This is a genomic window from Nonomuraea sp. NPDC003707 (assembly GCF_053587055.1).
The window spans coordinates 57,672-172,235 of sequence record NZ_JBSFNK010000029.1 but is presented as its reverse complement, the minus strand read 5'-3'; the positions used below and the strand labels follow the sequence as shown (position 1 = coordinate 172,235).

Here is a 114,564-nt window from a genome sequence, read left to right as displayed (position 1 = left end):
GTTTCAACGCGGGGGGCATCTCGCCCAGTGCGGCACTCAGGCTCTGCGAAACCTGATGGATGACGCCCAGTGAGATGTTCTGCTCGTTCCGTAGGCAGATGGCGCTCAGATGAGTGGCGCCCGACCGCACCGCCGAATCGGCGAAGGCGTGCAGCACCCGGCTCTTGTCGAACCCTGGAGGGCCGGTTATCATCGCAATTCTTCCCCAACCATGCTCACTCTCCGCGAGCATGGTATTGAGGAGGGTGATTTCTGATTCGCGTTCGGCGAACTGCATCGACTCTCCTTCACCTGTTTGGTCGTAGAGGAAGCTCGGTCAGGAAGCGGACCGGGAGCAGTCCAGGGATCTTCGATTGCCGACTTCGTCACGTTCGAGCCGAGGTTTTCGGCGTGGCGTGGAAGACGCCCGGCCCCTCTCGCCCGCGGGCGGTGAAGGTGTGGCCGGCCGCCCGGAGGCGGCACGGTGGCCGTGCTTCGGCGTGGCGGCGGGTGACGGCGGTCTGCCGAGCCACGACCGCAGATCCTCGCTTGAGCCGGCCCCGGACCGGGGCGGCTCGATGTTCGCGCAGCTCGAAGCCAGGGCGGAGCCTGTCAGGATCCGCCCGCCGGGTCCGGGTGACGGACGTCCGAGGCGCGACGTGGTGCCCGCGCTCGAGTCGCGGGATACGACCGGACCCCCGCCGGGGCGGGCACCGCCCGGCGTGCGGTCCGCCGCTTGCGGGAAGCGGACGGCGCGCACGACAAGGCCGCCACCGCCGGCGGCCGAGCCGGGGCGGTGGTCCGGTAGCTGGACGGCGTCCACCGGCGGGCGGTCGCCATGGGTGAGAACGGAAAGGATTCCCTGCCCCCTTTGAAGTCGATGACCCGCGGCCACGCTACGACCGGGTGGCAGAACGCCATCCGGCGGCGCGGCCGCCCGGCAGGGAAAACAGGGGCGGCGACGCGGGGACGGGTTTCCCGTGGTTCACCGCGATTTCACTGACAATCCGATAAAGATTGAGTGCGACAGCGCCTTTCGCGCTCTCGCCTGCGCCCGTGAATTCCTGTAACATGTGCGGCCACGTCTCCATCATGCGTATCAGCGGCTTGCGTAGCCGGTGTGCTGCGAAAACACACCGTCCGGCAGACCTTGCACCCCGACCGAATCGCAAACGGGCGCCAAACCGTCACGGTAATGTTGTACGCCGGTCCGAGTCAAGGAAAGACCGCCTTGACGGCACGGCACCGGACAGGCGTGGATCACTGTAGTCCGGAATGCCAATAGCCGTAAACCGAGGGCCGCAGGATTCTCCGCCGCAACGGTGCTCAACTGGGGCGATGAAGCCCATCTCTTTTCGGGCGGCCGTTTTCTGGAACGTACCAAATAGGACGGCGGTAATCCGCCGCAACCGCTCCTCTTGCGACGTTGTCGCATCTGGAATCTCCGGAAACCCTCGCAGGTGAACAGTCCTCCTGCCCCCGAGGTTGTGAACATTGCACAGAATTCCAAGATCATCTATGGCGTGAGTTGGCCGTCCCGGTCGCGGGCCGGGAGGGCCGGCGGGATCCGCCGCTGCTGGGGGCCTACGCGGCCCCAGGACCCCTAGATAGGGGTGGTATAGGGGGTCAGCTCGCCGGGGCCCGAGCGTAGCTTCGGAATCGGCCTGGCCGGCTTCCGGTTGCACGCGGATGCGTCCCGGCTGCCGGAGAATTCCTTTCCCCGGCTCGGGGCTGGAGGCACATATTGAACGGGTTGATTTCCACGGCGTATTCTCCGCGGCCGCGGCTCATCCACGAACTGCTGGACGAGGCGGCCGCCATGAATCCGGACGGGATCGCGGTGCGCGACGCCCGGGGCGGCTGGAGCTATCGGCGGGTCGTCGAGCTCAGCCGCGCTTTCGCTGCCTGGCTGGCGGCCACGGGCGTCGAACCCGGCGACCGGATCATCGTGCAGCTGCCCAACCTGCGCGAGACCGTCCCCATCCTCTACGGCGCGTCGCGGCACGGTGTCGTCTTCGTGCCCCTGAACCCCGGGATGAAGGCGTACCACCTGCGGTCCGTCATGGAGGACTCCGAGCCCAAGCTGGTCATCGGGGCCGGCGAGGCGCTGCGGGAGACCGCCGCCGTGCCCGTCCACGGGATCGACGAGCTCTGGCGGGAGGTGGAGGCGTTCGCCGGACGCCCCGTCCCGGGCGGGCCGGCCGAGGTCCGGCCGCAGGACGTCGCGGTCCTGATGTACACCTCCGGCAGCACGGCGGCGCCCAAGGCGGTGGTGGGCCCGCACGCGCAGGTGACGTTCGCGGCGTCGGCCATCAACGCCGTGCTCGGCTACCGTCCGGGGGACGTCGTCTTCTGCCGGTCGCCGATGTCCTTCGACTACGGCCTCTACCAGATCTTCCTGTCCGCACTCGGCCACGCGGAGCTGGTGCTGGCGGGTGAAGGGTCCGACCTGGCGCTGCTGAGCCAGCTGCAGGAGTGCGGCGCGACCGTCGTGCCGATGGTGCCCTCGCTGGGTGCCATGCTCACGACCCTGGGCAGGCGGGCCCCCGGCTCCGTGCCCACCGTGCGGATGTTCACCAGCACCGGCGCCGCGCTGCCGGCCTCGACCATCGAGGGCCTGCGCGAGTGCTTCCCCGGTGCCCGGGTGGTGCGGATGTACGGGGTCACCGAGTGCAAACGGGTCACCATCATGGAACCGGAGCTGGAGCGGGAACGCCCCGACTCGGTCGGCCGCCCCCTGCCCGGCACCCGCGTGCTGATCCTCGGCGACGACGGCACTCCGCTGCCCGCCGGTGAGACCGGGGAGATCGTGGTGGCCGGGCCCAACGTGATGGCGGGATACTGGCGCGCCCCCGAACTGACCGCCCGCGTCTACCGCCGCGACGCGGCCACCGGCGAGACCCGCCTGCACACCGGCGACTACGGTTTCCTCGACGAGGACGGCTACCTCTACTTCGAGGGCCGGCGCGACGACATGTTCAAGCGCAAGGGCACCCGGATGAGCACCATCGAGATCGAGGCCGCCGCGATGGACATCCCGGGCGTCCGGGCCGCCGCGGTGGTGCCTCCCGGCGAACGGCACGATCTCGCGATCATCGTCGAGGGCGACCTCGCCCCCCACGTCGTCCTGCGCGAGCTGGCGCACCGCCTGGAGGCCGCGAAGGTGCCCGCGATCTGCCGCGTCCTGCCCTTCTTCCCTCTCACCCTCAACGGCAAGAACGAGCGCAAGGACCTCGTACGGTTCCTCGAGGAGACGCCCTGAGGTGTCCTCGGGGGACTGGGGCGGGCTCGGGCCTGGGGAAGGCTTTGCCTCCTGCCGGGAGACGCCGCGGGCCGCTCCCGCTAGCGTGAGAAGTGCTTCATGCGCCGTACTGGCGCTTCCCGGGAGCCCCATGTCGACGCTCCGTCAGCCCGCATCAGCCGGGCGCTCATCACCTCACGGAGTGATCTCTGATGCTCGAACGCCTGCTCGTCGCCGCCACCCTGGTGGCGTCCGCGCTCATCGGTTCGGTCTCGCTCTCCGCCCCATCGACCGGTACGGCCGCCGCCGCCACGGTGGCGCAGGCCCCGGCCGCGATCCCGCCCGCCCCGGTCCCTCCGGATGACGACGACGGGTAGGAGGTCTGCCGCCGCACCGGCATCCGTCGCCCCGCGAGGCCGCTCCTCGCGGGGCGATCCCGTTCTCCGGCCCGAGGTTGTCCAGAGTTTGTGTACCACGTAAGCTTACGTGGTACACAAACTCCGACCCGGGAGGTCGCCGTGACCACGATCGCCATCGCACTCCCTCTCCTCTGGCTGGCCTGGCTGGCCCTGACCGAGTGGGTGCCGATGTTCCCGCTCAACGACCTGAAGCCCGGCAACCTGCGGCCACGGCTGCTCGCCGCGTCGATCAACTACCCGTTCCCGCTGCTCATCGCCGCCGGCATCGCCCTGCGCCGGCCATGGTCGCTGATCGCCGCGTCGGCGTTATGCGGGCTGATCCTGGCCGGGCACCTGGCCAATTGGTGGCTGCCGTACTTCGGGCTGAGCTCCGAAGCCCAGCGGCAGGTCTACGAGCGCGACTACGCCCGCACCCTCAAGATCCTGCCTGCGGACGGGCACGCGGTCGTCCCCGACGTCCAGCATATGATCGTCGGACTGCTCAGTATGGCCATGCTCGGCACCACGCTGGCTGTCACACTGGCCGCATGAGCACCAAGCCGCCATCACGTGGCCGGGGCGGGCGGCCGCCCCAGCTGACCACCGAGCAGATCGTCACCGCGGCCATCGCCCTCCTCGATGAGGAGGGACTGGACGCGGTGACCATGCGGGGCATCGGCGCCCGTCTCGGGGTGGCCGCGATGTCGCTGTACCGGCATGTGCCCAATCGCGACGCCATTCTGGCCGCGATCGTCAATCGCCTGTTCGCCACCGCGCTCGCCGGGTTCGAGCCCGGCCCGACGTGGACGGATGCGGTGACGCGGTTCGCCGTGGCGTACCGGCGCATGCTGCTCGACCACCCGCACGCCGTGCCGCTGCTGGCCACCTACCCGGTCGACGTCGAAAGCTCCCTGCCGCTGCTGGCGGGTGTGCTCGGCCGCTTCACCGCCGCCGGCATCGAGCAGGACGAGTCGCTGATCGTCATCCAGTCCGTCGGCGTCTACGTGCTCGGGCACGCCCTCGCCCAGGTGGGCACGCCGCCCGGCTCCGACGCCCCCGCTCCTCCGCCCGGGCCCGCCGCACTCGACTTCTACGAACGGTGGTTCACCACGGGGCTGGACGCCATCGTCACGGGCTTCGGGCAGCGGCTCCGTCCCCAGTAAGGACCTTGGGCGCGCTCAACGCCCTCTGATTCAGAAGGCGTTGACGAGGACGACGTAGGCCGCGGTGCCGATCCCGACGCTCAGGATCGTCCGGCGGCCGAACGCGAGATGGACGCCTGCCGTGACGGCGACCGCGAGCAGCGCGTACAGCGTCGCGCGCGGCTCGGCGGCGATGGTGCCGTGCAGGGCGGTCACGGCGAGGATGGCGAGGATGCCGACCGGCATCCACACCGAGAGTTGCCGCACGATCGCCGAGCCGCGCAGCGTGCGCAGCACCGCGAAGGGGACGGCGCGCAGCGCGAGGGTGATGGCGAAGACGATCGCGAGGACGGCGGCGAGGTAGGCGGTGCTAGGCATCGGCGGCCTCCGGGGCGGATCGGCGGGCGGTGAGCGCGTGCCGGACCAGCAGCAGCGCCACGAACAGCAGCAACGCGGTGAACATGGCGACCCCCGGGGTGAGGACGAGCGCGACGGCCACGCTCGCCCCCGCCAGCAGCACCGAGGGGATCTCCCGGCGGGAGCGGAACGCGTCCAGGGTGAGCACGGTGAACAGGGCGCACAGGGCGAACTCCAGGCCCTTGATCGGCGCGGGCAGAGCCGCGCCGACGGCCACGCCGACCAGGCCGCCGCCGACCCAGTAGGTCTGGCAGGCGAGCTGCATCGCCAGCAGCCGGGGCGCCGAGCGCTCCGCCGCGGGCAGCGAGGCGTTGACGGCGTAGGCCTCGTCGATCATCGCGTAGACGGCGTACGCCTTGGCCAGCCGGTTCCTGACCAGGTGGAGCGGGAAGGAGAAGGCGTAGAAGACGTGCCGGAAGTTGACCACCAGGACGGTGAGCGCGACGGCGGCGAGCGGCGTGACGCTCGCCATCATGCCCACCAGCAGCAGTTCGAGCGATCCGGCGAACGCGGCCAACGACAGGGCGGGGGCCAGCCACCAGGAAAGGCCGGCCTGGATGACCAGCAGGCCGAGGGCGATCCCCAGCGGGAAGATCCCCAGCCCCGCGGAGAAGGAGTCGCGTACCCCCGCGATGATCTGCTCCTTCCGGGTGGTCGGGGGTGGAGCGGTCATCTGGGGCGAAACTACATCTTGCACCCCTCCATGGTCTCGCAGAACGCGCGACATGTGGTTGCGAATATTGCGCCCGAATGCCCTGACGATGCAATCTTCTCTCATGGATGTGACCGACCGGGCAATCATTGCCGAGCTGGAACGGGACGGGCGGCTGACGAACGTGGAGCTGGCCCAGCGGGTCGGGCTCACCCCCGGCCCGTGCCTGCGGCGCGTCCAGCGACTGGAGGCCGAGGGCGTCATCCGCGGTTACCGGGCGGTCATCGATCCCACCGCCGTGGGCCGGTCGTTCGAGGTCCTGCTCGACCTCACCCTCGACGCCCAGGACGCGGAGACCGTCGAGCGCTTCGAGCAGACCCTGGCGCGGGCCCCGGAGGTCATCGAGCTGCGGCGGCTGTTCGGCAGCCCCGACTACTTCGTCCGCGTGGCCGTCGCCGACCTGGCCGCCTACGAGACCTTCCTCAGCACGTACGTCATGACCATCCCGCGGATCAGGAACGTCACCTCGCACTTCACGATGAAGAACGTCAAACCGGCCCCCTAGGCCCTATGACGCCTGGTCCAGCCGGGCGAACTGCTCGTCGGTCAGCGTGAGACCCGCCGCCGCGACGTTCTCCTCCAGATGTGCCACGGAGGTCGTGCCGGGGATGGGGAACATGGCCGGCGAGCGGCGCAGCAGCCAGGCCAGGGCGGTCTGGGCCGGGGTCGCCCCGATCTCGGTCGCCACGGTGGCCACGGGGCCGCCCGCCTTGGCGTGGTCGCCGACGGCGATCGGGAAGAACGGGACGAACGCGATCCCGTGCTCGCCGGCGTAGTCCACGACCTTCTCGTGGGTGCGGTCGGTGAGGTTGTAGAGGTTCTGGACGGCGGCGACGGGGGCGATCCCGCGCGCCTCCTCCAGCTGGTCCACCGTCACCTCCGACAGGCCGATGTGGCGGATCTTGCCCTCCTCCCGCAGTTGCGCCAGGGCGCCGACCTGGTCGGCGAGCGGGACCTGGGGGTCGACGCGGTGCAGGTAGTACAGGTCGATCACGTCGCGGCGCAGGCGGCGCAGGCTCAGCTCGGCCTGCTGGCGCAGGTACTCGGGGCGCCCCAGCGGGATCCACTCCTCGACGCTCGGCCGGGTCACGCCGCCCTTGGTGGCGATCACGACGTCGTCGGCGTAGGGGTGCAGGGCTTCGGCGATGAGCTCCTCGTTCGCGCCCAGCGCGTAGGCGTCGGAGGTGTCGATGTGCCGTACGCCGAGTTCGACCGCGCGGCGCAGGACGGCCAGGGGGCCCTGCCGGTCGGCGGGCGCCTCCCAGATCGTGCCGTCGGCCGACAGCCGCATGGCGCCGAAACCGATGCTGCCCACTTCCAAGTCGCCAATTTTCATGATTTCTCCCTAAGGTTGAGCGTTCAAGTGTGGACGCTACACCTCAAAGGTTGAGAGTTCAAGCTAGGATGGGCGGCATGGAAGCACGGTGGCTCGACGACGACGAACAGCAGACCTGGCGGGCATATCTGTGGACGACCCGGTTGCTCGGCGACGCCCTCGACCGGCAGCTGCAGCACGACGCCGGGATGCCGTACACGTACTACATGATCCTGGCGACGCTCTCGGAGGTCCCCGAGCGGCGCATGTCGATGACCGGCCTGGCCGCGCAGGTCTACTCCTCGCTCAGCCGCCTGTCCCACGCGGTGGCGCGGCTGGAGGAGCGCGGCTGGGTGCGGCGGTCACCGCACCCCGACAACCGGCGGGTGACCATGGCCGAGTTGACCGACGACGGCTTCGCCGCTCTCGCGCAGGCGGCGCCCGCGCACGTGGAGGAGGTGCGCAGGCGCCTGTTCGACCCGCTCACCGGCGAGCAGGTGGCCCAGCTGCACGGCATCCTGCGGGCGCTGTGGAAGGGGCTCGATCCCGAGCCGGGCGGGGCGTATCCCGGGGTCTTCGGCCCCGAGGCGTAAATCAGCGCGCTGCGGGGGCTTGGAGCAGGCGCTCCTCCTCGGCGGTCCGGTCGTCGTACGCGGTGCGGGCGTCGGAGATCTCCCGCTGGTGCTCCTCGGTCCAGACGACCAGCGACTTGATCACCTCGTGCAGCGAGATGCCGAGCGCGGTCAGCTCGTACTCCACCCGCGGCGGCACCACCGGATAGACGGTTCGGGTCACGAGCCCGTCGCGCTCCAGCTGGCGCAGCGTCACGGTGAGCATGCGCTGGCTGACCCCGTCGATGGCGCGGCGCAGCTCGGAGAAGCGCATCGTACGGCGGTCGAGCAGGGCGATGACCAGCAGCGACCACTTGTCCGCGACGCGGTCGAGGATCTTCCGCACGTCGCAGTCGGCCCGGGTGTCCCACTGGACGACCTGGTCGTCCATGGTTCCCGTGCAGTAACCGAGTGCCTTTGAAGTGCCGTCTTCCATTGCTTCCCCATGGTCACGCAAGATTCCTTTGTTACGAAAAAGAACCATAGGAGTCGTCCCTGTGTCCACAACCACGCACTCTTCTTCGCCGTCGTTGCGCATGACCCCCAAGGCCTGGGGGATGCTGTTCGTCCTGTGCGGCGCGATCTTCCTCGAGGGGATCAACGTCGCGATGCTCAACGTGGCCCTGCCCGCCATCCGGGCCGACCTCGGCCTGTCCACGGGTGAGCTGCAGTGGGTGATCAGCGCCTACGTCCTGGGCTACGGCGGGTTCATGCTGGTCGGCGGTCGGGCGGCCGACCTGTTCGGCCGCCGCCGGATGTTCCTGGCCTGGCTGGCGGTCTTCCTCGTCGTCTCCGCCCTGGGCGGGCTGGCCAGTGAGGGCTGGATGCTCATCGCCGCCCGTTTCGTGGCGGGCGTCGCCGCCGCGGTCATGACCCCCGCCGGGTTGTCCATCATCACCACGAGTTTCGAGGAGGGGCCGCGGCGCAACCAGGCGCTCCTGGTGTACTCGGGCACCGCCGCCGGCGGTTTCTCCCTCGGGCTGGTGCTCGGCGGCCTGCTCGCCGCCGTGGACTGGCGCTGGGTGCTGTTCGCGCCGGCGGTGCTTGCCCTGATCATCCTGGTCCTGGCGGTGCCGCTGATCCCGGCCAGTCCCATGGAACGTTCCCAGGAACGCAGGCTGGACGTGGCGGGCGCGGTGACCATCACCGCCGCCATCATGCTGCTGGTGCTCGGCGTCGAGCGCGCCGCCCACGTGGGCGCCGGGTGGACCGCCGGCGCGCTGGTCACCGGGCTGGCCCTGGTCGCGCTCTTCCTCGTGATCGAACGCCGCTCCGCCGCGCCGCTGGTGCGCCTGGGCATCTTCCGCTCCGCGCCGCTCGTCCGCGCCAACCTCGCGGGGCTGCTGTTCTCCGGGGCCTTCTTCGGCTTCCAGTTCATCGCGGTCCTGTATCTCCAGGAGGTGCGCGGCTGGACCTCGCTGCAGACCAGCCTGGCCATGCTCGCGGTCGGCGCGGACGCCGTCCTCGCGCCGACCCTGACCCCGCGGCTGGTCAACCGGTTCGGCAACGCGAGGGTCATCCTGGCCGGGCTGCTGTTCGCCCTGCTCTCGTACGTGTTGTTCCTGCCCATCGGCATGGACACCGTCTATCTCGCGATGTTCCCCACCATGATCATCCTGGGGGTGGCGTTCGCTCTCGCGTACGGTCCGCTCACCATCGTCGCCACCGACGGCGTGGACGAGAGCGAGCAGGGCCTGGCCGGCGGGCTGCTCTACACCTCCTTCCAGTTCGGCGCGGCGCTCGGGCTGGCGGCCAGCACCACGGTGATCGTGGCCGTGGCGGACGCGGGGGACCTGCTCGGCGCCTACCGCACCGCGCTCGCCGTGCCGATCGCCGCCGCGGCCCTGGCCGTCGTGGTCAGCGCTTTCGGCCTGCGGAAGGGAGCCGCGCGATGACGTCCTTCGCGGAGATCGAGGCCGAGTTCAACGCCACCGTCGGCGCCACCGTGTACGCCACCATGGTCACCGTGGACGCCCGCAACCGCCCGCGCACCCGGGTGCTCATCCCCATCTGGGAGAACGTGGACGGGCGGCCGCTGGGTTGGCTGGCCACCTACCGGACCCCGGTCAAGGCGGCCCACCTGGCCGGCAACCCGCACACCTCGTTCTCGTACTGGAAGCCCGGCAACAGCTCGGTCGCCGTCGACGCCGTGGCCGCGTGGGTGGACGACCCGGACGTGCGGCGGCGCGTGTGGGACCTCTACCGCGCCACCAGCCCCCGGGGCGCCGGGTACGACCTGGGCGCCTTCTGGCGCTCGCCGGCCGACCCCAAGCTGCACGTCCTGCGCCTCGACCCCTTCCGGGTCCAGGTCATCCGCGGCATGGACCTGCGCAGCCGCATCTGGACGGCCGGCTGAGCGGGCGGGTCAGGCGTGGCTGACGATCACCTTGCCGAAGCCGCCGCCTGACCCGCAGTAGGCGAAGGCGTCGGGTACCTGCTCGAACGGGAACACCCGGTCGATCACCGGGCGCAGCCGGTGCGCCTCGACGGCCCGGTTCAGCTCGAGGAAATGGGCCCGGCTGCCGGTGGCGATCCGGCGCAGCACCGAACCGGCCATGAACAGGGTGGCGGGGTCGACCGGTGTGGCTCCTTCGGCGCCGGAGAGCCAGTAGCCGACGAAGGCGACCTCGCCGCCGGCCGAGACGGACCGCAGCGACTGCTCCAGCGGCCCCGTCGCGTCGACGACGCGATCGGCTCCCCGGCCGTCGGTCAGCGCGTGCACCTCCTTCCACCAGGCCGGGTTCTCCCGGTAGTTGATCACCTCGTCGGCTCCGAGCGCCTTCAGCCGCTCGGCCTTGGCGGGGCCGGACGTGGTCACGATCACTCTGGCCCCGGCCAGCTTGGCGAAGAGCAGCACGAACAGCGACACGGCGCCCGACCCGAGCGTCAGCACGGTCGTGCCGGCCTGCGGGGCGCCGCCGGAGGTCAGGGAGTTCCACGCGGTCACCGCCGCCAGCGGCAGCGCCGCGGCCTCCTCGTACGACAGGTGCTCGGGGATGTGCACGACGCCGTCCTCGCTCAGCAGCGCGTACTCGGTCAGCACGCCGTCGATCATGGTGCCGAGCTGGGCGGCGTCCTCGCGCCGGAACGGGCCGTCCAGCCAGCGCGGGAAGACGGTGGCCGCCACCCGGTCACCCGGCCTGACCCGGGTGACGTCCGCGCCGACCGCCACGACCTCTCCCACTCCCTCGCAGCCGGGCACCACGCCGGGAGTGACCGGCAGGGGATAGTCCCCGGACAGCACGCGCAGGTCGCGGAACCCGAGGGAGTTCGCGCGGATCCTGACCACGACCTGCCCGCGCCCCGGTTCGGGCTCGTCGCGGTCGTGCAGCGTCAGCCCGTCGAGGCCGCGTCCGGGCACGAGGCGGTAGCTCTTCATCTGATGTCCTTTCCGGTTCCGCATGAGTGGGCACGATCGTGCGGGGCGGCCATGGCAGCCGGCAATTCCCCGGGGGGAATCGCGGGCCCGCACGGCGACCGGATAGAACAGAGCGGTGAGCAGCACAACCATGGAGAACGGCGTCGGCACGGAGCTGAGACGCTGGCGCGGGCTTCGCCGGGTCAGCCAGCTCGAACTGGCCACGCTGGCCGGCACGACCCAGCGCCATCTGAGCTTCATCGAGAGCGGCCGTTCCCGGCCAGGGCGCGCGATCGTGATCCGGCTGGCCGAGTCGCTCGGGCTGTCGCTGCGGGAGCGCAACGACCTGCTCACCGCGGCCGGCTACGCGCCGGTGTTCGCCGAGTCGGGCCTGGAGGAGTCGGCGCTGCGGCCGGTCCGCGCCGCGCTCGAACAGATCCTGTACGGTCACCTGCCGTATCCGGCCCTCGTCATCGCGCCGTACGGCCGGGTGGTGGCGGCAAATGACGCCGTCGAGGTGTTCACCGAGGGCGCGGCGCCCGAGCTGCTCGAACCGCCGGTCAACATGCTGCGGCTCATGCTCCATCCGGACGGGATGGCCCCGAGGGTGCGCAACCTGGGCGAATGGGGCCGGCACATCATCGAGAACCTCCGTGCCCGAGCCCGCCGGAGCCCGGACCCGCGCCTGGAGGACTTCGCCGCCGAACTGGCCGGCTACGTCCCCCAGGCGCCGGTCGGGCCCGGGCATCTCGGTTTCTCCGTCCCCATGAGGCTGGCCTCGGCGGACGGGGAGCTACGCCTCATCACGACGCTGACCTCGTTCGCCACGGCGACCGACGTCACGCTCGCCGAGCTGCACCTGGAGGCGTTCCTGCCCGCCGACCAGGCCACCGCCGAACTGCTCCGGCGCCGGGCCGAGCGCTGAGCGGCGGGGTCAGCTCACCGAGAGGCGGTCGACGTTGGGGCCGCCGTTCGACGTGGTGGCGGTGGCTCTGATCTTGTTCACTCCCTGGGCGAGGTCGGCGGTCAGGGTGACGGTCTGCCAGGTGGTCCAGGCGCCGGTGCCGGTGAAGTCGCGGGTGACCGAGGTGCCGTTGACCGCGATGGTCATCGGCCGGTTGGCCGTGGTGCCGTTGGCGAAGCGGAGCTCCAGGGTGACCGGCCCCGCCGTCGCGGCGTTCACCGTCCACTCCACGTAGCTGCCCGTCACGTTGTCGTAGTTCACGAACCCCGTGCCGGTGTAGCCCGCGTGGTTGGACTCCACCACGCCCTGCGAGATCGTCGCGTCCTCCGCCTGGTAGACGGCGGGGCCGCTGCCGGTGGTCTCGGTGACGGCGTTCGACGGTGCTGAGGAGTTGCCCGCCGCGTCGTGGGCCTTGACCGTGAACGTGTACGGCGTGCCGGCCGCCAGGCCGGAGACCGTGGCGGTGGTGCCGGTGACCGTCGTGGCCAGGGCGGTGCCGTTGTAGACGTCGTAGCCGGTGACGCCGACGTTGTCGGTGGAGGCGTCCCAGGCCAGCGTGACGCTGGACGAGGTCTTGCCGGTGGTGCGCAGGTTGCCGGGCACGGACGGGTTCTGGGTGTCGGGCGGCCCGGTCGGGACGGTGAGGGTCGCGGTGTTCCACCCGGACACCCGCACGCTCGGCGAGCCGGTCAGGTCGGAGGCCCGGTACGTGGCGGTGAGGGTCTTGGATTCCCCCGGCCAGAGGCTGATCGCGTTGTCCGACCACTGGATCGGCAGCACGGGCTTGCCCGCCGCGTCCACCACATCGGCGTCCAGCATGAAGGCGGGGACGGCCCCGGTGCCGGTGTTCTTGATCGTCACGGTGACCCTGCCGTCGGAAGGCGCGGAGGCGGTGGCCGTGATCGGGGCCTGGGCCAGGTTGTTGAGGCCCTTCAGGTTGGCGTAGCTGGAGGTCGGTACGTAGTACCAGTCGTTGTTGTCCCAGTCGATCACGTCGTCCGAGGTGGACAGGGCGTAGACGTTGCGGTCGATCTCCTGGCCGTCGCGCAGCAGCGTCAGCCGTACCAGGTAGGTCGTGGAGAGACCGCTGACGGCCGGTACGGTCACCGCGGTGGCCTTGCCCCCGTCGGCGGGGACGCTGACCGTCGCGGTGTTGCTGTACTTGGCGGATCCGTCCATGTTGAACAGGTCCGTCTTGACGGTCAGGCCCGAGGCGGCCGAGACGCCGGAGTTGACCACGACGACGGACTTGTTGTCGTACGAGTACTGCACGTGCAAGGGCTTGTTGGCCTCGCGGGCGCCCCAGTAGGAGCCGCCCTGGTCCAGGTAGTAGTCGAAGAGCTGCCAGTGGAGCGAGGACCAGCCGCTGTTGAGCATCCAGTAGATGACGCCCGTGGACGGGTTGCTCGAGTCGGTGAAGTTGCGGCCGTAGGCCTCGAACTGCGCTCGGACCGCCTCGTACTGGGCGAGCTGCGCCTTCTTCATGTAGTCCGTCAGGCCGGACGGGACGCCGTACCTGCCTCTGAGGGCGTTGTGGTAGATGGTCAGGTCGTCGAAGGTGCTCGACGGCGAGCGGTGATACTGCGTCGCGCTCGGGCTCTGCCAGAGCGAGTCGATCTGCGCGGAGGTCATCATCCGCTTGAGCGAGTCGAGCGTCGGGACGTCGGGGCCGGCGCCGGTCTCGGAGTTGAAGCCGAACGCCCCGCCTTCGCGCTTGTTGTACCAGTAGCTCGGCGGCACCCAGTCGTACGGGCCGGGCATCTTCATGCCCGAGTTGCCCAGTTGCGGGCTCGACTTGTCGGAGGCCACGGACACGATCGGGAGCTGCCACTCGGCCGCGGTGAGGGCGTCGAGGTAGTTGGTCTCCTTCTGGGCCGGCGGCGGGTTGTCCGAGCCGATCAGGAACGAGATCACGCTGGGGTGGTTGCGCAGCCGGGTGGCCTCCGCCTGCATGGACGCCTTGGCGATCGGATAGTCGGAGCTGCTGAAGGAGCCTTCCCACTTGTCGCAGCACTCCCAGCCGGGCATGGTCAGGATGCCGTACTTGTCGGCCAGGTCGTAGAGCTCGTCGGTGTCCAGGTGGCCTTCGACGCGGATCGTGTTGAGGCCGAGGTCCTTGACGTAGCGGATCTTGTCTTCCAGGTAGCCCAGGTTCTTGCGGAGGAAGATGTCGGGAGACCAGCCGCCGCCCCTGATCAGGATCGGCCTGCCGTTGATCTTGTAGTAGCGGCGGCCGCCGGCGTTCTTGCCGGACTCCACCTTGCGCACGCCGAAGCGCTGGGTCAGCGTGTCGCTCTCCGCGCCGCCGGTTGTCGCCGTGAGGTTCAGGTCGTAGAGGGGCTGGGCGCCCATCGTGTGCGGCCACCACACCTGCGGGTTGGCCAGCGTCTGGTTGAACGTGATCCGCTTGGTCTGGTTCGCGGCCAGCGCGACGTCCTGCGAGAACTCGATCGAGCCGATCGTCCCCTTGACGGTGGCGTTCACGGCGCTGCCGGTGGCGTTGCGGACGTCGACCTTGATGGTGAGGTCGGCGCGGTCGAGCCCCGGCACCGCGAGGTTCGTGATCACATGCGCGTCGCGCAGCGAGACGTCGGCGCTGCGCCGGATCAGGACGTCGCGGAAGATGCCCATGTTGTCGTCGCGCGGCAGCTGCACCCAGTCGATCCAGCCGATCGTGAGGTGGTTGTCGGGGTTGTTCGGGTTGATGCGGAAGGCCACCGAGTTGACGCCCGGGTGCACCAGGGCGGTGACGTCCCGTTCGTTGCGGGTGTAGGCCCCGGCCACCTGGGCGGCGGTGGCGACCTGGGTGCCGTTCACCCACACGTCGGCGCTGGAGATCACGCCGCTGACGTCGAGGAAGGTCCGCAATCCGGACTCGCCGCCGAGGGTGAAGTCGGAGCGGTACCACCACGGCACGTCGAAGTCCGCGGTCGGGATCGACTGCATGTTCGTGGAGTAGAAGGGGTCCGGGTAGACGTTGTTCTGCAGCAGGCCGGCGAGGACGGTCGAGCGGGGGCCCACCGGATACCAGCCGGTGGCCGCGTAACCGGGCGTGGAGATCGCGGCCCCGGAGTCGGACACCTTCGCCGTGGACTGGATCTTGTATCCCGTCAGGGCGGTCGTCGCCGGTACGGCCTGCGCGGAGGCGGGCGGCGCCACGCCCGCGGCGTTCACCAGCAGTGCACAGGCCGATAACAGGATGAGGATGAGCCGAGAGCGCGCCATGGGGTCCCTCTCTAGGCTGGTCTATTCGTTAATAAACCTTCTTAACAAATAAACCGGATGTCGTAAATGGAGAATTCGCGGGAAGGCGAGGCTCGCCGCGGGCAAGAAGGGGTGTCCATCTCATTCGGGAGTCCTTGAGTGATCACTGCCCCTGACGCGTTCGAAGCGGTCTTCGACGCCCACTACGAGGAGATCCGCCGCTACCTCGGCCGACGGGTCGGCCTCGACGTGGCCGAGGACCTCGCGGCCGAGACCTTTCTGATCGCCTTCGATCAGCGCGAGGCGTTCGATCCGTCGTTCGGCGAGATCAGGCCGTGGTTGTACGGCATCGCGACCAACCTGATCGGGCGGCACCGGCGTACGGAGGTGCGCCGGTACCGCGCGCTGGCGAGAACCGGGCCGCCGCCCGACGACGGGCCCCACGACCGGGTGATCGACCGGCTCACCGCCGAGGTGACGGTCGGGCGGCTGGCCAAGGCGCTCACCAAGCTCTCGGCCGGCGAACGTGACGTCGTGCTGCTGGTGGCGTACGGCGGGCTGAACTACGCGGAGGTGGCCGCCGCGTTGAAGGTCGCCGAGGGAACCGTCGCCTCGCGGCTGAGCAGGGCCAGGACCAAGCTGCGCGCGGCGTTGGGGGTGGAGGTGTGATGAAGGAGCTCGAGTTCATCGACCGGGTGATGCCGGACGTACCGCCGCTTTCGCCGGCGCAGCACGCCGCGGCACGGGCCCGGCTCGCCGAAGCCACCGCCGCCCGTCCCGCCGCCCGTCCCGCCGCTCGGCCCACCGGTCGGACCGCGGGCCCTGCGGCGCGGCGGGTCCGTGGCCGGCGTTCGGTGGCGCGCGGATGGCGGGGGATCGCGCTCGCGGCGATGGCCGTGGTCCTCGTGATCGGCGCGGTCGTGCTCCTGGTGCCCTCGCCGGGCCGGGAACAGGTCGCCTCCACCCCCGGACAACTCCTGGACGCGGCAGCCGGCAAGCTCGCGGCGCAGCCTCAGGGCAGCGGCCGCTACTGGTGGCTGGAGATCGAGGAGGTCGTCCGTTCGAAGGGTACGGAGGGCTTCCTCGTCGAGGAACGCGGCAAGGACGTGCTGGTGCTCGGGCGGGACCACGACGGCTACACCTGGTACGAACCCGTCTCGGCCAAGCCCTACGGCGCCGAGGCCGCCGCGGCGTGGAGGCGGGCGGGCTCCCCGAAGCTCTGTCCCGCCCGGGAGTGCGACCCCAAGCTGCGCTTCTACCCGGTGCGCACGCTGAAGAGGGCTCTGAGTCTGGCGCCAGGGTGGCAGCCGACCTTGGAGCAGCTGCTCGCGCTTCCCCGAGAGGCGACCGCGCTCAGGACCGAGCTCCTGAGGCACGTCCCGCTCGGCTACGACCAGAGCCCGGACGACTGGGTGCGGGCAGCGGGGATCCGGCTTGTCAAGGACGTTCCGGCGACCCCGGGCACCCGGGCGGCGGCCTACCGCATGCTGGCCGCCCTGCCCGGGGCCCGCGTGGTCGACGACGTCCGCGACCCGGCGGGCCGCCGAGGTGTGACCCTGCAGCTGCGCGTCAACGACGCCGTCCGCGTCCAGCTCGTCATCGACCCGGGGAGCGGCGAGCTGTGGGCGGTCCAGCAGGTGGCGCCCCTGCCCGGCCTCCCGCGGGGCGTCGCGGGGGTGGCCTCGACCGTCGTGCGGGCGGGGTGGAGCGACGCCCGGCCGGTGCCGCCGCCCGGCTGCCGAGGCTGCCGAGGCCGGTACTGAGGCTGCGCGAACCGATCTTCGGCGTCGTACGTCAAGAGGGCATGACAGCACGCGTTCTCGCCCTGCTCGCCCTCGTGGCAGGGCTGATCATGTTCACCGGCGGCACGGCGTCCGCCTGCAAGTGCGTGGAACGGGGCCCGCAAGATCAGATGGAGAGCGCGGTCGCCGTGTTCGCCGGCACGGTGACTCGGGTCGGCGTGAGCCCGGATGAGAGCGGCGGAGGGCACGTCATCGCCGTCCTCCGCGCCGACCACGTCTACAAGGGGCAGGCGCGGGAGTGGTTCCAGGTCTCCACCCGTAGCGAAGGGCCGGCCTGCGGGTACGACTTCGCCGCGGGCAGCCGCCACCTGGTGTTCGCCGGCGGGCGTGACGAGGCGCTGACCACGTCCAGCTGCTCGGGCAACGCGTCGCTGCCGGCCGGCGACCGGCCGCTGCGGCGTGACGACGGCAATGGGGTCACCCGGGAGCTGATCGCCGCCCTGGGCACGTCCACCCGGGTCCGCCACACCGGCGCCGCCGAGCCCACCATCGCCGGGTCGACTGCGGCCGGGTCGACTGCGGCCGAGCCGACTTCAGCCGGGTCCGCCGCTGCCAAGTCCGCCGCCACCGAGTCCGCCGGTCCCGACGGGGGCACCGGCGTGCTGTTGGCCGCCCTGGTGGCGGTGGGCGTCGTGGCGCTGGCCGCGGTGGGCGGGTGGGCGTACCGCAGGCGCTTCTCCACCTGACCGGCGTCCGTCAGGTCAGGGTCGGTACGCCGCCGCACTCGGCCCGTTCGACCGTGACACCCGGCAGGCCCCTGGCCCATCGGCCGGTGATCTCGCCGAGCCGCGCGGCCGGCGGGGGAGTGCGGCCCAGCCCGATGGCGTAGCGGGCCGATCGAGGACCGGTCTCGAACGGGCGCGGCCAGGCGTGGACGTCCCGCAACCCGGCCTCTTCCAGGGCGGCGAGCAGGTCCAGCATCCGCCCTCTGACGCGGCCGAGCGTCACGTCAAGCTCCTCAGGGCGGTCCGAGCGCACGGTCAGGACCGCCCAGGCCGCGTGGCGCCGGTGGAGGGGCGGCGGTGCGGGCAGTTCGGCGGAGCGGCCGCTCTCGACGAGCTCCCATGCCTGGTAGAGCTCCTGGGTGAGCAGGTCCAGGCCGCCGGGGGTGACCTGGCGGGCGCAGTTGCGTACGGGGGCGCTGGGCGTCATCACCGCGATCGGGGCCGACTGGGGCGAGGCGGGGCCGAGGGCGATCGGGTCTCGCCAGTCCCAGGCGGCCCACGTACTGAAGAAGAGGCTCAGCAGGTCGTCGGCGGGCAGGTCGCCGCTCTCCTGTACGGTGTGCGCGGCCATGACCGTCCAGGCCAGGCCGGGCAGCCCGCCGAACGGGGCCGAGTCCAGGCCGCGTGCCCGCGCCCACGCCTTCACCCGCCGGGCGAGCAGGACGAAACGGTCGTGCTGCCCGCCGACGGCGGCGCGGATCGCGTCCGCGTCGCTGACCGCGCTCAAGGCGATCGCGGCCGCCTCGCCCAGCTCGGCGCGGCGGGCCGGCGCCTGCTCGGGGTGCAGCGATCCGGTGGGGACCACGGTCAGGTCCACCTCCAGCCCGTCCGTACGGAACCGCAGGCCCGGCACCCGCGCGCCGATCACCTGGCGCAGCCGGTCGAGGTCGGGCAGCGCGGTCCGCACCCGGGCCTCGACCTCGGCCATGTCCGGTTCGCCGGGCAGCGCGGCCACCAGGTCCAGGTCCGCGCCGGGGAGTTCGCAGCCCATGCGCCGGGATCCCGCGACGGACACGACGCCCGGCCGCAGCGCCTCCGCCAGCCGCCGGGCCACCCGATCGGCCGAGTCGTCGGGCTGCTCCTTTCGGCCGGCCGAGGCGTCGCGCTGCTCCTTTCCGCCGGTCACCCGATCGGTCGAGGTGTCGTGTTGCTCCTTTCCGCCGGTCGCGGGCTCGGCGATCCAGTGGATCTCGCCCGTGCCCAGGGTGACCCGCGCTCGGGGGCGCATGGCCTCGTCCGCGCGGCGCGACAGCAGCACCAGCTCTCCCACCTCCGCCGCCATCCCGGCCAGCCGGATCGGGTCGTCCGTACGGCCGAGCGTCAGGTGCGGGGTGAAGCCCTCGGGGCGTCCCTCGCAGCGGGGGAAGCGGCGTTCGAGCGCGCGGCGCAGGCGGGCCCAGGGCGCCGGGTCGCCGGCGGCGGGGTCGAGCCAGGCCGTCGAGTGGTCGCGGTGCCGGAACGTACGCACCCCTTCCAGCCTGGCGGTGAACGGCGCGACCTCGGCGGCGGCCGCGGCCACCAGGGACGCCGCCGCCTCGAACTCCGACTCCGGCACGAAACCGAAGAGCAGGTTGACGTGCGGCGGCCAGCGGTCGATCTGCGGATCGTGCGCGCGGCGGACGGCCTGGATCGGCGGCCACAGCTCCCGCGGCGGTATCCACGCCACCGCCGTCCGCGCCGTTGGCGGCACGTCGAGCACCCCGCCGGGCTCCGCACCCGCGAGGTCCAGGACCGCCTCCACCCCGTAGTGGTCGGAGACGTACAGCCCGTCGGGGGTGGGCGTGTCGCCGCGCAGGGCCGCCGAGACCACTCGAGGCCGGCCGCGCAGCAGGATCCGGTCCAGGCGCGAGGCCCGGCCGGACAGGGAGGCGAGCGCCGCCAGCGGATTGGCGTCCGGGTCGAAGGTGGGGGTCTGGTCGGGTCCGTGCGCCTCCGTCCAGGCGTCGCGCAGGCCGAGCGCGGACGCGGGGGTGTCCGTGCCGTCGTTGAAGTCGCCCAGCAGGATCACGTCGCCGTCCACACCGGCCAGCCCCTCGGCGATCCTGGCCAGCTCGGCCCGCCGCCTGGCCGCGCCGTCGCCGGAGTGGTCGCTGGTCAGGTGGGTGGCGGCGACGACGAGGACGCCGGTGGCGGTGTCCACGGCGATGGCGGCCACCGACTTGTGCGGGCCGAGCTCGTGCCGGGCCGCCTCCCGTACGGGCAGGCGGCTGAGCAGCAGCAGGCCGCTGTCGTCGATGTCCGGGCCGTACGGGTCGGTGCCGAGGGTGTAGCCGGCGCGTACCCAGGGGGCCGCCAGCAGCATCGACACCAGCTCGGGCTCGACCTCCTGCAAGGCGATGACGTCGGCGTCGCCCGCTTCGAGGGCCGCGAGGAGCAGGCGACGGCGCCGGGCCGTGTCGAGGAGATCGCTGTCGTAGCGGTCCCACAGCGTGTTCCACGTCAGCACGCGCGGAGCCGGGTGCCCGGCGCGCCCGCGTCCGATGGCCGGGCGCCATCCGTCCACCGGATCCCAGGCGTGCGGGGTCCTGGCCGTGAAGAACGGCGGCCGCAGGCGGCGCGGGTCGCGTGCCCGGCCGGCCTCGCAGGTGTCGACGCGGTCCAGGCCCGTGGCACGGTCCCAGACCAGCTCGCCGTCCGCCTCGACGAACAGCACCCGGTGCCAGGGGATGTCGCCTCCCGGGGTGAAGGCGGGCAGCGCGACGCGCTTGGGGGCGGCGTTGCGCTGGCCGACCCCCAGGACGAACCGGGACGGGTCGAATCGCGGGTCCCAGCGGATCCGGTGGTAGATCTCCTCACTGGTACGCATCACGCCTCCAAGGTCCCGTCCACGTCGTCGACGGTGCCGCGCGCCCCGACGTACCAGGTGCGGTGGGCCTGCCCGGGATACGGCGGGACGAACCGGTGCGCCTGCGCGGCCAGCACGTGCGCGGGCACCGGGTGGGGGCGGCGGGCGTTGCGCCGGTGCAGCTCGTCCTCCTCCACCAGCACGACCGCGTGCGTGGTCAGCGCGTCGCGGCGGCGCGCCACGGCGTGGACGAGGGAACGCTGGTGCTGGTTGAGCGAGGTGGCGTCCCACACCACGGTGCCCCCGGCGGCCAGGGCGGCGTCGAGCCGGTCGAGCCCCTCGCCGAGCACCTCCCGGTTGGCCCGCTGGTCCGCCCGCGAGCCCCGGGCCTGGCGCAGGTCGTCCAGCGACAGGTACGCGTCGATCCCCGAAAGACCCGCCGCGAACGTGCTCTTCCCGCTGCCAGACGGCCCGACCAGCTGCACCAGCCTGGGGAACGGCCTGGACCGCCACCGCCAGGTCGCCGCCACGGCCTCCTCGGCCGTCGAGATCCGTCCCCTGGCCCAGGAGTCGCGGGCCTCCGCCCAGCACCGGTCGGCCGCCTCCGCGCCGAGGCCGGCCAGGGCCTCGCGCAGGCCGGCGCGGAACGGCTCCAGCGGCTCCGGGCCGAGCAGCCCGGCGTCCTCGGCGTGCAGGGCCGACCATTCGACCTGCTCGCGGGCCTGGTCGCGCTCGTCGTCCGCGCGCCCGGCCGGCACGGACGCCGCGACGGCGTGCAGCACGCCCAGGTCGGCGGCCAACGCCATGCGCCCCAGCCCGGCCCGCCGCTCCTCGTCCGGGTACGGGCGGTGCAGCGCACCGTGCAGCCCGACCAGGTCCGCGACCCGCCGCGCCGACCGCATGCCCAGCGGCCCCGCCAGCCGCGCCGCCAACGTGGCCCGCGGCACGGCGTGCGCCACCACGGCCAGCACCCCGGCCAGCCGGGCATCTCCACACCGGCCGATAGCGTCCAGCCGCGCCACCACCTCGGCCACCGCCCCCGAAGCCACCGCCCCCGAAGCCATCGCCTCCGGGGCCGCTCCTTCGGTTCCGGGCAGGTCCAACGCGGCCAGCAGGGCGCTCACGTCGGGGTCCGCGCCCGAGCGCACCGACCACAGCGCCGCCGCCGGGCCCAGAGCGTTCGGCACGACGGTGGCGTGCATCCAGTGCGTGTCCGTCCGCACGTGCCGCGGCCGCACCCACTTGGCCACCCGCCCCGCGAACTCCGCCCGCCCGAACCCCTCGGCGGCCCGCACCACGTAGCCCTCCTGCCGGTCCGGGTCCAGCCGCAACCCCCGCAGCGCCCGCTCGTCGAAGACGCCGCGCCACAGCACCGGCGGCACCGGGACCCCCAGCCCGCGCAGGAAGCCGACCGTGCGGTCCCAGCCCAGGCACCGATCGCCGTCCCAGACCGAGAACCCGTAGAACCAGCTCTCCAGCCCCTGGTACGCGATGGAGTGCCGGGCGTACAGGTTCTCCCCGCACACGCGCCACCCCGCGGGGATCCGCCCGCCGATCCGCCCCTGCAGACCCTTCACCCACGCCCGGGACGGATGGTGGGCCGAGTCCAGCGACCTGGCGTGCATCCCGTCGGCGTACAGGGTGGTGTTCTCCCCGTCGAGCTTCTCGGTGACCACGACCTCCCGCCCGCGCAGCCCGGACAGGTCGCCCGCGCGCACGTCGTCCGGGGTCGCACCGGGCGACCAGGGCAGGTGAGGAGTACGCGGATAGTGCACGCGCATGATCCCTCCCCCCGCTCGGCCGCAGTCACTGTACAAGCGGCAAGAAACACGCCTCCATCGAATAAACCGTCGTTTCGGAACGTGTACGAAACTTTCACCAATGCATCTCGTTCGCTGACCAGGCTGAATGGTTCCCTCGGGTCTGGCGACTGACAAGGCTCGTTGACACCTCTGTAAAGCAGTGCCGATACTTTCGATCGAAAGCCGATAATTTCGGAACCGTCGCGAGGAGGAAGCACATGCTCATCCGCCGTGCCTGCGCCTTGGTCGTGGCGCTGGTCGTCGCCATCGTGATGCCGCCCGGCATCGCCAACGCGGCCCCCATAACCTCCAACCAGACCGGCACCAACAACGGCTACTTCTATTCGTTCTGGACCGACAGAGCCGGGTCGGTGTCCATGAACCTCGGATCCGGCGGCAATTACAGCACCTCATGGAGCAACACCGGCAATTTCGTCGCCGGTAAGGGCTGGAACCCCGGCGGACGCAGGACCGTGAACTACTCGGGCAGCTTCAACCCGTCCGGCAACGCCTATCTGGCCCTCTACGGCTGGACGAGAAATCCGCTCGTGGAGTATTACGTCGTCGACAACTGGGGCACCTACCGGCCCACGGGCACGTACAAGGGCACCGTGACCAGCGACGGCGGCACGTACGACGTCTACCAGACGACGCGGTACAACGCCCCCTCCATCGAAGGCACGAGAACCTTCAACCAATATTGGAGCGTCCGGCAGTCGAAGAAAACGGGCGGCACCATCACCGCCGGCAACCATTTCGACGCATGGGCCCGCTACGGCATGAGCCTGGGCAGCCACGATTACATGATCCTCGCGACAGAGGGATATCAGAGCAGCGGAAACTCCAACATCACGGTGGACGGCTCCTCCGGCGGAGGAGGCGGCAACCCCGGCGGCGGCTGCACCGCGTCGTTGTCCGCGGGGCAGCAGTGGAGCGACCGGTACAATCTCAACGTCGCCGTCAGCGGCTCCAGCAACTGGACCGTGACGATGAACGTGCCGTCCCCGGCGAAGATCATCGCTACCTGGAACATCACCGCCAGTTACCCCAGCGCCCAGGTGCTGACCGCCAGGCCCAACGGCAACGGCGACAACTGGGGCGTGACGATCCAGCACAACGGCAACCAGACCTGGCCGACGGTCTCCTGCAGCGCGAGCTGACCGTTGGCGACAGGCCGGAAAGATCTTTCCGGCCTGTCCCTCTCGACCATGAATGCCCGCTGGGTCACAATCGGCGCTGGTGCCACAAGCACGCTACAGAGCCACTACAGGCGAGGAGCGGGTCATGGTCGACGCGACCTTTGCAATCTTGGGCCCGGTACGGGTGAGCTGGGCCGATGGCAGGCAGGTGCATCTCAGCGGCAAGCCGCGCGCCGTCCTCGCCAGCCTGCTGCTCAACGTCAACACGCTGGTGTCCCGGGAGCGGCTGGTGGAGGCCCTGTGGGAAAACCCCCCTCCCTCCGCCATCCCCAACCTGCAGACCTACATCGGCCAGCTCCGCAGGAGCCTGTCGCTCGACACGCGGCTGCTCACCAGGGAAACGGGCTACACCTTCGAGGCACATGCCGAGGAGGTGGACCTCCTGCAGTTCGAACAGGCGATCCGGCTGGCGCGGAAGGAGTCCGAGGCGGGCGACGTCCGCGCCGCCGTCGCCCAGTTCGAGAGGGCTCTGGGGATGTGGCGGGGCAAACCCGCCGAAGGCACCAAGCTCTCCGGTCACATGCTCGCCCGCGTGACCGAGCTGGAAGAGCGGCTGGCCGTGGTCAGGCTGGACTGGGCCGAAGCGAAGCTCGCCCTCGGCCGGCCCACGGAGGTGATCGAGGACCTCCGCGCGTTCGTCGCCGAGCAGCCGCTGCGCGAGCGCGCATGGCGGCTGCTCATGCTCGCGCACTCGCGAGCGGGACAGCGGGACAAAGCGCTGGAGGCCTTCCGGCACGCCCGCTCGGTGCTCACCGACGAGCTGGGCCTGGAGCCCGGCGAGGAGCTCCAGCAGCTGCAGGCCGCCATCCTGGCCGGCACCACGCCGGTGAGCGAGCCCGCACCGTGGACGCCGGTCTGCCGGCTCCCCTCGGACGTCAAGCATTTCAGCGGCAGGGAAGCCGAGCTGTTCGAGCTGGACGGGCTCCTCCCGCTCCCGGACGAGGCCCCGCCGCGCACCGCCACGACCTGCGTGATCACCGGCACCGGCGGGGTCGGGAAGACCGCGCTCGCCGCCCACTGGGCCCACACGGCACGCGACCGCTTTCCCGACGGCCAGCTCTACGTGGACCTGCGGGGCTTCAGCCCCGGCGCGACGCCCATGCCACCGTCGGAGGCGGTGCGGATCCTGCTCGGGTTCCTCCACGTGCCCCACCACCGGATGCCCTCCGCCTTCGGCGAGCAGATCGGGCTCTACCGGAGTCTGCTGGCCGGTCGGCGGGTGCTCGTCCTCCTGGACAACGCCCGCGAGCCGGACCAGGTGCGCCCACTGCTGCCCCCGTCTCCGGAGGCCCTCACCCTGGTGACCGGCCGGACCGCGCTCACCGGCCTGATCGCGGCCGAGGGCGCCCACTTACTGCGCCTCGCGCCGCTCTCCGACGCGCAGGCCGGCCAGCTGCTCAGACGCCGCCTGGGCCAGGACCGCATGGCGGCCGAACGCGAGGCGGTGGACGGCATCATCAAGACGTGCGCGGGGCTGCCGCTGGCCCTCGGGATCGTCGCGGCGCGGGCCATCATCAACGCCGGCCTTCCCCTCACCGCGCTGGCGGACGAGCTCCAGGCGGAGCCCACCCGGTTGGACGCCCTGCAGACCGACGAGCTGAGCACCGACCTGCGGGAGGTCTTCGGCTCCTCCTACCGCGTGCTGGCCCCCGAGGCGGCCGAGACCTTCGCCCATCTGGGCCTCGTGACGGGCCCGGACACGAGCCTGCTCGCCGTCGCGAGCCTCATCGGCCGCCCGGTGGCGCACACGCGTACGCTGCTGCGCACCCTGGAAACCGCCCATCTGCTGGATCAGCACGTTCCCGGCCGGTATCGGATGCACGATCTCGTCCGCCTCTACGCCATCGACCGCGCCCGCCTCGACCTGAGCGCGGATGCCCGTGCCGGCGCCGTGCGCCGTCTCGTGGACTTCTACCTGCACACGTCGTACGCCGCCGACCGCCTGCTCTCCCCGCGCCGGCGAAGCGCCATCCGGATGGAGCCGCCCGCTCCCGGTTGCCTGACGGACGCCCTGGCGGACGTGGCGGCGGCACAGGCCTGGTTCAAGGCCGAGCACGCCTGCGCGCTCGCCGCCCAGCGGCTGGCCGCCGAGCACGGTCTTCATGGCGCCGTATGGCAGCTGGCCTGGACGCTCGACACCTTCCACCTGGGCCACAACCTGCTCCAGAACTGTGTCGCGGCCTGGCGCCTGGCGTCCGGCGCCGTCGAACACGTGGCCGATGCGACCGCCCATGCCATGGTCCACCAGCTGCTCGGCCGCGCCTGCACCCGGGCGGGGCTCCACGCGGAGTCGCTGTCCCATTTCGCCGAAGCCCTCGCCCTGTACGAGCAGTCGGGAGACATCGCCGGCCAGGCCCATGTCCGCCATACGCTCGGGCTGGCGTGGGGCCACCGGGAGGAGCCCGCGCAGGCGCTGGTCCATCTGGAGCACGCCCTGCGGCTGTACAGGGACATCGACGACGCCATGGGGGAGGCCAACGCGCTCAACTCCCTGGGGTGGGGCACCGCGATGCTCGGCGACTTCGCCAGGGCCCGGGAGCACTGCGAGCAGGCGCTGGCCCTGCTCCGCAGCCATGGCGACCGCAACGGCGAGGCGGCGACCCTCGACAGTCTCGGCTACATCGCCCACCACACCGGCCGTCACGCCCGGGCTCTCGACTACTACCGCGAGGCCCTGACGCTGCGGCGGGAGACCGGCAACGCCAGCCAGGAGGCCGACACGCTCTTCCACCTCGGCGACACCCACCACGCCCTCGGCCAGGACGGCGAAGCCGCCCGGGCCTGGGGCCAGGCCCTCGCCATCTACCAGGACCAGCACCGCACCGAGAAGGCGAAGCACGTGCGGGAGAGGCTCGACGCCTTGGGAGCGAGATCCTCCTAGAGGGCGGGCTGCGCGGGCTGGAGGGGCTGTTCGGTCCAGATGCACTTGCCGGTGTCGGTGTAGCGGGTGCCCCAGCGATGGGAGATCGCGGAGACCAGCTGGAGCCCGCGGCCGCCCTCGTCGGTGTCGGCGGCGCGGCGGATGCGGGGCGTGGTCAGGCTGCCGTCGGAGACCTCGCAGGTGAGCACGTCGCTGCGGAGCAGGCGCAGGTGGATGGGGCCCTTGGCGTGGCGGACGACGTTGCCGACCAGCTCGCTGGCCAGCAGCTCGGTGGTCATCGACAGGTCGTCCAGGTGCCAGGCGCTGAGCTGGGCGCGGACGTGTTCGCGGGCCTCGCCGGCGGCCTTGGGGTGTTCGGGCAGCGGCCAGGTGGCCATGTCGTCGTTCGGCAGCGCATGGGTGCGGACCACCAGCAGGGCCGCGTCGTCGGCGGTGCCCTGCCTGCCGGGCAGCAGGGTGGCGGTGAGGCTGTCGCACAGGGATTCCAGGCACTCGGCGCAGTGCAGCGGGGTGGCGTCCCGGTCCGGGTGCCGGCACGTCGCCGCGGGCGGGATCCTGGGGACCGTGTCGCCCAGCGCCTTGGCGAGATCGGCGATGCCCTGGTCGATGTCGAGGGTGGCGGACTCGACCAGGCCGTCGGTGTACAGCACCAGCAGGCTGCCTTCGGGCAGCTCCATCCGTACGGTGTCGAAGGGCGGGGTCGCGGCGCCGAGGGGCGAGTTCGGATCGGCGTCGGGGAAGTGGACGGCGCCGTCGGGGTGGACGACCGCGGGCGGCGGATGGCCGGCGCGGGTGAGCACGCAGGAGCGGGTGGTGGCGTCGTAGACCAGGTACAGGCAGGTGGCGTAGAAGTCGTCGCCGAGGCCGCTGACCACGTCGTTGAGGTGGGTGAGCAGCTCGTCAGGAGGCAGCTCCAGGTCGGCCAGGGTGCGGACAGCCGTACGCAGGCGGCCCATGGTGGCCGCCTCGGCCACGCCGTGTCCCATGACGTCGCCGATGACGAGGGCGACCCGGTCCGCCGACAGCGGGATGACGTCGTACCAGTCGCCGCCCACCTCCATGTCCTTGCCGGCGGGCAGGTAGCGGGCCGCGGCGGTGACCGCGGGCACGTCGGGCAGCCCGCGGGGGAGCAGCCCGCGCTGCAGTTCCTGGGCGCGCGTGTGCTCCCTGTCGTACAGGCGGGCCCGTTCCATGGCCTGGGCGACCAGCCCGCTGAGCGTGGTGAGCAGGTTGCGCTCCTCGCCCGTGAACTGGCGCGGCTCGGCGAAGGAGACGACGCAGCTGCCGACGGGGCGTCCCGAGGCGATCATCGGGAGGAAGGCCCACGCCTTCTTGCCGCCCGCCGCCGGCAGGTCGGCCGTCTCGGGGTAGCGCTCGATGTACTCCTCGACCGAGTTGATGAACATCGGCGTGCGCTCCCGCAGGGTTTGAGAGATCGGGAGCCCCGCGGTGGCGGGGATCCGGGTCACCCGGTCGACGAACTCCTGCGAGTACCCGGTGAACCCGACCGGCCGCAGGTGGTCGCCCTCCAGGAAGGTGAGCATGAGACCGGCGGCGCCGAACGCCGGCAGGATGTGCTCGGCGGAGGCGTCGAAGACGTCCCGCACGGTGACCGCCTCGGCCAGCGCCCTGGTCAGCTGCTTGATACGCGCGGACCGCTCCTGGGCCGCGCGCTCGGCGTGATCCGTCCGCTGCTCGGCGACCGCCTCGAGGTCGTCATGGGTCTTGGTGATGTCCCACAGCGTGCCGACCATGCGCGCCGGCTCGCCGTTCTCGTCGACCAGCAACCGGCCACGGGCCCGTACCCAGACGTCCGTCCCGTCCGGGCGGCACACCCGGTACTCGGTGTTGTACATCCTGCCCGCGCGGATCGCCTCGTCGATGTCGGTCAGCACCCACGGCAGATCCTCGGGGTGGACCAGGGCCATCCAGGTCTCGATGCGTCCGTCGAAGGCGCCCGGCTCGATGCCGAGCAGGGTCAGCATCGCGTCGTTCCAGATGGCGTCCCCGGTCCGGATGTCCCAGTCCCACGTGCCGATGGTCTCCAGATGCTGCGGCAGGTGAGAGCCGGCGGACCGGCTCCGCCCGCCCATGGGGCCCGAGCCGGGCAGTGGAGCGGAGGGCCTGCCCAGGCGCCCGCCCACCCATCGGCTCAGCAGGTCGAGGAAGGCCCGCTGGCCGGGCGACGGCTCGTGGGAGGAGGCTGTCACGATCGACAGCGCGCCGACCGGACCGCCGGGGCCGAGCAGCGGGACGGCCGTCATCGCCGTGCCGACCGGCCAGGACCGGGCCTCGGCCGTGGCGGAGCCCTGCTGGGGGATGCCGGCGGCGATGTTCGCCATGGAGACCCGGACGGACGCGGCGTTGCGGAAAGCGCGGGCCGGGGCGAGCGGGCCGTTGCCGTCGACGCGCTCCCACGCGTGGGTGAGCACGGGGGGTAGCCCGCTGGTCACGACGAGACGCAGCCCGCCGCCGTGGCCGGGGCTGCCGAGGTGCACCATCCCGCCGAGCCCGGCAAGATCGGCCACCGCCTGCTCGAGCGCGAACCGCAGGAGCTCGATCCCCCACAGATCGTCACCGACCTCCGCGAGCAGCCGTCTTCGCTCCTCGGAAATCCGGTCCGCCGACACGGTCCGCGGACCCTGCGCACGCTGTTCGCCCATCCCATCCCCTTCACCACGTCGCCGGGGTCATCAGCGTCGATCTGGGGGGAAATTGTTCATATTGGGGTATATCTACCGAGTATAACTACCCAGAGCGCACGACCCCTTGCTCCACTCGCGCGAGCGGTGGTGCGGGGCGCCCCGCGGCATGCGAGCATCCAGACGGGGTCGCGACCCCCGGATGATGAGCCGGTCTCTGGAGGGCTGAGTGCTACGAGTCGATTTCGGCGTGCTGGGGGAGATCTGCGCCTGGGCCGACGGCCAGGCGATCGAGCTGGGGCCGGCCAGGCAGCGAAGCGTGCTGGCGGCGCTGCTGGTGAAGGTCAGCCAGCCGGTGTCCCTCGACCAGCTGACCGACTGCGTGTGGGGGGAGGATCCGCCGCGTCGGCCGACCGCGACCCTGCAGAGCTACCTGTCCCGGCTGCGTACGTCCCTGCCGGCGGCCTGGGACGGCGGCATCCGCCGCAGCGGCGGCGGCTACCTGCTGCGGGCCGACGAGAGCGCGGTGGACCTGCACCGCTTCCGTGACCTGCGGAACCGGGCCCGCACGAGCGACGACGCCACCGCCGAACGCCTGTACGAGCAGGCGCTGGACCTGTGGCGCGGCGAGCCCTTCGCCGACCTGGACACCTCGTGGGCGAGGGCCCAGCGGCACATCCTCCAGGGTGAGCGGCTGGCCGCGCGCCTGGCCTACCACGACGTACGGCTGCGCCGCGGCGGCCACGCCGCGCTCCTCGGCCCCCTGGAGTCCCTGGCGGCCGAACACCCGCTGGACGAGCGGCCGGCCGCCCAGCTGATCCTCGCCCTGTACCGCAGCGGCCGCCAGGGCGAGGCCTTCCAGCAGTACGAGCGGATCCGCAAGCGGCTGGCCGCCGACCTCGGTGTGGACCCCGGCCCCGACCTGCGGCTCCTGCACCACCAGATGCTCACCGCCGCGGTGGCGCCCGCCCCCGCCGAATCCGCCCCGGCGCCTCCCGCGCCCACGCCTCCACCCGCCGGGATCATGGTGCCGCGCCAGTTGCCCGCGCCGCCGCCGGTGTTCGTCGGACGCCCGCGCGAGCTGGCCACCCTGGACGACGCGCTGACCGGCGACGGCAGGGACCGGGTGGCGATGATCTCCGCCATCGGCGGGTACGGCGGCATCGGCAAGACCTGGCTGGCCCTGTACTGGGCGCACCACCACGTGGACCGCTTCCCGGACGGGCAGATCTACCTGGACCTGCGCGGATTCGACGCCGGGAACGCGCCGATGCCGGTGGAGACGGCCCTGCGCCTGCTGATCGGCGCGCTCGGCGCGGATCCCGCCGCCGTCCCGCAGCGGCCGGAGGAGCAGACGGCGTTCTACCGCAGCCTGACGGCCCGCAAACGCCTGCTGATCGTGCTCGACAACGCCCGCGACACCGCCCAGGTCGTCCCCCTGCTGCCGGGCACGCCCTCCTGCACCGTGCTGGTCACCAGCCGCAACCAGCTCCCCGGGCTGATCGCCGGCCACGACGCCCGCCACGTGCCGCTGGACGTGCTCGACGCCGCCGAAGCCCGCCGGCTGCTGCTGCACCACCTGGGGCCCGAGCGGGTCGACGCCGAGCCGGAGGCGGTGGCCGCCCTGGTGGAGCGCTGTGCCGGGCTGCCGCTGGCGCTGAGCATCATCGCGGCCCGCGCCCTGATGAGCCCGTGGCTCCCGCTCGCGTCCCTGGCCGAGGAGCTGCGCGCGGAGTCCACCCGGCTCGACGCGCTGGACGCCGGCGAGCTGTCGGCGGACCTGCGGACCGTGTTCGCCGCCTCGTACCGCGCGCTGGAGCCGGAGGCGGCCCGGCTGTTCCGATTACTGGCCCTGCACCCGGGACCGGACATCCCGCCGCCCGCCGCGACCGGCCTCCTGGGCACGGACGCCCGGCGGCCCATGGCCGGGCTGGTCCGCGCGCACCTGGTCACCGAGCACGCTCCGGGCCGCTTCGCCCTCCACGACCTGCTGCGCGACTACGCGGCCGAACGGGCGTACGCCGAGGACACCGAGGCCGAGCGCGACGCGGCGCTGCGCCGCCTGCTCGACCACTACCTGCACACCGCGCACGCGGCGGCCCTGCTGTTCTACCCGAACCGGCGGGCGATCCAGCTGACCGAACCCCTCGCCCCCGGCGCCGTCCCGGTCGTCCTGCGCGACCACCAGCAGGCCGCCGACTGGCTCGCCGCCGAGATCCAGGCGCTGCTGTGGGCGGTCAGGCGGGCCGCCGACGCCGGGCTGGCCACGCATGCCTGGCAGCTGGCCTGGTCGCTGGCCGACTACCTCAACCGCCAGGGACGCCGGCAGGACATCCTCACCACGCAGCAGGCCGCCCTGGACGCCGCCCGGGACCAGGACGACCTCGTCGGGCAGTGCCGGGCGCACCAGACCATCGCGCGCACCCATCTGCGGCTCGGCCGCTACGACGACGCCCGCGTCCAGCTCGATCACGCGCTCGATCTGGCCACCCGGCTCGGCGACCTGGCGCTCCAGGCTCGCGCGAACCACAGCCTCACCATGGTGTTCAGCGCTCAGGAGCGCCACAGCGAGGCCCTCGCGCACGCCCAGCGGGCACTTGAGCTGTACCGGGACCTGGGCGACAAGAGCAGCACCGCCGACATTCTCAACTCCGTCGGCTGGGAGCACGCCGAACTCGGGCATCATCGCGAGGCCGTCGACCACTGCGAGCAGGCCGTGGCCCTGTTCGAGTCGCTCGGCGACCCGTACGGCCAGGCGGCCGCCCTGGACAGCCTGGGCTACGCCTACCACCGCGCCGGCGACCACGACCGGGCCGCCGGCCGCTACCGGCACGCTCTGCGGCTGTTCCGGGAGGTGGGGGACCGCGGGGAGGAGGCGGCGTGCCTGCTCAACCTCGGCGACACCCGCCGGTCCGCCGGTGACGAGGCGGCGGCCCGCCGGGAGTGGCGGGCCGCGCTGGACATCCTCGACGAGCTCGACCGGCCCGGCGACGATCCGGTACGGAGCAGGCTCGCCGCCCGCCTCGGCCTCACCGGGGACCGCTGAAGGCTCAATGAGGTCCCCGCCGACCGGATCACCCGCGCACGGTGGAGATCCTCAGCTTCGGATCGGCGGCGATCTCGGCCTCGGTGAACCGCTCGGTGACCCACTGGCCGCGCGAGAACAGGACCGTCTGGTCGGTGTGGTGCGGCGAGCTGGGATCGGCCGAGAGCGAATAGGTGAGGATGGTCCGCGTACGCGGCCCGGCGGGGGTGAGCTCGACGGCCATCATGAAGGTCGAACCGGTGTCCACCTCCGGGTAGCGTCCGTCGGCGCCGAGGATGCCGCGCATGCGTACCCGGTCGAAGCAGCCCTCCCCTTCGGTGCAGCCGGGGATCGGGATCGAGGAGTAGCGCTGCGCCTGGCCCGGGGTGAGCGTCAGGGGGATGCCGCCGGCCTGGAAGGCGGCCACGGCGTCGGCCAGGGCTCGCCGTACCACCGGGTCGTCGCTCTTGAGACCCCGGGGGGTGGCCAGCGGGCGCGCGGGATCGAACGGCACCCGCCACGGGCTGTAGACGGGCTCTCCCGGCTTGGTGGGCTGCCCCAGCCGCTCGAAGAACTCGCGCCACAGGATGGCCCCCTGGCCGTCCAGGGTGGCCCGCCCGTTCCACTTGAGCAGTGTCCGGCAGGCCTCGCGCACGTCCACCGGCTTGCCGCCGGACGTGGTCAGGGTGCTGTCACGGCACAGCTTCGGCAGGTCCGGGCGCATGAGCTCGAAGGTGTAATTGCGCTTGCCCTGCACGCTCGCCTGCAGCGTCTCGAGGGTGAAGCCGGGAGCGCCGAGCCCGTCGGCGCCGGAGAGCCGCTGGGCGATCATGTCCAGGCTGACGCGCGGGCGCGGCTCCAGATCGGTACGCGCCTTGCCGAACGCGCGCGGGTAGCCGGTCAGCGGCGCCGACGGGTTCGTCATCCAGAAGGTGTTGTTGGAGTTGGCCACGTAGTCGGCGCGGGTCAGCCTCGGCCGGCCGCCGGGCCCGAAGACGCCGGGCACGACGGCGTCGCGGTCCCTGCCCCACAGGCACGCGGAGGTCGAGCCGTCCAGGACGTACTCCTCCAGGCCCGGGATGGGGGAGGGCTTGCCGCAGCGCTCCGCCTGGGCGTCGGTGACGTGGGGGACCATCGAGGTGTCGGCGAAGTAGGCGCTCCCGCCGACGTCGGTGGCGAGCGTGTGGACGAACGGCATGCCCTGGTAGGTGTTCTGGGTGGCGCGCAGTTGGGTGAGGTTCCGGGCCCTGGCCATCGCCAGCCACTCGTCGGCCGCGCGCAGGTTGTCGGCGTTGACGTCGGCCAGCGCGTAGGCGACCTTGCCGGTCTGCCCGGCGGCCAGCACCGGGCCGTAGCGCGAGGTGTAGAGCGTGTGGTCCACGACGGTGCCGTCCTGGAGGGTGACCTGCACCTCCTGGCGACCCATCGGCTCGGTCCGGCCGTCCACCCGGTAGCTGGTGCGGTCTACGAGGTCGAGCCGGTAGAGGTTGAACCGCTGGGCGTGGGAGACCGTGTGGGTCCAGGCCGTGGTCGCGTTGTGGCCGATCTCGACGACCGGCGTGCCGTACAGGCTGCCGCCGGAGACGTCGAGCACGCCGGGGATGGTCAGCTGCACCTGGTAGAAGCGGCGGATCCCGTTCCAGGGGAAGTGCGGGTCGGCCAGCACCATGCCGTGGCCGTCTCGGGTCGCCCGGCGGCCGAGCGCCCAGGCGTTGCTGCCCGCGGCCGGCCTGCGCTCCGGCCCCTCGGCCTCGGCTTCCCCGACGACGTACTCCTTCATCCCGGCGATGCCGGTCATCCGGCTGAGGTCGAGCAGGTTGTTCCACAGGTCGGTCGCGGTGATGGGGCCGACCCAGGCCTTGCCCCGGCAGGTGGGATCCGGCAGGTTCGCCACGCCGGTCTGCTCCAGGTAGCGGTTGTACCCGGCGACGTAGCCGTCCACGAGCCGGCGCAGCTCGACGGTCGGGCCCAGCGGCGATCGCCGGGCCAGCAGCCGCGGCACCACGCCAGAGTCGGCGACGCTCTTGTAGTAGACGTCGCTGACCAGGTTGGCGACCGGGCGGACCGGGTCGTCGGACTTCGCCTGGGGGCCGAAGTACCGGGACCGCTCGCCCCGTAACGTCACCACCCAGGAGGCCAGCACGCAGAGGTTGTCCTGCGCGAAGGCGTAGCCGTACCCGAATCCGAGCCCGCCGTAGTCCTTGGCGGATATGTGGGGAATGCCGTACTCGGTGCGCCGGATCTCGGCGGCGTAGCGGCCGTCGTCCGCCAGGGCGGGCGCGTCGGTGCGTACCACCACCATGACGGCTGCGACCAGGGCCAGCGCGATCAGCGCGGCCGATTTCAGCTTCATCGCAACTCCTATTCGAAACGCGCGTTGTCGGGCGCTGTCATGCGCCTGAGCAGCGGGAGGGCGGTGAGGATCACCAGGAGGGAGGCGGCCAGGCCGCCGCCGAGGGAGGCGAAGTAGACCGGCCCGGGCATCGCGAGCGAGGCGCCCTTCATCGCGAGCTGGCCGATGAGCGGCTCGGCCACGGCGAAGCCGGCGCCGGCGGCGAGCACGGCGGCCAGGACGAGCGGCAGCGCCGACTCCAGCAGCACCACCGTGGCCAGGGTCCGCGTGGGCGTGCCGGCCAGCCGCAGCAGCGTGAACGGCTGCCTGCGCTCCACCAGGCCGCCGCCGACCGCCACCACGAGGCTGCAGCCGCCCGCGACCAGGGTGAGCGCGACCATGGCCAGCGCGATGCTCTCCGCCCTGGTGTACAGGTCGGCCCTGACCTGGGCGACCTCGGCGAAGGTCATCGGCGCCTGCGCGGAGTAGCCGGCCACCAGGGTACGCAGCCGCTCCAGCGTCGCCGCGTCGCCCGTACGGATCATGACGGCCATCAGATCGAGCCCGGCGGCGGAGGCGGACTCGCTGGCCGGTCCGGCCAGCGGGAGGAGCTTGTCGATGGTGAGGGGGTTGTCGGCGCCGACGACGCGGTCGAACCGGCCCAGCACGGCCTGCGCGCCCGCGGGGCACCGGCCGAGCACGGGGAAGCGGGCCAGGTTCGAGCACTCGACGACGGAGGTCGCGGGCGGCGAGCCGTCGGGCGGCGGGCGCAGGCTCTCCAGGTCCGCCCTGGCGTAGATCGGCAGCACGTCCACGCCGGGCTGGGCGCGCACCTGGGCGAGCAGGTCCGCCGCCGCCCGCGGCGACAGGCTCGCGATGCCCGGCCGCCAGAGCGTGGCGCCCAGCACGTCGTTGAGCGTGCCGCCGGCCACGGCCCGCTGGCCCGCGACCACCGTGGGCACGAGGGCCGCGATCGTCGTCCCGATGAACACCGCCAGCACCAGCCCGCTCACCGACCTGAACGCGGTCTTCGGGTCGGCGGCCAGGCGCTGCGCGGCCAGCAGCGTCGCCGCGCCGCGGGTCAGCCGGGCGGCCAGGCGCGCGCCGAGCATCGTCAGCCACGGCCCGGCCAGCACGAGCCCGGCCATGGTGAGCGCGATCCCCGCGTTGGCCAGCAGAGTGTCGGGTTTGCCGTCCTTGAACGCCGGACCCGCGAGCAGCCCCAGCCCGGCGAGCAGCGGGATCACCCGCCACGCTCTCGGCGGCGGCGGGGCGGCCTTCCTGGCCACGCCGAGCGGTGAGATCCGCACCCGGCGCAGCGACCACAGGGAGGCGCCCGCCGCGACGACGGGCACGCAGGCGAGCACGGCCGCGTACTGCCAGAGGCTCGGGACGGCCAGCTCGGGGAAGAAACGCGAACCGGTGATCCGGATCCCGGCCACGACCGGCCGTACGAGCTGGAAGAGCACGACGCCGGCCAGCGCGCCGAGCAGCGCGCCCAGCGCGGCGTCCACCGCGGCGAGGATGTTGATCTGCCGGGAGGTGGCGCCGACCAGCCGGATCGCCGCGAAGCGCGTCTCGCGGCGGGCGGCGGCCAGCCGGGTGGCGGTGCCCACCAGCACCAGCAGCGGGACGATCAGCCCGACGGCGGCGATGCCGAACCCGAACCGGTAGACGTCCGCGCTCTGGTCGACCGCCGGCTCGGTGGCGACCGTGTCGACCCGCCGGGTGCCGATCACGGCGGCGACCTGCTGCGGCGTCCCGCCCACCACGATGACCAGCTCGTCGGGCCCGGACAGCGCGGCCCGGCCGATCAGGCCCGCCCGCGTCCCGGGGAAGCGGGCGGCGAGTTGTTCGCGCGGCGCCGAGTCCAGGAGCCGGGCCAACGCCGGCGAGGCGTAGTACTGGCCGGGGCCGGGCATGCGGGACAGGCCGGGGATGACCGGCGCCCGGCCGCCGAGCGCGGCGGCGTCGAGCCTGGTGATCGTCCGGCCCGCGTAGAAGTCCTCGCGGAGGTTCCACAGAGCGCCGTCGCCGGTGGCGTCCAGGGCCCAGCCGCTGGGCGCCGTGCCGCGCGCGCACTCCCAGCAGGGCCGGTCGCCGGTGGCCTGGAAGGCGTTGAACAGCGACAACGTCGCCAGCAGCACCGCGACGCCGACCGCCACCCCGGCCACGATCAGCGCCAGCCGGGCCGCCGTCTCCCTGCCGCTGCGCAGCGACAGCCGCAGCCCCAGCGAGATCATCGGAGGACCCCGCCGGCGTACGGGTCGGTCACCTTGCCGTCGCGCACCACGACCTCGCGGTCGGCGCAGGCGGCCACCCGGGCGTCGTGCGTCACCACGATCACGGTGGCGCCCTCCTCGCGGGCCAGGCCCACCAGCAGGTTCATCACGTGCTCGCCGGTGAGCGAGTCGAGCGCGCCGGTCGGCTCGTCGGCGAAGATCACGCGCGGCCCCGTCACCAGCGCCCGCGCGATGGCCACCCGCTGCGCCTGCCCGCCCGACAGCTCCCCGGTACGCCGGCCGCCCAGCCCGGCCAGTTCCAGCCGCTCCAGCCAGGACGCGGCCCGCGCGTACGCCTGCTTGCGTCTGGTACGGCCGAGCAGCAGCGGCAGCGCCACGTTGTCGGCCACCGTCAGCTCGGGCACGAGCTGGCCGAACTGGAAGACGAACCCGAAGGCGGTGCGCCGCAGCTCGCTGCGGCGGCCGTCGTCCAGCGTGTCGAGCCGCCGCCCGTCGAACCACACCTCGCCGGTGTCCGGGGTGAAGATCCCGGCCAGGCAGTGCAGCAGCGTCGACTTGCCGGAACCGCTGGGCCCCATGATGGCCAGGACCTCGCCCGCGGCCACCGACAGGCCGGCCTCCCGCAGCGCGGGCGTGCTGCCGAAGGAGCGGCTGATGCCCTCGGCCCGCAGCAGAGCGTTGACGATCATCGTTCGCGCACCGTTTCCGCCAGCGCCCCCAGCCTGGCCTGGGTGACGTCGATCCACCGCAGGTCGGCCTCCAGCCGGAACAGGGCGTGGTCGGCGAGGAGCGTGTCGATCAGCGCGCCGCCGCGTTTGATCTCGGACAGCTCCCGCATGCGCCGCAGATGCGTGGCGCGCTGGGCGTCGAGGTAGCCCGCCGCGTCGCGGCCCAGCATCAGCGCCAGCACGACCTTCGTGAACAGCACCGTCTGCAGGTACGGCTCGGCCTCGACCGGCTCGGCCAGCCACCTTTCGACCTCGCTCCGGCCGACCGGGGTGATGGCATAGCGCTTGCGGTCGGGGCCGTCGCCCGGCTCGCTCTGCCCGGCGGCGATCTTGCCGTCCCTGACCAGGCGGGCGAGCGTGGAGTACACCTGGCCGAACGGCAGGGACTTGCCCCCGCCGAAGTAGGTGTCGTAGTCGCGTTTCAGGTCGTAACCATGGCTCGGCTCCCGCTCCAGGAGGCCGAGCAGCGCAAGGGGAACGCTCATGCCCGGAGACTATACTCTGAGGGTATATCCGCGGCGTATAAACACCCGAGCTCGCCGGATCTTCGGTCCGTGAGCGGTCCTAGAGGCGGATGCTGATCTGCGCGCCGTGCTCGCGGAAGCCGAGCGCGCGGGCGACGCGCCGCGACGGCTCCGGACGTGCCCGCCACTGCGGCAGCAGCCCGATCGCCAGCGCGTCGGCGACCGCCGCGGAGGCCGCCAGGCGGGCCAGCCCCCGGCCGCGCCACCGCGGCGCGGTCAGCACGCTCACGTGCGCGGCCGCGTCCAGCCAGGGGCGGAAGCCGGCGGCGGCGAGGACGTCCCCGCCCTCGCGGACGGCGTAGGCGGCCGAGGCGATCTCCTCCAGGCCGGACTCGTCCGCCTCCTCCTGCGGCACCGATTCGAGCAGGGCCCGGATCGCCGGGTGATCGGCCGGCAGGCGTTCGACCTCGGCGACGGGCGGGGCGGCGACGAAGTCACCGGCGTCGAGGTAGGCCAGTGTCGCCGGGCCCAGGACGTCCAGGACCGGCAGGAGGTCCGGGAGCCGGGCGAGGCCGGCGTCGCCGAGGGCCGGCAGCGCGCTCCGCACCGGCTCGGCCAGGCCGGCGCCGGGCACGGTGGCCAGGATCGCCCCGCCCAGCGCGACGACGCCCGTCCAGCCCGGCGGGCACAACGACGACCCGGGCGAGACCACGACCTTCACGTCCCCGCTCGCGGGGAACGTGACGGGGGTGCCGGCCAGGGCCGCCCACAGGTCACGCGCCCGGTCCAGCGCACTTCTCGGCATCCTCCGATGATCGCTACCGCAGGCCTCCGGGGCCAACCCGGGTGCCGCCGAAGAGGGCCGCGTGACCGGCGACGAAGTTCTTGACGCTCGTCGCGGGCCGTCCGGTGATGGTCTCGACGTCGTGGGTCAGGCGGGCGTAGCGGCCCCGCGCGTGCAGCCGCGCCATGGTGGAGATGTGCTCGGCCACGTGGTCCGGCAGCTTCGCCTTGCGGAGGTCCCGCTCGATCCACTCCTTCAGCGGCATGTCCACGTACGTGATGCGCCGCCCCAGGGCCTCGGAGTACTCCGCCGCCACGGCGTTCATGTCCTCCGAGCGCGGGCCGGTGAGCTCGTACACCTTGCCGACGTGCGGCGACGGGGCGGCCAGGATGGTCGCGACGACCTCCGCCACGTCGCCCGCCGCGACCGGCGAGGTCCGCGCGCCCCCGAACGGCAGGCGGATCTCGTCCCGCTCGGCTATGGAGGCGGCGGCGAAGAGGGTGAAGAAGGGGTGTTCGAGGAAGACCGTGGGCCGGACGACGACCAGCGGCAGCCCGGACCAGGTGAGCGCCTGCTCGGCGAGCCAGTGCAGCCGCTGCTGGCGTGACTCCTCCGTGCTCGTGGTGGTCATCCCGGAGACGGTCATCTGCGAGAGGTTGACGAACGCTCCGATGCCGGCGGTCTGGCGGGCCACGGTCGCCATGGTGACGGCGCCCTCCAGGTACGACGGCGAGACGCTCATGCTGAAGAACACCCGGCCGACGCCGTGCATGGCGGGCACGACGTCGGCGGCGCGCGTCATGTCGGCGACGACGACCTCGGCCCCCGTGGCCCGCAGCGCCTCGGCGCGCTCGTCCTCGCGATGGACGAGCGCCCGGACCGGGAGCCCCTGACGCCGCAGCGTCTCCACGACGGTCCGGCCGACCGCTCCGACGCTGCCGGCGGCGCCCGTGACGAGAATCGGTCTGTCCTGGGGCATCGGTCACCTCCCGGACCCACCCCAGCAAACTCGGGACGATTCCTCCACCGGGACGCCCGGCGGATGGCGATGTCGTTAATCCGGGACCATCAAGATTTCGCCAGTGGCGCTGAGTTCAGGAGGGATCGACGTCGGCGATGGCGACGGAGAAGACGACCCGTTCCTCCTCGCCCTCGGTGAGCCCCCACAGCTCGCCGGTGGCGTACCACTGTGACAGGTCCTCCGGCCGGTACGCCCAGCTCGTGTGGGCGCTGATCGTCCGGGGCGTGGTGGCGACGTTCACGGTGGCGAAGCGTCTCCTGGGGTCGGGGCCGGGGTGCGCGCCGGCCGCCATGTTGATGTAGAGGAGGTCGCCGTCGGACTGGACGCCTTGCACGTCGCTGATGGCGTCGGCGGGGTCGGCCGGGACGGTGGACACCCAGGCCTGCACGGGCGCGTTGACGAGCCGGTAGTCGCCGTCCGGGGGCGGCTGGAACCGGTAGCGGACCAGTTTGGTGCCGGCCGGGGAGCCCGTGGAGCCGCTGGAGGCCTTGTAGGTTCCGGTGATCAGGCTGGCGCCGCCGGAGCTGTGGCGGTCCAGGGAGACGTAGTCCAGGCGGATGGGGGTGATGTAGTGGCGCACCTCGGGGATGACGTACTTGTAGTCGCCGCCGCTCCCGTCCCGCTTGCGGTAGATCTTGCGGGTGTCGAACACCCGGATGGTGTTGTACGTGGAGTCGGGGCCCGAGTAGCCGTTCCAGTTGGTGCTGGAGGTCATGAACAGGTAGGGGCCGTACCAGGCCAGGCCGCCGCCGTGCCCGTACACGCGCCGCAGCTTCCCCTGGCTGTCGACCCACACGGGCAGGACGTTGCGGTAGCGGCGGTCGTCGAGGTCGACCACCGACAGGTTCACGGAGTTGGTGCGGTAGTCGGGGTTGTCCGGGTCGGGGGAGTTCAGCCAGACCCAGCTGGTGATGAGCGCCCGGTGGTCGCCGCCGATCGGGGTGCCGTCGAGCTGGGCCTCGCCCGAGGTGGCCAGCCCCTGCGGCACCCAGGGGGAGTGCGGGAGGTCCTCCTTGTCGCCCTGGGCGGCGGTGGGCCAGCAGAACCAGGAACGGACCGGCACGCGCGGCAGATAGGCCGCCCGGGCGGCGCAGCCGGGGTCCTCGTTGCCGGGCAGCGCGACGCGGTCGGTCCCGCTGAGCGCCCCGCCGATGCCCACCTGCTCGTACTCCGCCGTGAGCGGCACGGTGTACGGGTCGGACCCGGCGCGCAGGTCGAGGCCCGTCAGGCTCAGGGGCTGGAGTGGTGCCGTGGCCGTAGTCAGGGCCGACGCGGCGCCGGGCGACAGCGCGGGCGCGGCCAGGACGCACGCGGCACCTATCCGTATGAGCCAGGTCAAAGGGGTGGTCATGGAGGTGCTCCTCGTTCGACGCCGAGCTCTGCCTGAACCTGAGTGTGATCACTTCCGGGGCCACAGACAAGATCGTGTTTTACGTGAACAGCTGGCCGCCGTTGACGTCGATGGTGGCGCCGGTGAGGGCCTTGGCGTGGTCGGAGGCGAGGTAGAGGACGGCGCGGGCGACGTCCTCCTCGGTGGCGATGCGGCGCAGCGCCATCGCCGAGACGTCGCGGGCGAGGATCTCCTCGAACGGCACGCCTTCCGCCGCGGCCCGCGTGCGCATCCAGTCGTCGAGCACGTCACTGGCGATCCAGCCGGGGGCGACGCAGTTGACCCGGACGCCGTGCGGGCCGAGCTCGTCGGCGAGGCAGTGGGACAGCAGGTGCGCGGCGGCCTTGCCCGCGGCGTAGTCGCTGCGCCCCGCGTAGCCCGTGCGGGAGGACATGGAGGTGATGTTGACGATCGAGCCGGAGCCCTGGGCCACCATGTGCGGCGCGATGAACCTGCAGGCCAGCAGGGTGCCGTAGCCGCCCGTCTCGACGGCCGCGCGCCAGGCCTCGAGGTCGTCGTCGGACATGTCGAGCACGTTCCTGCGGTGCGATCCGGGGAAGGCGGCGTTGACCAGCACGTCCACCCGGCCGAACCGGTCGATCACGGTGCCGGCGAGCCGCCGTACGTCCTTCGTCCTGGTCACGTCGGCGGGCACGGCCAGCGCGCCCGGCACCTCGGCGGCGATCCGCTCGACGGTGGCCGCGGTGCGGGCGGCCACGACGACCCTGGCGCCCTCCTCGCTCAGCAGGCGCGCCAGGGTCCGCCCCAGCCCGGGGCCCGCCCCGGTGACGACCGCGACCTTGTCATCGAGCAGCACGCCCTGACTCTACCAAGCGTTTGCTCGATAGCGAGGTGCTATGCCGGGGCGTTGCGGAGGGTGATGTTGATGCGGTTCCAGGCGTTGATCGCCGAGATCGCCATGACCAGGGCGGCCAGCGCCTCCTCGTCGTAGTGGGCCGCGGCCTCCTGCCACACCGCGTCGGGGACGCCGTCGGGGTTGTCGGCGACCCGCGTGGCCGCCTCCGCGAGCGCGAGGGCGGCGCGTTCCCCGTCGGAGAAGAACGGCGTGTCCCGCCAGGCCGCGACCGCGTTGACGCGCCGGTCCTGCACGCCCGCCTCCCGGGCCTCGCGGGCGTGCATGTCCACGCAGAAGCCGCAGCCGTTGATCTGGCTGACGCGCAACCGGAGCAGGTCGAGCGTGGCGCGGGGGACGGGGGCGGCGTTGATGTACGCCTCCAGCGCGTACATCGCCTTGAGGCCGTCGGCGGCGGGCTTGCGAATGCTCATGCGCATTGCTGGATCTCCTTATTTCTGGATGGTCTGGATATTTGATATCCAGAATTACGGCATGCGGCGGGGCCGCTCAGGGGACAGGGCTGTTCAGGGGCGGCGGCTCGCGAACCAGTCGCGGGTGGCCGCGGGCGTGCCGGGGGAGTGGCGCTCCACCGTCGCCTTGATGTCGGCCAGCGTCTGGCCGGCCAGCTCCTTGCGCCAGGCGAGCTCGGCCCGCCGCATGGCCTGCGAGACGAAGCACGCCTTGCGGTAGTCGACGTCCGGCCGCCCGCCCGGCCCCTTCCGCAGCACCTCCTCGCAGCGGAAGGCCTCGCCCGGCCCCTCGATCGCGGTGACCACGTCGAGCAGCGTGATGCGCTCGGGCGCGCGGGCCAGCCGGAACCCGCCCCGTGGGCCGGGGGTGGAGGTGACGATGCCCGCCCGTGCCAGCGCCTGGAGCTGCTTGTTCAGGTACGCCGTGGGCAGCTCGTAGAACGCCGCCAGCCGGGCGGCGGTCATGGCCTCGTTCTGCTCGACCCACGTCAGGTTCAGGCAGCTGTGCAGGGCCCACTCCACGCCCTCGCTCATCCGCATAATCCTGGATATTAAACGTCTAGATCTTGATGAGCAAGTCAGGAGCCGGGCACGAGCCTGATCGTCGCGGCGCGGGGAGGCCAGATCCAGCTCCTCCGCGTCCCGATCGCGGTGAGCTCATCGCTCGTCCAAGCGGTCATCGGTGCATCTCCTTCAGGGTGGTGATCGCCGTCATGGCGTTGGGCCAGCCGGCGTAGAACGCCAGGTGGGTGATCGCCTCGACGAGCTCGTCCTCGGTCAGGCCGTTGTCCAGCCCTCGGCGCAGGTGGGATTCGAGCTGGCCGGTGCGGTACAGCGCCACCAGCGCGGATATGGTGATCAGGCTGCGGTCGCGGGGCGACAGGCCGGGACGTTCCCAGACGTCGCCGAACAGCACCTCGTCGGTCAGCTCGACCAGTTTCGGCGCGAAGTCGCCGATCAGGCGCTGGGCGGGTGTGGGCTCAGCGGACATCATGTTCTCCTCACGAAGGTTCGCTCGTCGCGTCCACCTTGGCGTTCGTGCCGATTGGGTGGCAGACCGCGCTGTTCGGGGGAGTGACAGGGCCTCCCACGCGTCACCTGGAGGGGAGCTTGGTGGCGCGATCGGAGGCGAGCAGGTCCAGCAGGACGATCGCGTCGTACTCGGGGGTGCCGGGCTCGGCGTAGTAGGTCATCAGCCGGTGGCCGGGGGTGCCCTCCAGCAGCATGGACTGGTAGCCGAGGGTGAGGTCGCCGACCTCGGGGTGGTGGAAGGTCTTGCGGCCTTGTACGTGGCCGCGCACGTCGTAGCGTTCCCACAGGCGGGCGAACTCCGGGCTCTTGAGCAGGAGCTCCCCGGCGAGGTTGGTCAGGTCGGGCGCGTCCGGGTCGGTGCCGGCCAGGGCCCGCAGCCTGGCGACGCAGCCGCGGATCTGGTTGTCCCAGTCGTGGAACAGCTCGCGGGCCGAGGGATGGAGGAAGACGTAACGGGCGATGTTGCGCTGCCTGGGCGGCCAGCTGTCCATCCCGGCGAACAGCCGCAGCCCGGCGGGGGTGTGGGCGAGCAGGTCGCCGGTGCGGCTGCCCACGTACGCGGGGTAGGGCCGCAGGCTCTCCAGCAGCAGCTTGACCCCGGGCCGGACGGTCCGGCCGGGCGCGGCCGGCGGCTCGGGAGCGGTGCGGGCGGCGCGCGCGGCCAGGCTGCGCAGGTGCTCGTGCTCGATCTCGTCCAGCAGAAGGGCGCGGGCCAGGGCGTCGACGACGGCCGGGCTGGGCCGGGTCTCCCTGCCGCGCTCCAGCCTGACGTAATAGTCGACGCTGACCCCGGCCAGGGTGGCCAGCTCCTCGCGCCGCAGGCCGGGGGTGCGCCGCAGGCCCGGGCCGACCGTCAGGCCGACCTCGCCCGGGGTCACCTGGGTGCGGCGTGCGCGCAGGAAACGTCCCAGCTCGCTGCCGCCACTGCCGTCCCGTTGCTCACGTGCCATACCTTCCAGTCTGCCGGGCCCTGACCTGCGCGGCGGCTGCGTTGGGGGGCCCTGTCACACCCCCGAACAGCCCGCCCTGCCAGCGCGCGCCCGCCGCGCGCAGGATGGACGGTCGAGGAGGTGTCCTCCCCCGGTGGGGGCGGCCGCCTCCCCGTCGAACTGCGGTTTCGCGAGGAAAGAGATAGCAAATGGAGTACATCCGTCTGGGGTCGTCGGGCCTGAAGGTGAGCCGGATCGCGCTCGGCTGCATGAGCTTCGGGGTGTCCGGGGAGTGGACGCCGTGGGCGCTCGACGACGAGGGGGCCGAGCCGATCTTCCGGCAGGCGGTTGAGCTCGGCGTCACCTTCTGGGACACCGCCAACGTCTACGGGATGGGCGCGTCGGAGGAGATCGTCGGGCGCGCGCTGAAGAAGTACACCCGCCGCGACGACATCGTCCTGGCGACCAAGGTGTTCTTCCCGATCCACCAGGGCCCCGGCGGTGCCGGGCTGTCCCGTAAGGCGATCATGGAGCAGATCGACGCCTCCCTGAGCCGCCTCGGCACGGACTACGTCGACCTCTACCAGATCCACCGTTTCGACCCCGAGACGCCGGTGGAGGAGACGATGGAGGCCCTGCACGACGTCGTCAAGGCCGGCAAGGCCCGCTACATCGGCGCCTCGTCGATGTGGGCCTGGCAGTTCGCCACGATGCAGCACGTCGCGCAGGCGAACGGGTGGAGCCGGTTCGTCTCCATGCAGGACCAGTACAGCCTGGTCCAGCGGGAGGAGGAGCGGGAGATGTTCGGCCTGCTCGCGGACCAGGGCGTGGGCAGCATGCCGTGGAGCCCGCTCGCCGCGGGCCTGCTCGCCCGTCCCTGGGGGGAGAAGGGCACCAGCCGCGCCGCGACCAACCCGACGACCGACCGTCAGGGCCGGCCGCTGTTCCTGGAGGGCGACAAGGCCATCGTGGACGCCGTCCAGCGGATCGCGCAGGCGCGTGGCGTCTCGATGGCGCAGGTGGCCATGGCCTGGGTGCTGAACAATCCGGTCGTCAGCGCGCCCATCGTGGGCGCCACGAAGGCGCGCCATCTGGCCGACGCGGTCGCGGCGCTGGACGTCAAGCTCACCGACGACGAGGTCACGTCACTGGAGGAGCACTACACGCCCCGCCTGCCCACGTATTTCTGAGCGGCCCTCAGCCTCACCGCCGGGCGGCGGTGAGGCTGAGCTCGGCGACCGCGGCGGCGACCCGGTCCACCTCCTCCTCGGTGTTGTAGTAGTGCGGTGACAGGCGAAGGGCCCACTCCACGTCCTTGTCGCCGAAGTCGTACTGGGCGAACTCGCGGAAGCTGAGGGCGGAGTTGATCCCCCGCGCGTCCATGGCCTCCTTGAAGGGTTGCGGCTGCCAGCCTTCGATCTCGAACGTGACCAGGGCCGCCGGTCGCGTGCCGCCATCGAGGAGTCGGACGCCGGGGACGCCCGCCAGCCGGTCACGCAGCCGGGCCGCGAGCGCGGGTGTGCGCTCGGCGATGCGGTGCACGCCGACCTGGAGGGCGTACCTGGTGGCCACCGCGCTGCCGATCACGGCCGAGTAGGGGAACTCCCAGTCCTCGAAGCGCGCGGCGGTCTCGACCGGGCGGTAGCGCCCCGGCTCGACCCAGCGGGCGCCGTACATGTCGATGAACAGCGGCTCGTAGCCGGCGCGCAGGACCCGGTCGGAGACGTAGAGGAAGCCCGAGCCGCGTGGGCCGCGCAGGAATTTGCGGCACGTGGCGGTGAGCAGGTCGCAGCCGATCTCCTCGACGTCGATCTCGTACTGGCCGACCGTCTGGCAGGCGTCCACGAGATACAGCAGCTCCAGCTCACGGCAGTGGCGGCCGATCTCGGCGACCGGCTGGACCAGGCCGGAGTTGGTGGGCACGTGGGTCACGGCGACCAGCCGGGGCCGCCGCGAGCGCATGAGCGCGGCCATCGCCTCGACGTCGACGCCGCTGCCGTCGGCGTGGTCCGGGGCGTGCACGATCTCGACGCCGAACCTCTTGCGCAGGGACAGGAAGGCGATCTGGTTGGAGATGAAGTCGTTGCGCGTGGTGAGAATGACGTCGCCGCGCTCGAACGGGATGGCGGACAGCGCCCTGGTGTAGGCGTCGGTCGCGCTCCCCGCGAAGGCGATGTTCTCGGGGGAGCAGTTGAGGAGCCCGGCCGTCGCGGCGTAGAAGTCGCCGACCTCCGCCTGCCGGGCCGCGGCCGCCTCGTATCCGCCGATGGCCGCTTCGAGCCGCAGGTGGGCGAGCATCGCCTCGAGCACCGGCCTGGCCAGCAGGCCGCAGCCGGCGTTGTTGAAGTGCACCACCGATTCGCAGCCCGGGGTGTCGGCTCGAAGGGATCGAAGCGTTTCCGGTGAAAAGTGGAAAGCGTTACTCTTGTCTCTCATGTCCGAGAGTAACATTACTGAGGCTCTCGCCACGAGCCTGCGGGCGGAGATCGCCGGGCTGGCCGCGGGCGACCGGCTGCCCAGCGCCCGCGACCTGGTGCGCCGCCACGGAGTGAGCCCCGTGACGGTGACGCGTGCCTTCGCCCTGCTGGCCGCCGAGGGGGCGGTGGTGACCCGGCCGGGCAGCGGCACCTTCGTCGCGGCGCGCCGCGACCGGTCCGCCGACGGCGTGGGGGACACCTCCTGGCAGACGGTCGTGCTCGCTGACCGCAGCATGCCCGCGCTGACGGCGGGCGAGCTGCTCGGCCCGCCGCCCGGCGCCATCACGATGGCCGGCGGCTACCTGCACAGCTCCCTGCAGCCCGTCAAGGCGCTGGCCGCCGCCCTGGCGCGGGCGGCCCGCCGCCCGGACGCGTGGGATCGCGCGCCGGTGGCCGGCCTGGCGCCGTTGCGTACGATCTTCGCCAGACAGGCCGGCGGCGACGTCGGCTCCGACGACGTGCTGATCACCAGCGGCGGGCAGAGCGCCCTTTCCATGGTGTTCCGTGCCATCGCCGCGCCCGGCAGCCCGATCCTGGTCGAATCGCCCACCTATCCGGGCGCGCTGATGGCCGCCCGCGCGGCGGGGCTGCGCCCCGTACCCGTGCCTCTGGACGGCGACGGCATCCGGCCCGACCTGCTGGCCGACGCCTTCGCCACGACCGGGGCCCGGCTGCTGTATTGCCAGCCGACCTTCCACAACCCGACCGGCGCCGTTCTCTCGCCCGAGCGTCGCCGGCAGGTGGTCGACGTGGCCCGCGCGGCCGGCGCCTTCCTGGTCGAGGACGACTTCGCGCGCCACCTCGGGCACGGCGCGCCGGTGCCCCGCGCGCTCGTCGCCGACGACCGCGACGGCACCGTGGTCCACGTGAGCTCCCTGACCAAGCCCGCCTCGCCCAGCCTGCGCATCGGCGCGGTCATCGCCAGGGGCCCGGTGATGGAACGGCTGCGCGCGATGCGGCGGGTCGACGACTTCTTCATCGCGCGCCCCCTCCAGGAGGCGGCCGTCGAGCTGCTCAGCACCCCGGCCTGGGACCGGCACCTGCGCGCCCTGGCCCACGCGCTGCGCGAACGCTGCGCCGCGCTGGTCACCGCGCTCGCCCGCGAGGTCCCCGGCTGGGTGCCCGGGCAGATCCCCACCGGAGGGCTGCACCTGTGGGTGCGGATGAGCGCGGGCCACGACCACGCCGCCGTCGAGGCGGCGCGGGCGCGGGGTGTGGTCATCAGCGCGGGCGGCGACTACTTCGCCGCGGAGGCTCCGGGCGGCTACCTGCGGCTCGGCTTCGCGGCGGCCGCCGACGTCGCCGAGCTGGTCGAGGGTGCGCGGCGGCTCGGCGGGCCGCCGCGTTCCTTCACTGGGTGAGCGTCCATCCGTTGATGTAGCCCTTGTCGCCGGATGTGACGTCCTCGACGCGGAGTTTCCAGCTGCCGCTGGCTGGTGATGTGCTGGCGTTGACGTGATAGGTCTCGTTCAGGACGTCGGCGTCGTCCTTGGGTGCCGGTGCCCGTAGCGGGTAGACCTTGCCGTCCGGGGCGACCAGGTCGAGCTTGAGGTCACCGCGCCAGGTGTGGTTGATCTCGACGTAGACGGTCACGTTGGAGGGGGCGTTGCCGGAGAGCCAGCCGACCACGATCTGGGAGTCCGCGCTGCCGGGGTCGGGGATGGGCACGTCGTCCCACGCGCCGAAGCAGGGCAGCCTGATGGTCCAGCTGTCGATGTAGCCGGTGTCGAGCCATTCGACGTCCTGGGCGCGCAGTTTCCAGGTGCCCTTCACCGGGGAGGCGCTGGCGTTGATGTGATAGGTCTCGTGGATGATGTCGGCGCTGTCGTTGGGGGCGGGCGCCCGCAGCGGATAGACCTTGCCGTCCGGGGCGATCAGGTCGGCCTTGATCTCGCCGCGCCAGGTGTGGTGGATGTCGATGTAGACCTCGATGTTGGCGGGTGCGCTGCCGATGAGGTCGTTGACCACGATCTTCGATTCCACGTAGCCGTGGTCGGGGATGGCGTAGTCGGTCCCGTTGGTGTAGTTGGGCAGCGGCCAGGGGTCCGCGTCGGGGTCCGGGGTGGGGTTGGTGCTGCCGAGGACGGCGGTGTCGAGCTGGATGCGGGGGGTGGTGGCGCCGGTGTAGGTGATGACCTTGCCGGTGGTCTTCAGGGTGGTCACCAGCTGGGAGACGGCGGTGGTGGGCTGGGCCTGGCGCATCACGGCCAGGGCGCCGGTGACGTGGGGGGCGGCCATGGAGGTGCCGCTCATGGAGGCGTACTTGTTGCCGGGAATGGAGGAGACGATGTCCGTGCCCGGGGCGAACAGGTCCAGCAGAGTGCCGCGGTTGCTGAACGTGGACGGGGTGTCCGTGTCGGTGGTGCTGCCGACGGCGATGGCCGAGGAGACGCAGGCCGGCGCGCTGATCCCGTCGCCGTAGCCGTTGTTGCCGGAGGCGATGACGGTGGCCACGCCGGCGGCCAGGAGGGCGTCGATGGCGGGTTTGCGGGGGTCGCTGTCGCAGGCGGCGGTGTAGCGGCCGCTGCCGAGGCTGAGGTTGGCGGCCACGATGGGGGTGCCGCCCTCCTGAAGCTCCAGGACCTTCTCCAGGCCGGCGATCTGGGCGCTGGTGAAACTGAGCACGCAGGGGGCCGCTCCGGCGCCGCAGAAGTCCTCGGAGGTGAACTTGCTGAAGACCTGGATGGCGACGAGTTCGGCGGCGGGGGCGACGCCGGCGGGCGGGGCTCCGGTGACGTTCTGGCCGTTGCCGATGGCGATGCCGGCCACGTGGGTGCCGTGGTCGCAGTCGAGGGCGACGTCGGCGCAGGGGCCGGTGTCGGTGTCGGCCGCGCCGGGTCCTTCCTGCTCGGCGTTGCCGTCGGGGCACAGGCTGGTGGCCGAGTAGTCGGCGTCGACGGGGGAGAAGCAGGCTTCCTCGAGGACGCGGCTGCCCAGGAAGGGGTGGTTGACGGCGACGCCGGTGTCCAGGACGGCGACGACGCTGCCGGCGCCGGTCATGCCCGCGGCGCGGGTGCGGTCCCCGCCGATCAGGGGGATGCTCTGGGCCAGCACCGGGGGTACGGGCTTGTCCTCGGTGACGCTGACCACGTTGGCGAGCTTGGACAGCCGGTCCACGGCCGCCGCGTCCACGCGCAGGGTGACCATGGGGAAGCGGGAGGAGGTCTGCAGGACCTGGCCGTTGGCGGAGGCGTCCGGCAGGTCGGTCCGGGACTTGGTGACCACGTTCACCCGGAGTTTGCCGCCGGCGGCCAGCTTGGTGCGCAGCTCGGGCTCCACCGTCGGTGCGGCCGCGGTGACCTGCTGGGTGGTCTGCTGGGTGGTTTGCTTCTCCAGGTTGGCCGAGGCCGCGTGGGCCGGCACGCTCACGAGCGTCGTGGCCGCGAATGCCACGATGACGCAGGATAAGACCGGAAATTTCATGACATATCGCGCCTTACGTGAAGAGTTCCATGGTGACGACGCCGACATGAGGGGGTGGCCGGACGGCGATCGATCCCGCCGTCCGGCCTCTGGGGTCACAGCGAGTGGTTACGTCGCGTTCGCGCCGTTCTTGGGGTTGCCCTTGACGCGGACGGCGGCCCAGTAGACGAGGGCGATCCGCCGGCAGGCCCCGCGGACCAGGATGAAGTAACCGCCGCACACCTTGTCGCGCAGCGTGATGTAGAACCTGTTGTCCACGTCGGCCTTGCGGCTGCGGTCGAGGTAGTACTTGTACTTCTTGTACGTGTTGCCGATCAGCCCGTACCCGTAGTCGTGCGAGTCACAGGCCGGCCGGTAGTCGAAGCCGCTGGGGCGGTCCGGAGCCTGCGTGCAGTGGTCGTGGTTGATGCCCATGACCTTGAAGCCGCTGGCGGTCCGCTTCCAGCTCGGGCTGTGCCAGCCGTAGTGCGCCGCGTAGGCCATGCAGCCGATCTTGGTCCACCACATCCAGTCCTTGGCCGTGGGGCAGTACTTCGGATAGGCCTGCGTGCCGTCGATGCCGCCCGGGATGAAGTCGCCCGGCGGCGGCTCCGGGGTCACGGGGCTGGGGATCCCTCCCGAGCCCTCGATCGGCGTGTCGGCGGTCGGCCGGTCGGCGTCGACGGAGGTCGCCTGGGGGACCGCGCTGCCCGCCGGGAAGCTCAGCTGCCACGCGCCGTTGCTGCGCGAGTCGATCGACGTCAGGCGGCCGATCTCGTCGTAGGCGTAGGTCGCCTGGGTGGTGCCGTCGCTGGGGTCGGACACCGTGCGCAGCAGCCCGGACAGGTCGTACGCGTAGTGGGCCGCGGTCTGCGGCGCCTCGGTGCCGAGGGTGACCGTGACCTCCTTGAGCCGGCCCGTGAAGTCGCCGAGCGAGGAGGTGCCGGCCGTGGTGGACGTGGCGTAGGTGAACGCGAGGGTGGTCTCGGGGGCTTCGGCCCCGGCCGGTTCCTTGATGGTGCTGATGCGGCCCTGGGTGTCGTAGCCGACCGTCGACTTGCCGTACGCGGTGGTGCCGACGCTGGTCACCCGCCAGGTGTCGGTGCTCTGCAGGCCCGCCGGCTGCGCCCAGGTGTAGTTGAACTTGAGGTCGGCCGCGCTGACGGGGTTGCCGTTGGCGTCGGTGAAGGTGTCGTCACCGGCGTCCTGGGTGGTCGCATCCACCGTGATCGCCTCGGCCATCGTGGTACGCATCGCGCCGGCGGTCGCGTCCCACTTGGTCGTCTCGGTGAGCTTGGCGCCGGTGGCGTCCTCGTAGGTGTTGATGCCGCCGCCGCCCGGCAGCGAGACGCTGCTCTTCAGGTCGTAGCGGGTCGAACCCCCTTCTTCCAGGTCCGTGACGACGACGGCGCCGTTCTGGACCTCCAGCTTCCGGTTGATCGCCCCGCCGAGGAACTCCCCTTGCCAGCCGGGCCCGAAGACGGCCAGCTCGGGGCGGGTGGCGGGGGCCGACTGCGGCCGGGCCAGGTCACCGTTGGCCGCGGCCACGCCGTGCCGGCGGCCGATCGCGGCGAAGGACACGTCCGATTCGGCGATCTTGAAGGTGCCGGAGTCGGCGAAGTACTGACCGGGGCCGACCTCCTGAACCTCGGCCGGGGGCGGCTCGGCGACGGCAGCGGTGGAGGTGGAGGCGGAGGCCTCGGGAGAGAGGAAGGGGATCAGCACCGCCGAAAGGGCGACGGCGGTCGTTAATCGGCGCAATTGGGCCTCCCGAGTGCGCGGGTGAGTGATTTGATCACCTGGACAGTAGATGATCGGAAATCACTCCACAAGGGTCTGGACAGCCATTCGGATCGGTGCTCAAATCGCATTCGGAGTCGCACCCTTCGCGCCCTTCGGTAAGCGGTGACGCGTTCGACGGACCCGCATTTCCAGACACCGCCGGCGCTCGTATAATCCCAGGCCAGAGCGGTTTTCTGGGTGAATTTATGGCGCCCTTATCGGGTCTCTGATGAAGATGAACCGATGTCCCGCTGAATTCGTATGGCGGTAATGTAGTGATTTTATGGCGGTCCCGCCGACCATTATTCGCGGGGGATTGCCGCGCCATTGCCCCCGGGGGTCAAGGCCCGCTTCGGCGCCGGGGGCGGCGGGCGTTCGACAAGGGTGTGAATCGGCGATCGCGAACCAGGGCCGGTCCGGGCCGCGCGTGACGCGCAGCGGGATCAGGGGCATCACGATGACGACGGTCACCAGGACGCCTGACGCGATCTCGGTATGGTTGGCGGGCGGCACGCCAGCCACCGGACCTGCGAGTCTTTCCCACGTACGCCCCGACCGAGGTGCGGCATGCGCCACCCCGGTCAGTATGGCCTGTGCGCCGTGCCCGGCGTCGCCGCAGGTCCAGGCGCTATGAGGCGGCCTCGTGGTAGAAGGCGCGGGCGGCGAAGCCGATCCACTCGGGACGTTCCCAGGTGGCCCAGCGGGCGCGGGCGGCCTGGTCGATCGCCGCCGCGGTCTCCTCCTCGGTGGCGCCGGAGGCACGCAGGCGGGCGGCCTCGGCGCGGACGTAGGCGAGGTAGTCGCGGACGTCGTGGAGCAGGGAGGAGTCGGTCACCTCGCCGTGGCCGGGGACGACGACCTCGGGGGAGAGGGCGATGAGCCGGTCGAGGACGTCGATCCAGCGGGCGCCGTCGACGTCGACGTCATGGGGCGGAAGGTACGGGGTGATCGGGAAGATGCGGGTCTCGAACAGGTCGCCGCCGAAGAGGATGCGGTCGTCGACGAGGATGATCTGGTCGGAGGCGGTGTGCGCCGGGCCGGCGGTGCGCAGGACCGCGGTCCGGCCGCCGAGGTCGAGCTCCGCCTCGCCGTCGTAGACGAGGTCGGGGTCGACGAGGGTGACGTCCTGGAGCTCGGCCGCGACGGCGGGGCTCAGCCCCTTGAACATGTCGAGGTAGGCCGCGCCCTTGCGGCGCAGCTCGGCGCGCTGGGCGGCGTTGTAGACGATGGTCGCGGCCCCCTGGAAGGCCTGCGCGCCGAAGCCGTGCTCGGGGTGGAAGTGGGTGACGGTCAGGTACAGGCGCCGGTCGCCGGCCAGGAGGCGGGCCTGCTCCAGGACGTGGGCGCCGTTACGGGGTCCCATGCCGGTGTCGATCACCAGCGCGGCCCGCTCGCCCACGACGATGCCCACGTTGGGGACGAGCTCGACGCGGCCGTCCGGGATGACGTACACGCCGTCGGCCACCTCGACCGGCTCGCCCCGCACGATAGGCGGCGGGCTCTGCCGGACGTCCGGCACGACGCTCTGTCCGGCGGACGGCGAAGACGCGGTGGGGCACATGACCCACTCCAATCTGAACAGTGTTGAGATGGCTTTTCGCGCAGCGTAACACGGATCTGATCGGTGTTAAGATCGGCTCATGGCGAAGGGGCGTTACCACCACGGCGACCTGCGCGCGGCACTCCTGGACGCCGCCGAGGAGCTCGTGCGCGAGCGCGGCGCCGACGGCTGGTCGCTACGCGAGGCCTCCGCCCGGGTCGGCGTCAGCCCCAGCGCCGCCTACCACCACTTCGCCTCGCGCGACACGCTCGTCCGCGCCCTGTCCGAACGGATCCTCTCCCACCTCGGCGACCTCCTGGCGGACGCCTGCGAACAGGCCGGCGAGCTGAGCGGTGCAGGTGCCGGTCCGCGGGTGCCCGTCGGCGAGACCGCCGATCCTCTGCGGCGCCTGATCGCCCTCGGTCGCGGCTACCTGCACTGGGCGGTCGAGGATCCGGCCGTGGCCCGCCTCGTCTTCGGGGCCGGCGCGACCGGCCCGGACTCCCGGGTCTCGCCCCACCCGCACGACGTCCTGACGGCCGAGCTCGACCGCCTCGCCAACCTCGGCGCTCTCCCGGCGGCGTCGCGCCCGGGGGCCGAGTTCGTCGTCTGGGCGCCGATCCACGGCCTCGCGGTCCTGCTCATCGACGGACTGATCCGCGTCGACGACGCCCGGGCCTTCGACCTCCAGGCCGAACGCGTCATCCGCGCCACCCTCAACGGCCTGTGCCAGGAGCCCGCCCCCTCCGCGGGCTGGCCCGCCGTCCACACCACGCACACCGACCGCCGCCGGTCACACCTTGGCCAGGAAGGCGAACAGGTTGGCCCGGGTGCGGGCGACCTTCTCCGGCAGGCTGAGTGACTCGTCGATGGCCCCGTCGCCGGCGGCCTTCTTCTTGCCGCGTACGTACAGGGAGCAGTCGAGGTCGGTGCACAGATACTGCCCGACCGTGTTGCCCTGACGGCCGGCCTCGCCGGTCCGGCGCGCGGTCATCAGCGCGACGCCGCCGCTGGTGTGCATGGTCAGGCATAGCGAGCACATGCTGCGCGAGGTGAAGCCGCGCGACGTGCCGGACGTCACCCGGAGCGCGATCCCGACGAAGGAGCCGTCGCGTTCGGCCACCAGGTAGGCGCGTTCGGGCGCGCCCGGATCTCGCCACCCGAGGAAGTCGAGGTCTTCCCAGGGGCTCTGCGTGAAGTCCCTGGGCATGCTGAGGCGCTGGGTCTCGCCCTTGGAGCAGTTGATGAACGACGCGCGGATGTCCCGCTCGGTGACTGGTCTCATGGGCGGCGAGGCTAGCTCTTCTTAAGGCTATTATGCAAATACTTAAAGGGTGTAAGAAAGGTGGGGCGCATGGCGCGGGCGGGAGTGACCCCGGAGCGGCTGACCAGCGCGGCGGCGGATTTGGCCGACGAGATCGGCTTCCAGAATGTGACCGTCTCGGCGCTCGCGCGCGGGTTCGGGGTCAAGCCCGCGGCCCTGTACGCGCACGTCAAGGACGCGCAGGACCTGCGGTTCAGGGTGCGGGAGCTGGCTATGGGGGAGCTCGCCGACAGGGTCGCCGCCGCGCTGGCCGGCCGGGCGGGCAAGGAGGCGCTGGTGGCCTTCGCCAACGCCTACCGGGACTACGCGAAGGAGCACCCGGGCAGGTACGCCGCGACGCAGCTCGAACTCGACCCGGTGGCGGCGGCCACCAGCGCGGCGGGCCGGCACTCGGAGCTGGCGCGGGCGCTCCTGCGCGGCTACGACCTGTCGGACCCCGACCAGACGGACGCGATACGGCTGCTGGGCGGCACTTTCCATGGATACGTGTCCCTGGAGACGACGGGCCGATTCGCCACCAACCCGCGCAGCGCGGACGTGTCGTGGTCCAGGGCCCTGGACGCGCTGGACGTCCTGCTCAGAAACTGGCCGGGAGCCTGAAGCTCTGTAGTGGCCCTGTGGCGGATATATAGCTTCTGCGCCGAGTGTCGTGCGAAGAGCAGTCGCTGTAAGGAGGCGAGAAAAGTGGCCGAAAGCGCCTTCCTCATCGCCTTGGCGGTGCTGGCGAGCACCGTCATCCTGCGGCGGAACGTGGGGCGGTATCTGTCCCGCCGACGGCGTCCGCCTCGCACCGCGCCCGTGTTCGTGCCGCCTTGCTGCACTCCGGCCACCGCTCGCCGCCGCCTCCGGCCAGGTCGGTCGGCCAGGTGCGCGTACGAACGGGTGCGGCGCCACGCCTGACATTTAACAGTGCTTATATAAGTGCTGTTACGATTTGCTCATGGCCGATTCCCATGAGCTCGACCCCAGCCGGCAGAGCCTCTGGCGCCCGCTGCGGCTGCTCCAGGCGTCGATGGACGCCGACATCGCCCGGATCTACGCCGAGGAGCGGATCGAGGGGCTCAAGCCGAGCTACGTGATGGAGCTGCTCCGGCTGCACGCCCGCGGACCGATGACCATCACCGAGCTGGCCGAGTCGGTCAACCGGACGCATTCCGCGCTCAGCCAGAAGGTGGCCGCGATGCGCGAGGCCGGCTGGGTCGAGACCGTCGCGGGCGACGACGCGCGCAGCAAGAAGGTGACGCTCACCGACCGCGCCCGCGACGTCGTCGGCCGCCTGGCGGCGGAGTGGCGGGCCACCGAGGCCGCCCTCGCCGACCTCGAGGCCGAGCTCCCCTATCCGCTCTCCCGGGTCGTCACCGACATCGAGCAGGCCCTCGAACGCAGGAGCTTCCACGACCGGATCGCCGAGAAGCTGGCACAGGACCCCGAATGGGGCTGAGGAGCACGCTGCTCGACGTGACCCCGCTCCGGTCGTCGCCGCGGTTCCGGCGGTTATGGATCGGCCAGGCCCTGTCCGGTTTCGGCGGCCAGATGACGATCGTCGCGGTGATGTTCCAGGTCTGGGAGATGACCGGCAGCACCGCGTGGACCGGCGCCGTCGGCCTGGCGCAGGCGATCCCGCTCGTGGTGCTCGGGCTGTTCGCCGGCTCGCTCGTCGACCGGGTGGATCGCCGGAGGCTCTGCCTGATCACGACCATCGGGCATGCCGTGTGCTCGCTCCTTCTCACGCTCCAGGGCTTCTTCGGGCCCCTCCCGCCCGCCGGGATCCTGGGGCTGGTGGTCGCGCATTCCTGCTTCGGCGCTGTCGGAGGCCCGGCCTCGCGTACGTTCATCGCGCACCTCCTGCCCAAGCACCAGCTGGCCGCCGGGCTGGCGCTGAGGCGCATCTCCTTCCAGGGCGCCATGCTGATGGGCCCCGCGCTGGGCGGGCTGATCGTGGGCGCGCTGGGCGTCGGCGGCTGCTACCTGATCGACACGCTCACCTTCGTCGCCGCCTTCTACGGCGTGATCGGTCTGCCGCGGATGAGTCCCGAGGGCGCGCCCGCCCGCCCCGGACTGCGCGGCGTGCTGGACGGCCTGGCCTTCCTGTCCCGCACTCCCGTCGTTCGCGGAGCCCTGCTCACCGACCTCGCCACCACTGTGCTGTCCATGCCGATCAGCCTGTTCCCCTTGATCAACGCGGAGCGGTTCGGCGGCGACCCGCGCACGCTCGGGCTGTTCCTCACGGCTATAGCCGTCGGTGGCGTCGTGGCCTCCGTCTTCTCCGGGACCTTCACCCGGCTGCCCCGGCCCGGCCTGGTCATGCTCGCCGGATCCGCCACGTGGGGCGGGGCGCTCGCGCTGTTCGGCGTGTCGACCGACCCGTGGGCCGGGCTGGCCTTCCTCGTCCTGGCCGGCGCCGCCGACACCGTCTCCGTGGTGTCCCGGAGCACGATCGTCCAGCTGCACACCCCGAACGAGCTGCTCGGCCGGGTCAGCGCCGCCGAACAGATCGTCGGGCAGGCCGGCCCCGACCTCGGCAACATGCGCGGAGGCCTTGTCGCGGACGCCACCTCGGGGGCGGCGGCCCTGATCAGCGGCGGCCTGCTCTGCCTCGCCGCCGTCGCCGCGGTGGGCGCGTCCACCCCGGACCTGCGCCGCTCCTCCACCGCCCCCACCCCCACCTCGGCCGGCACCTAGCCAGGATGCTGCGGGAGCGGTCGAGCGGCCGGGTTATCCGGCGTCGTGAGCTGTAAGGGCGCAGGCACTCGAGGATCATGGTGCCGACGGCGGGCCGGGCGCCGTGGCCTGATCTCGCGCGGGTTTACCTGACTGGCTCACTGCGTCTGACATTTCCCGCTATGGTGCCGAAGATCCCCTACAGTCGTCACAGGAGTCCCATGTCGCGCGTCGAGCCTCTGCGGGAGGGCGATCCCACGGCTGTGGGGCCCTACCGGCTGTTCGGGCGGCTGGGTGCGGGCGGCCAAGGGGTGGTCTACCTGAGCCAGGGGCCCGACGGTCGCCCGGTCGCGATCAAAGTGCTGCGCGAAGGGCTCGCCGACGAGCGGTTCGCCAAGGAGATCGACGCGGCGCGCCGGGTGGAGCCGTTCTGCATCGCCCAGGTTCTCGACGCCTCACTGGGCCCGCGGCCGTACATCGTGACCGAGTACGTCGAAGGGCCCTCGCTCCAGCAGGCAGGTCGTCACGTCGGTGCCGACCTGCAGCGGCTCGCGGTGGCGACCGCGACCGCGCTGGCGGCCATCCACCAGGCGGGCATCGTCCACCGCGACTTCAAGCCCGCCAACGTGCTGCTCGGGCAGGGCGGGCCGCGGGTGATCGACTTCGGGATCGCCCGGTCCGTCGAAGCGGGGGCGACGGCCACCAGCAGCATCGTGGGGACGCCCGCGTACATGGCGCCCGAGCAGCTCGCCGGTGAGCGGATCGGGCCGGCCGTGGACGTGTTCGCGTGGGCGTCGGTGATGGTGTTCGCCGCCACCGGGACGCCTCCGTTCGGCGAGGACTCGCTGCCCGCGGTGATCAACCGCATCCTGCACAACGAGCCGCAGGTCGGCGACCTGCCGCAACCGCTGCGCACGATCCTCCTGGCGTGCCTGGCCAAGGATCCGGCCCACCGGCCGAGCATGCAGGACGTGTTGCTGTGGCTCCTGGGCGGACAGGCCCCCGGGCCTCCGGCCGGGGCCGGCGGCGGCAATGGTGTGTCCACGGTCCCGGGACGACGGCGGCGGCGCGGGAAGGGGACGGCGGTCATCGCGGTCGTCTCCGGCGTGGGGGCGCTGGCGGTCGCGGGCGCCGTCGCCTGGGCGGCCACGAACGTCCGGTTCCAGCCACAGCGGCCGAGTACGCAGGCACTGGCGTTGACCTCCGCCGGGACGCCGGCCCGGACCTCGACCCCGGCTCCCGCTTCGACTTCGACTTCGACTTCGACTTCGACTTCGACCAAAGCGCGCCAGCGTCCGAAAAGGAGCAAGAGCCCGTCGGAGCCGGTGACCCCGACCGTGAAGAAGACCGTGAAGCCGACGCAGCCCGCTCCCAAGCCGACGACCGCGTCGGCGAAACCCTCGTCGGGCGGTGGCTCCTTCCGGGTGGTGTGGATCCGGGCCATGGGCGCCAGGAAGGCCAACACCCAGGACTGCCAGATCGGCCAGACCAACACCTTCGGCCTGGTCGAGGGGACCAAGCTGGCCACCAGGTTCCACTACGAATGGATCCTGGACGGACGCGTGGTCGAGCGCTCCGAGTCCGTCATCGCCGAATCCCACACCATGCAGGTCGTCGGCCCGCTCGTGAAGTCGAACGGCCCTCACAAGATCACGCTCCGCGTCACCTCGCCCGCGACGGCGTCCAGGGCGCTCTCGTTCACCATCTGCCCGGTCGGGACCGAGTGATGAACCCGCTCCTGCCGGAGGATCCCCCGGCCGTGGGCCCGTACCGGCTGCTCGGGCGGCTGGGCGTGGGCGGCCAGGGCGTGGTCTACCTCGGGCAGGGGCCCGACGGGCGGCGGGTCGCGGTGAAGGTGCTGGTGGACGGCCTGGCCGACGACCACCGCTTCGCCAAGGAGATCGACGCGGCGCGCCGGGTGGAGCCGTTCTGCATCGCCCAGGTGCTCGACGCCTCGCTGGGCGGGCGGCCGTACATCGTGACCGAGTACGTCGAGGGGCCCTCGCTCCATCAGGCCGGTCGCCACTTCGGCGCCGATCTGCAGCGGCTCGCGGTGGCGACCGCGACCGCGCTGGCGGCGATCCACCGGGCCGGGGTGGTGCATCGCGACTTCAAGCCCGCGAACGTGCTGCTCGGCCGGGACGGGCCGCGGGTCATCGACTTCGGGATCGCCCGCGCGGCCGGCCATTCGCTGACCGTGACGAGCAGTATCGTCGGCACGCCCGCGTACATGGCGCCCGAGCAGCTCGCGGGCGCCCCGCTCGGTCCCGCGGTGGATGTGTTCGCGTGGGCGTCGGTGATGGTGTTCGCCGCCACCGGGACGCCTCCGTTCGGCAACGACTCGCTGCCCGCGGTGATCCGGCGCATCCTGCACGACCAGCCGTACCTGGGCGACCTGCCGGGTCCGCTGCGTCCGATCGTGCTGGCCTGCCTGGCCAAGGACCCCGCCGCCCGGCCCGCCATGCAGGACGTCCTGCTCCGGCTCATCGGCGCCCCGCCCACCGGCCCGACGGGCGAGGTCGCGAGCCGCCGGGACGGCACCGTGGCCCGCCGCCCGCGCGGAAAAGCGCTGCTGGCGGGCGCCGGGGCACTGGCGGTGGCCGGGGCCCTGGTGGCCGGGGCGATCATGTGGATGCCCGCACCGGCGACGACGGCCGCCCCCAGCGTGGCGACGACACCCGCGCCCTCACCCTCGGCCGCGGGCCGGGGAGCCACCGGCACACCCAGCGCGTCGGCCAAGAAACCTGCCAGAACTCCCGCCAAGACGCCCAGCGCGCCGGTCAGGAAGGCGCGTCCCACCAGGACGGTCGCCTCCACCCCCACCGTCTCCCGCGCCCGGCCGACCCCCAAGCCCACGAAGGCCACGAAGACCACGGCCGCGCCGGCGGGGACCGTACGCCTGGTGTCGCTGACGCTGGACGGCCTGCAGACCGAGAAGGGCTGCTGGTCGCCCAGCCTCTTCCCGGTCGCCTCGCTCAGGGGCCCGTCGGGCAGGCAGGTGGAGTACGGCTACCGCTGGGTGGTGGACGGCCAGGACGAGGGCTGGAAGACGGACTGGGTGACCGGCACGACCAAGAACCGGCGCAACCCCTTCGGAGCCTTCGAACCGGGCCGGCACACGATCGTCTTCCACCTGCTGACACCGTCGAAGGCCACCAGGAGTGTGGCGTTCACGGTGTGCGAGCGCTACTCCTAGAGTTCGGCCGCCACCGGGGGCGCGTCCTCGAAGTCCTTGTCCAGGGCGTCGGTCCACGAAGGCTTCGTCTCCTCGTACCCCTTGGCGTGCAGCCGGTAGAGCGTGGCGTACAGGCCGTCCAGGGCCATGAGCTCCGCGTGGCTGCCCAGCTCGCGGATCGTGCCGCCGTCCAGGACCACGATGAGGTCGGCGGTGCGCACGGTGGCGAACCTGTGGGAGACGAAGACCGTGATCGTGCCGTTCTCCGTCTGGTTCGCGGCGATCTGGAAGCGCCGGAAGATCTCGTACTCGCTCGCCGGGTCGAGGCTGGCGGCCGGCTCGTCGAGGACGCGGAGGATCGGCGCGTCCCGCATCATCGAACGGGTCAGCGCGACCTTCTGCCACTGCCCGCCCGACAGGTCGGTGCCGCCCGGGAAGGTGGGGCCGAGCTGGGTCCGCAGGCCATGGGGGAGCAGGCCGGGCAGTCCGGACCCGCCCGCGCGGTCGAGGGCGTCCCTGACGGCGGGCTCGTCGTCGATGCGGGGCAGGTCGCCGATGCCGGCCGACTCCTGCAGCAGGAACTCCAGGCGGCAGAAGTCCTGGAAGCAGGCCGTCACCCGGTCGCGCCAGGCCTGGACGTCGTAGCCGGCCAGGTCGCTCCCGCCGTACGTGATCCGGCCCGCGGTGGGGTCGTACAGCCGGCACAAAAGCTTGACCAGCGTCGTCTTCCCGGCGCCGTTCTCGCCGACGACGGCCACGGTGCGGCCGGCGGGAAGCCGCAGCGACACGTCCCGCAACACCGGCCGGGCGGCGTCCGGATAGCTGAAGGAGACGTTCTCCAGGACGAGGTCGGAGCCGGCGGAGGGCGCGGGGGCGCCCGCCTCCCGCGGCCGGATGCGGGCCCTGGCGTGGTCGTCCAGCCACAGGTAGTAGCCCATGGCGCGCAGCGTCTTCTGCATCCAGGTGAGCATCTGGATCAACCCGGAGACGCTGCCGGTCAGCTGGCCGCCCAGCGCGATGGTGAGGACGACGTCACCGGGGCTCGCCTGACCCCGCACCGCCGCCGTGACGACGAGGTAGAGCGCGCCGGCGAAGCCCGCGCCGAAGATCAGCCAGCCGACGGAGGTCCACACGGCCGTACGGGCCTCCGCCTGCCGCCGGGGCCTGTCGACCTGCTCCCACAGGGCGCGGTGGCGGCCGGCGATCTCCTCCTGCAGGCCGAAGACCCGCAGCTCCTTGGCCGCACTCGGGGAGCAGGCGGTCGTGAACAGCCCCTGCCGCAGCCGCGCCGGGGCCACGGTCGTCTCCTCCGCCCTGGCGGCGGCCTGCTCGCCGCGCCGTACGGCGAGCACTGTGGGCAGGGCCAGGAGCAGCAGGAGGAGGAACTCCGGGCGGACGCTCATCAGCAGCGCGACGGTGGAGCCGAAGGCGACGATCGCCCGCAGGTTCTCCACCAGGGCCCCGAAGGCCGAGCCGAGCGAGGTGCGGTGGCTGCGGAGCAGTTCGAGCTGGTCCTGATAGGGCGGGTACTCGTGGTGGTCCAGGTGCGGCAGCCCGCTGGTCATCGCCATGATGCGCTGGTCGAGCAGGAGCCCGACCCGCTGCTGCAGCCGGATGCGCAGGTCCGCGGCGACCGTGCCCGCGACCTGGCCGGCGACGAGCGCGCCCGCCAGGATGAGGGCGGCGGTCAGCATGCCGGGCAGGTCCGCCTCGACCGCGGAGTTCACCATGCGCTGCAGGCCGACCGCCGTCACGGCGGCGACGGCGCCGACCACGGGCGCGAGCCCGAGGACGAGGGCGGCCCTGGGGGCGTCGGCCTTGAAGGCGGCCCCGATCAGCAGGGCCATGGCCCGGACGGCGACGCGCGGGGAGGTTCGGTCAGACATGGCGGGCCTCCCTGAACGGCGCGCTCTGCAGGGTGAACAGGTGGGCGTACCGCCCGTCGAGCGCCATCAGCTCCTCGTGCGAGCCGTACTCGATGACCTCGCCGCCGTCGATCACGCAGATCCGGTCCGCCAGCCGTACCGTGGCGAACCGGTGGGACACCAGGATCGTGGTGAGCCCGCGGGTGATCTCCAGGAAGTGCTGGTAGATCTCGGCCTCGGCGCGCACGTCGAGGTTGGCGGTCGGCTCGTCGAGGATGAGCACGCGGGCGCCGTGCTCGACCGCGAACAGCGCGCGGGCCAGCGCGACGCGCTGCCACTGGCCGCCGGACAGGTCGGTGCCGCCCTCGAACCTGCGGCTGAGCGGGGTGTCCCACCCCGCCGGGAGCCTGGGCAGGAAGTCGTTGAGGCCGGAGAGCTTGGCGGCACGGTCGAACGCGCCGTTGGAGCGGTCGGCGTCGAGCCGTCCGAATCCGACGTTGTCCCGCAAGGACAGCTCGTAGCGGACGAAGTCCTGGAAGACGATCGCCAGCTGGCGGCGCCAGGCGAGCGGGTCGAGGGTACGCAGGTCCACGCCGTCGACCGTGATCCGGCCGGAGACGGGGTCGTAGAGCCGGGCCAGCAACTTGATCAGCGTGCTCTTGCCCGCGCCGTTCATCCCGACGATCGCCAGTGACGAACCTGCCGGGATGCTCAGGTCCAGGCCCTTCAGGACCGGACGGTCGGGGTAGCCGAACCGTACGTCCTCGAACCGGATCCCCTGCGCGGGCCACCGCTCGTCCGGCGCGACGGTGTCCGGCCGGCTGAGCTCGGCCTCCACCCCGAGCCGGCCGACCGCCAGGGCGTGCGGCACGGTGGCGCTCGCCTGGGCCAGAATCCACTGGATGTCCCCGATCCAGCCCAGCGCGCCCATGGCCGCGATGGCCTGCAGGGCGACGGTGATCGACTCCACGTCGAACCGCCCGCCCGCCACGGCGAAGGCCAGGTACGCGAACACGGCGGCATGGGACAGCGCCAGCACGACCGGGCCCACCGTCCTGCTGAGCAGCCGGCCCGACCCGGCCAGCGCGTCCATGCCGACGAGCCAGGCCCGGGTGAAGCGGTCGTGCAGCCAGTCCTGGAAGCCGAAGACCCTGACCTCCTTGGCCGCGGCGTCGCCGATCGCGAGATCCCGGGCGTAGGCGGCCTGCCGGAGCGCGGGCATCGACTCTTCCTCGGCGTCCACGGCCTTCCTGACCTCGCGCAGCCGCCATCGGGACAGCGTGATCCAGGCGGCGGCCAGCGGCAGCGGCAGCCACCATTCGACGGTGGCGAGCAGGATCGCCGCGGCGAGCCCGCCCAACCGGCTGGTCGCGAGCCTCGTGAGAGACGTCACGGCGTCGCCGGGCGGATAGCCCGTCGCCAGTCCCTGCGCGAGCTGGATGCGGTCGGCGATCGCGGGATCGCTGAGATGACCGATGCCGACCGGGCGGAGCGCTCCTTCGAGGGTCGTCTGGCCGAGCGTCGCGTTGAGCCGCCGCGCCAGCTCGGCGGAGATCATCCCCAGGACGGGCGTGAGGGCCAGCCGCGCCACGAAGATGGCGATGAAGACGGCCAGATCCAGCGCGAGGCCCGCGTCCCCTGCCGCACGGCTTGCCACGTCTCCGACGACGGCGGCGCCGGCCAGCATGAATCCGCTGCTCAGCAGGGCCTGCAGGAGCACGACGGCGGTCAGGGCAGCGGTCAGCGGGAGCGACACGCGCGGCAGGAGGCGGACCACCTCCAGCACGCCGCTCGCGCCGCGACCGTGGGTCACCTCAGTCCCAGTGCGGCCAGCCATCGCCGGTCACCTCCGCTCCTCGTCAGCAGCGCGGACAGCATCCCGGGTGCGCCCATCAGCAATGACCAGCCGGTCTCCGCGAGCGCGGCGGGCTCGTCGAGGCGGCCCATGAGGTGGTCCGTCAGGTGATCCGCGAGTTTCGCCGCCTCCGGCAGCCCGGCGCATCGGGCGAAGGAGTCGAACACGAGCATCAGTCCGGCGGCCCCGTGGCAGATGCCCAGGTCGTCCAGATAAAGGTCATCGTCGTACGCCGCCAGGAACGATCGCGCCGACTCGAGGGCGAAGGCGGCCAGGTCGTCGTCGCCGAGCACGCGTGCGGCTTCCCACAGTGTCCAGGCGTTGCCGGGACAGCCGTAGCACCACGCCTGCCGCCGCCCGTTTCCCTTGGGCGCGCGATGGCCGTCCAGCCGGGTGGTCCCGAACGGCCAGGTGATCACACCTCTGTCGTCGACGTAGGATTCGGCCACCAGCCGGCCCGCGAGCCGGCGCAGCAGGTCGTTCAGCTCCTCGCTCAGCCCGTCGGCGTCGGCGGCGGCGCGCAGGGCGGTCACGATGCCGGGCAGCCCGTGGGCCAGGCCCAGATTGATGCGGTCGACGTTCCAGCCGCGCAGCTTCTCGCCCTGGTACTGGCCCACCCGCAACCTGGACAGTGCCTCGTCCTCGCAGAGCAGCGCCAGCCGGGCGATCAGCGGTGCCCGGCCCGCGGCGTCGATGTCGGGATCGATGGCGAACGCCACGAGGACGCCCGCCGGGCCCACGATGAGGTCGTAGTCCTCCCATCCGACGTTCGCGGTCCGCCAGCGCGGGGCGGCCACGTACTCGATGAGCCTGGCCCGCTGTTTCGCCAGCGGCTCGTTCAGCCGCGGCCACGCCGTGGCGGCGATCCGCAGGCCGAACATCCTGGACGACGCGCCGCCGCCGAAAAGGCCCGGGTGGTAGTGAGGGCTGCGGAAGTCGCGCAGCCACGTGACCACGGCGCGGGAGGCGGCTGACTCGTCCGGCGGACGAGTCTGACCGGCGGCCAGCGCGGCGAGGATGGCCGGTCCGGAGTCCGGCCTGTTCTGCGCCGGCTCGGCCGGCACGGCGTATTCCCGAAGGAGTGTCTCGGCGACCGCCTGCACGGCGGCTCGTTCGAGCACGTGGGTCGATGTCACGACGATGCCCTTTCAGCGGATGCCGGCTCACATGTGGATCGCCAAGGACGCCGCCTGTTCGCGGCGCCCCTGGCGATCGCGGTTCAGCAGGTCCCGGTGCACATTCCGCTGCACGGGTCGGTGAACGCGGGGTCCGAAATGCTGTGGACCTCGAGCTCGTCGACCAGTTCCTCGACGTCGTCCTGGGGCTCGGGGATGTCCTGGGGCTCGGGGGTGGTGTTCTCGGACATGGCTGGCCACCTTTCTGTCTTGTCTTGACGGGGTGTTTCGGGCATCCGGCCGGTCACGTCGTTCCGGCCGAAATCTGGGCCGCGGCGACCGCCAGCTCTGTGGGCGGCACCGCGTGGGGCAATCGAACGGCGACCTCCGCGGCCACGCGCTCGGTACCGTGGTCCGACACGCTCAGGTCGTCGGCCGCGGGCAACATCTCCGTGACGGTGAGCTCGTCCCCGGCCGCGAGCTCCTTCAGGGCCTGCTCGAACACCCGGACCGCGCGCACGCTTTCCAGGTCGCAGGCCAGCGGGCGGTATCCGGACGGGCCGGCGACGAACACCCAGCGGGGCAGCCCGAGCCGGTCCCGAAGCCTGCTGAGCGCCCGGAGCCCGGCCAGGTCTCCGCCGCCGGCGAGGTCCAGCCGATCGGCGGCGATCCGCCACTGCGCGGCGGAGACCACCAGCGATCCCGCCACGGTGATCCGGGGGACGAAGGAGCGTCCGGGGAACGCGGTGAGAGAGCAGCGCAACCGGCGGTACCGGGGGGCATGCTGCTGGGAGTCGGCGCACAGGATCCGGGTCAGCACGCTCCACGGCGTCAGGGGGCTGCGCGTCGCATGGGTGCAGATCCGTACGGGTCTCCCGGCGTGGGAGATCACGACCCGATCCGCTTCACGATGCGCGGTGAGCTCTCCCAGCGGCAGGTACCGCGCCGCCCCGGTACGCCACGTCGTGCCGTAATGGCCGGGGTCGGGGTCGCCGGTCCAGAGGGAGGTGTACCTCGGCCTGCGGATCGCGTTGGCAGCTTGCGGTACCAGCGGCGGAATCAGCAGCTCCACTGACGGTACGCCACTGATTCGGTCGAGCTCGGCGAGAAACGCCCGGTAGGCGTCGGCGGCCGGCACCGTCCCGTGCAGCCGCCGCAGCGTCTCGACGAAGCGCGCGTCGAGGACCGCGGCCGGGCCGGCGTTGTCCAGCACCCACCCGCCGCCGGGGAGCGGGCGGACCACGCAGTCGACCGGCCAGGTGATCGGGGCGTCCGGTGCCCCGACGGCGTCGAGCATCGACGGGGTGATGTCGATGACGGGTGCCGCGTCCGGCGACGCGGCCATCAGGTCCAGCAGCCGCGCGTAGCCGGAGCCGGGGCGGTGTGCCGGTGGCCAGGCGTTCTGCGGGAGAGCCCGGTGGTTCAGCTCTCCCTCCTCGGTCCGGGCCGCCAGCTCCTCGGCGAACACGTCCATGACGGGGCGCGGTCGCGGGCCGATCCGTTCCCGGAGCCTGCTCTCCGGCCTGGGCTCGTCCTCGCCGATCAGCAGGCCGAGCCTGCGGTACTGCTCGAAGGCCCGCTGCAGGGCCGCCAGGTCGGCGGTGAAGGCGCCGTCGGCGCGCCGGTACACGTCGACGAACCCGGCACCGGCGTCGGAGGCGGTCGAGCCGGAGGTCTTCTCCCATCGGCCGCGCCGCTGTCTCAGCGGCGCCGAGACCTCGAGCACGCCGAGCCGGACGAGCTTGCCGACGAGACCCGGAGGCGAGCCGGGCTCCAGCGCGGACACCGGGCGGACGCCGGATCGCAGGGCCTCGACGATGCGGTCGAGCGCGGGGCTCCGCCGCAGCCGGTAGGCGAGCAGGTCGGGCGTGGCGGAGGCCTGATCGACCGTCCAGACCGCGAGGCGGTCGCCCTCCACCCGGTGCAGGGGCGTCATCGACAGCCGGTGATCCCGGCGCAGCCGGTCCGCGGCCGATCGTGCCAGCTCCAGCCTCCTGGCGTGCACGTTCTCCGTCCAGTCGACGGCGACCTGGCCGTTCACCGAGAGGCCGGGCGACTGTTCCGCCACGGGCACCAGTGACACCTGGCCCAGCCAGGTCCGGGGGGTGGTCTTGACCGCGCCGCGGGCGATCATCCGCCAGAGGTAGTCGCTGCGCCTGCGCAGCTTCTTGGAGGTCCACGGCTCGCCTTGGGCCAGCCGCCGCTCGATGTCCGCGAGCACGTCGGAGGGCAGGCAGGCCCGGCCGCCGGGCATGGAGCCGAGCAGGTGCCATGGTGCCGCCAGCAGGCGGTCGTGCTCCTTCTCGACCTGGGCCCCGGCCTGCTCCTCCAGCCGCAGGAGCTCGGCGGACAGCGAGGCCACGCGGTCCAGGTGGGCGGTCAGGCCCGGGGCCGTCACGATCTCGCGCAGGCGGCGGGCCTGGTCGCCGGTGAGGGCCTGGCCCTGGTGCAGGCGGCGCCGTACGGTGAGGACCGCCCGCCGTGCCGCGGCCGGCAGCTCCGGCCTCGGCACCACCTCGTCCCCGAGCCGTCCGGCGAGGTCGGACGCCTCCCGGAGGTAGTCGTCATGGACGTGGTTCAGCGCGCGTACGGACGCGAACAGGTCGGGGGAGGAGGCCGCCAGCCAGAGCCGGATGGGCAGCCCCGCGACGCGGAGCACGGCCGATTCGCTCATCGTGGTCACCGCGCGTCACCCTCTTCACGGGCCAGCAGCGCCTCGGCGATCAGGGCCTGCCGCACCGACGGCAGGTTCGCCCGGTTCCAGTGGAAGATGACCAGGTACGACGCCACCGCGCGCGGTCCCATGGCGGCCGATCCGCTCTCGAAGTAGTCGCGGAACCAGCGCTCGCCCTCCTGCCGGACGGCCTGCCGGTGGTCCTCGGCGAGGTCCGCCGCCTCGGGGGACAGCTTGGCGGCCAGCGCGTCGGGCGACGGCCAGACCTCCCGCAGCGCGGCGGCCAGTCGCGCGAACCGCGGATCCGCGACGGCGGTCGCGGCGAGGGGGCGGTGCCGTCGCACCCGCTCCCAGACCCCGAGATCCTCCCAGCCCACGATCTGCAGCGCGCCGAACAGCGACCGGAGCAGCAGCAGCGACATCGCCCACGAGGGCCCGGGGTTGTGACCGGCCAGGCGGAGCCGGTGGTAGTCGAGCCAGGCCAGCGAGTCGGCGGTGAAGACCCGATGGACGCTGCGCATCGACTCCGGCCCGCCGAACAGGTACGTCTCCGGCTCGTACACGCCGGGACGCCAGTCGCCGAGCACGCCGTCCCTCCGCCAGGCGGTCAGCCGGTCGCGCACCAGCGGGTCGAGCTCGGGCGACGCCGGCCGGAACCGGATGCGCAGGCCGGGGGGCTTGTGCATGAAGAAGAAGTCGCGGGCCAGCCCGTCGCGGACGGCCTGCCGGGCGGTCCCGGCCAGCTCCGCGTAGAGGTCGCCGGACCGCTCCCGAATCGGCGTGAGACCGAACTGGAGCCAGCGCTCCGCCGTGTCCTCCAGGACCGTCCCCGGCAGGACCTCGGATTCCGCCGCCCGCTTCATTCGCCTACCTCCTCGGTGCCGTCTCTACGATCGTCAGGGAGGGGCTTCAGAGTCGGTTCATAGTCGGCTCATACGAGCGCGCCGATCGTGCGCAGGGCTCTGACGTCGCGTTTCACCTCGGCGTCCGCCCTTGCGAGGCCGGCCACCCGTTCGACGAGCCCGCGGTCCCGGCAGCCGACCGCGAGACGCAGCGACACGAGCAGGGGCGTGATCCGGGCGCCTGCGCCGCGCACCCCGTCGAGGCGGGCGCCGGCGCGGGCCACGTGCCCGGCCGCCGCGTCCGGGCGGCCCTCGCGGAGCGCGGCGGCCGCGGCGGCCTGCTCGATCAGGACCTCGACGTCCCAGCTGCCGGCGCTCTGCGCACCGGGTGGACCCGCGTCGGGCGGGTCGTCCCCGCCGAACGTCGCGTGCCAGAGCCTGGCCGACTGCGCGCCCGCGCTGAACCCGATCGCGTCGAACCGCCGGATGGCGCGCTCCAGGGCCTGCCCGGCGCCGTCGTGGTCGCCGTGCCGTTCCGCGAGGGTCGCGCGGAACATGTCGAGCCCGGCCAGCCCGGGCTGGTGCCCGATCCCGGCCAGGATGGACCGGCCCTCGTCGAGCAGGTTCGTGGCGGCGGCCGAGTCGCACGTCATGTCCGCGAGCAGGGCCGCCGGGCAGCCGACGGCCGCGCGTACCGTGTGGGCGTCCTTGAGCTCGGCGTGCAGCTGCGCGCAGATCGCCGTGGCCGCCGGGGCGGGGGTGTCGCCGTAGGCGAGGCAGAGCGCCAGGTTCCCGTGGATCTCGGTGGCGCCGAAGCACCAGCGCGCCCGCCGCGCGTGACCGAACGCCTCGTGCAGCACGCCTTCGGCCGTCACGTAGTCGCCGTCCTCCATGTGCCCGATGCCTTCGAGCAGCAGCACCCTGGCGTACGCCGCCGGGTCGTCGGCCCGGTACGCCAGCTCGCGCGCCTGGCCGATCAGGGACCGGTGCCATCGCCCGGTCATCGTGGAGCGGGCCACCGCCTCGTTGAGGGTGAGCTGCACCGCGGCCGCCAGATTGTCGTCGGTGTCCCAGCGCTTCCTGGCCTCCGCGATCCGGGCCAGGGTCTCGTCCGCCCGTCCGGCGGCGGCCGTGGCGTACGTCTCGACGGCCGCGATCTCCAGTTCGAGGCCGGGCAGGCCGGAGTCGAGCCGGGAGACCTGGCTCGCGGTCTGCAGCGCCATCGACAGGTCGCCGCGCGAGACCGCGAACTGGGCGGCGGAGCACAGAGCACGCGCCGCGCGGGCGGCGGCGTGCCGCTCCTCCGGCCCGCCCGGGCGCAGTTCGAGCCAGGCGGCGTGGGCGCGCCCGGCGTGCAGGGCGCACAGCTCGATCTCCGACGGATGGCGGTCGACGCGGGCCTCGGCCAGGTCCGCGACCTGGGCGTGCACGTGGGCGCGGTCGGCGAGCGGCAGCCTGCCGTACGCGACCTCGGCGACGACCGGCGACTCGACCTCCAGCTCGCCGGCCGGGCTCGCCCGGGTGACCAGCAGCCCGTCGCCGAGCAGCTGGGCGAGCGTCTCGTCGAAGGTCTGGTCGAGCGGCGGGTCCAGGGCCGCGGCGACCTGCTCCAGATCCCCGGCGACGCAGCCGCCGCCGAGCGCGCCGGCGATGGCGAGCAGCCGCTGGGCGTCCACGCCCAGCTGGTCGAGGCGGGCGCCCACCGCCGCCTCCGCGCTCGGCGCGATGAGATCGGTCCGGCCCTCGGCGTCCACCTGCAGGTGGACGAGCTGTTCGAGGTAGAGCGGGTTGCCGGCGCTGCGCCGGGCGAGGTCGTCGCTCAGCGGGAGCGGCCCGAGCCGGGCGGCGACGGTCTCCGCCAGCTCCTGGGCGTCCGCCGGGCCGAGGGGCGGGACGCGCAGCGTGGTCACCGGCCCCCGGGTCAGCGGCGGCTCGTCCACCCGGCCGCTGAGCATCAGCACGGCCCGGACGTCCAGGTCCGGATCGTCCAGGCCCTCCGCGAACTCCCGCACCGCCGGGGACATCCACTGGCAGTCGTCGAGGACGAGGACGACCGGACGCCGCTCCGCCGCCTCCCGCAGCAGCTCCCGCAGCGTCCAGAAGATCTCCTCCTTGCCCTGGGGCCCCTGCCCCCTGGGCACGTCTCCCCCCAGGGCCTCGGCGAGCTGGTAGAGGGGCCAGTAGCCCAGCCGCCGGCCGTCGCGCCGGCAGCGCAGGGTCAGGAACCGCGCGTCCGGCGCCATCCGCCGCGCCGCCTCGGCCACCAGCCGGGACTTCCCGACGCCCGGCTCGCCGGACAGCACCACGGCGGGGACGCCCGGCCGGCGCAGACCGTCCCGCAGCGCGGCGACGAGCTCGTCCAGCTCGGAACGGCGGTCCACCATCGGCGTGCGCGCCTCGCCGGCGTGTCCTTCCGGGGTGTCGGCGATCTGCCAGGCCCGCAGCGGCCGGCTGAAGCCCTTGGCCGCGATCGGCTCGATGGACCGGGTGGGTACGGCTCCCCGTACGAGCAGCCAGGTCCGCACGTCCATGACGATGCCGTCGGCCGGCGCGGCGGCCTGGAGCCGGGCGGCGCGGTTCATGACCTCGCCGATCGCGAACGAGGAGTCCCGCTCGGAGAGGGCGACCTGTCCCGAGGCGATCCCGAAGCGGACCGAGAAGTCCACCCCTCGCGTACGGCGCAGGTCGGCGGCCTGGCGCGCGATCCTCTCCAGGGAGACCCGGGCACACTCCACCGCGCGGACCGCGTCGTCCTCGTGGGTGGCCTCCACCCCGAAGACCGCGACCACGGCGTCGCCGATGAACTTCTCCACCCGGCCGCCCTGCTCGGTCGCCGCCCGGCTCACGTCGGCGAAGTACGTGGCCAGCGTGCCCTGCCAGACCTCGGGGCTGAGGCCGCGCGCGAGCTCCGTCGAGCCGGCCACGTCGCCGAAGAGCACGGTCACGAACCGCAGGGTGGTGCGGGCGGCGGACGCGGGGGACAGGGCACTGCCGCACGACATGCAGAAGCGGGCGGCGGCGGGGTTCTCACCGCCGCATTGAGCGCAGGGTCGCATCACCGGTCACCAGCACCAGCCGCCGCTCGCGTACGCATGCGCTTCGACGTCCGCGGCCTCCTCCATGCGCTCCTTGATGGAGGCGAGCACCTGGAGTTCCTCGTCGCTGAGCGACTGCAGCACCGCGATCTGCTCCTCTGACGCGGTCGTCAGGTCGAAGCCGGCGGCTTCCAATTGGTCGATGGTCGCCATGACCTCTCCTTTCCTGCGGCGTTCGCGCGCAGTTGGACGGCGTCGACGAGCTGCGCCAGGCCGTATGCCGTGTTGAGTGCGCTCAGGCCGATCAGCGACTCCGCCTCGGGGGTGAGCGGGAGCCCGTCGATCGCGCGCCACAGCTCCTCGCGGTGCGTGCCGTCCACGACGGCATGGGTCACCAGCGTGCGGAACGCGTCCAGCGGCAGGCCCGTGCGCCGGGAGAGCAGGGGCGCCAGATCGGGTGGGGGCGGGTAGCCCTCCAGGACGGCGACGTGCCCGAGCAGCGCCACCGGGTGGGCGTGCCTGATCCAGTAGTACTGGCTGCCGACCACCGCGGCGACGCAGGGCGGCGGCGGGTCCGTGAACAGGGTCTGGGCGTCGCCTCCCGCGCGGGCGTAGTCGTTCACCACGTCCCGGTCGTGGCCGTACTCCTCGTGCACGTGCCGGGCCAGATAGACGGCGACGCCCCGCGCGATCTCGTCGTCGCGGGCCAGGCACGCCGTGGTGGCGTCGAGGATGAGCGGTACGGTCGCGCGCAGCATGCCGTGCAGGGCCCTGAGCCATTCCAGGTAGAGCTCGCGCGGTGCGGGGTGCCGCCACATCCGTTCCGTCCTGGCCAGCAGCGCGGGCATGACGAGGTCGATCTTGGCCATCAGGCGCATGCTGGTGGTCATGTCCCGCCTCCCCGGCCCATGAGGGCGGTCAGCAACCGGGCCCCGTCGTCCCCGGCGGTCTCGTGCAGGCGCCAGCACAGGCCGCAGACGTCGGGGTAGCGGGCGCGGGCGAGCGCGGCGAACGGCGGCAGCCGTACCAGGTCGTCCGGCCGGACCGAACCGACGGCGCGCAGCAGCGGGTCGTCGCGGAACGCGGCCAGCGCGGCGCGCACCTCGGCCGCGCCGGTCGCCCGCCGCCGCAGCCCCCGGGGGCCGTCGCCCGTGATGACGCTCTCGTTGCAGCAGCCCGTGATCACGCCGTCGTAGCGGACGGTCGGCGACGCGGTCAGCGGGCACGCACTCAGCTCGGCGACGCCGTGGCGGCGCCCGATGGCGAAGACGCCGCTGCCCCGGCCCGCCCGCAGCGGGGTGATCAGCGTGATCTCCGCGCGCCGGGACCAGTCGTCCCCCAGCGTGTCGCGGAGGACCCCCTCGGCGAACGGCACCGCGCCGGGCTCGTCCAGGAGCTGGAGGACGATGTGGCAGCCGGCCCGCGCCGCGTGCGCGACGGCGCGGCCGAACCGCCGCCGGTCGACGGCGGCCTGGTGGAAGCGGTCCGTGCTGAGGATCACGGTCGAGGACCGTTCCAGCACCCGCGTGATCCACCGCGGGCATCGGGGCCCCGACGCCCAGTGGCCGCTGGAGAAGAGAACGACGTCCTTGCCCGCGTCCGAGAACGCGTCCACGGCGAGGATCAGCCCGCGACGCTCGGCGAACGGCTCGCCGCCCGAGATCGCGACGGCCCCGATGCCGGGTTCGGCGCAGATCCCCGCCAGGATGTCCGCGAAGAGGCGGTGGTCGGTGATGCGCGGGCCGGCCGGGAGCGCGGCGACGGAACAGTGCGCGCACCCGACCGGGCACCGATCGGTGAGGTAGAGCAGCACGGTGCGGCCACGCGTACGTCGCAGCCGCTCGATGTCCGCTAGCCTCAACCGGCGCATCACCGCTCCCGACCCTCCCAGCCGAGCGTCACCAGCTCGCTGTAGCGCGTGATGCCGTGGCGGCGGGCGAAGCCGTACGGGCCGTGCCGTTCCACGAGACCGCGTACGGCGCTCTCCATCGCCGGACCGGCAGGCGAGTCCAGATATCCGGCGACCCGTTCGCCCAGCCCGCGGTCCTGATGCAGGGTGACGCAGACGTCGCAGTAGCCGGGAGCGGCGGCGCCCGATCCGAACCGCGCCTTCGCGTAGCGCGGTCCGAACATCCGCACGGCCCGCGCCAGCGGCCGGTCCAGGTGGCGCCGGCGCAGCACCGGCCAGGGATCCTCATCGGCGTGCCCGAGCACCAGGTGCGGCGGGCGGGCGGCCGCGGCGAGGTCGTCGTTGCAGCAGGTGAGGACCGTCCCGTCGTAGGTGACCAGCGGCCAGGCCGCCATCTCGCACGGCGCGGGCGCGGCGGCCAGGGTTTTCGGGCCGGCGCGCGGGCCGTCCAGGGTCTTCGCGCGCCCGACCGGCCGGAGCGGCACCACGAGCATGGGCACCTGGTCGGCGAACTCCTCCCGAACCTCGCGCACCAAATCCGCGACGTAGGGGTCAGCGCCGCCGTCCCCGGTGATCTGCACGCTCACCTGCGGCCCCCAGGAACGGATCTCGTGCAGCACCCGGAAGGCCGCGCGCCTGCTCACCTCCCGCTCGTGGAAGCGGTCGAGGCTGACCGCGAAGTGATCGACCGCCGAGATGGCCGCCCGCAGGGCGGGCGGCACCGCGTGCCCGCCGCGGGCGAAGTACAGCCCGGACAGCAGGTACGACCGCGTCCCCGACAGCCGCGCCGAGTCGGCGAGGTCGCGCACCAGCCGCGGCCGCAGGAGCGCCTCACCCCCGGACATGGCGATGAACTCCGGATGCTCCTGCCTGGTGAAGGACGCGACCAGCCGCCGGAAGGGCCGTTCCGCGTGCTCCGCGCCGTCCATGGCGGACTCCGTCGAGCAGTGCGCGCACGACAGCGGGCAGCGGCGGGTGAGGGCGAGGAAGACGCCCGCGGCGGGCACGGCGCGCAGCACCGCCATCTCGGCCAGATGCATCAGGTCGCTCCGTGGCCCGTGGTGGCGGTGACGAACTTGCTCAGCGCGTTGAGCAGCTCGTCCACCGCGGTGTCGGAGGCCTCCGTACGGCTGAGCGCGATCTCCAGCCGGCTCCAGGGGGTGAGGCCCTCCCTGGCGCTCCGGGTCAGCGAGCGGGCGGCGGCCATGAGCGTGAGCGTGATCGCCGTCTGGGCGGCCAACTCGGTGAACAGGTCGATGGCCGCCATCTCCCCGAACCGCTGCAGCGCCGGGTCGAGCACCTCCATCACGCCGATCGTGCGGTCCTCCAGCTCCAGCGGGGCCGCCATCAGGACCTTCGGCACGTACCCGGTGCTCTGCGCGAACTCCCGGTCGAAGCGCGGATCCTCCTGGACGTCGCTGAGCAGCACGGTCTCGCCGGTCTGGAACACCCACCCGGCGACGCCGCGCCCGGTCGGGATGGCCACCCCGAGCAGCCGGTCCTCGCCCTCCCCGGACGACGCCTCGAACACCAGCCGGTCGCGCTCCTCGTCGTACAGGAACACCGACGCGGCCGACGCCGAGAACGTCAGCCGGGCGAGCCGTACGGCCGACCTCAGCAACTCGTCGTGCTCGGTGGGGCGCAACAGCCTCCCCAGCGAGGAGGTCAGGGAATCAGGGATGCCCACGCCCATGGTGGCCTCCTCAGGTCCGGTTGTTCGCGACGGCCGCCAGCACGTGCTTGAGCTGGCCGGTGGCAAGGCCCGGGTGCCGCTGCAGTACGCGCGCGCACAGCCCGGTGATGTGCGGTGTGGCGAAGCTGTTGCCGGTCAGGCGCGAGGTCCCGCCGCCGGGCAGCGGCACCTCCACCCCGATCCCGCGCGCGAAGAACTCGGCCGGGGGCTCCGGGTTGCACTCGATGTGCTCGGCGAGCGCCAAGGTGTGCGAACCCACCGAGATCACGCTCGGGAAGTGCCACGGATAGCTGCGCACCGGCCGGTTGTGGGCGGAGGCCACGATGGTGACCCCGGCGAAGAACGCCCTGTCCACGAGATCGTGCAGGGCCTCCTTGTGCTCGGCGCGACGTGTCGACAGGCTCAGGTTGACCAGGGAGAAGCGCTGCTCGATGGCCCACTCCAGTGCCGCCAGCAGCACCTCGCCGCGGCCATGAAGCCCGCTGCCGAGCACGCGGACGCTGGTCAGCTCGCAGTCCGGGGCCATGGCCCGGATGACGCCCGCGCATGCCGTCCCGTGGCCCGCCTGGTCGCCGACCTCGTCGGGCACGACCTCCAGGCCGTCACCCGTCACCGCGAGCGGGGTGATGGGCCTGGTGAAGACCGGGTGGGGCGCGTCGACCCCGCTGTCGATCAGGCAGACCCGCACGCCGGAGCCGGTGGCCGACCCCCAGGCCCACTCACGGGTGATCGCGCAGGGCAGCGCCAGCCGGGCCGAGTCCATGACCGCGCCGCGCGAGGCGTGCGCCAGCCGAAAGGTCCGCGGCGGCGGCGCCTCCGCGACAGCCGGAAAATCAGCCATTGCCCACCCTCAGCGTCATTGTTCTGGCTCCGAGTAAATAGTGGGAGAGGGCGTTCATAGTTACTTCAGAGTCCGATCAAAGCGCCGTCGGAGACTGATTTCGAGGTCTTGAGAAACCCCAACGCCTGACAGACCATGAGAGCGAAATCCAAACCGGAGTGTGACTCATGTTGGAGTTCCGCTTGCTCGGCGCCGTCGAAGCCTACTCGGACGGGCAGCGCGTCGGACTGGGCCCACGCAAACAGCGGCTGACATTCGCGGTTCTGGCTCTGGAGGCCAACCATCCCGTCACGGTGGAGCGGCTGGTGGAGCTGAACTGGCCGGGGTCCCGTCCGCGTACGGCACAGCACGCGATCCGGGTGTCGGTCTCCCAGCTGCGCTCGATCCTGGCCCGCGCCGACCCCGCCCAGGCCGAGGCCACGCTGACGGCGCAGGGCGCGGGATACGTCCTGCGCACCGACCCGGAGCGGATCGACGCCCATCGCTTCCGCGGCCTGGTGCAGCGGGCCCGGGCGGAACCCGACGACGAGCGCCGGGTGGCGCTGCTCGACCAGGGCCTCAGCCTGTGGCGCGGTCCCGTGCTGGCCGGGGCGGCGCCTCCGGAGACCCAGGAGCGCCTGGGCAGCGGCCTGGAGGAGTCGCGGCTGGTGGCGCTGGAGGACAAGATCGACGCCGGGTTACGGCTCGGCCGCCACCGCCAGCTGCTGGACGAGCTGACCGAGCTGACCCGATGCCATCCGTTCCGCGAACGGCTGACCTGCCAGCTGATGATCGCCCTGTACCGCAGCGGGCAGACGCACACGGCCCTGGAGGAGGCCAGGAGAGCCCGCCGCCGTCTGGCCGACGAGCTCGGCATCGACCCCAGCCTCGAACTCCAGCGGCTCGAGGTGGCCATCCTGCGCAACGACCCGGTGCTGCTGCCGCAGCCCGATCGCGTCCTGGCGGCCGGACCCGCGCCGCCCGCGGTGCCGGCACAGCTACCGCGCTCCGTCTCCGACTTCACCGGCCGGGCCGGGCAGCTCAGGTGGCTGGACGAGCACGTTCAGGACCACACGAGCACGCCGGTCACGATCGCGATCACCGGCGCCGCCGGGGTCGGCAAGACCGCCCTGGCCCTGTACTGGGCGCACCGGATCCGCGACCGTTTCCCCGACGGCCAGCTCTACGTCGACCTGCGCGGCTTCGCCACCGGGCCGCCGATGCGGCCGGAGCAGGCGCTGGCCCGCCTGCTGCGCTCCCTCGGGGTCGCCCCCGAGCAGGTGCCCGCGGACGCGGACGAGGCGGCCGCGCTGTACCGGACCCTCCTGGCCAGCAAACGCGTCCTCGTCCTGCTCGACAACGCGGCGACACCGGAGCAGGTCCGCTCGCTGCTCCCCGGCGCCACCGACTGCCTGGCCCTGGTGACCAGCCGGGACCGGCTGAACGGGCTCGTCGCCCTCGACGGCGCCCGGCCGCTCCCGCTGGCCGTGCTGGACCCGGTCGAGGCGCGGACCCTGCTGGCCCGGATCCTCGGGGCCGACCGCGTACGTCAGGAGGCGGACGCCGCCGCCAGGCTGGCGCTGCTGTGCGACTACCTGCCGCTCGCGCTGCGGATCGCCGCCATCAACCTGTCCCGGCAGCCGACGCGCGCCATCATCGACGGCGTCACGGAGCTCGCGGGAAGCGATCGCCTGAACGCCCTGCAGGTCGACGGGGACGGCCGGGCCGCCGTGCGGGCCGCGTTCGACCTGTCGTACGCCGCCCTCGACGAGCCGGACCAGCGCCTCTTCCGGCTGCTGGGCCTGAGCCCGTGCCCCGACCTCACCCCGCAGGCCGCCGCGGCGCTGGCCGCCGCCCCGGTCGACCAGGTGCGGCGGGCCCTGGACCGCCTGGAGCGCACGCACCTGATCCTGCAGACCGTTCCCGGCCGGTACGGGTTCCACGACCTGATCAGGCTCTACGCCCGGGACAACGCGAACGGGGCCGAGCGGACGAGCGCGCTCGCGCGCCTGTTCGACTTCTATCTCCGGGTCGCCGACGAGGCCAAACGCCTGCTCTACCCGCAGGCCCTGCAGCTGGCGGGACCGCCGCGCCAGCAGTCCCCGCTGACGTTCGAGGGGCCCGCGAGCGCGCTGGCGTGGCTCGACGCGGAGCGCTCCGGCCTCATCGCGGCCATCACGTACGCGGCCGCGCACGGCCCCCGGGAGGTGGCCTGGCGGCTGGCCGACACGCTGCGCGGCTACCTGTCGCTGCGGCGCGACCCGAACGACTGGCAGGCCGTCGCCGAGGCCGCCCGCTCGGCCGCCGGCCTCGACGGGGACCTCACCGCCCAGGCCGCCACCGAGCTCAGCATGGCGCAGGTCTACCAGAGCCGGGGCATGCATCCGCAGTCGCTGAGCCACTACGCGCAGGCGCTGAAGCTCGCCCAGCGCTCCGGGTGGCGCGAGTGCGAGTGCGCGGTGCTCAACAACCTCGGCAACGTGCACTGGAAGCTGGGCTCCCTGCAGGAGGCCGCCGACCACTACAGCCAGGCCATCGCCATCGCCCGGCAGACGGGCCAGCGCACCATCCACGCCACCAGCCTGGCCAACCTCAGCATGGTCTACCGGAGCCAGGGGCAACTGGCGCGGGCGGCCGAGCTCCAGCACGAGGCCTTGGCGCGTTACCAGCAGGCCGCCTACCGCAACGGCGAGGCGATCGCGCTGGAGAACATGGGCGAGATCTACCACGATCTCGGCGAACTCGACCGCGCGCTGGACTACCTCGACCGCGCCCTGCCCATCTTCCGCCAGTCGGGCAACCGCTACGGCGAGGTCCTCGTCCTGAACACGCTGGCCGCGGTCCACCGTGACGCCGGCCGGTACGACAGCGCCCTCGAGCTCGCCGACCGCGCGGTGGAGCTGTCCGTCGCGATCGGCGACCGTCGGGCCGAGGCCGACACGCTCAACACCCGGGCCACCGTACGCACTTATCTCGGGCGCCCGGAGCAGGCCGCCGAGGAGCACGGCAGAGCGCTGGTCATCGCCCGGGAGGTCGGCAACTGGCAGCCCCGGCTGGAGTCCCTCATCGGGCTGGCCGGCGCCCATTGCGATCTGGGGAACCTGGAACAGGCGTCCGCCCACGGCCACGAGGCGCTCAACGACGCGCGCCGCCAGGGGTTCCGCCAGCTCGAGGAGCAGGCGCTCACCGCCTTGGCGGCCATCCAGATCCGCGTCGGCGACCGGGAAATCATCGCGGCATTGTCCGTCGATTCAGAATGAATAATTGGCCATATTTCGGTAGGCCGGCTTATTGCCTGACAGGGCTTTGGCATTTACCTTGGAAATATGAGGAAAGCAGCGATTACCACGCTCGGTGTACACGACGACACCAACAATTCTCACGACTTCGTCGAACTTCCTCGACGCTGAATTCCAACCGCGGGTAAATCTGCCGTTAAATTTTCCGCCCGTCGTACGCCTGCGACAAAATTCGCCGCGGCGTTATCTCTCGCGGCGGGCCGGCACGCGACTCGCGCGGGTTCCGCCGCCGCCCGGCGGTGCCGCTGATCAGCGTCTCGACGCTCACGGGCACGAGTCGCCCGCCGTCCCGCTTGATCCGTCAGTCCTCCCCGTGGCCCCGCGACCGCGTCCGGCGCGGGCCGGGGCGAGGGTGGGACGCGGCGGCCGGGCCGACGGCGGCACCGCCCGGAGCGTGGTCGGAAATCACCGGCGGAAACACGGCCGCGGCACGCCATCGTCCATTCTGCATACCGTGCCGTCGCCCAAGGCGCGGCCCGCGGCCCCGCGTCCCGGGCCGAAAGGGGCGGGCGGGAGCATAATCGGAGCCATGCGCGTGGGGATAGCCCATCATTTCGGTTGGGCCGTGGCGGTCACGGCATCGGCCGACCACCAGGTGGTGGACCGCCGGCGGATCGAGCTGATCGAGCCCGGCGTGCCGGCGGCGCCCATCCACCACGACGGCAGACGTCTCGACGATGCCGCGGCCTCCGAACTCGTGGCCCGCGTGCGGGCGTCGGCGGCCCGGGCGACGTCGGCCTCGCTGGACGAGCTCGCATCCGCGCTGCCCGAACCGATCGTCTCGCTCTCGCTCCGGGCCTGGCCGCTCGACTTCCCCGACGACATCGCCGTCCAGCGGCGCGTGCCGTACGAGGCTCGGGCGGACTCCGTCATGTACCGCCAGATCCTGGCCGAACTCGCCCACGAGCGCGGCTGGGCCGTCCACTTCTACGACGCCAAGGACGTGGCGGACCAGGCGGCCGGGATCCTGGCCGAGCGGGCCGGCGAGGTCCTGTACGGTCCGCGCGCGGCGCTGGGGCCGCCCTGGGCGAAGGACCACCGAACGGCGCTCGCGGCGACGATCGTCGCCGCCGCGACGCGTACGTGACCTGCCCCGTGGCCGGTTGGGACGGCGTGGGAGTGGAAAGCACACGACTGTACGTCGAGAAACGCACAGTTACGGAAAACAGGTGACGCTATGAGGCTCGCCGACGCCCACGTCCTCGTCACCGGCGCCTCCTCGGGCATCGGCGCGGCCACCGCGCGGGCGCTGGCGGGCACCGGCGCGCGGCTGACGCTGGCCGGGCGCGACCGCGAGCGGCTGGCGGCCGTCGCCGCGGCCACCGGCGGGCGCGTGCTGGTGTGCGACGTCACCACCCAGGCCGAGGAGCTGGCCGAGCGGAGCGGACACGTCGACGTCCTGGTGAACAACGCCGGCGTGGGGTGGGCGGGGCCGTTCGTACGGATGCCGGCCGGCAGCGTCGAGCAGCTGCTGGCGGTCAACCTCGCCGCGCCGATCGCGCTCACGCGGCTGCTGCTGCCGGGGATGGTGGCGGCGGGCCGCGGGCACCTCGTGTTCGTGGCCTCCATCGCCGGGGCGGTGGGCGTGGGGCAGGAGGCCGTGTACTCGGCGACCAAGGCGGGGCTGATGGCCTTCGCGGAGAGCCTGCGCCATGAGCTGCGTCACGTGCCAGGCGTCGGCGTGTCCGTCCTGCTGCCCGGGGTGGTGGACACCCCCTTCTTCGTACGGCGCGGCGCCCCGTACACGCGCGGCCGGCCGGCGCCGATCGCGCCGGAGCGGGTGGCGCGGGCGATCGTGGCGGCGATCAGGGACGGGCGGCCGGAGTCGTTCGTGCCGGGCTGGCTGCGGGTGCCGGCCAGGCTGCGCGGGGCGGCCCCCGGCGCGTTCCGGGTGCTCGCGCGGCGCTTCGGGCGCATGGAGGGGTCAGCCGCTCCTGATGGCGCGCAGTGACTCCTTCAGCGACCCGATCGTGGCCAGGACGGCGGTCGGCTCGTATCCGCAGTGCGCCATGCAGTTGTCGCACCGGGGGTCGCGGCCCCGGCCGTAGGCGGTCCAGTCGGTGTCCTCGATCAGCTCGCGGTAGGTCCGCGCGTACCCGTCGGCCATGAGGTAGCACGGCCGCTGCCAGCCGAACAGCGAGTACGACGGGATGGCCCAGGCGGTGCACGGCAGCTCGATCCGGCCCTCCAGGAAGTCCAGGAACAGCGGCGAGTGGTTGAACCGCCAGCGCCTCCGCCGACCGTCGGCGAAGGCCTCGCGGAACAGCGCGCGCGTCTCCCGCACGCCCATGAACCGGTCCTGTACGGGCGCCTTCTCGTACGCGTACGCGGGAGAGATCATCATCTGGTCGACGGCGAGCTCGTCGTTGAGGTAGTCGAGCACCTCGATGACGGTCCGCGGGCTGTCCGTGGAGAAGAACGTCGTGTTGGTGGTGACCCGGAAGCCGCGCCGCCGGCACTCGCGCACGGCGGCAACGGCCTCGTCGAAGACGCCTTCCTTGCACACCGCGGCGTCGTGGCGCTCGCGCACGCCGTCGATGTGCACGGTCCAGGCGAAGTATCGCGAGGGCTCGAACTCGTCGATCTTCTTGGGGATCAGCAGCGCGTTCGTGCACAGGAACACGTACTTCTTCATGCCGACGAGCCGGCGGACCAGCTCGCCGATCTGCGGGTGCATGAGCGGCTCCCCGCCGGCGATGGACACCATGGGGGCGCCGCACTCCTGGATGGCGGCGACGGCCTGCTCCACCGGCATGCGCTGCTTCAGCACGTCGGCGGGGTGCTGGATCTTGCCGCAGCCGGCGCATTTGAGGTTGCACGCGAACAGCGGCTCCAGCTCCACCAGCAGCGGGAACTTGGTCCGTCCCCGCAGCCGCTGGCCCAGGATGTAGCCGCCGACGCGCAGGCTCTGCCGGATCGGGATGGTCATGACAGCACTTCCTCGGGTAGCAGCGCCGCCCAGCGCACCAGGACGGGGCCGACGGCGGCGAGCGTGCGGCGGGCGGCCACGCCGCGGGTGAGCGTGGCCAGGCTCAGCAGCGGCGCCTCCGGCGTGTCGACGATGACCCGCACGGCGGCCAGCGGGCGCCCCGCGGCGGCGCGGGCCAGCGGGCCGGTCTCCATGTCCACGCCGTACGCGCCCTCCGCGGCCAGGCGGTGCCGCTCCGCGCCGCGGACCACGTGATCGGCGGTGACCAGCGGCCCGACCTGGGCGGGCAGGCCGGCCTCGGCCAGCTCGCCGGCGAGGAGGGGAGCGGACGGGCAGGGATGGACGCGTCCCCTGAACCGGACCTCGCTCGCCACCAGGACGTCGCCGGGCCGCAGGCTCCTGCCGGCCGCGCCGCCGAAACCGACCACGGCCACCGCCTCCCGCCAGGCCAGGCCCGCGGCCGCGCGGGCCGCCCGCCGCGGGCCGATCCCGGTGACGACGACCCTGGCGAGGTGGGCCGGCAGGCCGCGCCTTACCGCGCGGGCCTCGATCCCGAGCGCGGCGCAGATCAGCAGTCCGGTCATGAGAGCTCCAGGTCGCGGCGCAGGTAGCGCCCGAGGGCGCTGATCGGGAAGACGAGCCGGTAGAGGTGGTAGTTGATGTAGAAGTCACCGGGGAAGCCCGTGCCGGTGAAGTACGGCTCGTCCCAGGTGCCGTCCGGCCGCTGCCGCTCGACCAGCCAGCGCACGCCTCCTTCCACCGCCGGGGAGCGTTCGCCGGCGGCGAGCAGGGCCAGCAGGGCCCAGGCGGTCTGCGAGGCGGTCGAGGCCCCGCGGCCGACCCAGGCCGGGTCGCGGTAGGAGCGCAGGTCCTCGCCCCAGCCGCCGTCGTCGTTCTGGTGGCGTTCCAGCCAGGCGACGGCGCGGTGTACGGAGGGATGCCCCGGACGGACCCCCGCGGCGACGAGGGCGGGCACGGCGGCCCCGGTGCCGTAGACGTGGTTCGCGCCCCAGCGGCCGAACCACGATCCGTCCTCCTCCTGCGCCTTGAGCAGCCAGATCACGGCCCTGCGCAGGACGGGGGAGCGGGGCCGCTCCTTGGCCAGGGCTTCGACGACGTGCGCGGTGACGTCGGCGGACGGCGGGTCGATCACCGCGCCGAAGTCGCAGAAGGGCAGCTTGGTGCAGAGCGCGCGGTCGTTGTCGGCGTCGAACGCCGCGAAGCCGCCGTCGGCGCTCGCCATGCCGGCCATCCAGCGGACCCCGCGCTCGATCGCCGGCCGCGCGCCGGGGCGGTCCAGCCGGCGCAGCGCGAGCACGACCTCCGCGGTGTCGTCGATGTCGGGATAGCCGTCGTTGTCGAACTCGAACGCCCAGCCGCCGGGCGGCAGGCCCGGCCTGCGCACCGCCCAGTCTCCCGACCTCGTGACCTCCTCGCGCAGCAGCCAGTCGGCGGCCCCGGTGACGGCCGGATGGTCGGCGGGGGTGCCCGCGTCGAGCAGCGCGTTGATCGCCAGCGCCGTGTCCCACACGGGGGACTGGCACGCCTCCAACCGGCGCCCCTTCTCGTCGCGGACGGTGAACCGGTCGAGCCCTCCGATCGCCTTGCGCATCACCGGATGGTCCAGGTCGTAGCCGGAGAGGTGGAGTGCGATGATCGAGTACACCCACGGTGGCTGGATCCCGCCCCAGGAGCCGTCGGCCTCCTGGCGGGCGACCACCCAGTCGACGGCGCGCCTCAGCGCGGCCCGCCGCAGGGCCCGCGACGGGCGCCGCTCGTACCGGTGCAACGCCCGGTCCAGCGCGCCGAACGCCGCCTCCCAGCCCCCGCCCGCAGTACGGTGCGGCGCCCGGCCGGTCCGCAGCTCCGGCAGCTCGAAGGGGAGCCGGCGCACCGGCCGGTACGCGGTCACGACGGTCAGGGGCACGATCGTCTGCCTGGCCCAGCAGGCCCAGTCGTAGACGTTGAGCGGGAACCACGAGGGCAGGAAGATCATCTCGGGCGGCATGACCGGCAGGTCCCGCCACGACCACTCCCCGAACAGGGCCAGCCAGACCCGCGTGAACACCCGGCTCGCCTCGATCCCGCCCATGGCCCGGACCTGCTGCGACGCGGCCCGCATGTGCTCCGCGTCGGGCGGATCGCCCGCGAGCCGCAGCGCGGTGTACGCCTCGACCGTGGTGGACAGCTCCGCGGGCCCCTCGTGGAAGTTGGCCCAGGTGCCGTCGGCCCGCTGCTCCGAACGGATCCACCGGGCGGCCTCCGCCGTGTCCTCCTCGGTGCGGATGCCGAGGAACTGCCGCAGCAGCAGATCCTCCGCGTCCATGCTCACGTTCGTCTGCAGTTCGCCCTTCCACCAGCCGTCCGGGGACCGCAGGCCGATCAGGTGATCGCAGGCGGCCCGGAGGGCGTGCTCGGCGTCGGTGAGCAGGCTCGGGGTCGTCTCGAGGGTGGTCATGTCAGTGGTCCCTGGATGTGATGAATCGGGCGATGTGCAGGAATTCGGCGCGCACGTCCGCGGGCAGGTCCGCGGCGTCGAGGCACCGGGTCGCGGCGTCGAAGCGCCGCCCGGCCTCCAGCTCGGCCCAGGCCCGGCCGCCCGCCCGCTCGACCAGGTCGGCGGCGTCGCGCAGGTCGGCCTCCGTCAGCTCCCCGGGCCTGGCCAGCAGCTCGGCGAGGCGGCGTCCGTCCTCCGTACGGCTGGTGAGCGCGGCGACCACGGGCAGGCTCTTCTTGCGGGCCCGCAGGTCGGCCAGCACCGGTTTGCCCGTCACCTCGGGTCGCCCCCAGATGCCGAGCAGGTCGTCGGTCAGCTGGAAGGCCAGCCCGGCCTCGGTGCCGAACGCGTCCAGAGCGCCGGCCAGCGAGGCGGGACCTTCCGCCGCCGTGACGCCGATCGAGCAGGCGCAGGCGAGCAGCGAGGCGGTCTTGTGCCGCGACATCAGCAGGCACTCCTCCCGCGTCACGTCGTCGCGGTCCTGGAACTCCAGATCCAGGGCCTGACCCGCGATGAGCGAGAGCGTGGCGTGGTTGAGCGCGCGGGCGGCCGCCGCGTAGCCGGGGCCGCCCTGTTCCAGCAGCAGCTCCAGGGCCAGGGCGAACAGCGCGTTGCCGCAGAGGATCGCCTGGGAGCGGCCGAAGATCGTCCAGGCGGCCGGACGGTGCCGGCGCACCGGGTCGTCGTCCATGACGTCGTCGTGCAGGAGGGAGAACGCGTGCACCAGCTCCACCGCGGCGGCGGCGGGCAGGCACCGTTCGATGTCCGCTCCCGCGGCCCGGGCCGACAGCACCGCGAGCGTGGGCCGCAGCGCCTTGCCGCCGGCCGCGCGGGGCCGGCCGTCGCCGTCGGTCCAGCCGAAGTGGTAGCGGGCGACGCGGGCGATGCGCGGGTCGAGGCGGCCGACGGCCTCGCGCAGCACCGGCTCGACGAGCTCGCGGGCGGCCTCCGCCGGCGGCAGGGTCAGGGTCATGACACGCTCTCCTGATCTCGCACATGCTGTCTGACCAGGCGTGCGGCGTGCAGCCCGCTGCGTACGGCGCCCTCCATCGTGTCCGGCCAGCCGGTGTCGGTCCAGGCGCCGGCGAGATAGAGGCCGGGCCACCGGGTGGCGCTCCCCGGTCGGAGCGCCCCGCTGCCGGGGCCCTGGCGGAACGTCGCGCGCCGTTCCCTGGTGACGAAGAAGTCGGTCATCGTGGCCTCGCGCGCGGCCGGGAACACCGAGCGCAGCGCCGGGACGAAGGTCTCGCGCAGGTCCGCGGTCGGCCGGTCGATCCACGTGTCCGCGACCGACACCGACACCGTCAGGTACTGCCCCTCGCCGAGCCCGGCGACCCGGGTCTTGTCGAACACCCACTGCACGGGCGAGCCGGTGACCGCGACGAACGGCCCCCGCATGACCGGCCGGTCGTAGACCGCGTGGACGTTGATGATGGGGCTCGCGTCCAGGGCGCCCCATCCGTCCCGGGCGGGCGCCGCCTCCGCGGGGACCAGCTTCGCGGCCTGCTCGTGGCGCGTCGCCACGACGACCGCCGACGCCTTGACCCGGACGCCGTCCACGACGACGGCCGGGCCCGGCTCGATGGCCGTGACCTTCGCCGACAGCCGCACCGCGCCGCCGCGTCCCGCGATGGCGGCCCTGGCGGCGGTGTCGTGCAGCTCGCCGAGCGGCACCAGGGGGATGCCCAGGTCGGCGGCGTCCGGCCGGCCGAGCATGGCCGTCTTGAACACCTTCACCGCCGGGCCGAGCGCGGCGTCCTCGACTCCCATGTTCAGGGCCGCGACCGCGAGCAGGTCCCAGAGCGCCTGCCGTACCGGGTCCCGCTGGCCGTGCGCCGCCAGCCAGCTCCCGAACGTCACCGTGTCGAGAGCCGGGTCGGCCGGGTCGAGCCTGCTCAGCGCGAGCGAGCCGCGCAGGGCCTGGAGCCGGTCGCCCGGCCCGAGCAGGCGGTATCGCGCGAGCGCGGGCACGAAGTGGAGCGGGCCGGGCAACGCGGCGCGGCGCAGCCGCCCCGACCGGCCCGCCGCGCCGAGCACCCGCACGTCGAATCGGCTCTGCAGGCCGACCAGTGCGGTGCCGCCGAGCCGTTCCAGGAGTCCCCGGTACGCCGTGCAGCAGCGCAGGAAGACGTGCTGGCCGTTGTCCACCGTCAGCCCGCCGCGCCGGAAGGAGTACGTGGCGCCGCCCAGCCTCGGGCGGGCCTCGTACAGCGTCACGGGGCAGCCGGCCTCCGCGAGCGCGAGGGCGGCCGTGATGCCGGCCAGGCCGCCGCCGACCACCGCCACCGGCGCGATCGTCATCACAGGTGCAGCCCTCTCATGCCGACGGCAGTCGTCGCAGACCCGCGTCGGGCCGGCTCATGGTCATGAGGACACGCGCCCACGCCCCGAGCAGGCGTACGCGGCGTGGCCGGACGGCTCGGCCCAGGACGTCGTAGCGGGCGCCGCTCAGCGCGGCCAGGGTGGCGTGGCCTCCCGCGACGTAGCCCGCGACCGCCGTACGGGCGAAGCCGGACAACGAGGCGACGATCGGCTCCCCTTCGGCCAGCAGTGTCCCGGCCCGCGCGGCCTGCACGGCCACCGCCTCGCGCAACCGCGGTGACGTGGCCGCCGCCGCGAGGTCGCCGATCGGGCAGCCCGCCCGGCGCAGGTCCTCCTGCGGCAGGTAGACGCGGCCGCGCCGGTGGTCCTCGCCGACGTCCTGGCAGTGCTCGATGACCTGCAACGCCGAGCAGACCTTGTCGGACAGGGCCAGCCGGGGGCCGCTGACCTCGCCGAACACGTACAGGACGAGATGGCCGACCGGGTTGGCCGACAGCTCGCAGTAGCCCAGGAGCTCGTCGAACGTCTCGTAGCCGGTGACCGTCTGGTCGATCCGGTTGGCCTCGATGAGGCGGCGGAACGGCTCGGCGGGGATCGAGCACTCCTGGACGGTACGGGCCAGCGCGCGGAGCGGCCCGAGCCGTGGCGGGTGGCCGTCGTACAGCCGGGTGAGGTCGGCCTCGACCTCGTCCAGCAGCATAAGGCGGTCGCCGGGGCGTCCCTCGTCGCCGAGGTCGTCCACCGTGCGCGCGAAGCCGTACAGAGCCATGAGGTGGTCGCGGTGCCGGCGCGGAAGCAGCCGGGAGGCCACCGGGAAGTTCTCCCGGCGCGCCTTTTCCGCCGGCTCCCGCGAATGGCATCTCTCTGACCGCACGACAGGGAAATTATCCGGCCCCGGGGAACGCAAACATGACGGCATTCCGTTGCCCGGCGATTTGCGCGGAATTTACTCGCGGGCCGGGCCGGGAAAACGCCGTTTGAATTCCAAGGGAAAGGGGGAGTGGCCGTTATGGAAACGCGAGGCCGTGCTCGCGCAGCGGGCCCACGCGGAGGCCCATGTCCCTGCAGCGCTCCACGAGCGCGGGGAGGGCGTCGAGCGCCGGTCGCCAGGACCCAGGAACGGAGGCGTGGTCGGAGTCATGGAGCAGGACGGTCGCCCCGCCGCGCAGCCCGGCCGCCACGGTGGCCAGCACCGAGCCGGGCGTGGCCGCCGCCTCCCAGTCCCGGCCCCAGACGGTCCACAACACGGGGCGCAACCCGTGCAGGCGGGCGGAGACCAGCGCCTCCAGGCTGAGCGCGCCGTAGGGCGGGCGGTACCACGTCGCGCGCACGCCGCCGACCGCCCGCACCAGGTCGGCGGTCCGGCCGATCTCGGCCGTCAGCCGGCCCGGCGGGGCGAGCAAGGGGTTGCCGTGCCGCCAGCCGTGCACGGCCAGCTCGTGACCCTCGGCCACGATGCGGCGGCCCAGCCACTGGTGGCGTTCGAGCAGCTCGCCGAGGACGAAGAAGGTCGCGTGGCAGCCGAGCCGCCCCAGCTCGTCCAGGAAACGCGGGGTCGAGCCGGGATGGGGCCCGTCGTCGAAGGTGAGCGCCACATGGCCGGGGTCGCCGACGCCGGCGACGGAGGGCATCCGCCGGCGGACCGGCGGCAGCCAGGTGACGGCGGGACCCGCGTGCAGCAGCGCCAGGCAGGCGAGCCCGAGCGGCAGCGCGGCGCGGCCGATCGGGGGACATGAGATGTCCAGGCTGGTCCTCATTCTCAGCGCGCCGATGGGCAGCGCCCATGACCGGGTCGCCGCCGAGCTGGCCGCCCGGCTCGCGGCCGAGAATGCCGATTCAGAGATCATCGATGTCCTCCAGCTGCTCCCGCTCCGGCTGGGATCGGCGCTGCGCCGCGGATACCGCTGGATGATCCTGCGCGCCCCCTGGTTCTATGACGTCATCTACCAGGTCTTCTTCGTCGGCAAACGGGCCGCGGGCACCTCGCCGCTCACGGTGCTCGCCCTGCCCGCCCTGCGCCGCCTCGTCGCCGCCCGCTCGCCCGACGAGGTCGTCTCGACCTTCCACCTGGGGGCCCAGATCGCAGGGCTGCTGCGCGAGCGCGGCGGGCTGCCCTGCCCGAGCACGGTGCTGATCGTCGAGTTCACGGTGCACCGGCTGTGGCTGCACCCCGGCAACGACCGGTATCTGTGCCCGAATCCCGACATCGTCGGGGAGATCGCCGCCCGGAGCGGCCGCCCGGCGCTCTGCTGCGCCCCGGTCGTGCGCCCGGAGTTCGCGCGGGCGGTGGCCGATCCCGGGGGAGTGGCCGGCCGCGTCGGCGTGGACCCCGGCGACCGGCTCGTGCTGGTGTCAACCGGTTCGTGGGGCGTCGGGGAGGTCGTCGCGACCGCGCGCACCCTGGCGAGGTCGGGACGGTACACGCCGATCGTCCTGTGCGGGGACAATGCCGAGCTGCGGTGCCGCCTGCGGGCCGCCGGGCTGGGCCCGGCGCTGGGGTGGCGCGACGACGTGCCGGAGCTCATGGCGGCCGCGTACGCCCTGGTCGACAACGGCTCCGGCCTGACCTGCCACGAGGCCTTCGCCGCCGGGCTGCCGGTCGTCATCCACCGGCCCATCGGCGGCCACGGCGTCGCCGGCGCGCGGGCGATGGCCGGGGCCGGGGTGAGCCTCCACACGGGCACCGCGTCGGAGCTGCTGGCGGCGCTGGACCTGCTCGAGGACCCGCGATCGCGCAAGCGCCAGGTGGACCGGGCGTCCGCGCTGTTCTCCTCGATGCCGGTCCAGGCGGGCCTCATTTCCGCGCCGAGGGGGCGGCGCTCTGATCCTGGATGAGCGGCGAACGGGTCAGCACGATGACGCCGTAGACCAGGAGCCCGGCGCCCGCCGCCTCCATCACCAGCCACGGTCCGGCGCGGATCGGCTCCCCGTACATCAGCGCGCCGTACAGGATGCCCGCCAAGGGGTCGCTGATGGTCAACGCCGGCTGGGCGACGACGAGGGTGCCGCTGTGCAGGGCGTTCTGCAGGAGGAACAGGCTGCACAGGCCCGCGGCCAGCATCGCGTACAGGGGCCAGGAGACCGGCAGCGCGCGGGGGTCGTCCGCCAGGATCATCGTGCACTTCTTGATGAGCGTGGCCGTGAAGGCGAAGCCGATGCCCGCGGCCACGCCCAGCGTGGCGGCCCGGATGGGTCCCCTGGTCATGGCCCCCACCGTCACCAGCGCGGCGATCGTGGCCGAGGTCGCGGCGGCGGCGATGATCCATTCGGCCGTGTCCGGTGACCACCGCCCCGGGCCGGGGACCGCCGCGGCGAGGAACATCGCGAGGCCGGCCGACAGCGCGCCGATGGCCAGCCACGATTTCCCGTCCAGAACCGTGCCGAACGCCCAGGACATGATGATCATGGTGAACGGGAGCTCGATCACCAGGGCCGGCTGGACCAGGGCGATGCCTCCCTTCGACAGCGCCGCCGCCTGGAAGAGGAAGCCCCCGATCATCGCCACGATCCCCCACCGCCACAGCGGGTTGCCGATCAGCGCCCGGATCAGGCCGAACCGCAGCCCCAGCTCCTGCGGCAGCGGTCGCGCCGCTCGCCGCTGCAGGACCGACGTGGCGGCGTTGCACACCGCGGCGAGCACCGCCAGCAGCGCGGCAGCGATCAACTCCCACGCCTCGCGAGGGCACGTACCGCGACCATGGACTTCTCCCCCGTCGTCAGCGACATCCGGGAGGCCAGCGCCCGGGCGGGATCGGCGGCGATGCGGTCGAGCAGGCACCGGTAGATGCCGGCCATGGTCGCCGTGCAGGCGGCGCTGCGCGCGTCCAGCATGGGCAGCAGGCGCATCCCGGTGGCGAACCAGTCGCGCGCCCGGTCCGCCTCGAACCTGACGAGCGCGGCCAGGCGCTCCGGCGGGTCGCTGAACCGGCCGTACGCGTCGACGTCCAGGGTGCAGCCGAACCGTTCGAGGTCGTGGGCGGGCAGGTAGACCCGCTTGGCCATGCGGTCCTCCCGCAGGTCGCGCAGGATGTTGGTGATCTGCAGGGCCACGCCGAGCGCGTCCGCGAGCGGCGTGGCCGCCTCCATGTCGTCCGCGCCGAACACGCCCAGCGAGAGCCGCCCGATCGAGCCGGCGACGCAGCGGCAGTAGCCGACCAGGTCGTCGAACGTCTCGTACGTGCTCCCGCGCACGTCGGCGGCGCAGCCGTCGACGAGGTCCGAGAACGCCGCGAGCGGGATCGGATAGCGGCGGGCGGCCTCGAACAGCGCCACCAGCACGAGGTCGTGCCGCGCGGGAGCGGTCCCGTCGAGCATCCCGCGGATCGCGGACAGGCGGGCCAGCCGCCGCCCGGCGGGGCCGTCGCCGTCGGCGATGTCGTCGATCCTGCGGGCCAGCGCGTAGACGGCGCTCAGCGCGCGGCGCTTGGGGGCGGGCAGCAGACGCAGGCCGAACGAGAAGTTACGGGCCTGACTGCGCATGATCTGCTCGCAGTGCCGGTACGCGTCGTCGACGCACACCGCCCCGGCCCCGTCACGAGAAGAGGCACAATCATGCCGTCGCCACAGATTCGCGGCTCGGGCGAACATCATGGCCGCGACGGCCGTTCGCGTCGTTTCCCCCAGAACATGAGAGATGGCTGTCCGTTGTGTCGTGGCAATAAACTCGGGCGCCGGTCCGATGGAGCGCTGCCGGTAATTACCGGGCGAATTGTTTACGCCCCGCTGAACTATTCAGCAATGGGCCGGGAAATTCGCGGCGCGCGTTTGGCGGGGGCGTGCGGGGTAGGCCTGGACGGGGTGAGCACCATCGAGCAGGTCGCGGTGAGCGCGTACCGGATACCGACCGATCACCCGAAGGCGACGGCACCCTGGCCTGGCGGGCGACCACGCTGGTGGTCGTCACGGTGACGGCCGGCGACACGACCGGCACGGGCTGGACCTACGCCCCCGCCGCCACGGTGTTCTTTGTCACGGAGCTGCTGACCGAGACGATCATCGGGTCCGACGTGCTCGGCATCCCCGCCCACTGCGCGCCCAACCTGCACCTCCCGGCCGCGGCCGCCACCGTCAACCTGCGCCACATCGAGTGGTTCCACGACCACCAGCGCATCGAGTCCACCTTGTTCGACGGCGCCGCGGACTCCACCGGCGGCCAGGCCCGCCCGCACACCGGCACCCCCGGTCACGGCCTGGCCCTGCGCACCGGCACCGCCCAGACTTACCGCGTCGCCTGAGGGCGGGCGGGGCCGGTCAGAAGGCCACGCCGCAGCGCAGGATGACGTTGGCGTACGGGTGCGCCTCCCCGGTGCGCACCACCAGCCTGCTGGCGGCGGAGAGCTGCTTGAGCCGTTCGTGCGGCACGTACGCCAGCCCCGGCAGCCGCTCGCCGAGCAGCGCGGCGCAGGCGGGATTGGCCGCCCGGACCTCCTCGGCCGCCGTGGCGCCCTCGACGACGATCTCGGCGAGGATGCCGTCGAGCACGTCGGCGAACGACGGGATGCCCGCCACGAACGCCAGGTCCACCACCTCCGCCCCCGCCGGCAGCGGCATGCCGCTGTCGCAGATGAGCAGCTCGTCGGTGTGCCCGAGCCGCGCCAGGGCACCCGCCAGGGCCGCGTTGATGACGCCGCCGCGCTTCACAGGTCCTCCACCTCCGCCATCGTCGGGTACGAATCCTGCGCCCCCGCTCGGCGCACGGCCGCTGCGCCCACCCTGGCGGCGAACGCCGCGGCCCGCGCCAGCGGCTCGCCCGCGGCCAGCCGCCAGGCCAGCGCCCCGGTGAACGCGTCACCGGCCCCGGTGGTGTCCACGGCCGCCACGCGAGGACTGGGCACCGCGTGCACGGCGCCGTCCTCGGCCACCGTGTCGGCCACCACGGCCCCGTCGGCGCCCAGCGTGATGACGACCGATCGGGGGCCGCGCGCCAGCAGCTCCCTGGCCTGCCGGTCCGGCTCGCCGGGCGCGCCGAGTAGCAAGGCCGCCTCGTGCTCGTTGACGACCAGCGGATCGCACAGCGCCAGCAGCTCGTCCGGCACCGGGACGGCCGGCGACAGGTTGAGCACCGCGCGCCGGGCCAGCCGGGCCGCGGCGAGCACCGCCGGCAGCGGGATCTCCAGCTGCAGGGACACGACGGGGGCCGAGCGCAACAGCGGCGCAGCGTCCAGCACGTCACCCTCGGTGAGCCGGGCGTTGGCGCCGGGGGCGACGATGATGCTGTTGTCACCCTGCGGCCCGACGGCGATCATGGCGATGCCGCTGGCGGCCGCCGTGTCGTGCAGGTGGCCGAGGTCCACGCCGTCGCGTTCCAGCGACTCGCGCAGCAGCCGCCCGTGCCCGTCGGCGCCGACCCGGCCGAGCAGCGCCACGCGCGCGCCGAGCCGGGCGGCGGCCACGGCCTGGTTGGCGCCCTTGCCTCCGGGATGGACGGCCAGCTCCGAGCCGAGCACGGTCTCGCCGGGCGCGGGATGCCGGTCGACCTGGACGACCAGGTCGGCGTTGGCCGACCCCACGACCACGACGTCGTGTTCGCCCAAGGAGCTCATGCGCCGGTGAACTCGGACAGGTTGTCCTTGGTGGCGACCTTCACCGGCACGTTGGCGGTGGCCTCCAACTGCTCGCTCTTGACGGCCTTGACCGCGTTCTGGACGGACTGCTGGCCGAGCAGGGCCGGCTGCTGGGCGATGCTGGCCGCCAGCGTGCCGGCCTCGATGGCCTTCAGCCCGTCGGGGGTGCCGTCGAAGCCGACCACCTTGACGTCCTTGCCGGCCTTGGCGCCGAGCGCCTTGATCGCGCCGAGCGCCATCTCGTCGTTCTCCGCGAACACGCCGGTGACGCCGGAGTGCGACTGCAGCAGGTTCGTCATGACGTCCAGGCCCTTGGCGCGGTCGAAGTCGGCCGGCTGCTGGGCGACGACCTTGATGCCGGGGAACGCCTTGATGCCCTCGGCGAAGCCCTGGCCGCGGTCACGCGAGGCGGAGGTGCCGGGCACGCCCTGGAGGACGACGACCTCGCCCTTCTCGCCGATCTCCTTGGCGAGCCGCTCCGCGGCCAGCTTGCCGCCGGCCACGTTGTCGGAGGCGACGGTCTGGGCGACCTTGCCCCCGTTGACGCCACGGTCCACGGCGATCACCGGAACGTTGGAACGTTCCGCTATCTTGACCGCCGGCGCGGCGGCGTCGGAGTCGACCGGGTTGATGATGATCGCCTTCATGCTCTGGCTGGTGAAGTTCTGCACCTGGTTGACCTGCTGGGAGGCGTCGTTCTGCGCGTCGGTGACGGTCAGCGTGACGCCCAGCTTCTTGGCCTCGGCCTCGGCGCCGGCGCGCAGCTGCACGAAGTAGGGGTTGTTCAGGGTGGAGATCGACATGCCGATCTTGACGTCGCCGCCGGAGGCGGCTCCCGCCGAGCCGGCGGAGGACGTGCCGGACGAGCCGCAGGCGGTCAGGCCGAGGGTCAGGGCGGCGCCCGCCGCTACGAGGGCGTGGATGCGCATGGGTGGTACCTCACTTTTTCTTACTGGGTTTGCGGTGATGTCAGCGGCCGCTTCGGCGGCGCAGGGTGTCGAGCAGGACGGCCAGGGCGATCACGACGCCGATGACGACCTGCTGCCAGAAGGCCGACACCGACAGCAGGTTCAGCCCGTTGCGCAGGACGGCCAGGATGAGCGCGCCGACCAGCGTGCCGAGCGCCCTGCCCTTGCCGCCCGACAGGCTCGCCCCGCCGATGACCACGGCGGCGATCGCGTCCAGCTCGTAGCCGGAGGCGGCCTGCGGCTGCGCCGAGGCGAGCCGGCTGGCCAGGACGATGCCCGCCACCGCGGCGAACGCGCCGGACAGGGCATAGGTGACGAGCTTCTGCCGGCTGACGGCGATGCCGGACAGCCGGGCGGCCTCCTCGTTGCCGCCGATGGCGTACATCGCCCGGCCCGCGTACGTGCGGTTGAGCACGACGGCGGCGATCACGCCCATGAGCGCCATCACCAGCACGGGCACCGGCAGGTAGCCCCCGACGGTGTCGCCGAGGTGGGAGACCGCCTCCGGCATCTCGATGGGGCTGCCCTGGGAGACCACCAGGGCCAGGCCGCGCGCCACGCCCAGCATGGCGAGCGTGGCGATGAACGGCGGCAGCTTGCCGTACGCGATGAGCGCGGCGTTGACCAGCCCGCATCCGATGCCGACGGCGAGCGCGACGAGCGTGGCCAGCGGCCAGGGCAGCCCGCTGTCGGCGGCCGTCCAGGCCAGCACGATCGCCGACAGGGCGGCCACGGCCCCGACGGACAGGTCGATCCCGCTGGTGATGATGACGAACGTCGAGCCGAAGGCGAGGATCGCGGTGACCGCCGCCTGGACGCCCACGTTCAGCAGGTTCGTCACGGTCAGGAAGTCGCCGGACAGCAACGACAGGGCCGCGACGAGCACGACGAGCGCCGCGACCGAGCCGTTCTCGGCCAGCAGGGTCCTGGCCGTCGGCCGTACGGCCAGCACGTTAGTGGACACGAGCATCCTCCACCTCGGTGACGGCCAGCGCCATCACGGAGTCCTGGTTCGCGTCGGCGGCCTCCAGCTCGCCGACGAGCCTGCCTCTGGCCATGACGAGGATGCGGTCGCTCATCCCGAGGATCTCGGGCAGATCGCTGGAGATCATGAGGACCGCGTGGCCGGAGGCGGTGAGCGAATTGATCAACTGGTAGATCTCGACCTTGGCGCCGACGTCGATGCCGCGCGTCGGCTCGTCGAGAATGAGCACGTTGGCGTCGGCGAGCAGCCACTTGCCGATCACGATCTTCTGCTGGTTCCCGCCCGACAGGGTGCGCACCTCCTGGCCGAGGTGGCTCATCCGCACGCCGAGCTGGGCGGCCACCCGCGCGGCGGCCTGGCGCTGTCCGGCCCGGTCGACGAATCCGCCGTGGCTGGCGCCGCGCAGGGTGACCAGGCCCAGGTTCTCGGCGATGTCGGCGCCCAGGACGAGCCCCTGGCCCTTGCGGTCCTCGGGGACCAGGCCGAGCCCGGCCTCCATGGCGGCGCGCACGTCGCCGCCGGGCAGCCGCCGGCCGCGTACCAGCACCTCGCCCGAGTCGGGGGCGTCGGCGCCGAACACCGCCCGGGCCACCTCGGTGCGGCCCGCGCCGACCAGTCCGGCCAGGCCGACGACCTCGCCGGCCCGCACCTCGAAGGACACGCCGGAGAACGCGCCGGCCCGGCTCAGGTCGCGCACCTGCAGCAGCGGCTCGCCGGCCGCACTCGCCTCGCGCGGGTACTGCTGGTCGATGGGCCGGCCCACCATGAGGCGGATCAGCTCCTCCTCGGGCGTGCCGGCCGGCACCTGGGCCACCGAGCGGCCGTCGCGCAGGACGGTCACCCGGTCGCCGATCTGGGCGATCTCCTCCAGGTGGTGGGTGATGAACACGACCGCGACGCCCCGCTCGCGCAGCTGCCCGACCAGGTCGAACAGGCGTCGCACCTCGGTGGTGGTGAGCACGGCGGTGGGCTCGTCCATGATGAGGACGCGGGCGTTCAGCGCGAGCGCCTTGGCGATCTCGACCATCTGCATCTGCGCGATGCCCAGGTCGGCGACGCGGGTACGCGGGTCGACGCCGACGCCGACCAGGTCGAGCATGCCGCGGGCCTGCTCGTGCATGCGCCGCGTGTCGACGAACCCGAAGCGGCGGGGCGGCCGGCCCAGGGCGAGGTTCTCGCCCACGGTCAGCTGCGGGACCAGGTTGAACTCCTGGTAGATCGTGGCGATGCCGAGCCGCTGGGCGTCGGAGGCGTTGCGGATGTCGACCGGTTCGCCGTCGACGAGGATGCGGCCGCTGTCGGGCTGGTAGGCGCCGGACAGCATCTTGATGAGCGTGCTCTTGCCGGCGCCGTTCTCGCCGAGCAGGACGTGTACCTCGCCCGTGCGCAGGTCGAAGTCGACGCCGTCGAGCGCCACCACGCCGGGGAATCTCTTGCCGAGCCCCTCGACGCGCAGGATCTCCCGTGCCTGGCTCACGAGCCGCCCTCCTTCCTCGTGCCTGTCTCTCCGCAGGACTCGCGTGCCACGAGCCTGGCGGGCAGCACCACCGACTCGGCGGCCCGGCCGCTCAGCACGTCGAGGATCACCCGGACCGCGCGCCGGCCCAGCTCGGCGGTGGGCTGGCTGATCGCGGTGATGCGGGGATGGACGTGGTTGAACCACGGCACGTCGTCGAACGAGGCCAGCGCGACGTCGCGGGGGATCTCCAGGCCGCGCTCGCTGATCGCGTCGAGCGCGCCGAGTGCCATGAGGTTGTCGCCCAGGAAGATCGCCTGCGGCGGCTCGGGCAGGTCGAGCAGCTCGGAGGTGATCCGCTGGCCGCTGCCGGCGCGGAAGTCGCCGACGCGCACGTACTCCTGGGGGATCTCCAGGCCGTGCTCGGCCGTCGCCCGCAGGAAGGCCTCGGTCCGCTCGCGGCCGGTGGACAGGGTGCTCGGCCCGGACACGAACGCGATCCGCCGGTGCCCGAGGGCGCGCAGGTGGGCGACCAGCTCGGCGATGGCGGTGCTGCCGTCGGCCCGTACCGACGGCACCTCGATGCCGCTGAGCGTCCGGTCCAGGAAGACCAGCGGGCGCTCTCCGCGGCTGACCTCCTCCACCAGGGGCGTCACCTCGGCGGTGGGGCAGATCAGCAGCCCGTCGACCCGCCGTTCGAGCAGGGTGCGCACGTAGTGGTCCTGCTGGTCGGCCCGCTCGTCGGCGTTGCCGATGATCACGGTGTAGCCGGCCGCGCGGGCCTCGTCCTCCACGGCCCGCGCCAGCTCGGCGAAGAACGGGTTGAGGATGTCGCCGATGATCAGCCCGAGCGTCCTGGTGGCTTCGGTGCGCAGCGACCGGGCGACGGCGTTGGGCCGGTAGTTGAGCGCGGCCATCGCGTCGTGGACCCGGTTGCGCGTCTCCTCGGTGACGGAGGGGTTGTCGTTGAGCACCCGGGAGACCGTCGCGACGGAGACGCCCGCCTGCGCGGCGACATCTTTGATTCGAGCCACCTGACCTCCATGTAATCGGTTACATGAGCGTATGTAATCGGTTACATGATTGTGAATCGGTAGGCCGTGTGATTCAGGTCACATTCTTGATGGGTGCCCGTCGATCATCCGCGCTCGGCCTGCCTGTGAAAGCCGGGCTTCCCGCTCGGCCGTCACAGGCAGGCCCTGTGGATCAGCGGCTCAGAACTTGATCCACCAGCCGTCCAGGTAACCCGTGTCGCCTGCGGTGACGTCCTCGACGCGTAACGTCCACGTCCCGTTCGCCGGCGAGGCGCTGCCGTCCACCGGATAGGTCTCCCAGATCACGTCGCCGTTGTCCTGGGGGCTTGGTATGCGGAGCTTGTACACCTTGCCGTTAGGGCTGATCAGGTCGATCTTCAGATCGCCCACCCAGGTGTGGTGGATCTCCGCGTAGACCGTCGCCTTCGAGGGCGCGTTGCCCGGGAGCCAGCCCGTCACCGTGATGGGCGAGGTGACGACGCCCTTGTCCGGGATGTTGTGGTCGTCCCAGTTCTCGAAGAAGGGGAAGTCCATCGACCAGCCGTCGATGAAGCCGGCGTCGGGGGAGTAGGCGTCCGTGGCACGGAGCTTCCAGGTGCCGTTCGGCGTGGTCACGGAACTGGTGTCCACGTCGTACGTCTCGTCGATGGAGTCGCTGCCGTCCGGGGACGGCTCCCGCAGCGGGAACACCTTCCGGTCCGGGCTGACCAGTTCGAGCTTCAGATCACCCACCCAGGGGTGCTGGACGGAGACCCAGACGTGCAGCTGGACCGGCCCCTTGTCGAGGATGCCGCTCACGTCGATCGGAGAGTCCACGCTGCCCCGATCGGGAATGGCGTGGTCGTCCAGGTTCACGAAGTACGGCGGCCAGACCCCCTTCGGATCGTCCGGCGGAGTGGGGGTGGGTGTGGGAGTGGGGGTGGGTGTGGGGGTCGGGTTCTGGGGGAGGGCGGCGCTGTCCAGTCGGAGCCGCGGAGTGGTGGCGCCGGTGTAGGTGATGGCCTTGCCCGTGGTCTTCATGGCCGATTCCAGCTCCGCGATGCTCGACTGGGGGAAGGCCTGGCGGAGCACGGCCAGCGCGCCGCTCACGTGGGGAGCGGCCATCGAGGTGCCGCTCAGCGGCCCCCACTTGCCCCCGGGCACGGAGGAGATGATCGAGGTCCCGGGGGCGAAGAGGTCCAGGAGAGGGCCGCGGTTGCTGAAAGTGGACACGGTGTCGTCGTCGGTGGTGCTGCCCACCGTGATGGCGGAGGACACGCAGGCCGGCGCGCTCACCGCGTCGCCGTACCCGTTGTTCCCGGCCGCCACCACCGTCGCCACCCCGGCCGCCAGGAGGCCGTCGATGGCCGGCTTGCGCGGATCGGTGTCACACGTCGCGGTGTACCGGCCGCCGCCCAGACTCAGGTTGGCGGCCACCAGCGGCGTACCAGCCTCCTTCAGCTCCAGGACCTTCTCCAGGCCCGCCACCTGGGCGCTGGTGAAGCTGAGCACGCACGGCGCGGCGCCCGCGCCGCAGAAGTCCTCCGACGTGAACTTGCTGAACACCTGAATGGCGACCAGGTCGGCTCCGGGTGCGACACCGGCCGGTGGTGCTCCGGTCACGCCCTTGCCGTCGCCGGCGGCGATGCCGGCCACGTGCGTGCCGTGATCACAGTCGAGGGCGGGGTCCGCGCAGGGCCCCTGTTCGGCGTCGGCCGCCCCGGGCCCCTCCTGCTGGGCGGTGCCGTCGGGGCACAGGCTGGTGGCGCCGTAGTCGGCGTCGATGGGGGAGAAGCAGGCCTCGTCGAGCACCCGTCCGCCCAGGAAGGGGTGGCCGGTCGCGACGCCGGTGTCCAGGACGGCCACCGCGCTGCCCTCGCCGGTCAGGCCCGCGGCCCGGGTGCGATCGCCGCCGATCAACGGGACGCTCTCGGCCAGCACCGGCGGCACCGGCCGGTCTTCCGACACGCTCACGACGCCCGGCCGGGCGGCCAGCCGGTCCAGCGCCGCGGCATCGACACGCAAGGTCACCATGGGGAACCGGGACAACGACTGCAGCACCTGACCGGCGCTCGCGGCGTCGGGCAGATCGGCCCGCGTTCTGGTGACGACGTTCACTCTGATCTTGCCGGCGGCCGCGGCCCGCGCGCGTAACCCCGGCTCTATCGACGGCGGCGCCGCCGCCGTGGTCCGTTCGTCCACCGGCGCGGCACGAGCCGGTACGCTCGCGACCGCCGTGGCCGCCAAGGCCATGATGACGACGAGCAACAGAGGGAGCGGCGTCGCCGCGGCGGCGACCGTGGACGTTAATCGGCGCAACCAGGCCTCCTTCATGGTGATTTGATCACCTGGACAGTAAGTGCTCGAAAAGCGCCCGGCAAGGGCCTGGACAGATGTTCTGTACGATGCTCAAATCGCATACGGAGCTGCATCCTCGGTGCCTGCAGTGAGCACCGTCCGCATCGTTGCTTCGCACTGTATGGCCAGGTCAGATGCCCAGAAAAAGGACTCTGGCGAAAAATTTGCCAGGCGTTCCACCTGCTTTTCTCCGGGAATTTATGGTGGCTTTATTGCGCTTATATGGCGGTCGCCTCGATGATTGTCGCGACGAATTTCGGCTCATTCGCCGAGGCGTCTGCCCGTCCGGTTCCAAAGGCTTGTGAGGTGCTTCGGAGGGCGGCGGCGGGGCGGGAGGGGGCGGGGCACCTTTTGTGGGGTTTCCACAACGCAGCGGCTTCGCCATGAGCGATGCGGGCCATTGGTGTAGCGGGCGGCGATCGAGCAGGGTGTAGAAAGGTGCAGGCGGCGCTCCGGACTCGGGCGTCGCCTTTGTGCGTGAGTATGGGGAGGCTCAGCCGGTGTTCAGTCGTGTCGCCATCGTCAACCGTGGAGAGGCAGCGATGCGGCTCATCCACGCCGTCCGGGACCTCTGCGCGGAGACCGGGGCGCGGATCGAGACGGTGGCGCTCTACACCGACGCCGACCGCCACGCCACCTTCGTCCGTGAAGCGGATCTCGCCTATCCGCTGGGCCCCGCCTCCGCCCGCCCGTACCTCGACCACGCCGTCCTGGAGCGGGCACTGGTGGAGAGCGGCGCCGACGCCGCGTGGGTCGGCTGGGGGTTCGTCGCCGAGGACCCGGCGTTCGCCGAGTTGTGCGAGAAGATCGGCGTCACCTTCGTCGGGCCGAGCGCGGAGGCGATGCGCAAGCTGGGCGACAAGATCGGCGCCAAGCTCATCGCCGAGAAGGTCGGCGTCCCCGTCGCGCCGTGGAGCCGCGGCGAGGTCGCCACCCTGGAGGACGCGCTGCGCGCCGGCGACGAGATCGGCTACCCGCTGATGCTCAAGGCGACCGCGGGCGGCGGCGGGCGTGGCATCCGCATGGTCGCCTCGAAGGAGGACCTGACCGACGCCTACGAGCGCACGAGCCAGGAGGCGCTGCGCGCGTTCGGCTCCGGCGTGGTCTTCCTGGAGCGGCTGGTCACCGGCGCCCGCCACGTCGAGGTCCAGGTCATCGCCGACGGTCAGGGCACCGCGTGGGCGCTGGGCGTGCGGGACTGCTCGGTGCAGCGGCGCAACCAGAAGATCATCGAGGAGTCCGCCTCGCCCGTGCTGGGGATCGAGCAGACGGCCGAGCTGAAGGCGTCGGCCGAGCGGCTCGCCGTGGCGGTCGACTACTGCGGCGCCTGCACCGTCGAGTTCCTCTACCACCCCGGCGAGAAGCTGTTCGCCTTCCTCGAGGTCAACACCCGGCTGCAGGTCGAGCACCCGATCACCGAGATCACCACCGGCACCGACCTGGTCCGGCTGCAGCTGCACGTGGCCGGCGGCGGGAAACTCGAAGGCCCCCAGCCGGGCGAGGCCGGTCACGCCGTCGAGGCCCGGCTCAACGCCGAGGACCCCGACCGCGACTTCGCGCCCGCCCCTGGCCGCATCGCCCGCCTGGCCCTGCCCACCGGGCCCGGCATCCGCGTCGACACCGGCGTCAGCGAGGGCGACACCATCCCGGCCGACTTCGACTCGATGATCGCGAAGATCATCGCCTACGGCCGCGACCGCGAGCAGGCGCTGGGCCGGCTGCGCCGCGCGATGGCCGACACCACGGTGATCATCGAGGGCGGCGCCACCAACAAGAGCTTCGTGCTCGACCTGCTCGACCAGCCCGAGGTGATCGACGCGAGCGCCGACACGGGCTGGATCGACCGCGTACGCGCCAAGGGCCGCCTGATCAGCCACCGCCACTCCGCGATCGCCCTGGCCGCCGCCGCGATCGAGGCCTACCAGGACGAGGAGGAGGTCGGCCGCCGGCGGCTGCTGTCCACCGCGCACGGCGGCCGCCCGCAGGTGCAGCACGACTCGGGCCGCCCGCTGGACCTCAAGCTCCGTGGCGTCGGCTACCGGGTGAGCGTGGCCCGCGTCGGGCACCGGCGCTTCCGCGTCGGGATCTCCGGCGGCGGCGACGTGCACCCGGCGGACGTCGAGGTTGAGCGGTTCGACGAGCACAGCGGCCAGATCGTGGTCAACGGCCGCCGGTTCAGGGTGGTGTCGGCCACGCACGGGCCGATCCACCTGGTCGAGGTCGACGGCGTGACGCACCGGATCAGCCGCGACGAGGGCGGCGTCGTCCGCTCGCCCGCGCCGGCGCTGGTGGTCGCGACGCCGTTGTCGGCCGGCGACGAGGTCGAGGCGGGCGCGCCGATCCTGGTGCTGGAGAGCATGAAGATGGAGACGGTGCTGCGCGCGCCGTTCCGCGCCCGCGTCCGAGAGTGCCCGGTGTCGGTGGGCAGCCAGGTCGAGACCGGCGCGCCGCTGATGCGCCTGGAGCCCCTGGCCGACGAAGGCCCCGAAGAGGAGGCCGCGGGCACCGTCGAGATCGATCTGCCCGCCGTGCCGTCGGACGTGTCCGCGGCCGATCGGGTCGAGCGCGGCCTGCAGGACCTGCGCGGCCTGCTGCTCGGCTTCGACGGCGGCTCCGACGACCGCAAGCAGGTGCTGACCTCATACCTGGATGCCCGCGCCGAGCTGGGCAGGCAGCCGATCGAGGGCGAGCTCGACCTGCTCACCGTGTTCGCCGACCTGGCCGAGCTGAGCCGCAACAAGCCGGGCGGCGCGCTCGACGTCGAGCCGGGCAACCCCGTGCACAGCCCGCGCGAGTTCTTCCACAGCTACCTGCAGAGCCTCGACGTCGAGCGCGCCGGCGTCACCCAGAGCTTCCAGGCCAAGCTCACCAGGGTCCTCGCCCACTACGGCGTCCACGACCTCGACCGCACGCCTGAGCTGGAGGCGGCGGTCTTCCGGATCTTCCTGGCCCAGCAGCAGATGAGCGCCGGCGTCGCGACCGTGTCGGAGCTGCTGCGCCATTGGCTGGCCGGCGCGCCGCCGTTCGAGTCGCTCAACGAGCGCGCCGGGCTCGGCCTGGAGCACCTGGTAGAGGCCACGCAGGTGCGCTTCCCCACGGTGTCCGACCTGGCCCGCGGCGTGGTGTTCCGCTGGTTCGCCCAGCCGCTGCTGCGCCGCAACCGCGCCAAGGTCTACGCCGCCGTACGCGACGACCTGCGCTACCTGGACGCCGACCCCGACGCGCCGGACCGCGCCGAGCGGATCCAGGCCATGGTGGCCAGCTCCGAGCCGCTGGTCCGGCTGATCGGCCAGCGGATCGGCCGGCCCGGGCTGGACCACGCGCCGCTGCTGGAGGTGCTGACCCGCCGCTACTACGGCAACCGCGGGCTGTCCGAGGTCACCGCGCGCGAGGTGGCGGGCTGCCCGTTCGTCACCGCCGAGCGCACCGGCGCGGACGGCGCGACCCGCGTGGTCACCACGGCGGTCGACATCGCCGCCCTGCCCGCGGCCATCGGCGCCGTCGGCACGTTCGCCACCGGCAGCGCCACTGACGGGGGGCTGGTCGCCGACCTCTACGTCACCTGGGAGGACCAGCCGGACGCCGACGCCATGGCGGCGCGGATCGGGCAGCTCCTCGCCGAGCACTCGCGGCCCGCGGGCGTCAGCCGGGTCACCACCACCGTCGTCGGCACCAGCGGCGCCGTGATGCATCACCACTTCACCTTCCGCCCCGACGGCGCGGGCTTCGCCGAGGACCGGCTGATCCGCGGCCTGCACCCGCAGATCGCGGAGCGCCTGCAACTGCAGCGGCTGCGCGAGTTCGACCTCACCCGGCTGCCGTCGGCCGACGAGGAGGTCTACCTGTTCAAGGCCGTGGCGCGGAGCAACCCGGCCGACGAGCGGCTCATCGCGATGGGCCAGGTCCGCGACCTGACGCCGCTGCGCGAGGCCGACGGCAGGCTGATCGCGCTGCCCGCCGTGGAGGACGCGCTCACCGCGGGCCTCGACGCGATCCGCAACATCCAGGCGCAGCGCCCCCAGAACAAGCGCTTCGACACCAACCGGATCATGATGTACGTCTGGCCGTCGACCGAGCTGTCCACCGACGAGCTCAACATGCTGGTCCAGCGCATCCTGCCGACCACGGCGGGCGCGGGGCTGGAGGAGGTCCAGTTCGTGGCCCGCCAGCGCAACGCCGCCGGCGAGCTCGCCGAGGTCGCCGTGCGGATCACCCTCGACCCGGGCCACGGCGCGAGCCTCGACGTCGGCAAGCCGTCGACGGAGCCGGTCCAGCCGCTGGACGACTACCGCCAGAAGGTGCTGCGCGCGGCCCGGCGCGGAAACGTCTACCCGTACGAGCTGACCGGCCTGCTCGCCGGGCCGGAGGGCGGCTTCGCCGAGCACGACCTCGACGCCGGCGGCGTGCTCGTGCCGGTCGACCGGCCCAAGGGCAAGAACTCCGCGGCGATCGTGGCGGGCGTCGTCACGACGCCGACCGAGCGGCACCCCGAAGGCGTCACCCGAGTGGTCCTGCTCGGCGACCCGACGAAGGCGCTGGGCGCCCTGTCGGAGCCCGAGTGCTCGCGGGTGATCGCCGCCCTCGACCTCGCCGAACGGATGCGGGTCCCGCTGGAGTGGTACGCGCTGTCGGCCGGCGCGCGGATCTCGATGACCTCGGGCACTGAGAACATGGACTGGGTCGCGGCCGCGCTCAAGCGGATCGTCACGTTCACCCAGGACGGCGGCGAGATCAACATCGTGGTCGCCGGGATCACCGTCGGCGCGCAGCCGTACTGGAACGCCGAGGCGACGATGCTCATGCACACCAAGGGCATCCTGGTGATGACGCCGGACTCGGCGATGGTGCTCACCGGCAAGCAGTCACTCGACTTCTCCGGCGGCGTGTCGGCCGAGGACAACTTCGGCATCGGCGGTTACGACCGCGTCATGGGGCCGAACGGCCAGGCCCAATACTGGGCGCCCAACCTGCCGGCCGCCCGCGACGTGCTCATGGCGCACTACGACCACACCTACGTCGTGCCCGGCGAGACCGCGCCGCGGCGGGCGCACACCATCGACCCGGCCGACCGCGACATCACCGAGTTCCCGCACACGATCGACGGCAGCGACTTCGCCACCGTCGGCCAGATCTTCTCCGCCGAACACAACCCCGACCGCAAGAAGCCGTTCGACATCCGCACCGTGATGCGTGCCGTGTCCGACCAGGACCACCCGGTGCTGGAGCGCTGGGCGGGCATGGCCGACGCGGAGACGTCCGCCGTTCAGGACGTGCACATCGGTGGCCGGCCGGTCTGCCTGATCGGCATCGAGTCGCGCTCGGTGCCGCGGCGCGGCTTCCCGCCCACCGACGGCCCCGACACCTACACCGCGGGCACGCTGTTCCCGCGGTCGTCGAAGAAGACCGCGCGGGCGATCAACTCCGCGTCCGGCAACCGGCCGCTGGTGGTGCTGGCCAACCTGTCCGGGTTCGACGGCTCGCCGGAGTCGATGCGCAAGCTCCAGCTGGAGTACGGCGCGGAGATCGGCCGGGCGATCGTCAACTTCGACGGGCCGATCGTGTTCTGCGTGATCTCCCGTTACCACGGCGGCGCGTTCGTGGTGTTCTCCAAGGCGCTCAACCCGAACATGACCGTGCTGGCGCTGGAAGGCTCGTTCGCCTCGGTGCTCGGCGGCGCCCCGGCTGCCGCCGTGGTGTTCTCCGGCGAGGTGAACAACCGCACCGCGACCGACCCGCGGGTGACCGAGCTGCAGACGCGGGTCTCGGCGGCCAGCGGCGCCGAGCGGGCGGCGCTCAACGCCCAGCTCGCCGAGGTGCAGGCCGCCGTCCGGGCGGAGAAGCTCGGCGAGGTCGCCGCGGAGTTCGACCGGGTGCACAGCATCCAGCGCGCGGTCGAGGTCGGCTCGGTGGACGCGATCATCAGCGCCGCCGAGCTGCGGCCGCGGATCATCGAGGCCATCGAGCGCGCGATGGCCTGACCATCACCCGGCCCTGTCAGCGGGGGTCGCGGCGCCCGGCTCCGTCAGCGGGTGTCGCGGCGCAGCGGATGATCGGACGGGACCTCGACCAGCACGATGCGGTGCCCGTCGGGGTCCTCGATCCACAGCTCGATGAGGCCCCACGGCTCCAGCCGCGCCTCACGCACCACCGTGACCCCCGCCTCCCGGAGCCGTCCCTCCTCCTGCGCCACATCGCGTACCTGCAGCCACAGCGACAGCCCGGAAACGGCCCCGTCGTCGGAGTGCCCGGAGATCTCCAGGAACCCCTGGCCGAGGAAGAAGACCACGCCCGGGTGGTCGGCGGGGCCGAACTCGCGATAGACGGCCAGGCCGAGCGTCTCGCGGTAGAAGCCGAGGCTCCGGGCGAGATCCTTCGGACGCAGCAGCACTCGATTGCTCAGCACCTCCATGCCCGACCTGTTCCCCGTCGGACCGGCGGAAACGCGGCATCACGATGTGAGCGACATCACCCGCCAACCGTGACGCGGCCTCGCGACACGCTTGGCGGGCGGGGCGGGGCTTCCGCCTGGACCGCATCCTCGCCGCCGAGCCGCGGGACGAGCCCTGCCCGGCCCGTACGGTGTGGTCCCTGGACCACAGCCTGGCCGAACGCGTCCGTCAGGCCGACACGCTGCGCTCCCTCAGCTGGGAGAGCCCACCGCGCAGGCCCTGATGACGGGCTGGGTGAGGCCGGTGCCGGCGGCGTCCGCCACCTTCACCCGCAGCGACACGTGCCCGGGCGTGCGCGGGTTGGGCACCATGGCGGTCCACCCCGAACCCGTTCCGACCACCGGGACCGGCCGTCAGGTCCCGCCAGGTCCCGGCCGCGGCCGCCTTGGGCAGGCACATGGCGCTCATGCCCAGGGCGGCCGGCCGCCGGGTCGGCGCGGCGCCACGCTGCTCCTGCCGCGCCTGCTGTTCCGGCTGCTGGAGGATCAGGGGGATCCCGTCCGTGGCGGCGTCGCCGTACTGCCACCGCAGGAGCTGGGTGACGTCGAACAGCCGCTTGTCCAGGACCCCCTTGGCGATCAGCAGCCTGGCGTCGGACGGGATCACGTACAGATGGCCCCCGCTCATCTGCCCGGTGAACGTCACCTCCCGGTCCTGGCCGGGTGTCACGCTGTAGTTCCGTCCGGCGACCACGACCCGGTCGCCGGTGATCAGGGTCACGGCGTTGTCCGCGAGGCCGGCCGGCCAAGTCTCGTCAGCCGACGGAGTAGGCGCGGCTGATCGTCTGGGTGACGCGGTCACCCGCGCTGTCCGTCGCCGTGGCGCGCAGCGAGACGAACCCCGGGGTGCGGGGGTTGGAGAGCAGCGCCGTCCAGCCGGTGCCGCCGGGGGTCACGCGGATCCGGCGCCAGGTCGCGCCGTCGTCGGCGGACATCTCCAGGGTGAGAGACCGCACCGCGGCCTTGGCGGCTCCGGGGTTCCGCTCGACCCAGACGGGGACCCGGGTCACGGATCCCGGACGGGCGCGGTTGGAGTCGTCGAGGCCGGCCGGTGCGTAGCGTACCGCCATCAAGGGCAGGGGCGACGGTTTCGCAGTGCCGGCCGAGCGGAAGGTCCAGACGGTGTCCACCGCCGTGGTGAGGGCCGCGTGGGGCGCCTGCCTGCGTACCGACGCGGTCAGCGTGTAGGTGTCCGCGGCCTCCGGGAGCCGCGCCGACAGCAGGCATTTGCCGGGTTCCGCGGGCGCGCAGCCGGTCACGTCGGCTTTCGCGATCACCTCGCCGTTCCGGGCGAGGGTGAGCGCGCCGGTGGCCGCGGCGTCGGCGCCCCTCCGCCCGGCGGCGCCGTCGCTGAACAGCTGCGCGGCCGAGACGTTCAGCTCGTTTCCGGTACGTTCGCCACCGCCAGCGGCGAACCCGGGTCCGGTGACCGCGGCGTTCCACACCTCGCGTACCGGTGCCCGATCCAGGCGGCCGCTGGTGCCGGTCAGCGTGGCGGTGCCGGTCCGGAGCTCGCTGTCCCAGACGAATCCCGGGGTCCGGTAGTTCGTCATGGCGCCGGGGAGATCGACGGCGGGCGACGGGACCGTGAAGGCCCAGTCCATACCGGGCATGCGGGGTCCGGTGGCCGCCACGCCCTGGCCCGGCACGCCCGAGGCGCGGTAGGTCTCGCTCACCTTCACCAGGTCGGCCGTCCGCGCGGTGTAGGCGGGGTCGTCCGGGATGCCGCCGACGCGGTAGTCGACCAGGTCGTACCGGTAAGGGCTGGGCGAGGTGTCCTTCTTGTGCCAGATGGTGTTGGTCATGTAGCGCAGCTCGGGCTGGCGTACGGGGAGCACGAAGAAGCTCCGGCCGGGGTCTCCGACGGCTATCCAGCCGAAGTACCAGGTCCCGTTGGCCAGGGTGAGACCCTGGATCTGCTCCGGCACGGCGGTCGGATCGTCCACCGCGAACCGGATCTGCTTGGCCTGGCGCGCGTCCAGCACCACATTCTGATCATCGTCACCGATGGTCACCGGGACGTGCGCGGTCGTGGCGGCGGAGCCTTCGTACAGGTCCGCATAGAGGTTCCACCGGCCCTTGGGCAGGCGGACCTTGGCCACACCGTTCTCGATCCTGACGGACTGGAAGCTGCCGGTGTCGAGGTTGTAGAAATCGCCGAAGCCCGCGGCGGGGAGGCCGCTCCGGTTGATGCCGGTGACGGTCACGTCGGACGATTCCGGCTCCACGTACGCGCCGGCCAGGGTGCGGATGACGGTGTCGCCCGAGGTGGCGGTGACCACGCCGGTGTGCTCACCGACGCTCTTGCCCTCGGCGTCGATGGTGAGCGTGACCTGCGCCTCCCCTCCCGCCGGCACCTGCAGCCGGTCGGCCGGCAGTTTCAGCACGTCGCCCGTGACGGTGAGGTCCAGGGTGACGGGGGAGTCGCCGGAGTTGGCGTAGGTGAGGGTCCTGGTCGTCCGCCGGCCACCCGCGTCGTCCCAGCGGAAGGCGGCCCAGGCGGTGCCCGGCGCGGCGACGACCGGCTGTGCCAGCGCGCGGACCAGGTCCACCCGCCCGCCGCCCTGCTCGAAAGGCGTGGCGCCCGGGGTGGGGGCGGCGCTGCCGATCAAGGCGGCCTTGAGTCGTTCGCCGGTCCAGCCGGGGTGCCTCTGGGCGAGGATCGCGGCGGCACCCGCCACGTGCGGCGCGGCCATCGAGGTACCGTTGTGCGCGATGTAACCGCCGCCGACGGCCGCCGCCGTGATGCCGACACCGGGGGCGGTGATCTCCGGCTTGATCGCGTGGTCGCCCATCCGGGGACCGCGGCTGGAGAACCCGGCCAGCTGGTCCGTACGATCCACCGCTCCGACGGTCAGGGCCGCGTCGGCGCTGCCCGGGCTGCTCACCGTGACCGGACCGCCGTTGTTGCCCGCGGACACGACGAACAACGCGCCGGTCCGCGCCGAGAGCGTGTTGACCGCCTGTTCCAGCGGATCGAGATCCGGGGTGTCGCCCCCGCCGATGCTCATGTTGATGATCTTCGCTTTGACCTCGGTGGCCGCCCACTCCATGCCCGCCAGCAAGGCGGAGTCGGTGATGCCCTCGGCGCCGCCGACCTTGCCGACGGCGAGCCTGGCTCCCGGCGCCACGCCGCGGTACTTCTCCCCGGCGCCCGCGATGATCGAGGCGACGTGCGTGCCGTGGCCGAACGTGTCGCGCGGGTCGGAGTCGCCGGTGAAGCTGCGCGCCTGCGTGACCACGTTCTTGAGGTCCGGGTGGTCGGGGTCGTAGCCGCTGTCGAGCACGGCGACCGTGACGCCCTCTCCGGTGATCCCCTGCTTCCACGCCTCGGTGGCGCCGATCTGCTTGACGCTCTGGTCGAGGGTGAACGAGCGGCGCCCGTCCAGCCAGATCTTCGTCTTGCCCGCGGCCTGGGTCCGGGACCGGCTGATCAGGTCCTTCCAGGACTCTCCCGCGCCCTTCTTGGGCAGCCGCAGGGCGGTCATCCCGAGCGCGGCGAGTCGCGCGGTCTGCTGCGCGGCCTTCAGCGGCGACGCCGGATCCGCGCCCGTCTGGGTGATGAGCGGGATGTCCGCTCTGTCCGCGTCGCCCAGCCGCCACCGCAGGAGCTGGGTGACGTCGAACAGGCGCCTGTCCAGAACGCCCGCGGCCACCAGCGGCATCGCGTCGGAAGGGATCACGTGGAGGTGTCCGTCGCGGTACTGCGTGAAGTACCTCACCTGCCGGCCCGGTCCGGGCTCCACCCGGTGGCCGCGGCCCGTCACGACGACGCGGTCGCCGGTCAGGAGGGTGACGCTGCCGGCCTCTTGCCCGGCGCTCGCGCTGTCACCGGGAACAGGCTGCTGAACGGCCGCCAGACCGACTGTGCCGGCCAGTGCCGCGGCCATCAGCCCACTGCCTAAGCTCATGTCCTACCTTTCAGTGGTCAAAGATGATCCATGCCCAGCCGTTGCCCGGCGGACGGCATGGTCCGCCGGGCAACGACGTTCAGAGCGCGAAGTCCAGCGCGAACTCCTGGTACACCCGCTCCTCGATCGCCCGCGCCCGGGGCGCGTACGCCGGGTAGAAGGCCTTGCCGCACTCCAGGTCGGCCAGCGCCGCCGTGACCTCCTTGTCCAGGTACGGCTTGGCCTGCTCAGGCGTCAGCCGGGGCAGCACGACGGCCCCCTTCGGCAGCGAGCCCTTGCTCTGGGCCCTGGCGACCTCGGTGGCCTCCTTCGCGAAGGCGGCCCGTCCCCGGCCGGCCAGCGCCGACGGCCTGGTCTGGGCGACCTTCAGGCAGCCTCCGAACTCCTTGCCCAGCGCGGCCACCTTGGCGTCGGCGTCGAGCTCGCGCAGGCCCTTGGCGAGCGCCGAGTTCACGTCGGCGAGGAAGTCGTCCTGCGAGGTCACCGTCTTGCTCAGCACGGTCTTGACGGCCTTGGCGAAGCACTTGTCGTCCGCCGCCCGCCAGGCCTTGAGGTCCTTGGCCGACAGCGACATGAGGAGCTTGTCGTTCCTGCTCTCACCCATGTCCCGGTCGACCGCGGGGTCGCCGGGGAAGACGAGCCTGGACCAGACGCCGAAGCCGTACTTGGCGCGGTAGGCCCGCATCGCCTCGTGGTCGCCCGCGAGCCGGGCGCGCTCCTCCTTCGTCCGTTCGTGCTTGATGACCTTCTCCGGCAGGTACGTGAGCCCCTGCTCCTTCATGCAGGCGGCCCGCAGCGACTCGATCCTGGCCTTGTTCTCGTACGCGGTCTCGGTCCCCGGCGTGGCCGTGGCCAGGCCGCCGAACGAGGTCGCGAGCAGGGCGGCGGCGACCGCCTTGGCAATGAACATGATGATTTCCCTTCGCTTTCCGGACATGCGAAACAGAACTCCCGGCGCGAAAGGCGCCGGATCGGGGGAAGGTCTCAGCAGGGGATGCGCAGCCGCGACGCCTTGGGCGACACCTCCGGCAGGGCGGTGACCAGATCGACGGTCAGCACGGCGGTGCCCGTCACCGCGCCCTGACGGGAGGTGTAGACGCCCTCGGGCATCTTGACCTGGATGTCCCTGGTGTTCACGGTGCGTTCGCCCAGGTAGTGGTAGGTCTGCCGATCGAAGATCAGCTCGGAGCGGCGGCCGTCGCCCTCGTCCATGGCCACGGCGACGCCCGGCCGGCCGGCCGCGTCCACGGCATCGCCGATCAGGCGGATCCCCTTCAGTTCGGACGCCACCTGGAAGAGCGCGGCACTCAGGCTCGGGCGCACCACCGACTCCGCGACCAGTTGCTTGAGCTCGGCCCACATCCGTGCCGGATCCCGGCCGGTCCGGGCCGCGAGCTTCGCGCGTACCGCCTCGACGTCGGTGGGCCAGGCGCCCAGCCGCACGTAGGCGCGCTGTCCGGGGCAGGAGGACTCGTACAGGGTGTCCTCGGCGCCTTTGTCCCACAGCCACCGGGGCACCGGGTCGCCCGTGACGGACTCGGCCCGATCCCGGAGCAGCCAGGACTTGCCGGGGTCCGCGGGTTCCCAGCGCTCCTCGACCGCCGTCACCACGTAACCCAGCACCGGCCCGCCCGACGGGTCGCGTGTGTTGCGCGGGTCCTGGGTCCGCCTCTTCGTGTGCACGTACTGGCCGGGCCCGGGCACCAGGTCCCGCTGGTCGGCGGCGGCCTGAGCGGCCCGCTCCAGCACCGCCTGGGCGTTGGCCGGCGGCGTGGCCGACCCGCCCAGGACCACCTGCCCCACGATGATCACAGCGGTGAGCGCCGTCGCCAGCAGGCCGACGGCGGCCAGCCGGAAGGCGTACCGGCGCCGTGGTCGTGTGCGCGGCGGGGCCGCCGCCCGGGCCAGCAGGGCGACGCGGGCGGCGGCCAGGTCACGCTCGGTGGCCTCGGGCGTGTCCGCCCACAGGCGGTCGAGCTCCGCCATCTCATCCATGATCGGTTCCCTCCAGGGCCTGGCGGACCTTCTTGCGTGCCCGGTTGAGCCGCGAGCGGACCGTCCCGACCGGGATGTCCAGCGCGACGGCCACTTCCTCGTACGTCAGCCCGACCCACGCCACCAGCAACAACGCGTCCCGGTCCCCGGTGCGCAGCCGGGCCAGCGCCGCGACCAGCGGCCGGTTGACCGCCAGCGTCGCGACGCCGTCCTCGACCAGGCCGCCGCCGATCTCCGCCGGGTCCAGGCCGCCACGCGCGTACGCCCGGTACCTGGCCAGCTCCCGGCGGTGCCGCTTGCCGATCACGTTCGAGGCGATGCCGTACAGCCAGGGCCGGGCATCGTCCTGGCCGGGCTGATAGCGGTGCCGGTGCTCGAAGGCTGCCAGGAACGTCTCCGACACCACGTCCTCGGCCGCGTCGGCGCCCAGCCTGCGGGCGGCGTAGCGGTGCAGCGCAGGGGCATGGCGGTCGAACAGCACGGCGAACACCTCGGGCTCCTCCCGGGACCTGCGGATCAGGTCCGGGTCGGCGGCCTCGGCCGTCGCCGGTTCTGCCATGAAACGGTCAGCTCCTTCATGCGGTGCCTTCCTCGGTGGGCACGGTCGCCTGTACTTACCGCCACGGCGCGAAAGAGTTCACGGACGACTCCGATGCCATGACCGCTTTGGGCGGGAGCGCCCGGCGGATGTGGCACCATCGAATCGGCACCGCGGCGCGCGGGCGGGTCGCTCGCGCCGCTCGGGCAGACGGGGCCAGCACGGTGGAGGCCGGGAAGCGAAGGACATGAATCGGGCACCAGGCATGGTGGATGTGGCACGCGAGGCGGGCGTGTCGCACGTGACCGTCTCCCGCGTCCTCAACGACCACCCGTCCGTCCGCCCGGAGACCCGGGCTCGTGTCGAGGCCGCCATCGAGAAGCTCGGCTATCGCCGTAACAGCGTCGCCCGCGCGCTCAAGAGCCGCCGTTCCTCGACGATCGGGGTGGTGCTCGCCGGGGCCGAGCTGTACGAGCTGCCGCGCATCCTGCGGGGCGTGCAGACGGCGGCGCAGCGGGCGGGCTACTGGGTCAATATGGCCAGCTGGCAGGGCGGCACCACCAGAGACCTGGCCGAGACCCTGCAGCGGCTCACCGACCAGGCGGTCGAGGCCATCGCGGTCATCGCCGACCGGCCCATGGTGATGGACGCCCTGGCCGACA

At 72.5% G+C, this 114,564-nt stretch carries 91 protein-coding genes and 1 pseudogene (2 of these 92 running past the window's edge); 30 read left to right on the top strand and 62 right to left on the bottom strand.

Annotated elements, in window-relative coordinates; all coding sequences use genetic code 11:
- A pseudogene (locus tag ACWDRB_RS48705) lies at window positions 1-232 on the bottom strand (hypothetical protein); its annotated part reaches 161 nt to the left of the window's first position; the annotation flags it as partial.
- 1,500 nt (window positions 233-1,732) lie between these two features.
- Here ACWDRB_RS48705 and ACWDRB_RS48700 point away from each other — a divergent pair.
- The 4 genes from ACWDRB_RS48700 to ACWDRB_RS48685 all read left to right on the top strand — a co-directional run bounded on the left by ACWDRB_RS48700 (window position 1,733) and on the right by ACWDRB_RS48685 (window position 4,781).
- Window positions 1,733-3,241 carry an AMP-binding protein gene (locus ACWDRB_RS48700; protein WP_449906204.1) on the top strand — a complete coding sequence of 503 codons (1,509 nt, stop codon included), beginning with the start codon at window positions 1,733-1,735 and terminating at the stop codon, window positions 3,239-3,241.
- A 191-nt stretch (window positions 3,242-3,432) separates the two neighbouring features.
- On the top strand, window positions 3,433-3,597 hold the full coding sequence (locus ACWDRB_RS48695) for a hypothetical protein (protein ID WP_355212684.1): 165 nt from the start codon (window positions 3,433-3,435) through the stop codon (window positions 3,595-3,597).
- Between the two features lie 141 nt (window positions 3,598-3,738).
- Window positions 3,739-4,170, top strand: a complete 432-nt coding sequence (locus ACWDRB_RS48690; protein WP_449906200.1) for a hypothetical protein — start codon at window positions 3,739-3,741, stop codon at window positions 4,168-4,170.
- A complete protein-coding gene (locus ACWDRB_RS48685; RefSeq protein WP_449906197.1) occupies window positions 4,167-4,781 on the top strand; it encodes a TetR/AcrR family transcriptional regulator in 615 nt (204 codons plus the stop codon). Before ACWDRB_RS48690 ends, ACWDRB_RS48685 begins: the two co-directional genes overlap by 4 nt.
- A 30-nt stretch (window positions 4,782-4,811) precedes the next feature.
- Here the strand turns inward: ACWDRB_RS48685 and ACWDRB_RS48680 are convergent, their stop codons facing one another.
- The gene (locus ACWDRB_RS48680; RefSeq protein ID WP_449906194.1) at window positions 4,812-5,138 is read right to left on the bottom strand and encodes a branched-chain amino acid transporter permease; all 327 of its coding nucleotides are present in this window, start codon (window positions 5,136-5,138) and stop codon (window positions 4,812-4,814) included.
- Window positions 5,131-5,850 (bottom strand): AzlC family ABC transporter permease, encoded by a 720-nt coding sequence (locus ACWDRB_RS48675; protein ID WP_449906191.1) that lies wholly within the window; start codon window positions 5,848-5,850, stop codon window positions 5,131-5,133. The genes ACWDRB_RS48680 and ACWDRB_RS48675 overlap by 8 nt, the downstream gene beginning before the upstream one ends.
- Before the next feature lie 103 nt (window positions 5,851-5,953).
- On the opposite strand from ACWDRB_RS48675, the gene ACWDRB_RS48670 reads away from it, so the two are divergent.
- Window positions 5,954-6,394, top strand: coding sequence for an Lrp/AsnC family transcriptional regulator (locus tag ACWDRB_RS48670; protein WP_449906188.1), 441 nt, complete (start codon window positions 5,954-5,956; stop codon window positions 6,392-6,394).
- Between the two features lie 3 nt (window positions 6,395-6,397).
- Here ACWDRB_RS48670 and ACWDRB_RS48665 read toward each other — a convergent pair whose 3' ends face one another.
- Complete coding sequence (locus tag ACWDRB_RS48665) at window positions 6,398-7,225, bottom strand: aldo/keto reductase (RefSeq protein ID WP_449906185.1); 828 nt, start codon at window positions 7,223-7,225, stop codon at window positions 6,398-6,400.
- 77 nt (window positions 7,226-7,302) lie between these two features.
- Here ACWDRB_RS48665 and ACWDRB_RS48660 point away from each other — a divergent pair, with 77 nt between their 5' ends.
- Window positions 7,303-7,797 (top strand): MarR family winged helix-turn-helix transcriptional regulator, encoded by a 495-nt coding sequence (locus tag ACWDRB_RS48660; protein ID WP_449906182.1) that lies wholly within the window; start codon window positions 7,303-7,305, stop codon window positions 7,795-7,797.
- Between the two features lies 1 nt (window position 7,798).
- Here ACWDRB_RS48660 and ACWDRB_RS48655 read toward each other — a convergent pair whose 3' ends face one another.
- Window positions 7,799-8,206, bottom strand: a complete 408-nt coding sequence (locus ACWDRB_RS48655; RefSeq protein ID WP_449906179.1) for a winged helix-turn-helix transcriptional regulator — start codon at window positions 8,204-8,206, stop codon at window positions 7,799-7,801.
- A gap of 106 nt (window positions 8,207-8,312) precedes the next feature.
- Here ACWDRB_RS48655 and ACWDRB_RS48650 point away from each other — a divergent pair, with 106 nt between their 5' ends.
- Together ACWDRB_RS48650 and ACWDRB_RS48645 are read left to right on the top strand one after the other, a co-directional pair.
- Window positions 8,313-9,710, top strand: coding sequence for an MFS transporter (locus tag ACWDRB_RS48650; protein ID WP_449906176.1), 1,398 nt, complete (start codon window positions 8,313-8,315; stop codon window positions 9,708-9,710).
- Window positions 9,707-10,171 carry a pyridoxamine 5'-phosphate oxidase family protein gene (locus ACWDRB_RS48645; protein ID WP_449906173.1) on the top strand — a complete coding sequence of 155 codons (465 nt, stop codon included), beginning with the start codon at window positions 9,707-9,709 and terminating at the stop codon, window positions 10,169-10,171. The genes ACWDRB_RS48650 and ACWDRB_RS48645 overlap by 4 nt, the downstream gene beginning before the upstream one ends.
- A gap of 9 nt (window positions 10,172-10,180) precedes the next feature.
- On the opposite strand, the gene ACWDRB_RS48640 is transcribed toward ACWDRB_RS48645, so the two are convergent.
- Complete coding sequence (locus ACWDRB_RS48640) at window positions 10,181-11,194, bottom strand: zinc-dependent alcohol dehydrogenase family protein (RefSeq protein ID WP_449906171.1); 1,014 nt, start codon at window positions 11,192-11,194, stop codon at window positions 10,181-10,183.
- 115 nt (window positions 11,195-11,309) lie between these two features.
- On the opposite strand from ACWDRB_RS48640, the gene ACWDRB_RS48635 reads away from it, so the two are divergent.
- Window positions 11,310-12,098, top strand: a complete 789-nt coding sequence (locus ACWDRB_RS48635; RefSeq protein WP_449906168.1) for a helix-turn-helix domain-containing protein — start codon at window positions 11,310-11,312, stop codon at window positions 12,096-12,098.
- Between the two features lie 9 nt (window positions 12,099-12,107).
- On the opposite strand, the gene ACWDRB_RS48630 is transcribed toward ACWDRB_RS48635, so the two are convergent.
- A complete protein-coding gene (locus ACWDRB_RS48630; protein ID WP_449906165.1) occupies window positions 12,108-15,362 on the bottom strand; it encodes a glycosyl hydrolase 2 galactose-binding domain-containing protein in 3,255 nt (1,084 codons plus the stop codon).
- A gap of 138 nt (window positions 15,363-15,500) precedes the next feature.
- Here ACWDRB_RS48630 and ACWDRB_RS48625 point away from each other — a divergent pair, with 138 nt between their 5' ends.
- From ACWDRB_RS48625 to ACWDRB_RS48615, 3 genes are read left to right on the top strand one after another with little or no spacing between them, the layout of a single operon-like run.
- Entirely contained in the window at window positions 15,501-16,010 is a 510-nt protein-coding gene (locus ACWDRB_RS48625) for an RNA polymerase sigma factor (protein WP_355212715.1), read from the top strand.
- Window positions 16,010-17,104, top strand: a complete 1,095-nt coding sequence (locus tag ACWDRB_RS48620) for a hypothetical protein (RefSeq protein WP_449906162.1) — start codon at window positions 16,010-16,012, stop codon at window positions 17,102-17,104. The genes ACWDRB_RS48625 and ACWDRB_RS48620 overlap by 1 nt, the downstream gene beginning before the upstream one ends.
- A gap of 41 nt (window positions 17,105-17,145) precedes the next feature.
- Window positions 17,146-17,829: a hypothetical protein gene (locus ACWDRB_RS48615; protein WP_449906160.1), complete on the top strand. Its 684-nt coding sequence runs from the start codon at window positions 17,146-17,148 to the stop codon at window positions 17,827-17,829.
- 10 nt (window positions 17,830-17,839) lie between these two features.
- Here ACWDRB_RS48615 and ACWDRB_RS48610 read toward each other — a convergent pair whose 3' ends face one another.
- Together ACWDRB_RS48610 and ACWDRB_RS48605 are read right to left on the bottom strand one after the other, a co-directional pair.
- The gene (locus ACWDRB_RS48610) at window positions 17,840-20,674 is read right to left on the bottom strand and encodes a poly(A) polymerase (RefSeq protein ID WP_449906157.1); all 2,835 of its coding nucleotides are present in this window, start codon (window positions 20,672-20,674) and stop codon (window positions 17,840-17,842) included.
- Window positions 20,674-22,434, bottom strand: coding sequence for an RNA ligase family protein (locus tag ACWDRB_RS48605; protein WP_449906154.1), 1,761 nt, complete (start codon window positions 22,432-22,434; stop codon window positions 20,674-20,676). The genes ACWDRB_RS48610 and ACWDRB_RS48605 overlap by 1 nt, the downstream gene beginning before the upstream one ends.
- Window positions 22,435-22,673: 239 nt before the next feature.
- Here ACWDRB_RS48605 and ACWDRB_RS48600 point away from each other — a divergent pair, with 239 nt between their 5' ends.
- Both ACWDRB_RS48600 and ACWDRB_RS48595 read left to right on the top strand, forming a co-directional pair.
- Window positions 22,674-23,615 (top strand): glycoside hydrolase family 11 protein, encoded by a 942-nt coding sequence (locus tag ACWDRB_RS48600; protein ID WP_449906151.1) that lies wholly within the window; start codon window positions 22,674-22,676, stop codon window positions 23,613-23,615.
- A 124-nt stretch (window positions 23,616-23,739) separates the two neighbouring features.
- Complete coding sequence (locus tag ACWDRB_RS48595; protein ID WP_449906148.1) at window positions 23,740-26,535, top strand: BTAD domain-containing putative transcriptional regulator; 2,796 nt, start codon at window positions 23,740-23,742, stop codon at window positions 26,533-26,535.
- Here the strand turns inward: ACWDRB_RS48595 and ACWDRB_RS48590 are convergent.
- Window positions 26,532-29,198, bottom strand: a complete 2,667-nt coding sequence (locus ACWDRB_RS48590) for a SpoIIE family protein phosphatase (RefSeq protein ID WP_449906145.1) — start codon at window positions 29,196-29,198, stop codon at window positions 26,532-26,534. The genes ACWDRB_RS48595 and ACWDRB_RS48590 overlap by 4 nt on opposite strands.
- Window positions 29,199-29,406: 208 nt before the next feature.
- Here ACWDRB_RS48590 and ACWDRB_RS48585 point away from each other — a divergent pair, with 208 nt between their 5' ends.
- A complete protein-coding gene (locus ACWDRB_RS48585; RefSeq protein ID WP_449906142.1) occupies window positions 29,407-32,223 on the top strand; it encodes an AfsR/SARP family transcriptional regulator in 2,817 nt (938 codons plus the stop codon).
- A 28-nt stretch (window positions 32,224-32,251) separates the two neighbouring features.
- On the opposite strand, the gene ACWDRB_RS48580 is transcribed toward ACWDRB_RS48585, so the two are convergent.
- The 12 genes from ACWDRB_RS48580 to ACWDRB_RS48525 all read right to left on the bottom strand — a co-directional run bounded on the left by ACWDRB_RS48580 (window position 32,252) and on the right by ACWDRB_RS48525 (window position 44,472).
- Window positions 32,252-34,555, bottom strand: coding sequence for a penicillin acylase family protein (locus tag ACWDRB_RS48580; protein WP_449906139.1), 2,304 nt, complete (start codon window positions 34,553-34,555; stop codon window positions 32,252-32,254).
- 8 nt (window positions 34,556-34,563) lie between these two features.
- On the bottom strand, window positions 34,564-36,777 hold the full coding sequence (locus ACWDRB_RS48575) for an FtsX-like permease family protein (protein ID WP_449906136.1): 2,214 nt from the start codon (window positions 36,775-36,777) through the stop codon (window positions 34,564-34,566).
- Window positions 36,774-37,466, bottom strand: coding sequence for an ABC transporter ATP-binding protein (locus tag ACWDRB_RS48570; RefSeq protein ID WP_363982765.1), 693 nt, complete (start codon window positions 37,464-37,466; stop codon window positions 36,774-36,776). Before ACWDRB_RS48570 ends, ACWDRB_RS48575 begins: the two co-directional genes overlap by 4 nt.
- Window positions 37,463-37,990 (bottom strand): PadR family transcriptional regulator, encoded by a 528-nt coding sequence (locus ACWDRB_RS48565; protein ID WP_350733046.1) that lies wholly within the window; start codon window positions 37,988-37,990, stop codon window positions 37,463-37,465. Before ACWDRB_RS48565 ends, ACWDRB_RS48570 begins: the two co-directional genes overlap by 4 nt.
- A 79-nt stretch (window positions 37,991-38,069) precedes the next feature.
- Window positions 38,070-38,774 (bottom strand): GNAT family N-acetyltransferase, encoded by a 705-nt coding sequence (locus ACWDRB_RS48560; protein WP_449906132.1) that lies wholly within the window; start codon window positions 38,772-38,774, stop codon window positions 38,070-38,072.
- A gap of 13 nt (window positions 38,775-38,787) precedes the next feature.
- Window positions 38,788-39,732: an NAD(P)H-binding protein gene (locus ACWDRB_RS48555; RefSeq protein WP_397374202.1), complete on the bottom strand. Its 945-nt coding sequence runs from the start codon at window positions 39,730-39,732 to the stop codon at window positions 38,788-38,790.
- A 115-nt stretch (window positions 39,733-39,847) separates the two neighbouring features.
- Window positions 39,848-41,125: a hypothetical protein gene (locus ACWDRB_RS48550; RefSeq protein WP_449906129.1), complete on the bottom strand. Its 1,278-nt coding sequence runs from the start codon at window positions 41,123-41,125 to the stop codon at window positions 39,848-39,850.
- 79 nt (window positions 41,126-41,204) lie between these two features.
- Entirely contained in the window at window positions 41,205-41,981 is a 777-nt protein-coding gene (locus ACWDRB_RS48545) for an SDR family oxidoreductase (RefSeq protein ID WP_449906127.1), read from the bottom strand.
- 38 nt (window positions 41,982-42,019) lie between these two features.
- Window positions 42,020-42,451, bottom strand: coding sequence for a carboxymuconolactone decarboxylase family protein (locus ACWDRB_RS48540; protein ID WP_449906124.1), 432 nt, complete (start codon window positions 42,449-42,451; stop codon window positions 42,020-42,022).
- 93 nt (window positions 42,452-42,544) lie between these two features.
- Entirely contained in the window at window positions 42,545-43,024 is a 480-nt protein-coding gene (locus ACWDRB_RS48535; protein ID WP_449906121.1) for an RrF2 family transcriptional regulator, read from the bottom strand.
- Between the two features lie 142 nt (window positions 43,025-43,166).
- On the bottom strand, window positions 43,167-43,484 hold the full coding sequence (locus ACWDRB_RS48530; RefSeq protein WP_350733037.1) for a carboxymuconolactone decarboxylase family protein: 318 nt from the start codon (window positions 43,482-43,484) through the stop codon (window positions 43,167-43,169).
- A gap of 100 nt (window positions 43,485-43,584) precedes the next feature.
- A complete protein-coding gene (locus ACWDRB_RS48525; protein WP_449906118.1) occupies window positions 43,585-44,472 on the bottom strand; it encodes a helix-turn-helix transcriptional regulator in 888 nt (295 codons plus the stop codon).
- Between the two features lie 188 nt (window positions 44,473-44,660).
- Here ACWDRB_RS48525 and ACWDRB_RS48520 point away from each other — a divergent pair, with 188 nt between their 5' ends.
- On the top strand, window positions 44,661-45,641 hold the full coding sequence (locus ACWDRB_RS48520) for an aldo/keto reductase (RefSeq protein ID WP_449906115.1): 981 nt from the start codon (window positions 44,661-44,663) through the stop codon (window positions 45,639-45,641).
- A gap of 13 nt (window positions 45,642-45,654) precedes the next feature.
- Here the strand turns inward: ACWDRB_RS48520 and ACWDRB_RS48515 are convergent, their stop codons facing one another.
- Window positions 45,655-46,803, bottom strand: coding sequence for an aminotransferase class V-fold PLP-dependent enzyme (locus ACWDRB_RS48515; protein WP_449906112.1), 1,149 nt, complete (start codon window positions 46,801-46,803; stop codon window positions 45,655-45,657).
- Window positions 46,804-46,885: 82 nt separating this feature from the next.
- Here ACWDRB_RS48515 and ACWDRB_RS48510 point away from each other — a divergent pair, with 82 nt between their 5' ends.
- Window positions 46,886-48,289, top strand: a complete 1,404-nt coding sequence (locus ACWDRB_RS48510; protein ID WP_449906109.1) for an aminotransferase-like domain-containing protein — start codon at window positions 46,886-46,888, stop codon at window positions 48,287-48,289.
- Here the strand turns inward: ACWDRB_RS48510 and ACWDRB_RS48505 are convergent.
- The 3 genes from ACWDRB_RS48505 to ACWDRB_RS48495 all read right to left on the bottom strand — a co-directional run bounded on the left by ACWDRB_RS48505 (window position 48,279) and on the right by ACWDRB_RS48495 (window position 53,673).
- Window positions 48,279-50,321: a S8 family serine peptidase gene (locus ACWDRB_RS48505; protein WP_449906106.1), complete on the bottom strand. Its 2,043-nt coding sequence runs from the start codon at window positions 50,319-50,321 to the stop codon at window positions 48,279-48,281. The genes ACWDRB_RS48510 and ACWDRB_RS48505 overlap by 11 nt on opposite strands.
- Window positions 50,322-50,459: 138 nt before the next feature.
- Complete coding sequence (locus ACWDRB_RS48500; RefSeq protein ID WP_449906104.1) at window positions 50,460-52,091, bottom strand: phospholipase A2; 1,632 nt, start codon at window positions 52,089-52,091, stop codon at window positions 50,460-50,462.
- 649 nt (window positions 52,092-52,740) lie between these two features.
- Entirely contained in the window at window positions 52,741-53,673 is a 933-nt protein-coding gene (locus tag ACWDRB_RS48495; RefSeq protein WP_449906102.1) for an MBL fold metallo-hydrolase, read from the bottom strand.
- A 79-nt stretch (window positions 53,674-53,752) separates the two neighbouring features.
- On the opposite strand from ACWDRB_RS48495, the gene ACWDRB_RS48490 reads away from it, so the two are divergent.
- Entirely contained in the window at window positions 53,753-54,514 is a 762-nt protein-coding gene (locus tag ACWDRB_RS48490; RefSeq protein ID WP_449906099.1) for a TetR/AcrR family transcriptional regulator, read from the top strand.
- On the opposite strand, the gene ACWDRB_RS48485 is transcribed toward ACWDRB_RS48490, so the two are convergent.
- A complete protein-coding gene (locus ACWDRB_RS48485; protein ID WP_449906097.1) occupies window positions 54,446-54,937 on the bottom strand; it encodes an FBP domain-containing protein in 492 nt (163 codons plus the stop codon). The two genes, ACWDRB_RS48490 and ACWDRB_RS48485, sit on opposite strands and share 69 nt — an antisense overlap.
- Window positions 54,938-55,006: 69 nt before the next feature.
- Between ACWDRB_RS48485 and ACWDRB_RS48480 the strand changes: the two genes are divergently transcribed.
- From ACWDRB_RS48480 to ACWDRB_RS48460, 5 genes are all read left to right on the top strand, one after another.
- On the top strand, window positions 55,007-55,576 hold the full coding sequence (locus ACWDRB_RS48480) for a TetR/AcrR family transcriptional regulator (RefSeq protein ID WP_449906094.1): 570 nt from the start codon (window positions 55,007-55,009) through the stop codon (window positions 55,574-55,576).
- A gap of 340 nt (window positions 55,577-55,916) precedes the next feature.
- Complete coding sequence (locus tag ACWDRB_RS48475) at window positions 55,917-56,417, top strand: MarR family winged helix-turn-helix transcriptional regulator (protein WP_449906091.1); 501 nt, start codon at window positions 55,917-55,919, stop codon at window positions 56,415-56,417.
- Window positions 56,408-57,658: an MFS transporter gene (locus ACWDRB_RS48470; protein ID WP_449906088.1), complete on the top strand. Its 1,251-nt coding sequence runs from the start codon at window positions 56,408-56,410 to the stop codon at window positions 57,656-57,658. Before ACWDRB_RS48475 ends, ACWDRB_RS48470 begins: the two co-directional genes overlap by 10 nt.
- A gap of 200 nt (window positions 57,659-57,858) precedes the next feature.
- A complete protein-coding gene (locus tag ACWDRB_RS48465) occupies window positions 57,859-59,364 on the top strand; it encodes a serine/threonine-protein kinase (RefSeq protein ID WP_449906086.1) in 1,506 nt (501 codons plus the stop codon).
- A complete protein-coding gene (locus ACWDRB_RS48460) occupies window positions 59,364-60,833 on the top strand; it encodes a protein kinase domain-containing protein (protein ID WP_449906083.1) in 1,470 nt (489 codons plus the stop codon). The genes ACWDRB_RS48465 and ACWDRB_RS48460 overlap by 1 nt, the downstream gene beginning before the upstream one ends.
- Here the strand turns inward: ACWDRB_RS48460 and ACWDRB_RS48455 are convergent.
- The 13 genes from ACWDRB_RS48455 to ACWDRB_RS48395 form a co-directional block, all read right to left on the bottom strand.
- Window positions 60,830-62,698 (bottom strand): ABC transporter ATP-binding protein, encoded by a 1,869-nt coding sequence (locus ACWDRB_RS48455; RefSeq protein WP_449906080.1) that lies wholly within the window; start codon window positions 62,696-62,698, stop codon window positions 60,830-60,832. The two genes, ACWDRB_RS48460 and ACWDRB_RS48455, sit on opposite strands and share 4 nt — an antisense overlap.
- Entirely contained in the window at window positions 62,691-64,514 is a 1,824-nt protein-coding gene (locus ACWDRB_RS48450; RefSeq protein WP_449906078.1) for an ABC transporter ATP-binding protein, read from the bottom strand. The genes ACWDRB_RS48455 and ACWDRB_RS48450 overlap by 8 nt, the downstream gene beginning before the upstream one ends.
- On the bottom strand, window positions 64,487-65,668 hold the full coding sequence (locus ACWDRB_RS48445; RefSeq protein WP_449906075.1) for a lanthionine synthetase LanC family protein: 1,182 nt from the start codon (window positions 65,666-65,668) through the stop codon (window positions 64,487-64,489). Before ACWDRB_RS48445 ends, ACWDRB_RS48450 begins: the two co-directional genes overlap by 28 nt.
- Window positions 65,669-65,751: 83 nt before the next feature.
- Window positions 65,752-65,898: a hypothetical protein gene (locus ACWDRB_RS48440; protein ID WP_363982701.1), complete on the bottom strand. Its 147-nt coding sequence runs from the start codon at window positions 65,896-65,898 to the stop codon at window positions 65,752-65,754.
- Between the two features lie 53 nt (window positions 65,899-65,951).
- On the bottom strand, window positions 65,952-68,321 hold the full coding sequence (locus tag ACWDRB_RS48435) for a lantibiotic dehydratase (protein WP_449906072.1): 2,370 nt from the start codon (window positions 68,319-68,321) through the stop codon (window positions 65,952-65,954).
- 5 nt (window positions 68,322-68,326) lie between these two features.
- A complete protein-coding gene (locus tag ACWDRB_RS48430) occupies window positions 68,327-69,184 on the bottom strand; it encodes a thiopeptide-type bacteriocin biosynthesis protein (RefSeq protein WP_449906069.1) in 858 nt (285 codons plus the stop codon).
- Between the two features lie 68 nt (window positions 69,185-69,252).
- Complete coding sequence (locus ACWDRB_RS48425) at window positions 69,253-72,219, bottom strand: AAA family ATPase (RefSeq protein WP_449906067.1); 2,967 nt, start codon at window positions 72,217-72,219, stop codon at window positions 69,253-69,255.
- Window positions 72,220-72,225: 6 nt separating this feature from the next.
- Entirely contained in the window at window positions 72,226-72,411 is a 186-nt protein-coding gene (locus ACWDRB_RS48420) for an aroma-sacti cluster domain-containing protein (RefSeq protein ID WP_449906064.1), read from the bottom strand.
- Entirely contained in the window at window positions 72,369-73,088 is a 720-nt protein-coding gene (locus tag ACWDRB_RS48415) for an iron-containing redox enzyme family protein (RefSeq protein ID WP_449906061.1), read from the bottom strand. Before ACWDRB_RS48415 ends, ACWDRB_RS48420 begins: the two co-directional genes overlap by 43 nt.
- Window positions 73,085-74,068, bottom strand: a complete 984-nt coding sequence (locus ACWDRB_RS48410; RefSeq protein WP_449906059.1) for a hypothetical protein — start codon at window positions 74,066-74,068, stop codon at window positions 73,085-73,087. Before ACWDRB_RS48410 ends, ACWDRB_RS48415 begins: the two co-directional genes overlap by 4 nt.
- Window positions 74,068-75,147 carry a hypothetical protein gene (locus ACWDRB_RS48405; RefSeq protein WP_449906056.1) on the bottom strand — a complete coding sequence of 360 codons (1,080 nt, stop codon included), beginning with the start codon at window positions 75,145-75,147 and terminating at the stop codon, window positions 74,068-74,070. Before ACWDRB_RS48405 ends, ACWDRB_RS48410 begins: the two co-directional genes overlap by 1 nt.
- Window positions 75,147-75,800, bottom strand: a complete 654-nt coding sequence (locus ACWDRB_RS48400) for a GAF domain-containing protein (RefSeq protein WP_363982680.1) — start codon at window positions 75,798-75,800, stop codon at window positions 75,147-75,149. The genes ACWDRB_RS48405 and ACWDRB_RS48400 overlap by 1 nt, the downstream gene beginning before the upstream one ends.
- A 10-nt stretch (window positions 75,801-75,810) precedes the next feature.
- Entirely contained in the window at window positions 75,811-76,641 is an 831-nt protein-coding gene (locus ACWDRB_RS48395) for a S8 family serine peptidase (RefSeq protein WP_355208583.1), read from the bottom strand.
- Between the two features lie 167 nt (window positions 76,642-76,808).
- Between ACWDRB_RS48395 and ACWDRB_RS48390 the strand changes: the two genes are divergently transcribed.
- The 3 genes from ACWDRB_RS48390 to ACWDRB_RS48380 all read left to right on the top strand — a co-directional run bounded on the left by ACWDRB_RS48390 (window position 76,809) and on the right by ACWDRB_RS48380 (window position 81,870).
- Window positions 76,809-79,880: a BTAD domain-containing putative transcriptional regulator gene (locus tag ACWDRB_RS48390; protein WP_449906051.1), complete on the top strand. Its 3,072-nt coding sequence runs from the start codon at window positions 76,809-76,811 to the stop codon at window positions 79,878-79,880.
- 568 nt (window positions 79,881-80,448) lie between these two features.
- Complete coding sequence (locus tag ACWDRB_RS48385) at window positions 80,449-81,006, top strand: hypothetical protein (protein ID WP_350732985.1); 558 nt, start codon at window positions 80,449-80,451, stop codon at window positions 81,004-81,006.
- 90 nt (window positions 81,007-81,096) lie between these two features.
- Window positions 81,097-81,870 carry an SDR family NAD(P)-dependent oxidoreductase gene (locus ACWDRB_RS48380; protein ID WP_449906048.1) on the top strand — a complete coding sequence of 258 codons (774 nt, stop codon included), beginning with the start codon at window positions 81,097-81,099 and terminating at the stop codon, window positions 81,868-81,870.
- Here ACWDRB_RS48380 and hpnH read toward each other — a convergent pair.
- The 7 genes from hpnH to ACWDRB_RS48345 all read right to left on the bottom strand — a co-directional run bounded on the left by hpnH (window position 81,844) and on the right by ACWDRB_RS48345 (window position 89,424).
- Complete coding sequence (hpnH, locus tag ACWDRB_RS48375) at window positions 81,844-82,848, bottom strand: adenosyl-hopene transferase HpnH (protein WP_449906045.1); 1,005 nt, start codon at window positions 82,846-82,848, stop codon at window positions 81,844-81,846. The two genes, ACWDRB_RS48380 and hpnH, sit on opposite strands and share 27 nt — an antisense overlap.
- Entirely contained in the window at window positions 82,845-83,432 is a 588-nt protein-coding gene (locus ACWDRB_RS48370) for a phosphorylase family protein (protein ID WP_449906042.1), read from the bottom strand. Before ACWDRB_RS48370 ends, hpnH begins: the two co-directional genes overlap by 4 nt.
- Window positions 83,429-85,306: a squalene--hopene cyclase gene (shc, locus tag ACWDRB_RS48365; protein ID WP_449906040.1), complete on the bottom strand. Its 1,878-nt coding sequence runs from the start codon at window positions 85,304-85,306 to the stop codon at window positions 83,429-83,431. Before shc ends, ACWDRB_RS48370 begins: the two co-directional genes overlap by 4 nt.
- Before the next feature lies 1 nt (window position 85,307).
- The gene (locus ACWDRB_RS48360; protein ID WP_449906037.1) at window positions 85,308-86,318 is read right to left on the bottom strand and encodes a polyprenyl synthetase family protein; all 1,011 of its coding nucleotides are present in this window, start codon (window positions 86,316-86,318) and stop codon (window positions 85,308-85,310) included.
- A complete protein-coding gene (hpnE, locus tag ACWDRB_RS48355) occupies window positions 86,315-87,646 on the bottom strand; it encodes a hydroxysqualene dehydroxylase HpnE (RefSeq protein WP_449906034.1) in 1,332 nt (443 codons plus the stop codon). The genes ACWDRB_RS48360 and hpnE overlap by 4 nt, the downstream gene beginning before the upstream one ends.
- Before the next feature lie 16 nt (window positions 87,647-87,662).
- The gene (hpnC, locus tag ACWDRB_RS48350; protein WP_449906031.1) at window positions 87,663-88,541 is read right to left on the bottom strand and encodes a squalene synthase HpnC; all 879 of its coding nucleotides are present in this window, start codon (window positions 88,539-88,541) and stop codon (window positions 87,663-87,665) included.
- Window positions 88,542-88,674: 133 nt separating this feature from the next.
- Window positions 88,675-89,424, bottom strand: a complete 750-nt coding sequence (locus ACWDRB_RS48345) for a polysaccharide deacetylase family protein (RefSeq protein ID WP_449906028.1) — start codon at window positions 89,422-89,424, stop codon at window positions 88,675-88,677.
- Between ACWDRB_RS48345 and ACWDRB_RS48340 the strand changes: the two genes are divergently transcribed.
- Entirely contained in the window at window positions 89,405-90,502 is a 1,098-nt protein-coding gene (locus ACWDRB_RS48340; protein ID WP_449906026.1) for an MGDG synthase family glycosyltransferase, read from the top strand. The two genes, ACWDRB_RS48345 and ACWDRB_RS48340, sit on opposite strands and share 20 nt — an antisense overlap.
- Here the strand turns inward: ACWDRB_RS48340 and ACWDRB_RS48335 are convergent.
- The gene (locus tag ACWDRB_RS48335) at window positions 90,462-91,331 is read right to left on the bottom strand and encodes a DMT family transporter (RefSeq protein WP_350732969.1); all 870 of its coding nucleotides are present in this window, start codon (window positions 91,329-91,331) and stop codon (window positions 90,462-90,464) included. The two genes, ACWDRB_RS48340 and ACWDRB_RS48335, sit on opposite strands and share 41 nt — an antisense overlap.
- On the bottom strand, window positions 91,328-92,185 hold the full coding sequence (locus ACWDRB_RS48330) for a phytoene/squalene synthase family protein (protein WP_449906023.1): 858 nt from the start codon (window positions 92,183-92,185) through the stop codon (window positions 91,328-91,330). Before ACWDRB_RS48330 ends, ACWDRB_RS48335 begins: the two co-directional genes overlap by 4 nt.
- 257 nt (window positions 92,186-92,442) lie before the next feature.
- Between ACWDRB_RS48330 and ACWDRB_RS48325 the strand changes: the two genes are divergently transcribed.
- The gene (locus ACWDRB_RS48325) at window positions 92,443-92,901 is read left to right on the top strand and encodes a hypothetical protein (protein ID WP_449906021.1); all 459 of its coding nucleotides are present in this window, start codon (window positions 92,443-92,445) and stop codon (window positions 92,899-92,901) included.
- Window positions 92,902-92,917: 16 nt separating this feature from the next.
- Here the strand turns inward: ACWDRB_RS48325 and rbsD are convergent, their stop codons facing one another.
- The 7 genes from rbsD to ACWDRB_RS48290 form a co-directional block, all read right to left on the bottom strand.
- Complete coding sequence (rbsD, locus tag ACWDRB_RS48320; protein ID WP_350732963.1) at window positions 92,918-93,307, bottom strand: D-ribose pyranase; 390 nt, start codon at window positions 93,305-93,307, stop codon at window positions 92,918-92,920.
- The gene (locus tag ACWDRB_RS48315) at window positions 93,304-94,209 is read right to left on the bottom strand and encodes a ribokinase (protein WP_449906018.1); all 906 of its coding nucleotides are present in this window, start codon (window positions 94,207-94,209) and stop codon (window positions 93,304-93,306) included. Before ACWDRB_RS48315 ends, rbsD begins: the two co-directional genes overlap by 4 nt.
- A complete protein-coding gene (locus ACWDRB_RS48310) occupies window positions 94,206-95,159 on the bottom strand; it encodes a D-ribose ABC transporter substrate-binding protein (RefSeq protein WP_435054302.1) in 954 nt (317 codons plus the stop codon). Before ACWDRB_RS48310 ends, ACWDRB_RS48315 begins: the two co-directional genes overlap by 4 nt.
- A 40-nt stretch (window positions 95,160-95,199) precedes the next feature.
- Window positions 95,200-96,168: an ABC transporter permease gene (locus ACWDRB_RS48305; RefSeq protein ID WP_397374246.1), complete on the bottom strand. Its 969-nt coding sequence runs from the start codon at window positions 96,166-96,168 to the stop codon at window positions 95,200-95,202.
- Window positions 96,152-97,660: a sugar ABC transporter ATP-binding protein gene (locus ACWDRB_RS48300; protein WP_449906012.1), complete on the bottom strand. Its 1,509-nt coding sequence runs from the start codon at window positions 97,658-97,660 to the stop codon at window positions 96,152-96,154. Before ACWDRB_RS48300 ends, ACWDRB_RS48305 begins: the two co-directional genes overlap by 17 nt.
- A complete protein-coding gene (locus tag ACWDRB_RS48295) occupies window positions 97,657-98,673 on the bottom strand; it encodes a LacI family DNA-binding transcriptional regulator (protein ID WP_449906009.1) in 1,017 nt (338 codons plus the stop codon). The genes ACWDRB_RS48300 and ACWDRB_RS48295 overlap by 4 nt, the downstream gene beginning before the upstream one ends.
- Before the next feature lie 180 nt (window positions 98,674-98,853).
- Entirely contained in the window at window positions 98,854-100,971 is a 2,118-nt protein-coding gene (locus ACWDRB_RS48290) for a S8 family serine peptidase (RefSeq protein WP_449906006.1), read from the bottom strand.
- Window positions 100,972-101,510: 539 nt separating this feature from the next.
- Here ACWDRB_RS48290 and ACWDRB_RS48285 point away from each other — a divergent pair.
- On the top strand, window positions 101,511-106,988 hold the full coding sequence (locus ACWDRB_RS48285) for an ATP-binding protein (protein WP_449906003.1): 5,478 nt from the start codon (window positions 101,511-101,513) through the stop codon (window positions 106,986-106,988).
- Between the two features lie 44 nt (window positions 106,989-107,032).
- Here the strand turns inward: ACWDRB_RS48285 and ACWDRB_RS48280 are convergent, their stop codons facing one another.
- The 6 genes from ACWDRB_RS48280 to ACWDRB_RS48255 form a co-directional block, all read right to left on the bottom strand.
- Window positions 107,033-107,419 carry a VOC family protein gene (locus ACWDRB_RS48280; RefSeq protein WP_350732953.1) on the bottom strand — a complete coding sequence of 129 codons (387 nt, stop codon included), beginning with the start codon at window positions 107,417-107,419 and terminating at the stop codon, window positions 107,033-107,035.
- Window positions 107,420-107,627: 208 nt separating this feature from the next.
- Window positions 107,628-108,179, bottom strand: coding sequence for a hypothetical protein (locus ACWDRB_RS48275; protein WP_449906000.1), 552 nt, complete (start codon window positions 108,177-108,179; stop codon window positions 107,628-107,630).
- Window positions 108,180-108,213: 34 nt separating this feature from the next.
- Window positions 108,214-111,369 (bottom strand): S8 family serine peptidase, encoded by a 3,156-nt coding sequence (locus tag ACWDRB_RS48270; protein ID WP_449905997.1) that lies wholly within the window; start codon window positions 111,367-111,369, stop codon window positions 108,214-108,216.
- A 79-nt stretch (window positions 111,370-111,448) separates the two neighbouring features.
- Entirely contained in the window at window positions 111,449-112,279 is an 831-nt protein-coding gene (locus tag ACWDRB_RS48265) for a hypothetical protein (RefSeq protein WP_449905994.1), read from the bottom strand.
- Window positions 112,280-112,353: 74 nt separating this feature from the next.
- On the bottom strand, window positions 112,354-113,364 hold the full coding sequence (locus ACWDRB_RS48260) for a CU044_5270 family protein (protein ID WP_449905991.1): 1,011 nt from the start codon (window positions 113,362-113,364) through the stop codon (window positions 112,354-112,356).
- Window positions 113,357-113,923 (bottom strand): RNA polymerase sigma factor, encoded by a 567-nt coding sequence (locus tag ACWDRB_RS48255; protein ID WP_350732947.1) that lies wholly within the window; start codon window positions 113,921-113,923, stop codon window positions 113,357-113,359. The genes ACWDRB_RS48260 and ACWDRB_RS48255 overlap by 8 nt, the downstream gene beginning before the upstream one ends.
- A gap of 226 nt (window positions 113,924-114,149) precedes the next feature.
- Between ACWDRB_RS48255 and ACWDRB_RS48250 the strand changes: the two genes are divergently transcribed.
- Window positions 114,150-114,564: the beginning of a LacI family DNA-binding transcriptional regulator gene (locus ACWDRB_RS48250; RefSeq protein ID WP_449905988.1), read on the top strand. 623 nt of this gene lie beyond the right edge of the window; only the first 415 of its 1,038 coding nucleotides appear in the window; the start codon lies at window positions 114,150-114,152; the stop codon falls past the right edge of the window.

What these genes read in the sequence shown, in the direction of transcription:
- ACWDRB_RS48695 (WP_355212684.1), top strand. Translation starts at nt 3,433, where the DNA reads ATGCTCGAACGCCTGCTCGTCGCCGCCACCCTGGTGGCGTCCGCGCTC.
- ACWDRB_RS48685 (WP_449906197.1), top strand. Translation starts at nt 4,167, where the DNA reads ATGAGCACCAAGCCGCCATCACGTGGCCGGGGCGGGCGGCCGCCCCAG.
- ACWDRB_RS48680 (WP_449906194.1), bottom strand. Translation starts at nt 5,138, where the DNA reads ATGCCTAGCACCGCCTACCTCGCCGCCGTCCTCGCGATCGTCTTCGCC.
- ACWDRB_RS48675 (WP_449906191.1), bottom strand. Translation starts at nt 5,850, where the DNA reads ATGACCGCTCCACCCCCGACCACCCGGAAGGAGCAGATCATCGCGGGG.
- ACWDRB_RS48670 (WP_449906188.1), top strand. Translation starts at nt 5,954, where the DNA reads ATGGATGTGACCGACCGGGCAATCATTGCCGAGCTGGAACGGGACGGG.
- ACWDRB_RS48665 (WP_449906185.1), bottom strand. Translation starts at nt 7,225, where the DNA reads ATGAAAATTGGCGACTTGGAAGTGGGCAGCATCGGTTTCGGCGCCATG.
- ACWDRB_RS48660 (WP_449906182.1), top strand. Translation starts at nt 7,303, where the DNA reads ATGGAAGCACGGTGGCTCGACGACGACGAACAGCAGACCTGGCGGGCA.
- ACWDRB_RS48655 (WP_449906179.1), bottom strand. Translation starts at nt 8,206, where the DNA reads ATGGACGACCAGGTCGTCCAGTGGGACACCCGGGCCGACTGCGACGTG.
- ACWDRB_RS48645 (WP_449906173.1), top strand. Translation starts at nt 9,707, where the DNA reads ATGACGTCCTTCGCGGAGATCGAGGCCGAGTTCAACGCCACCGTCGGC.
- ACWDRB_RS48640 (WP_449906171.1), bottom strand. Translation starts at nt 11,194, where the DNA reads ATGAAGAGCTACCGCCTCGTGCCCGGACGCGGCCTCGACGGGCTGACG.
- ACWDRB_RS48630 (WP_449906165.1), bottom strand. Translation starts at nt 15,362, where the DNA reads ATGGCGCGCTCTCGGCTCATCCTCATCCTGTTATCGGCCTGTGCACTG.
- ACWDRB_RS48620 (WP_449906162.1), top strand. Translation starts at nt 16,010, where the DNA reads ATGAAGGAGCTCGAGTTCATCGACCGGGTGATGCCGGACGTACCGCCG.
- ACWDRB_RS48615 (WP_449906160.1), top strand. Translation starts at nt 17,146, where the DNA reads ATGACAGCACGCGTTCTCGCCCTGCTCGCCCTCGTGGCAGGGCTGATC.
- ACWDRB_RS48610 (WP_449906157.1), bottom strand. Translation starts at nt 20,674, where the DNA reads ATGCGTACCAGTGAGGAGATCTACCACCGGATCCGCTGGGACCCGCGA.
- ACWDRB_RS48605 (WP_449906154.1), bottom strand. Translation starts at nt 22,434, where the DNA reads ATGCGCGTGCACTATCCGCGTACTCCTCACCTGCCCTGGTCGCCCGGT.
- ACWDRB_RS48600 (WP_449906151.1), top strand. Translation starts at nt 22,674, where the DNA reads ATGCTCATCCGCCGTGCCTGCGCCTTGGTCGTGGCGCTGGTCGTCGCC.
- ACWDRB_RS48595 (WP_449906148.1), top strand. Translation starts at nt 23,740, where the DNA reads ATGGTCGACGCGACCTTTGCAATCTTGGGCCCGGTACGGGTGAGCTGG.
- ACWDRB_RS48590 (WP_449906145.1), bottom strand. Translation starts at nt 29,198, where the DNA reads ATGGGCGAACAGCGTGCGCAGGGTCCGCGGACCGTGTCGGCGGACCGG.
- ACWDRB_RS48580 (WP_449906139.1), bottom strand. Translation starts at nt 34,555, where the DNA reads ATGAAGCTGAAATCGGCCGCGCTGATCGCGCTGGCCCTGGTCGCAGCC.
- ACWDRB_RS48575 (WP_449906136.1), bottom strand. Translation starts at nt 36,777, where the DNA reads ATGATCTCGCTGGGGCTGCGGCTGTCGCTGCGCAGCGGCAGGGAGACG.
- ACWDRB_RS48570 (WP_363982765.1), bottom strand. Translation starts at nt 37,466, where the DNA reads ATGATCGTCAACGCTCTGCTGCGGGCCGAGGGCATCAGCCGCTCCTTC.
- ACWDRB_RS48565 (WP_350733046.1), bottom strand. Translation starts at nt 37,990, where the DNA reads ATGAGCGTTCCCCTTGCGCTGCTCGGCCTCCTGGAGCGGGAGCCGAGC.
- ACWDRB_RS48560 (WP_449906132.1), bottom strand. Translation starts at nt 38,774, where the DNA reads ATGCCGAGAAGTGCGCTGGACCGGGCGCGTGACCTGTGGGCGGCCCTG.
- ACWDRB_RS48555 (WP_397374202.1), bottom strand. Translation starts at nt 39,732, where the DNA reads ATGCCCCAGGACAGACCGATTCTCGTCACGGGCGCCGCCGGCAGCGTC.
- ACWDRB_RS48550 (WP_449906129.1), bottom strand. Translation starts at nt 41,125, where the DNA reads ATGACCACCCCTTTGACCTGGCTCATACGGATAGGTGCCGCGTGCGTC.
- ACWDRB_RS48540 (WP_449906124.1), bottom strand. Translation starts at nt 42,451, where the DNA reads ATGAGCATTCGCAAGCCCGCCGCCGACGGCCTCAAGGCGATGTACGCG.
- ACWDRB_RS48535 (WP_449906121.1), bottom strand. Translation starts at nt 43,024, where the DNA reads ATGAGCGAGGGCGTGGAGTGGGCCCTGCACAGCTGCCTGAACCTGACG.
- ACWDRB_RS48530 (WP_350733037.1), bottom strand. Translation starts at nt 43,484, where the DNA reads ATGATGTCCGCTGAGCCCACACCCGCCCAGCGCCTGATCGGCGACTTC.
- ACWDRB_RS48525 (WP_449906118.1), bottom strand. Translation starts at nt 44,472, where the DNA reads ATGGCACGTGAGCAACGGGACGGCAGTGGCGGCAGCGAGCTGGGACGT.
- ACWDRB_RS48520 (WP_449906115.1), top strand. Translation starts at nt 44,661, where the DNA reads ATGGAGTACATCCGTCTGGGGTCGTCGGGCCTGAAGGTGAGCCGGATC.
- ACWDRB_RS48510 (WP_449906109.1), top strand. Translation starts at nt 46,886, where the DNA reads ATGTCCGAGAGTAACATTACTGAGGCTCTCGCCACGAGCCTGCGGGCG.
- ACWDRB_RS48495 (WP_449906102.1), bottom strand. Translation starts at nt 53,673, where the DNA reads ATGTGCCCCACCGCGTCTTCGCCGTCCGCCGGACAGAGCGTCGTGCCG.
- ACWDRB_RS48490 (WP_449906099.1), top strand. Translation starts at nt 53,753, where the DNA reads ATGGCGAAGGGGCGTTACCACCACGGCGACCTGCGCGCGGCACTCCTG.
- ACWDRB_RS48485 (WP_449906097.1), bottom strand. Translation starts at nt 54,937, where the DNA reads ATGAGACCAGTCACCGAGCGGGACATCCGCGCGTCGTTCATCAACTGC.
- ACWDRB_RS48480 (WP_449906094.1), top strand. Translation starts at nt 55,007, where the DNA reads ATGGCGCGGGCGGGAGTGACCCCGGAGCGGCTGACCAGCGCGGCGGCG.
- ACWDRB_RS48475 (WP_449906091.1), top strand. Translation starts at nt 55,917, where the DNA reads ATGGCCGATTCCCATGAGCTCGACCCCAGCCGGCAGAGCCTCTGGCGC.
- ACWDRB_RS48470 (WP_449906088.1), top strand. Translation starts at nt 56,408, where the DNA reads ATGGGGCTGAGGAGCACGCTGCTCGACGTGACCCCGCTCCGGTCGTCG.
- ACWDRB_RS48465 (WP_449906086.1), top strand. Translation starts at nt 57,859, where the DNA reads ATGTCGCGCGTCGAGCCTCTGCGGGAGGGCGATCCCACGGCTGTGGGG.
- ACWDRB_RS48460 (WP_449906083.1), top strand. Translation starts at nt 59,364, where the DNA reads ATGAACCCGCTCCTGCCGGAGGATCCCCCGGCCGTGGGCCCGTACCGG.
- ACWDRB_RS48455 (WP_449906080.1), bottom strand. Translation starts at nt 62,698, where the DNA reads ATGTCTGACCGAACCTCCCCGCGCGTCGCCGTCCGGGCCATGGCCCTG.
- ACWDRB_RS48450 (WP_449906078.1), bottom strand. Translation starts at nt 64,514, where the DNA reads ATGGCTGGCCGCACTGGGACTGAGGTGACCCACGGTCGCGGCGCGAGC.
- ACWDRB_RS48440 (WP_363982701.1), bottom strand. Translation starts at nt 65,898, where the DNA reads ATGTCCGAGAACACCACCCCCGAGCCCCAGGACATCCCCGAGCCCCAG.
- ACWDRB_RS48435 (WP_449906072.1), bottom strand. Translation starts at nt 68,321, where the DNA reads ATGAGCGAATCGGCCGTGCTCCGCGTCGCGGGGCTGCCCATCCGGCTC.
- ACWDRB_RS48430 (WP_449906069.1), bottom strand. Translation starts at nt 69,184, where the DNA reads ATGAAGCGGGCGGCGGAATCCGAGGTCCTGCCGGGGACGGTCCTGGAG.
- ACWDRB_RS48425 (WP_449906067.1), bottom strand. Translation starts at nt 72,219, where the DNA reads ATGCGACCCTGCGCTCAATGCGGCGGTGAGAACCCCGCCGCCGCCCGC.
- ACWDRB_RS48420 (WP_449906064.1), bottom strand. Translation starts at nt 72,411, where the DNA reads ATGGCGACCATCGACCAATTGGAAGCCGCCGGCTTCGACCTGACGACC.
- ACWDRB_RS48415 (WP_449906061.1), bottom strand. Translation starts at nt 73,088, where the DNA reads ATGACCACCAGCATGCGCCTGATGGCCAAGATCGACCTCGTCATGCCC.
- ACWDRB_RS48410 (WP_449906059.1), bottom strand. Translation starts at nt 74,068, where the DNA reads ATGCGCCGGTTGAGGCTAGCGGACATCGAGCGGCTGCGACGTACGCGT.
- ACWDRB_RS48405 (WP_449906056.1), bottom strand. Translation starts at nt 75,147, where the DNA reads ATGCATCTGGCCGAGATGGCGGTGCTGCGCGCCGTGCCCGCCGCGGGC.
- ACWDRB_RS48400 (WP_363982680.1), bottom strand. Translation starts at nt 75,800, where the DNA reads ATGGGCGTGGGCATCCCTGATTCCCTGACCTCCTCGCTGGGGAGGCTG.
- ACWDRB_RS48395 (WP_355208583.1), bottom strand. Translation starts at nt 76,641, where the DNA reads ATGGCTGATTTTCCGGCTGTCGCGGAGGCGCCGCCGCCGCGGACCTTT.
- ACWDRB_RS48390 (WP_449906051.1), top strand. Translation starts at nt 76,809, where the DNA reads ATGTTGGAGTTCCGCTTGCTCGGCGCCGTCGAAGCCTACTCGGACGGG.
- ACWDRB_RS48385 (WP_350732985.1), top strand. Translation starts at nt 80,449, where the DNA reads ATGCGCGTGGGGATAGCCCATCATTTCGGTTGGGCCGTGGCGGTCACG.
- ACWDRB_RS48380 (WP_449906048.1), top strand. Translation starts at nt 81,097, where the DNA reads ATGAGGCTCGCCGACGCCCACGTCCTCGTCACCGGCGCCTCCTCGGGC.
- hpnH (WP_449906045.1), bottom strand. Translation starts at nt 82,848, where the DNA reads ATGACCATCCCGATCCGGCAGAGCCTGCGCGTCGGCGGCTACATCCTG.
- ACWDRB_RS48370 (WP_449906042.1), bottom strand. Translation starts at nt 83,432, where the DNA reads ATGACCGGACTGCTGATCTGCGCCGCGCTCGGGATCGAGGCCCGCGCG.
- shc (WP_449906040.1), bottom strand. Translation starts at nt 85,306, where the DNA reads ATGACCACCCTCGAGACGACCCCGAGCCTGCTCACCGACGCCGAGCAC.
- ACWDRB_RS48360 (WP_449906037.1), bottom strand. Translation starts at nt 86,318, where the DNA reads ATGACCCTGACCCTGCCGCCGGCGGAGGCCGCCCGCGAGCTCGTCGAG.
- hpnE (WP_449906034.1), bottom strand. Translation starts at nt 87,646, where the DNA reads ATGACGATCGCGCCGGTGGCGGTGGTCGGCGGCGGCCTGGCCGGCATC.
- ACWDRB_RS48340 (WP_449906026.1), top strand. Translation starts at nt 89,405, where the DNA reads ATGTCCAGGCTGGTCCTCATTCTCAGCGCGCCGATGGGCAGCGCCCAT.
- ACWDRB_RS48345 (WP_449906028.1), bottom strand. Translation starts at nt 89,424, where the DNA reads ATGAGGACCAGCCTGGACATCTCATGTCCCCCGATCGGCCGCGCCGCG.
- ACWDRB_RS48315 (WP_449906018.1), bottom strand. Translation starts at nt 94,209, where the DNA reads ATGAGCTCCTTGGGCGAACACGACGTCGTGGTCGTGGGGTCGGCCAAC.
- ACWDRB_RS48310 (WP_435054302.1), bottom strand. Translation starts at nt 95,159, where the DNA reads ATGCGCATCCACGCCCTCGTAGCGGCGGGCGCCGCCCTGACCCTCGGC.
- ACWDRB_RS48305 (WP_397374246.1), bottom strand. Translation starts at nt 96,168, where the DNA reads ATGCTCGTGTCCACTAACGTGCTGGCCGTACGGCCGACGGCCAGGACC.
- ACWDRB_RS48280 (WP_350732953.1), bottom strand. Translation starts at nt 107,419, where the DNA reads ATGGAGGTGCTGAGCAATCGAGTGCTGCTGCGTCCGAAGGATCTCGCC.
- ACWDRB_RS48270 (WP_449905997.1), bottom strand. Translation starts at nt 111,369, where the DNA reads ATGAGCTTAGGCAGTGGGCTGATGGCCGCGGCACTGGCCGGCACAGTC.
- ACWDRB_RS48265 (WP_449905994.1), bottom strand. Translation starts at nt 112,279, where the DNA reads ATGTTCATTGCCAAGGCGGTCGCCGCCGCCCTGCTCGCGACCTCGTTC.
- ACWDRB_RS48260 (WP_449905991.1), bottom strand. Translation starts at nt 113,364, where the DNA reads ATGGATGAGATGGCGGAGCTCGACCGCCTGTGGGCGGACACGCCCGAG.
- ACWDRB_RS48255 (WP_350732947.1), bottom strand. Translation starts at nt 113,923, where the DNA reads ATGGCAGAACCGGCGACGGCCGAGGCCGCCGACCCGGACCTGATCCGC.